This is a genomic window from Candidatus Tisiphia endosymbiont of Thecophora atra (assembly GCF_964026395.1).
Taxonomy (GTDB): Bacteria; Pseudomonadota; Alphaproteobacteria; order Rickettsiales; family Rickettsiaceae; genus Tisiphia.
Window position 1 is genome coordinate 634386 of the sequence record NZ_OZ032145.1, and the last position, 115343, is coordinate 749728.

General features: G+C 32.5%; 112 protein-coding genes, 2 tRNA genes and 1 other RNA gene (2 of these 115 cut by a window edge). 61 read left to right on the forward strand and 54 right to left on the reverse strand.

Features of this window, described 5'->3' with window-relative positions; all coding sequences use genetic code 11:
* A protein-coding gene (locus AAGD45_RS03135) for a hypothetical protein (protein WP_341761956.1) crosses the window boundary here: on the reverse strand, positions 1–480 show its start. Its footprint begins 1164 nt before the window's first position; the window shows 480 of its 1644 coding nt (coding positions 1–480); the start codon lies at positions 478–480; the stop codon falls past the left edge of the window.
* Between the two features lie 191 nt (positions 481–671).
* Between AAGD45_RS03135 and AAGD45_RS03140 the strand changes: the two genes are divergently transcribed.
* The 4 genes from AAGD45_RS03140 to AAGD45_RS03155 all read left to right on the forward strand — a co-directional run bounded on the left by AAGD45_RS03140 (position 672) and on the right by AAGD45_RS03155 (position 4516).
* On the forward strand, positions 672–1394 hold the full coding sequence (locus AAGD45_RS03140; protein ID WP_341761957.1) for an alpha/beta hydrolase: 723 nt from the start codon (positions 672–674) through the stop codon (positions 1392–1394).
* A 43-nt stretch (positions 1395–1437) separates the two neighbouring features.
* On the forward strand, positions 1438–3519 hold the full coding sequence (locus AAGD45_RS03145; RefSeq protein ID WP_341761958.1) for a hypothetical protein: 2082 nt from the start codon (positions 1438–1440) through the stop codon (positions 3517–3519).
* A 205-nt stretch (positions 3520–3724) separates the two neighbouring features.
* On the forward strand, positions 3725–3949 hold the full coding sequence (locus AAGD45_RS03150) for a portal protein (RefSeq protein ID WP_341761959.1): 225 nt from the start codon (positions 3725–3727) through the stop codon (positions 3947–3949).
* A 168-nt stretch (positions 3950–4117) separates the two neighbouring features.
* Positions 4118–4516: a hypothetical protein gene (locus tag AAGD45_RS03155; protein ID WP_341761960.1), complete on the forward strand. Its 399-nt coding sequence runs from the start codon at positions 4118–4120 to the stop codon at positions 4514–4516.
* A gap of 85 nt (positions 4517–4601) precedes the next feature.
* On the opposite strand, the gene AAGD45_RS03160 is transcribed toward AAGD45_RS03155, so the two are convergent.
* Complete coding sequence (locus tag AAGD45_RS03160) at positions 4602–5507, reverse strand: Rpn family recombination-promoting nuclease/putative transposase (protein WP_341761961.1); 906 nt, start codon at positions 5505–5507, stop codon at positions 4602–4604.
* Between the two features lie 241 nt (positions 5508–5748).
* Between AAGD45_RS03160 and AAGD45_RS03165 the strand changes: the two genes are divergently transcribed.
* Positions 5749–6312 (forward strand): hypothetical protein, encoded by a 564-nt coding sequence (locus AAGD45_RS03165; protein ID WP_341761962.1) that lies wholly within the window; start codon positions 5749–5751, stop codon positions 6310–6312.
* A 384-nt stretch (positions 6313–6696) separates the two neighbouring features.
* Here the strand turns inward: AAGD45_RS03165 and AAGD45_RS03170 are convergent, their stop codons facing one another.
* A complete protein-coding gene (locus tag AAGD45_RS03170) occupies positions 6697–7830 on the reverse strand; it encodes an RNA-guided endonuclease TnpB family protein (protein ID WP_341761963.1) in 1134 nt (377 codons plus the stop codon).
* 94 nt (positions 7831–7924) lie between these two features.
* Between AAGD45_RS03170 and tnpA the strand changes: the two genes are divergently transcribed.
* The 3 genes from tnpA (at position 7925) to AAGD45_RS03185 (ending at position 10136) form a co-directional block, all read left to right on the forward strand.
* A complete protein-coding gene (tnpA, locus tag AAGD45_RS03175) occupies positions 7925–8272 on the forward strand; it encodes an IS200/IS605 family transposase (RefSeq protein WP_341761964.1) in 348 nt (115 codons plus the stop codon).
* Between the two features lie 28 nt (positions 8273–8300).
* Positions 8301–8711, forward strand: a complete 411-nt coding sequence (locus tag AAGD45_RS03180) for a hypothetical protein (RefSeq protein WP_341761965.1) — start codon at positions 8301–8303, stop codon at positions 8709–8711.
* Positions 8712–8807: 96 nt separating this feature from the next.
* A complete protein-coding gene (locus AAGD45_RS03185; protein WP_341761966.1) occupies positions 8808–10136 on the forward strand; it encodes an MFS transporter in 1329 nt (442 codons plus the stop codon).
* Here AAGD45_RS03185 and AAGD45_RS03190 read toward each other — a convergent pair.
* From AAGD45_RS03190 to AAGD45_RS03205, 4 genes are read right to left on the reverse strand one after another with little or no spacing between them, the layout of a single operon-like run.
* Positions 10116–10781, reverse strand: a complete 666-nt coding sequence (locus AAGD45_RS03190; protein WP_341761967.1) for an HD domain-containing protein — start codon at positions 10779–10781, stop codon at positions 10116–10118. The genes AAGD45_RS03185 and AAGD45_RS03190 overlap by 21 nt on opposite strands.
* A 36-nt stretch (positions 10782–10817) precedes the next feature.
* Complete coding sequence (locus AAGD45_RS03195; RefSeq protein WP_341761968.1) at positions 10818–11039, reverse strand: hypothetical protein; 222 nt, start codon at positions 11037–11039, stop codon at positions 10818–10820.
* Entirely contained in the window at positions 11008–11184 is a 177-nt protein-coding gene (locus AAGD45_RS03200; RefSeq protein WP_341761969.1) for a hypothetical protein, read from the reverse strand. Before AAGD45_RS03200 ends, AAGD45_RS03195 begins: the two co-directional genes overlap by 32 nt.
* Positions 11185–11207: 23 nt before the next feature.
* A complete protein-coding gene (locus AAGD45_RS03205) occupies positions 11208–11477 on the reverse strand; it encodes a hypothetical protein (RefSeq protein ID WP_341761970.1) in 270 nt (89 codons plus the stop codon).
* A gap of 841 nt (positions 11478–12318) precedes the next feature.
* Here AAGD45_RS03205 and hflK point away from each other — a divergent pair.
* The 4 genes from hflK to AAGD45_RS03225 are packed head-to-tail and all read left to right on the forward strand — an operon-like array spanning position 12319 to position 16607.
* Positions 12319–13386 carry an FtsH protease activity modulator HflK gene (gene hflK / locus AAGD45_RS03210; RefSeq protein ID WP_341761971.1) on the forward strand — a complete coding sequence of 356 codons (1068 nt, stop codon included), beginning with the start codon at positions 12319–12321 and terminating at the stop codon, positions 13384–13386.
* Between the two features lie 6 nt (positions 13387–13392).
* The gene (gene hflC, locus AAGD45_RS03215) at positions 13393–14250 is read left to right on the forward strand and encodes a protease modulator HflC (RefSeq protein ID WP_341761972.1); all 858 of its coding nucleotides are present in this window, start codon (positions 13393–13395) and stop codon (positions 14248–14250) included.
* Between the two features lie 25 nt (positions 14251–14275).
* Positions 14276–15832, forward strand: coding sequence for a Do family serine endopeptidase (locus tag AAGD45_RS03220; protein ID WP_341761973.1), 1557 nt, complete (start codon positions 14276–14278; stop codon positions 15830–15832).
* A 16-nt stretch (positions 15833–15848) separates the two neighbouring features.
* Positions 15849–16607 carry a rhodanese-like domain-containing protein gene (locus AAGD45_RS03225; RefSeq protein ID WP_341761974.1) on the forward strand — a complete coding sequence of 253 codons (759 nt, stop codon included), beginning with the start codon at positions 15849–15851 and terminating at the stop codon, positions 16605–16607.
* Positions 16608–16920: 313 nt separating this feature from the next.
* Here the strand turns inward: AAGD45_RS03225 and rpsD are convergent, their stop codons facing one another.
* From rpsD to AAGD45_RS03245, 3 genes are all read right to left on the reverse strand, one after another.
* Positions 16921–17538, reverse strand: a complete 618-nt coding sequence (rpsD, locus tag AAGD45_RS03235) for a 30S ribosomal protein S4 (protein ID WP_341755185.1) — start codon at positions 17536–17538, stop codon at positions 16921–16923.
* Positions 17539–17688: 150 nt separating this feature from the next.
* The gene (locus tag AAGD45_RS03240) at positions 17689–18978 is read right to left on the reverse strand and encodes a DNA recombination protein RmuC (protein WP_341761975.1); all 1290 of its coding nucleotides are present in this window, start codon (positions 18976–18978) and stop codon (positions 17689–17691) included.
* 8 nt (positions 18979–18986) lie between these two features.
* A complete protein-coding gene (locus AAGD45_RS03245) occupies positions 18987–19760 on the reverse strand; it encodes a LicD family protein (protein WP_341761976.1) in 774 nt (257 codons plus the stop codon).
* Positions 19761–19840: 80 nt separating this feature from the next.
* On the opposite strand from AAGD45_RS03245, the gene AAGD45_RS03250 reads away from it, so the two are divergent.
* From AAGD45_RS03250 to AAGD45_RS03260, 3 genes are all read left to right on the forward strand, one after another.
* Complete coding sequence (locus tag AAGD45_RS03250) at positions 19841–20896, forward strand: mannose-1-phosphate guanylyltransferase (protein ID WP_341761977.1); 1056 nt, start codon at positions 19841–19843, stop codon at positions 20894–20896.
* Positions 20893–21429 (forward strand): NUDIX hydrolase, encoded by a 537-nt coding sequence (locus AAGD45_RS03255; protein WP_341761978.1) that lies wholly within the window; start codon positions 20893–20895, stop codon positions 21427–21429. Before AAGD45_RS03250 ends, AAGD45_RS03255 begins: the two co-directional genes overlap by 4 nt.
* 283 nt (positions 21430–21712) lie before the next feature.
* Positions 21713–22000, forward strand: coding sequence for a transposase (locus AAGD45_RS03260; RefSeq protein WP_341761979.1), 288 nt, complete (start codon positions 21713–21715; stop codon positions 21998–22000).
* An 11-nt stretch (positions 22001–22011) separates the two neighbouring features.
* On the opposite strand, the gene AAGD45_RS03265 is transcribed toward AAGD45_RS03260, so the two are convergent.
* The 3 genes from AAGD45_RS03265 to AAGD45_RS03275 form a co-directional block, all read right to left on the reverse strand.
* Positions 22012–22239: a hypothetical protein gene (locus AAGD45_RS03265; protein ID WP_341761980.1), complete on the reverse strand. Its 228-nt coding sequence runs from the start codon at positions 22237–22239 to the stop codon at positions 22012–22014.
* A 98-nt stretch (positions 22240–22337) separates the two neighbouring features.
* Positions 22338–22517: a hypothetical protein gene (locus AAGD45_RS03270; protein WP_341761981.1), complete on the reverse strand. Its 180-nt coding sequence runs from the start codon at positions 22515–22517 to the stop codon at positions 22338–22340.
* A 186-nt stretch (positions 22518–22703) separates the two neighbouring features.
* Complete coding sequence (locus AAGD45_RS03275) at positions 22704–23357, reverse strand: nucleoside 2-deoxyribosyltransferase (RefSeq protein ID WP_341761982.1); 654 nt, start codon at positions 23355–23357, stop codon at positions 22704–22706.
* A gap of 634 nt (positions 23358–23991) precedes the next feature.
* Here AAGD45_RS03275 and AAGD45_RS03280 point away from each other — a divergent pair.
* The 3 genes from AAGD45_RS03280 to fabG all read left to right on the forward strand — a co-directional run bounded on the left by AAGD45_RS03280 (position 23992) and on the right by fabG (position 28174).
* Entirely contained in the window at positions 23992–26235 is a 2244-nt protein-coding gene (locus AAGD45_RS03280; RefSeq protein WP_341761983.1) for a tetratricopeptide repeat protein, read from the forward strand.
* 170 nt (positions 26236–26405) lie between these two features.
* Complete coding sequence (gene recA / locus AAGD45_RS03285; protein WP_341761984.1) at positions 26406–27446, forward strand: recombinase RecA; 1041 nt, start codon at positions 26406–26408, stop codon at positions 27444–27446.
* Positions 27447–27448: 2 nt separating this feature from the next.
* On the forward strand, positions 27449–28174 hold the full coding sequence (fabG, locus tag AAGD45_RS03290; protein WP_341747245.1) for a 3-oxoacyl-ACP reductase FabG: 726 nt from the start codon (positions 27449–27451) through the stop codon (positions 28172–28174).
* Positions 28175–28349: 175 nt separating this feature from the next.
* Here fabG and AAGD45_RS03295 read toward each other — a convergent pair whose 3' ends face one another.
* Positions 28350–29168 carry a YihY/virulence factor BrkB family protein gene (locus tag AAGD45_RS03295; protein ID WP_341761985.1) on the reverse strand — a complete coding sequence of 273 codons (819 nt, stop codon included), beginning with the start codon at positions 29166–29168 and terminating at the stop codon, positions 28350–28352.
* 451 nt (positions 29169–29619) lie between these two features.
* Here AAGD45_RS03295 and AAGD45_RS03300 point away from each other — a divergent pair, with 451 nt between their 5' ends.
* The 14 genes from AAGD45_RS03300 (at position 29620) to rpoB (ending at position 44709) form a co-directional block, all read left to right on the forward strand.
* Positions 29620–29994, forward strand: coding sequence for a helix-turn-helix domain-containing protein (locus AAGD45_RS03300; RefSeq protein WP_341747243.1), 375 nt, complete (start codon positions 29620–29622; stop codon positions 29992–29994).
* A 139-nt stretch (positions 29995–30133) separates the two neighbouring features.
* Positions 30134–30823 carry an RNA methyltransferase gene (locus AAGD45_RS03305; RefSeq protein WP_341761986.1) on the forward strand — a complete coding sequence of 230 codons (690 nt, stop codon included), beginning with the start codon at positions 30134–30136 and terminating at the stop codon, positions 30821–30823.
* Positions 30824–31254: 431 nt separating this feature from the next.
* Positions 31255–31638, forward strand: a complete 384-nt coding sequence (rpsL, locus tag AAGD45_RS03310) for a 30S ribosomal protein S12 (RefSeq protein WP_341747241.1) — start codon at positions 31255–31257, stop codon at positions 31636–31638.
* A gap of 19 nt (positions 31639–31657) precedes the next feature.
* Positions 31658–32146, forward strand: coding sequence for a 30S ribosomal protein S7 (gene rpsG / locus AAGD45_RS03315; protein WP_341747240.1), 489 nt, complete (start codon positions 31658–31660; stop codon positions 32144–32146).
* Positions 32147–32155: 9 nt separating this feature from the next.
* The gene (fusA, locus tag AAGD45_RS03320; RefSeq protein WP_375330848.1) at positions 32156–34231 is read left to right on the forward strand and encodes an elongation factor G; all 2076 of its coding nucleotides are present in this window, start codon (positions 32156–32158) and stop codon (positions 34229–34231) included.
* An 85-nt stretch (positions 34232–34316) separates the two neighbouring features.
* Entirely contained in the window at positions 34317–34928 is a 612-nt protein-coding gene (locus tag AAGD45_RS03325) for a palindromic element RPE1 domain-containing protein (RefSeq protein ID WP_341761987.1), read from the forward strand.
* 209 nt (positions 34929–35137) lie between these two features.
* Positions 35138–35213 (forward strand) — tRNA-Trp (locus AAGD45_RS03330).
* Positions 35214–35234: 21 nt separating this feature from the next.
* Positions 35235–35435 (forward strand): preprotein translocase subunit SecE, encoded by a 201-nt coding sequence (gene secE, locus AAGD45_RS03335; protein WP_341748453.1) that lies wholly within the window; start codon positions 35235–35237, stop codon positions 35433–35435.
* A gap of 22 nt (positions 35436–35457) precedes the next feature.
* A complete protein-coding gene (gene nusG, locus AAGD45_RS03340) occupies positions 35458–35988 on the forward strand; it encodes a transcription termination/antitermination protein NusG (RefSeq protein WP_341761988.1) in 531 nt (176 codons plus the stop codon).
* 793 nt (positions 35989–36781) lie between these two features.
* Positions 36782–37216 (forward strand): 50S ribosomal protein L11, encoded by a 435-nt coding sequence (gene rplK / locus AAGD45_RS03345; RefSeq protein ID WP_341758590.1) that lies wholly within the window; start codon positions 36782–36784, stop codon positions 37214–37216.
* A 3-nt stretch (positions 37217–37219) separates the two neighbouring features.
* Complete coding sequence (rplA, locus tag AAGD45_RS03350; protein WP_341761989.1) at positions 37220–37927, forward strand: 50S ribosomal protein L1; 708 nt, start codon at positions 37220–37222, stop codon at positions 37925–37927.
* Between the two features lie 21 nt (positions 37928–37948).
* Entirely contained in the window at positions 37949–38458 is a 510-nt protein-coding gene (gene rplJ / locus AAGD45_RS03355; RefSeq protein WP_341761990.1) for a 50S ribosomal protein L10, read from the forward strand.
* 32 nt (positions 38459–38490) lie between these two features.
* A complete protein-coding gene (gene rplL, locus AAGD45_RS03360) occupies positions 38491–38859 on the forward strand; it encodes a 50S ribosomal protein L7/L12 (protein ID WP_341761991.1) in 369 nt (122 codons plus the stop codon).
* Positions 38860–40602: 1743 nt separating this feature from the next.
* Positions 40603–44709, forward strand: a complete 4107-nt coding sequence (gene rpoB, locus AAGD45_RS03365) for a DNA-directed RNA polymerase subunit beta (protein WP_341761992.1) — start codon at positions 40603–40605, stop codon at positions 44707–44709.
* A 73-nt stretch (positions 44710–44782) separates the two neighbouring features.
* On the opposite strand, the gene AAGD45_RS03370 is transcribed toward rpoB, so the two are convergent.
* Positions 44783–45085 (reverse strand): hypothetical protein, encoded by a 303-nt coding sequence (locus AAGD45_RS03370; protein WP_341761993.1) that lies wholly within the window; start codon positions 45083–45085, stop codon positions 44783–44785.
* Positions 45086–45298: 213 nt separating this feature from the next.
* On the opposite strand from AAGD45_RS03370, the gene rpoC reads away from it, so the two are divergent.
* Positions 45299–49438, forward strand: coding sequence for a DNA-directed RNA polymerase subunit beta' (rpoC, locus tag AAGD45_RS03375; protein WP_410521085.1), 4140 nt, complete (start codon positions 45299–45301; stop codon positions 49436–49438).
* Between the two features lie 488 nt (positions 49439–49926).
* Here the strand turns inward: rpoC and AAGD45_RS03380 are convergent, their stop codons facing one another.
* From AAGD45_RS03380 to AAGD45_RS03405, 6 genes are all read right to left on the reverse strand, one after another.
* Positions 49927–50988, reverse strand: a complete 1062-nt coding sequence (locus AAGD45_RS03380; protein WP_341761995.1) for an IS110 family transposase — start codon at positions 50986–50988, stop codon at positions 49927–49929.
* A gap of 145 nt (positions 50989–51133) precedes the next feature.
* Positions 51134–51295: a hypothetical protein gene (locus AAGD45_RS03385; RefSeq protein WP_341761148.1), complete on the reverse strand. Its 162-nt coding sequence runs from the start codon at positions 51293–51295 to the stop codon at positions 51134–51136.
* Positions 51288–51413 carry a hypothetical protein gene (locus tag AAGD45_RS03390; protein ID WP_341761996.1) on the reverse strand — a complete coding sequence of 42 codons (126 nt, stop codon included), beginning with the start codon at positions 51411–51413 and terminating at the stop codon, positions 51288–51290. Before AAGD45_RS03390 ends, AAGD45_RS03385 begins: the two co-directional genes overlap by 8 nt.
* Before the next feature lie 92 nt (positions 51414–51505).
* A complete protein-coding gene (gene dapB, locus AAGD45_RS03395) occupies positions 51506–52255 on the reverse strand; it encodes a 4-hydroxy-tetrahydrodipicolinate reductase (RefSeq protein ID WP_341761997.1) in 750 nt (249 codons plus the stop codon).
* On the reverse strand, positions 52252–52734 hold the full coding sequence (locus AAGD45_RS03400; protein WP_341761998.1) for a flavin reductase family protein: 483 nt from the start codon (positions 52732–52734) through the stop codon (positions 52252–52254). The genes dapB and AAGD45_RS03400 overlap by 4 nt, the downstream gene beginning before the upstream one ends.
* Entirely contained in the window at positions 52719–53456 is a 738-nt protein-coding gene (locus AAGD45_RS03405; protein ID WP_341761999.1) for a transporter substrate-binding domain-containing protein, read from the reverse strand. Before AAGD45_RS03405 ends, AAGD45_RS03400 begins: the two co-directional genes overlap by 16 nt.
* Positions 53457–53676: 220 nt before the next feature.
* Between AAGD45_RS03405 and ssrA the strand changes: the two genes are divergently transcribed.
* Positions 53677–54033: a transfer-messenger RNA gene (ssrA, locus tag AAGD45_RS03410) on the forward strand.
* Positions 54034–54279: 246 nt separating this feature from the next.
* Positions 54280–54762: a ClpXP protease specificity-enhancing factor SspB gene (locus tag AAGD45_RS03415; protein ID WP_341762000.1), complete on the forward strand. Its 483-nt coding sequence runs from the start codon at positions 54280–54282 to the stop codon at positions 54760–54762.
* A 97-nt stretch (positions 54763–54859) separates the two neighbouring features.
* Here the strand turns inward: AAGD45_RS03415 and htpG are convergent, their stop codons facing one another.
* The 3 genes from htpG to metK are packed head-to-tail and all read right to left on the reverse strand — an operon-like array spanning position 54860 to position 58240.
* On the reverse strand, positions 54860–56719 hold the full coding sequence (gene htpG / locus AAGD45_RS03420; RefSeq protein WP_341762001.1) for a molecular chaperone HtpG: 1860 nt from the start codon (positions 56717–56719) through the stop codon (positions 54860–54862).
* Positions 56720–56752: 33 nt separating this feature from the next.
* Positions 56753–57073: a DUF167 family protein gene (locus AAGD45_RS03425; RefSeq protein ID WP_341762002.1), complete on the reverse strand. Its 321-nt coding sequence runs from the start codon at positions 57071–57073 to the stop codon at positions 56753–56755.
* A gap of 21 nt (positions 57074–57094) precedes the next feature.
* The gene (metK, locus tag AAGD45_RS03430) at positions 57095–58240 is read right to left on the reverse strand and encodes a methionine adenosyltransferase (RefSeq protein WP_341762003.1); all 1146 of its coding nucleotides are present in this window, start codon (positions 58238–58240) and stop codon (positions 57095–57097) included.
* A gap of 220 nt (positions 58241–58460) precedes the next feature.
* Here metK and AAGD45_RS03435 point away from each other — a divergent pair, with 220 nt between their 5' ends.
* From AAGD45_RS03435 to AAGD45_RS03460, 6 genes are all read left to right on the forward strand, one after another.
* Positions 58461–59630 (forward strand): MFS transporter, encoded by a 1170-nt coding sequence (locus AAGD45_RS03435; protein WP_341762004.1) that lies wholly within the window; start codon positions 58461–58463, stop codon positions 59628–59630.
* Positions 59627–60874, forward strand: a complete 1248-nt coding sequence (locus tag AAGD45_RS03440; protein WP_341762005.1) for a lipoprotein-releasing ABC transporter permease subunit — start codon at positions 59627–59629, stop codon at positions 60872–60874. Before AAGD45_RS03435 ends, AAGD45_RS03440 begins: the two co-directional genes overlap by 4 nt.
* Positions 60867–61532 (forward strand): ABC transporter ATP-binding protein, encoded by a 666-nt coding sequence (locus tag AAGD45_RS03445; RefSeq protein WP_341762006.1) that lies wholly within the window; start codon positions 60867–60869, stop codon positions 61530–61532. The genes AAGD45_RS03440 and AAGD45_RS03445 overlap by 8 nt, the downstream gene beginning before the upstream one ends.
* Positions 61533–61547: 15 nt before the next feature.
* A complete protein-coding gene (gene truA, locus AAGD45_RS03450; RefSeq protein WP_341762007.1) occupies positions 61548–62303 on the forward strand; it encodes a tRNA pseudouridine(38-40) synthase TruA in 756 nt (251 codons plus the stop codon).
* Positions 62304–62326: 23 nt separating this feature from the next.
* On the forward strand, positions 62327–62491 hold the full coding sequence (locus tag AAGD45_RS03455; RefSeq protein ID WP_341762008.1) for a hypothetical protein: 165 nt from the start codon (positions 62327–62329) through the stop codon (positions 62489–62491).
* A gap of 109 nt (positions 62492–62600) precedes the next feature.
* The gene (locus AAGD45_RS03460) at positions 62601–63641 is read left to right on the forward strand and encodes an HlyD family secretion protein (protein WP_341762009.1); all 1041 of its coding nucleotides are present in this window, start codon (positions 62601–62603) and stop codon (positions 63639–63641) included.
* 296 nt (positions 63642–63937) lie between these two features.
* On the opposite strand, the gene AAGD45_RS03465 is transcribed toward AAGD45_RS03460, so the two are convergent.
* The 12 genes from AAGD45_RS03465 to AAGD45_RS03520 all read right to left on the reverse strand — a co-directional run bounded on the left by AAGD45_RS03465 (position 63938) and on the right by AAGD45_RS03520 (position 73933).
* On the reverse strand, positions 63938–64495 hold the full coding sequence (locus AAGD45_RS03465) for a phospholipase D family protein (protein WP_341762010.1): 558 nt from the start codon (positions 64493–64495) through the stop codon (positions 63938–63940).
* Between the two features lie 9 nt (positions 64496–64504).
* Positions 64505–65416, reverse strand: a complete 912-nt coding sequence (gene lipA / locus AAGD45_RS03470) for a lipoyl synthase (protein ID WP_341762011.1) — start codon at positions 65414–65416, stop codon at positions 64505–64507.
* A 66-nt stretch (positions 65417–65482) separates the two neighbouring features.
* Positions 65483–66478, reverse strand: coding sequence for an Mrp/NBP35 family ATP-binding protein (locus tag AAGD45_RS03475; RefSeq protein ID WP_341762012.1), 996 nt, complete (start codon positions 66476–66478; stop codon positions 65483–65485).
* Positions 66479–66567: 89 nt separating this feature from the next.
* Positions 66568–67299, reverse strand: coding sequence for a coenzyme F420-0:L-glutamate ligase (locus tag AAGD45_RS03480; RefSeq protein ID WP_341762013.1), 732 nt, complete (start codon positions 67297–67299; stop codon positions 66568–66570).
* Positions 67280–67939, reverse strand: coding sequence for a CADD family putative folate metabolism protein (locus AAGD45_RS03485; protein ID WP_341762014.1), 660 nt, complete (start codon positions 67937–67939; stop codon positions 67280–67282). Before AAGD45_RS03485 ends, AAGD45_RS03480 begins: the two co-directional genes overlap by 20 nt.
* Positions 67927–68448 (reverse strand): dihydrofolate reductase, encoded by a 522-nt coding sequence (locus AAGD45_RS03490; RefSeq protein ID WP_341762015.1) that lies wholly within the window; start codon positions 68446–68448, stop codon positions 67927–67929. The genes AAGD45_RS03485 and AAGD45_RS03490 overlap by 13 nt, the downstream gene beginning before the upstream one ends.
* A 4-nt stretch (positions 68449–68452) precedes the next feature.
* Entirely contained in the window at positions 68453–69721 is a 1269-nt protein-coding gene (folP, locus tag AAGD45_RS03495; RefSeq protein ID WP_341762016.1) for a dihydropteroate synthase, read from the reverse strand.
* Positions 69721–70272: a dihydroneopterin aldolase gene (locus AAGD45_RS03500; protein ID WP_341762202.1), complete on the reverse strand. Its 552-nt coding sequence runs from the start codon at positions 70270–70272 to the stop codon at positions 69721–69723. The genes folP and AAGD45_RS03500 overlap by 1 nt, the downstream gene beginning before the upstream one ends.
* Before the next feature lie 411 nt (positions 70273–70683).
* On the reverse strand, positions 70684–71589 hold the full coding sequence (locus AAGD45_RS03505; protein ID WP_341762017.1) for a hypothetical protein: 906 nt from the start codon (positions 71587–71589) through the stop codon (positions 70684–70686).
* Between the two features lie 433 nt (positions 71590–72022).
* A complete protein-coding gene (locus AAGD45_RS03510) occupies positions 72023–72781 on the reverse strand; it encodes a hypothetical protein (protein WP_341762018.1) in 759 nt (252 codons plus the stop codon).
* An 83-nt stretch (positions 72782–72864) separates the two neighbouring features.
* Complete coding sequence (locus tag AAGD45_RS03515) at positions 72865–73638, reverse strand: hypothetical protein (protein ID WP_341762019.1); 774 nt, start codon at positions 73636–73638, stop codon at positions 72865–72867.
* 61 nt (positions 73639–73699) lie between these two features.
* Entirely contained in the window at positions 73700–73933 is a 234-nt protein-coding gene (locus tag AAGD45_RS03520; RefSeq protein WP_341762020.1) for a hypothetical protein, read from the reverse strand.
* Positions 73934–74467: 534 nt separating this feature from the next.
* Between AAGD45_RS03520 and AAGD45_RS03525 the strand changes: the two genes are divergently transcribed.
* From AAGD45_RS03525 to AAGD45_RS03565, 8 genes are all read left to right on the forward strand, one after another.
* Entirely contained in the window at positions 74468–75970 is a 1503-nt protein-coding gene (locus tag AAGD45_RS03525; RefSeq protein ID WP_341762021.1) for an NTP/NDP exchange transporter, read from the forward strand.
* A 97-nt stretch (positions 75971–76067) separates the two neighbouring features.
* A tRNA-Phe gene (locus AAGD45_RS03530) sits at positions 76068–76143 on the forward strand.
* Between the two features lie 157 nt (positions 76144–76300).
* Entirely contained in the window at positions 76301–77329 is a 1029-nt protein-coding gene (gene lpxD, locus AAGD45_RS03535) for a UDP-3-O-(3-hydroxymyristoyl)glucosamine N-acyltransferase (protein WP_341762022.1), read from the forward strand.
* Positions 77330–77599: 270 nt separating this feature from the next.
* Positions 77600–78034, forward strand: a complete 435-nt coding sequence (fabZ, locus tag AAGD45_RS03545) for a 3-hydroxyacyl-ACP dehydratase FabZ (RefSeq protein ID WP_341762023.1) — start codon at positions 77600–77602, stop codon at positions 78032–78034.
* A 2-nt stretch (positions 78035–78036) separates the two neighbouring features.
* A complete protein-coding gene (lpxA, locus tag AAGD45_RS03550; RefSeq protein WP_341762024.1) occupies positions 78037–78852 on the forward strand; it encodes an acyl-ACP--UDP-N-acetylglucosamine O-acyltransferase in 816 nt (271 codons plus the stop codon).
* 1 nt (position 78853) lies between these two features.
* Positions 78854–79681 carry an LpxI family protein gene (locus tag AAGD45_RS03555; RefSeq protein WP_341762025.1) on the forward strand — a complete coding sequence of 276 codons (828 nt, stop codon included), beginning with the start codon at positions 78854–78856 and terminating at the stop codon, positions 79679–79681.
* A 526-nt stretch (positions 79682–80207) separates the two neighbouring features.
* Entirely contained in the window at positions 80208–81566 is a 1359-nt protein-coding gene (locus tag AAGD45_RS03560; RefSeq protein ID WP_341762026.1) for a PleD family two-component system response regulator, read from the forward strand.
* 104 nt (positions 81567–81670) lie between these two features.
* A complete protein-coding gene (locus AAGD45_RS03565) occupies positions 81671–82174 on the forward strand; it encodes an RNA pyrophosphohydrolase (protein ID WP_341762027.1) in 504 nt (167 codons plus the stop codon).
* A gap of 67 nt (positions 82175–82241) precedes the next feature.
* On the opposite strand, the gene AAGD45_RS03570 is transcribed toward AAGD45_RS03565, so the two are convergent.
* Positions 82242–82745: a Na+/H+ antiporter subunit E gene (locus tag AAGD45_RS03570; RefSeq protein WP_341762028.1), complete on the reverse strand. Its 504-nt coding sequence runs from the start codon at positions 82743–82745 to the stop codon at positions 82242–82244.
* Entirely contained in the window at positions 82732–84288 is a 1557-nt protein-coding gene (locus AAGD45_RS03575; protein ID WP_341762029.1) for a DHA2 family efflux MFS transporter permease subunit, read from the reverse strand. Before AAGD45_RS03575 ends, AAGD45_RS03570 begins: the two co-directional genes overlap by 14 nt.
* A 159-nt stretch (positions 84289–84447) precedes the next feature.
* On the opposite strand from AAGD45_RS03575, the gene AAGD45_RS03580 reads away from it, so the two are divergent.
* The gene (locus AAGD45_RS03580) at positions 84448–85389 is read left to right on the forward strand and encodes a hypothetical protein (protein WP_341762030.1); all 942 of its coding nucleotides are present in this window, start codon (positions 84448–84450) and stop codon (positions 85387–85389) included.
* A gap of 105 nt (positions 85390–85494) precedes the next feature.
* On the opposite strand, the gene AAGD45_RS03585 is transcribed toward AAGD45_RS03580, so the two are convergent.
* The 3 genes from AAGD45_RS03585 to AAGD45_RS03595 form a co-directional block, all read right to left on the reverse strand.
* Positions 85495–87117 carry a hypothetical protein gene (locus AAGD45_RS03585; RefSeq protein WP_341762031.1) on the reverse strand — a complete coding sequence of 541 codons (1623 nt, stop codon included), beginning with the start codon at positions 87115–87117 and terminating at the stop codon, positions 85495–85497.
* A 141-nt stretch (positions 87118–87258) separates the two neighbouring features.
* A complete protein-coding gene (locus AAGD45_RS03590) occupies positions 87259–88680 on the reverse strand; it encodes a DASS family sodium-coupled anion symporter (protein ID WP_341762032.1) in 1422 nt (473 codons plus the stop codon).
* A gap of 97 nt (positions 88681–88777) precedes the next feature.
* Entirely contained in the window at positions 88778–89044 is a 267-nt protein-coding gene (locus tag AAGD45_RS03595) for a BolA family protein (RefSeq protein ID WP_341762033.1), read from the reverse strand.
* 80 nt (positions 89045–89124) lie between these two features.
* Here AAGD45_RS03595 and AAGD45_RS03600 point away from each other — a divergent pair, with 80 nt between their 5' ends.
* Positions 89125–90339, forward strand: coding sequence for an EAL domain-containing protein (locus AAGD45_RS03600; RefSeq protein WP_341762034.1), 1215 nt, complete (start codon positions 89125–89127; stop codon positions 90337–90339).
* A gap of 274 nt (positions 90340–90613) precedes the next feature.
* Here AAGD45_RS03600 and AAGD45_RS03605 read toward each other — a convergent pair whose 3' ends face one another.
* A complete protein-coding gene (locus AAGD45_RS03605) occupies positions 90614–90916 on the reverse strand; it encodes a hypothetical protein (protein ID WP_341762035.1) in 303 nt (100 codons plus the stop codon).
* Positions 90917–91185: 269 nt separating this feature from the next.
* Positions 91186–91833, reverse strand: coding sequence for an HD domain-containing protein (locus tag AAGD45_RS03610; RefSeq protein WP_341762036.1), 648 nt, complete (start codon positions 91831–91833; stop codon positions 91186–91188).
* Between the two features lie 182 nt (positions 91834–92015).
* Between AAGD45_RS03610 and AAGD45_RS03615 the strand changes: the two genes are divergently transcribed.
* Genes AAGD45_RS03615 through AAGD45_RS03625 form a run of 3 tightly spaced genes read left to right on the forward strand, consistent with a single transcriptional unit; the run spans position 92016 to position 95453 of the window.
* Positions 92016–92759, forward strand: coding sequence for a class I SAM-dependent methyltransferase (locus AAGD45_RS03615; protein WP_341762037.1), 744 nt, complete (start codon positions 92016–92018; stop codon positions 92757–92759).
* A 60-nt stretch (positions 92760–92819) separates the two neighbouring features.
* Complete coding sequence (locus AAGD45_RS03620; protein WP_341762038.1) at positions 92820–94136, forward strand: hypothetical protein; 1317 nt, start codon at positions 92820–92822, stop codon at positions 94134–94136.
* Positions 94137–94151: 15 nt separating this feature from the next.
* Positions 94152–95453: an NAD(P)-dependent oxidoreductase gene (locus AAGD45_RS03625; protein WP_341762039.1), complete on the forward strand. Its 1302-nt coding sequence runs from the start codon at positions 94152–94154 to the stop codon at positions 95451–95453.
* Between the two features lie 113 nt (positions 95454–95566).
* Here the strand turns inward: AAGD45_RS03625 and AAGD45_RS03630 are convergent, their stop codons facing one another.
* The 7 genes from AAGD45_RS03630 to AAGD45_RS03660 form a co-directional block, all read right to left on the reverse strand.
* Positions 95567–95761 (reverse strand): hypothetical protein, encoded by a 195-nt coding sequence (locus tag AAGD45_RS03630; protein WP_341762040.1) that lies wholly within the window; start codon positions 95759–95761, stop codon positions 95567–95569.
* A 62-nt stretch (positions 95762–95823) separates the two neighbouring features.
* Complete coding sequence (locus AAGD45_RS03635; protein ID WP_341762041.1) at positions 95824–96048, reverse strand: transposase DNA-binding-containing protein; 225 nt, start codon at positions 96046–96048, stop codon at positions 95824–95826.
* Positions 96049–96318: 270 nt separating this feature from the next.
* Positions 96319–97263 (reverse strand): hypothetical protein, encoded by a 945-nt coding sequence (locus AAGD45_RS03640; protein ID WP_341762042.1) that lies wholly within the window; start codon positions 97261–97263, stop codon positions 96319–96321.
* Between the two features lie 122 nt (positions 97264–97385).
* Positions 97386–98138 carry a peroxide stress protein YaaA gene (locus AAGD45_RS03645; protein ID WP_341762043.1) on the reverse strand — a complete coding sequence of 251 codons (753 nt, stop codon included), beginning with the start codon at positions 98136–98138 and terminating at the stop codon, positions 97386–97388.
* A gap of 23 nt (positions 98139–98161) precedes the next feature.
* On the reverse strand, positions 98162–99109 hold the full coding sequence (mdh, locus tag AAGD45_RS03650; RefSeq protein WP_341762044.1) for a malate dehydrogenase: 948 nt from the start codon (positions 99107–99109) through the stop codon (positions 98162–98164).
* A gap of 20 nt (positions 99110–99129) precedes the next feature.
* Positions 99130–100482 carry a transcription termination factor Rho gene (rho, locus tag AAGD45_RS03655; RefSeq protein WP_341762045.1) on the reverse strand — a complete coding sequence of 451 codons (1353 nt, stop codon included), beginning with the start codon at positions 100480–100482 and terminating at the stop codon, positions 99130–99132.
* 748 nt (positions 100483–101230) lie between these two features.
* A complete protein-coding gene (locus AAGD45_RS03660; protein ID WP_341762046.1) occupies positions 101231–103261 on the reverse strand; it encodes a hypothetical protein in 2031 nt (676 codons plus the stop codon).
* Positions 103262–103817: 556 nt separating this feature from the next.
* On the opposite strand from AAGD45_RS03660, the gene nuoF reads away from it, so the two are divergent.
* From nuoF to AAGD45_RS03690, 6 genes are all read left to right on the forward strand, one after another.
* Positions 103818–105083, forward strand: a complete 1266-nt coding sequence (nuoF, locus tag AAGD45_RS03665; RefSeq protein ID WP_341762047.1) for an NADH-quinone oxidoreductase subunit NuoF — start codon at positions 103818–103820, stop codon at positions 105081–105083.
* 42 nt (positions 105084–105125) lie between these two features.
* The gene (locus tag AAGD45_RS03670; protein ID WP_341762048.1) at positions 105126–106112 is read left to right on the forward strand and encodes a hypothetical protein; all 987 of its coding nucleotides are present in this window, start codon (positions 105126–105128) and stop codon (positions 106110–106112) included.
* Positions 106113–106175: 63 nt separating this feature from the next.
* Positions 106176–106442, forward strand: coding sequence for a type II toxin-antitoxin system Phd/YefM family antitoxin (locus tag AAGD45_RS03675; RefSeq protein ID WP_341762049.1), 267 nt, complete (start codon positions 106176–106178; stop codon positions 106440–106442).
* Entirely contained in the window at positions 106429–106743 is a 315-nt protein-coding gene (locus AAGD45_RS03680) for a type II toxin-antitoxin system RelE/ParE family toxin (protein ID WP_341762050.1), read from the forward strand. Before AAGD45_RS03675 ends, AAGD45_RS03680 begins: the two co-directional genes overlap by 14 nt.
* Positions 106744–106823: 80 nt before the next feature.
* Positions 106824–108161 (forward strand): tRNA (N6-isopentenyl adenosine(37)-C2)-methylthiotransferase MiaB, encoded by a 1338-nt coding sequence (gene miaB / locus AAGD45_RS03685; protein WP_341762051.1) that lies wholly within the window; start codon positions 106824–106826, stop codon positions 108159–108161.
* 107 nt (positions 108162–108268) lie between these two features.
* Entirely contained in the window at positions 108269–110638 is a 2370-nt protein-coding gene (locus AAGD45_RS03690) for a penicillin-binding protein 1A (protein WP_341762052.1), read from the forward strand.
* Between the two features lie 2 nt (positions 110639–110640).
* Here AAGD45_RS03690 and AAGD45_RS03695 read toward each other — a convergent pair whose 3' ends face one another.
* From AAGD45_RS03695 to AAGD45_RS03710, 4 genes are read right to left on the reverse strand one after another with little or no spacing between them, the layout of a single operon-like run.
* Positions 110641–111708, reverse strand: coding sequence for a tetratricopeptide repeat protein (locus AAGD45_RS03695; protein WP_341762053.1), 1068 nt, complete (start codon positions 111706–111708; stop codon positions 110641–110643).
* A gap of 4 nt (positions 111709–111712) precedes the next feature.
* Entirely contained in the window at positions 111713–112327 is a 615-nt protein-coding gene (locus AAGD45_RS03700) for a hypothetical protein (RefSeq protein ID WP_341762054.1), read from the reverse strand.
* A complete protein-coding gene (locus tag AAGD45_RS03705) occupies positions 112308–112991 on the reverse strand; it encodes a uroporphyrinogen-III synthase (RefSeq protein ID WP_341762055.1) in 684 nt (227 codons plus the stop codon). The genes AAGD45_RS03700 and AAGD45_RS03705 overlap by 20 nt, the downstream gene beginning before the upstream one ends.
* Complete coding sequence (locus AAGD45_RS03710; RefSeq protein ID WP_341762056.1) at positions 112988–114250, reverse strand: pitrilysin family protein; 1263 nt, start codon at positions 114248–114250, stop codon at positions 112988–112990. Before AAGD45_RS03710 ends, AAGD45_RS03705 begins: the two co-directional genes overlap by 4 nt.
* Positions 114251–115254: 1004 nt before the next feature.
* On the opposite strand from AAGD45_RS03710, the gene AAGD45_RS03715 reads away from it, so the two are divergent.
* Positions 115255–115343 carry the start of an FAD/NAD(P)-binding protein gene (locus tag AAGD45_RS03715; protein ID WP_341762057.1) on the forward strand. Its footprint extends 505 nt past the window's final position, so only the first 89 of its 594 coding nucleotides appear in the window; the start codon lies at positions 115255–115257; its stop codon lies beyond the right edge, outside the window.

The window sequence follows — 115343 nt, forward strand, 5'->3', positions numbered from 1 at the left end:
CAACATAGCAGTAAATGCTCCTGAACTAAAGTAATTTCTACCAAGAGTTGTAATATCTACAGATGTAGTAGCATTAATAATTGTATTATACATAGTGTTTAACACATTATATGCATTTGTTAAACATAATGTTCTATTATCCAAAGTAAAATCAGCAGTCCGACAAATACTGATTCCACGACAATCTGATTGAGTACGGCATGTTGGGACAAAAAATTGTGCATCTATCACGTTATCTCCAACTGGCGTAAGCCCTTCTCCATATTCTTCTAAAGCAGCACCCCAAATATTTGGCGTTTGCAGCAACCAATGATTTGGTACTAAATAATTGGTTGAAGGTTTATTATAAGTGATATTATTGTATTTTGGAGATGTTACTAATAAATTTTGATATATGCTATCAATTGACAATGGCTGTGCCAAAGCGGTTTTAATCGTAAATAATAAAATTAATAGTTTAATAATTAATATATTCTTCATGGTTATTTAAACGTACAAATTTGAATAATAAGAACCTAGCAGAAATACTAATTGATATCTAGGAGAATTTAAAAGTCGGTCTTGTAACATTACTAATATATAGTTATCTTGAAATCTATAAAATGGCATGTTATAATTTTATTTTTTGGTCTTAGTGATCGATATAAATTGATATATTATATGTTATAATTATGGCTAACGTTTTTTTTAATGGTCCTGCCGGTCGGATCGAAGGGCTTTATACTAAATCTAGTAATCCTAAAGCTCCACTTGCTTTATTATTACATCCACATCCGCTTTACGGTGGTACTATGAATAGCAAAGTGGTTTACAATGTCTATAAATCATTAGTAGCTAATGGATTCACAGTACTCAGAATTAATTTTAGGGGCGTTGGACGTTCCCAAGGAGAGTTTGATAATGGTATTGGCGAAATGACTGATGCTGCAACAGCACTTGATTGGCTGCAACTTAACAATCCTACTAGCAGTCTAAATTTGATAGCAGGGTTTTCTTTTGGAGCATGGATAGCCATGCAACTTATCATGAGAAGACCAGAGATTAATAATTTTATTGCGATATCTCCGCCAGTGAATAAATATGATTTTTCGTTCTTGTCTCAATGTCCTATTTCTGGCTTTGTAATACAAGGTGACAATGATAGTATTGTATCCGAAGAATCAGTGCTTGAACTAGTAGATAAATTATCTAAGCAAAAACATATAACTGTTGACTATAAGATTATTCAAGGAGCTGATCATTTTTTTCGGAACAAACTTGGTGAATTTACCCAAGCAATTAATGATTATTTACAATTAAGATTATTGAATAATCAGGTTACGCATTTAAAGAAGGATTTTTTAACTGAAGAAAATTTAGCAAATAAACCGCTACAAAAGGTTTTTTTAGATTAACTGCAGTTAACAATTAATTATAAATTATAAAAATTGGATCTTTATGGCAAAAAATCAAGAAGAACTTAAACAGTCTTTACATACTCAATTATTTACAACTTTAATAACACTTGCAAAGTCAAAAGGCGAAGATTCAGATATAAATACTAGAATCTCTAAAAAATGTGAAAACCTTGCTAGTAGCGTGATAGCACTTGCTCAAAAGCCATCAGAATCCAATATTGATTTGTATAGAAAGAAAATGCGGAAACTTACACATTCTAAATACATTGTAGGTGAAGCATTAAAGGTAATAAAAGAAGCTTTTCCTGGAGATCAAAACCAATCACTAAGAGAACTAATAGATATTCCGCTTATGGATGCATTAGCTAAAGAAAATAAGCCAGCACGTCCAAAAAAGCTAGAAGAATCAAAAAAAGATCTGCTTGAAACTATGCTACGTGATAGAGTAACGGCTAAAAATACAGAATTTAAAAGAAAAGGCGATAAGCAAGCTGGTGTATCTGCTGGATATGTTGCTGAAGAACAAGAAACACAGAATACTTTCATGTTAAAACGTTTCTATAAACAGCATGATCATTGTTTCAGCCTACAAACAAACGAACAGCGAAACCAAGCTTTAGCAGATCGGAATGATGGTGTGCGGGAGTTAATCGGCTCTTCTATGTATCAGTTTTTATTATATGATCGCACCCCTAAAGAGGCATTAGTAGTATCTGATCAGGTCAAGTCACCATTCATTGCTATACGTTCTAAATTTTTTGATAACGTGGTACAGCTTGCAGAATTTGCTAAGGGTACTTATACTACTAGCATTGGAGCAAATGATCAAAAATTAAAAGAATTAGAAGGATTTGAAAAGGTTATTGCTGCTTGTCATATGTTAGGAGAATTGGATTATCATGCCGGTAATTTGATGGTGCAGGATGGGAAGACTGTAACTAAAATAGATCACGGCAGATCTTTTGCAATGTTTCACCAAGATTTTGGTGCTATGATTGAGGCAACACATAAAATGTTTTCACATAAGGGAGTTAACTATACTGAAGCTATTAAGGCAGGTAATTTATCATTTAACATTGAAAAATATAGTGAAGCATTAAAGCAAATGATAGGTCAGTTAGATGATCAGCAGATAGATGCTATAATTGATCAAAAAGTTGATGAATTGAAAAAACATGGGTTCTCTCCAAAAGGTCTCGTTGTAACAGCTAGATTTGAAGGTAATAAATTTGAAGAAAAGCAAATTAATGATTTTAATGAATTAAGCACATTTTATAAAGAACATATCAAGGAAAACCTCAATAATATGAAAGAGGTAGCAAGAGCAGCAGACATAGTGGCTAAATTTAGTGATGTATCGCCTGAATTTAAAAACGGTCAGTGGTTAGAAACTTTTGCTAAATCTCCTATTAAAGACCCGGTAGCCTATGCAGCTCACTATAATATTAAAATTGAAGGAAAAAGTGCTTTACAGTGGGCTAGCGAACATGATTATCAAATTAAAGTGCCTGCTCAACCTGTAACAACAACTGTTCAAGAACAACAATGGCAAAAGAGTCAAGATGGTAAATGGCAAGAGGTAGAAGTCTCGGTGTCGAAGGTTCAAAAAAGTGTAACAAGTTTGGATCCAACAGAATATGTTGCAGATATAGACAAACGTCTTGAATCTTTTGGAAAGAAAGTTGAGGATTTCATAAAAGAAACAGTAACAGCAAGTAAAAACATTACTCCAAAAAAACTAGAGCATTTTTACGACAAATTATTAACCCATCTAAACAAAGAAAAGTACCTTACTGATGAGGATGTTAAGAAAATAAAGGGAGATTCATATTATCGCCTACATGTTGCAAATACAGTTCAACTAATGGGAATGACGACCCCTAATTTAACTAATGTAGAGAAGATATGTTATAAGGCAGCAAATTTTTGTGAGAAAATAGGACTCCCTAGTTTATCGAAGCATTTGATGCATAAAATTACTCCTGAAAAATTGGCTAAGATAGATGGCACAGAAAAGGTTGTAGCTGAAAGCCTAAAAATTAAAGAAATATTGTTAGAACCTATAGTAAAACCTATAGCAGTAAAACCTATACCAACAGCTAGAATGGGTAAAGTAAGATAAACAAAAGACCTTGCAGGGTATACTCGATGAAAATCAAGAATTGCGTTGTCGTCTTCAGGGATCGTAGGTCAGAGCTGTCGAAAGTTCGAAGAGGCAGCGGTTTTAGAATTCATCATGACAAAAGTTGCAGAAAAATAACCAAGGTCATTGCGAGGAGGCGATTCCATCGCCTCCTCTGGGTAGTGTTAACTTTTACCATAATGGCATGGCGGATAAAATAATGCCCCTAACTGGTATGGAAAATCTTATACCTACTGAGATAGAACAAAATCAATGTCGCGATGCCATATATAAGGCATTCTATATCGATATATTTAGGATGCAGAAGGAAAATAAAGAAATGACTGCCACTGAGGTGCAAATTAGAACGGAGGAGCAATACCGGTTAATGTCACCAATGGTTGGTAGAATCGAGACGGAATTTCTTTGATTAGGAATTATGAATAAAATACAAGGGTTGTATCATGTATATATAACTCCATTTATTTGTTTGTTCAATATTATGCTTGCAAAACTCTTAAAAAAATAGTTTCCTATTACTTGTAATAATGTTGATATCATTTTTCTATTCCTTAAAGAAATTAAAAATATAAGTACTATGTTTGGTTTTTTAGAAGTAGGTAGAGGAATCCAAGTGCTCTATGAATACGCAAAAGCAGAGATATTAGAATCAGATTTTTTTGATCTCCAGCCTAAAGACTATCAAAAATTGGAAGAATCTGAGCGAGACCAAAAATGGTATATGCTTAATCCCGAAAAGCTTAACAAAAAGTATTTTGAGGAAAAGGCTGCTTTTGTTGTAAATGAAAGAGAAAAATATATTTTGCTAAAAGCCGTCCACTTTATTAATAAAACTACTGCAACAATGCCGGTGGAGTCCTCGTTTTTAGAAAGGTTGCTTTATACCAAGAACTTTATACCTTCATGTTTTTTCTCTAGTAAACCAAAAACAATAAATAACGATTCTCGCATTATACAGCTACATGACAAAGTCTAAATTGAATTTTATAGTTTCAATTTAACAAATATTGATTACCTACCAAGTAGCTTCTATCCTTCTAAGGCATTTTTTATTGTTTCTATTATTTCGGACTTTCCCCTTGAATATCCATTTTTAATAGCTCGTTAATTTTACTGATAGGTAAGCCAGTCATTGCAGCTATTTCATTAACAGACCTTCCTTTACTCATTAACATTCTTATTAATTTAGCTTCTCCTATTTGTTCCCAATGTTGTGCCAAACTACCCATAAGACTTGTACCTGTTTCCTGATTTAACTTACTTGTTAATAGCTTTTCTAATTCTAGTTTATCCTCTTTATTTATTCTTGTCAACGTATAGCATAGTAGCAGCTCTATATAGTTATAGCCAATACTTACCTTGACTAGTTCAGGTAACATATCGGCTATTTCTTGCCATTTTTTAAGTAGATCGCGTTCTCTTATATGTTTTGCAAAAAACTCAAATATCCCAGACCACACCCTTTGCTTTAACTGCTCATCAGGAATATCATTAACATTAACTATTTGATAATCATTTGTCCAAATCTCTTTAGCTAGTAGGTTATCTTCAAAAAGTTCCCACAAATTACGAGAGGCATTATAGTTCCCCGCACCATTAAAAAATATTAGTGGGTATATTAATGGCAAAGACTTTGCCTTAGGATTTGCAGTTAAATATCTATCACAGATATTTAACATATATCGTAACAAACGGAATGCCATAAAATGATCAGCCGAACTTTGATGCTCAATGAGGAGAAACAGATAACCGTCCTTACCATCAAACTTAGCAGAAAATAACACATCAGAGATAGAATCTCTTAGATTTTGCTCTATAAAACTGGTGTTTTCAAATTTTAAACTAGGAAAATCTATCAGAGCTTTAATATGTTTAGGCAAATGAGCGTTTAAGAATTCATGTGCTACTAGTGGATTTTCCATTACTTTGCGAAAAATTTGGTCATGCTTCAAATGTTTAGTAGTCATTTTACCTACCTAATTTTAGAGAGTTCCTTAATGTGTTTTGACATAAAAACTTTTAACAGGCAACAGTTTTTTCGTTTTGTTATATAGTTTTTGAGTAACAAATATTTGCTAAGTTAAGTTGAAAAACAACTTCACTTATATTAGTGAAAATATGATGTAAAAATATCACAAAACTTGATGCAAATTGTGATTTTTTATGATATAATAACTCCCCTACAATACAGATACTACAGGGGATTATATGGGAAAAATACGAAAAATTATTGTCGAATTTAACAGATCACAAGATATCGATAATCTTAGAAAAATCATGCAAAATGTTTACAGAAGTAATAGTGATCATTTACCGGATATTGCTAAATTTCACTTAGGCGATAAGATTTTTATACCAAATCAAGTAGAAAAAGCAGAGCTGCACATAGTAACTGCGAGCGGCACTGAGATTAGAACATTTCCTAAAGCATCACTAAGCTTTTATTTGGGTACTGGGCATCCTTTCACTAAAATATCCATGAATTCTAAGGATGAAGGTAATTATATCGTCCTGCCTTGGAATTTAGGCAACCGAGTTGGTAGAGATAATCTGAAGAACCTAAATGAACGTCTTCGAGCCAGCAATATTAAAGGGCTAAAATATATCATCTGTGTTAATAGTTCTGACAACCTAAATAGCCTTAGTCTTGAGAATAGTAAAGATTTAAGCCAAAGCCTAACCTCGCTACTCATCTTCGAGACGAAAAAGTGCTTTAAACGTCTAAAGAATCAGGTTCGCAGCGGTTTTGGAATGAAGTTTGTAGTCATGTAAACATCACTTTTCTACTTGACATACTAAAAATTAGTCAACATAATGCTTCTTATGTGTATTACCATTGTTTTGTTTCAAATAAAAACTCTTGTCATTAAAGTACACTTTTATCAGTATTTCTTTATTATAAAATTCCACAGGTGAAAAAATGTAGTCAGTAACGAGAATTTAATTCTACACTCCACTCGTCGCATAATACTCACGTTCTATAGCATAATTTCTGCTCATATTTATCTCGAAGATGAGTCGCTAGCTAGTTTACACCTATCAGATATTGCGGCAGAAGATGAAACCGAAAGTTTGCTTAGTGAATTACCAAACGGCTAAAGACCATTTGGCTTCTTGGTTCAATGCTCCTTGTTAGAACGGGCAGCTCCCCAAGCTTTAGACGGTAATCCCTACCGCCTGTAAATTGTTTAGACCTTGATTTAGTATATTTATTGATGCGTTTAAATCCCGGTCTAATTGAGTACCGCAACTTGGACAACTCCATGTTCTATCATTTAACATCAGTTGAGCATTAACAAAATTACAAAAACTGCACATTTTGCTAGAAGGAAAAAACCGATCTATTATATGATAGGCTCTACCATTCCACTTACTTTTATATTCAAGTTGTCTATGTATCTCATGCCAAGCTACATCGCTAATTGCTTTAGCTAACTTATGGTTTCGCATCATACCTTTAACATGTAGATCTTCTGCAATTATTACTTGGTTTTCGTTGATAATTGCTTTAGTCATTTTATGAATATAATCGCTTCTAGTATTTTTAATTTTCTCGTGAACAATAGCCACTTTATGCTTAGCTCTTTTTCTGTTATTGCTTCCTTTTACTTTTTTTGATAATTGTTTTTGCTTATATCTTAACTTGTCCTCTAAATTAGATAATGATCTGATATTGTGATACTTCTTACCGTCAGAACAAACTATTAGGTCTTTTATTCCTAAATCGATACCTATTGATTTTTCTATTAACAAAGAGGTTTGTATTTCTTTCTCAACAATGATAGAAATGTAATACTTATTTGTAGCGCTTTTAGATAATGTTGCTACTACAAATTTACCTTGTAATTTTCTATGTTCTTCAACTTTTATTCCCTCATTAAATTTAGGAAAGTGTATTTTATTATCCTCTAATTTAAAATGTTGTGGAATTGTAAAAGACTGCTTAGCATTTTTATCCTTAAAATTAGGAAAAGCATGAGTCTTCCTAAAGAACATTCTATAAGCACTATCAAGATGCTTTAAGGTTGCTTGTAGACTTTGAGAATTACAATCTCTTAACCACTCCTTTTCTCGTTTTAGCAAGGTTAGTTGTTTTGCATTATCGTAATAATTTAAATTACCTTTTATCCTTTTTGCTTCTATTTCTTCTTTATTTTTTAAATAGTGTCCCTTTCTTTCGTTTAAAAAATAATTCCATACAAAACGCACGCAACCAAAGTGTTTAGAGAGTAATTGCTTTTGCTCTTTAGTCGGATATATTCGATATTTGTAAGCGAAATTAGTTTGCATTATTATTAAATTATACTATCATAGCATATAGTATAATAATTGTTGTATGATGTCAAACTATATTTCAAAAAATAGATGTAAATATAGCATAAAAATGCACTTAATATTTGTTTGTAAATATAGAAAAAAGCTTTTATCTAAAGCGATTTCAGATAATATTAAACAAATTATTTTTGAGGTATCTAAAAACTCTTCTTTCTCAATCGACATCATCGAAACTGACCAAGATCATATTCATATATTATTAAATATCACTCCTCAATTTGCTATTAGTTCTATTGTTAATCGCTTAAAATCAATATCTACATACAGAATATGGAAGTTACACTATGAATATTTAAAACAACAATTTTGGAAAGAAAATACTTTTTGGTCGGATGGTTATTTTGTTTGCTCGATTGGCGAAGCTAATTCCGATACAATTAGACGATATGGTAAGTAACGCCTTACATCCCACATGCTAAAGACATATGGGTTTTACGGCGTTCTTTATAAAACAGACTTCCACTACCCCTGAGGTAATACCACAAACTGTATCCCAAACTGTTGAGCAGGCAAGAAAACACTACGCTATTTCTAGCAATAATGTTGATAGCCAAAATATTATCGAAGCAAATGACGCAATAGCTGAAAAAGTAAAAGAGCTGAATCAGTTGGAAGAGATACATCAACAGCTACTCTGCAAGGAAGATAGCTTAAAGTTAGAAGTGATGAATTATATGCAATTCCATATTTACCTAAAAAAAGGTGATAATATTCTTGTATCGTGGAAGCAAGCTACCCGCAAAACCTTTGACCTACCAAAGTTCAAAGGTGATTATCCTGAAATGTATAGTGAATATGTCAAAGAGGTATCTCCTAGACTATTTAGGCTTTATTAAATATTCGGTGATATTGTCAACTAAAAATTATCATTTCACTTTTAATATTATTTTTTCTTGCTATCATTAATAGTCAAGCTATTGATGGTAAGAAAAATGATAGGGTATCCTCAAGAACAAAGAAGTTTAAACAAAGAACAAAAAGAAGCTGTGAGGTTACTATCAATAGGCACATTCCTTGAATATTTTGATTTGATGATTTACGTTCATATGGCAGGGGTTCTTAATGAATTATTTTTTCCCAAAACTGATCCACACACTACTGCTTTGTATTCTGCAGGTGCTTTTTGTACAACTTACCTACTTAGACCATTAGGGGCTTTAATATTTGGATGGATAGGTGATAATATAGGGCGTAAATCAACAGTTATTATCACAACTTTCATGATGTCATCTGCTTGCGTTGTTATGGCTAATCTTCCTACTTACGAACAAGTAGGAATCGTAGCGGTTTGGATAGCGATTATCTGCCGGGCTGTTCAAGGTATGTCTTCTATGGGCGAAATAGTAGGGGCAGAACTTTATTTAACTGAAATGCTTGCGCCCCCAATACAATATGCAAGTGTTGGATTGATAGGGGCTTGTGCTGTCCTAGGAACAGTAGGAGCTTTGGCAATTTCTTCACTTGTTGTTTGTTATGGTATTAATTGGCGTATAGCATTTTGGATTGGTGCAATAATTGCATTTGTTGGTTCTGTTGCAAGAAAAAAACTTAGAGAAGCCCCAGAATTTGCCGATGCCAAACGTCGAATAAAAAAAGTTTTTAAAACAACTAATACAGATATAAATATTTTAAAAAACGATCCTATTTGGCAAGAAAAAGTTAATAAAAAAACTGTAATAGCTTTCTTTTTACTACAATGTGCCTTACCGGTATGTGTTTATTTTATTTATATATATTGTGGTAATATTTTAAAAACTAGCTTTGGTTACACAGTACCCGAAATTATTAAGCATAATTTTATTGTTTGTATAATGGAGTTGTTAATCACATTAATATTATGTTATTTAAGTTTAAAAGTATATCCATTATTAATCATAAAAATTACACTGCTAATATTTTCTATTTTTATGATATTTTGTCCGTATTTATTGAATAATGTTAATTCTCCTTATCAGTTATTTTTTATTCAATTTTTTATAGTCTTATGGAAACAATGCTTAAACCCCGCTACTCCTATTTGTTTAAAAAGCTTTCCTATATTTAAACGTTTTACCTATGCTAGCATGACATTTTCTGTATCTCGTGCTATGATATATGTTATTAGTGCTTTTGGTTTTGTCTACCTTGTTGAGTGTTTTGGCAATTGGGGAATATGGTTTATTATAATTCCTATAATCATTGGTTTTACTTACGGATTATTGCATTTTGAAAACCTGACGAAAATAGCTAAAATCATCCACTCAAAAAACTTTATAGTCTAGAGCCGGTATGGAGTTAATAGGCAAATTTTTGTAACATAGATTTACTAATTGTTGTTCGGCTGTTGGTATTTCTAAGCGAATACAAAGAGTTATAAAATATCCTATAGTTTCCTTAACTACCTTCAGTGCCTTTTCAGGTGATCTAGCTCCTAGAGTTTGTAAGTTGTGAATGCGATCAAAAATTTTAATCAATGCTACATCATATTTCTCTTGTTGAACTAATAAATCTAAAATCTCTTTGGAGCTAATCTTGCCGTAAGGCTTGATTCTTGTTAGAGCTTCCACTTGGCTAGCAATTAGACTCCCAAAAATTTGAGTAATCATCTCTTCGGTAAGTTTTGTATCTTCGATCGTGTCGTGTAGTAAACTGGTAACGATCATGTTAGTGTTAAATAATTGGTGAACTGCTTGAGCTGTATAGCTAGCAAACATATAAGCTACTTCAATCGGGTGTGAGTAACATGGTTCACCTGATTGCCGCATTTGACTACCATGATATTTCTTAGCATAATAGATAGCTTTGATAATTTCTCTGATATCTACTGGGTGAGTTACTTTTTCATTTAGTGAAATCAATTTACTAAGTAACTTAGCAGAATATTCGCAAGATTTAAACTTTATCTGCCAATTTTCAATATCTTCCATGAAATGCCTCTTTCGTTATTTTAATTCTACATTAAATTAAACAAAATATTTTCTACTTCTAGTTTTGTTATGGCTTTCTAGAATCTCAGTTAACAGCTCTTCTACTTGATAACTAATATTTTCATTGTCATAATCTGTGAACTCTATTATTATTTTGCTTGTAATTTTATTATTAAACTCTAGAAGTCTCACCAGTGTTATTACTCCTTTATCAGTAATATTATTGCTACCAATATCCACTTGCTTTACAATTTTCATTATTTGTTAGAACTCCTGCCAGTATATCCGCCCCTTCATCACCAATATCATTGCCTATAAGACTTATTTGCTTTATGGTTTTATCACTTGCTAGAAATTCAGCTAGTATGATTAGCCCCTGAACACCTAATATTATTAAATCCAATATCTATATTAATCACACTATGATTATTCTCTAACGGTTTGAAGCATAGTTAGTTCCTCAAGGTCAATATCGTTGTTGCAAAGACGTATTGCGGTTATAAGCTTATTATCTTCTAAAACTTTGCTAAGTATTTCAATTCCTTCTAAACCTATACGAACTGCGATAAATTCTATATAAGTTATATTATTGCTCTGCAAAACTCCTTTAAATATTTGTGCCGCAATATTAATGATATTATTTATTTTTTCATTTGTAAAATTATTTTGTGGTTGATTTTTAACATCGTTAGTCATAAAATTAACTCCTGTTTTTTGTTTTGCGAAAAATAGACACTGAGGTTAGATTGTAATTTGTTCGATTGTCTTCTAACCTCGGTGCTGACACTACACCACGTAGTATCATCTTGCATGAATACAATTATTTTTCCGCAGAGTAAAGGGAATTTTTTAAGTTTTTTAGAATAATGTTAATTTAGTAACAGTCGCTAAAATTGTTATTATAGTTTTTGATGGTTAATATTTTTGTTGTTCTGAACTTTCAGTGGAGTAGTTTTGGTTATTGTATTTTTAGGAAGATGAAATGAACTGGTGTCATATATCTAGGCTCTGAACAAAATTTAAATTACTCTATTTTAACTTTTTAGCTGCAAATTATAAGATTTTTTTGAAATAGGATTAACTATTATGGCAAAAATCTTACTAACTTTCGACAGTTATGCACTCCGGTGTTCGACACTCGTACTCCGAGTAGCAATTTAGTTTTGGGAAATGGTATAAGTTCATAGTTTAATCCCCACAATCCATACCTCATCAGGGTTTTACTATTGCAAGAGGTAGGTCAGATGTGATTACAATAGAGGATCAAACACTGCTTACAATTTACACTCTACTTACTTCAGGAGTAATTTTAGCATTAATCTAGTAGTAGGTTCATGTAGTTCTAGTACTTCTATATTTTCATAAGCCTCAGATGCTAGAAATGTTATAATACAGGTGTTGATTTTTTAGTAACGAGCCTTGACGCGGTTAGATATACAAGATATAATAATGTACTAAATTTTTTTATCAAATAGTATTAGTGCTAACTATATTTAGTGATATAGTATACAAATTAACAAAATAGCAATAGCAGAAAATGTTTAATCGAATATATACTCAAGTTCTAAAAAAATCCCCTTGGGGAGATTCTGAAGAGGAAGAAAAAAGTGAATATAATATATTTACTAGACCAAGGAAAAAAAATAAGTTTAACCTTAACGATTTCTATAATAAGTTTGGCTTCAACAATAACATAATGGTATTAGTTTTGTTGTCATTAGTTGCTGTTTGGTTTGCCTCCGGAGTCTATGAAGTTAAGGAAGGAGAGGAAGCTGCAGTAATGAGGTTTGGTAAGTTTGTTCGTAAAGGATTCCCTGGTTTGAATTATCACCTTCCTTTGCCGTTTGAACAGGTAGTAGTTGAGAAGGTAAATCAGTCTCGTAGAATTGAGATCGGCTATAGATCAACAAGTAGCCTTAGGTCTAATATGGATAACACCAAAGCTGTGGCTGCTGAAAGTACTATGCTTACTGGCGATGAGAATATTGTTGCACTAAATTGTGATATAATGTGGCATATTACTGATTTAGAAAAATATATTTTTAATATTGTTAATCCAGAAGATTCTGTAAAAACAGCTGCTGAAAGTGCTATAAGAGAAGTTATAGGCAATACTCCTATCTCTTCGATATTATCAGACCAAAAACAAGAAATCACTAATAAGATTGAAGGTTTAACACAGAAAATCCTTGATCATTATAATGCTGGTGTTGGTATTGAGAAAGTGCAGTTACTAAAAGCTGAACCGCCAGCTGAAGTAATTGATGCTTACAGGGATGTACAAACTTCTAAAGCCGATAAAGAACGTGAGATAAATCAAGCACAATCCTATAATAATGATATTTTACCTAAAGCTAGAGGGCAGGCGGCTAAAATTGTTCAAGAAGCAGAAGGTTACAGACAAGAGGTTATCTCAAGAGCTGAAGGAGACAGCAAAAGGTTTGCTGCTGTCTATACACAATATGTTGCTAATAAGTCAATAACTAAGGATCGCCTTTACTTAGAAGCTATAGAAAATATTCTAACGGATACCAGCAAAGTTATTATGGGTACTAATGGCGTTTTGCCGCATATGGCAATTCAGCAAAATAAAATTAAGGAGTAGTGCTGGATGAAGACAATTTATTATATAAGTTTCGTAGTTTTCGGATTATTATTATCAGTTAGCAGTGCTTTATTTACCGTTGATCAACGCCATTCCGCTGTGGTATTTCAATTTGGTGAGGCAATGAGAACCATTGAAAGTCCAGGATTAAATATAAAGATTCCATTTATTCAAAATGTTGAATTTTTTGATAAACGTATCTTAAATGTAGAGGCGGAAGCAAAAGAGCTAACTGCTTCTGATGGAAAAAGGGTAATTGTAGATGCTTTTGCCAAATTTCGTATTGTTGATCCTGTGATGTTTTACAAAACTGTACATAACTACCAAGGTGTTAAAATTAGACTTAATAAAAACCTAGAATCTTCAATGAGAAAAGTTATAGGTAGATTACCTTTGACTAGTCTTCTGACAAGTGCAAGGTCTGACATAATGTCAAATATCTTAAATCAGGTTAATGAGGAAGCAAAGAATTTTGGACTTGATGTAATTGACGTTAGAATTTTAAGAGCTGATTTACCGAAAGAGAATAGTGCAGCAATTTATCGCCGCATGCAAACTGCTCGTGAAAAAGAGGCTACCCAAATAAGAGCTGAAGGGCAAGAAGAAGGGGCTCGCATAAGATCAAAAGCTGACAAAGAAAGTAAAATATTACTTGCTGAAGCTTATATGCAATCTCAAATTATAAAAGGTGATGGTGACAGGGAGGCAGCTAAGATATATAATCTTGCTTATTCTGTTGATCCGGAATTCTATAAATTTTATAGATCCTTGGAAGTATATAAAAATACTTTAAAGAAAGATGATACTTCTTTTGTATTGTCTCCGGAAGCAGAGCTATTTAAATATCTAAATTTGGGTAAATAGGATGACTAGTAATTAGGTAGATGATATGGTTCAAAATATTTGTAAGTTTAGCAATTTACTAAGGTATTTAATTGCCACTTTTCTGATGACTATGTGGTTGGCATCTTCTGTTTTTGCTGAAAATATCCAGTCAAGCAAAATTACTCCTGAGGAATCTAGTAATTTGCAGTCAGTGCCAATAAAGATACTTGAATCCCATAATTATAGTTTTGCAGACATTGTTGAGCCACTTATTCCAGCTGTGGTAAATGTGTATACAGTACAATATAACCAAAAATCAGAAGATTCTCATAAGAAATCTTTCGAGCGTTTTCCATTTGATCATTTTAATGAACTTTTAGAGCGTTTTAATCTACCTTTTGATTTTGATGAGATGTATTCCAATCCTAAATCTGTTCCCCTTGGCTCTGGTTTTATTATAGACCCTACAGGTTTTATTGTTACCAACCATCATGTAGTTGCAAATGCAGATGAGATTCACATAAAATTAACGGATAATAGGGAGCTATCAGCTAAATTGGTAGGTAGTGATAAAAAAACTGATCTTGCTCTTTTAAAAATTGAGATCGAAACTCCTTTGCCTTTTGTAAAATTCGGTGATTCCAGTAAAGCTAGGGTAGGAGATCAGGTTATTGCTATTGGTAATCCTTTTGGTAGACTTGGAGGAACAGTAACTGCTGGTATTATATCTTCAAAGGGACGTGATATTGATAACACTAACGGTATAGTAGATGATTTTATACAGACTGATGCGGCTATTAATAATGGTAATTCCGGTGGACCAATGTTTAATATTAATGGTGAAGTTATAGGAGTCAATACAGCAATATTTTCACCTTCTGGGACTAGTATTGGTATTGGATTTGCTATTCCATCTAATACTGCTAAATCAATTATTGACCAGCTAAGGCAAAATGGAAAAATTAATCGCGGTAGGCTTGGGGTAGTAATTCAAGAAGTAACTAATGAAATAGCTGAAGGATTTGAGTTAAAAGAAGCTTCGGGAGCGTTAGTAGTGGAAGTACAAAAAGATGGTCCAGCTGATAAATTTGGTATAAAACTTGGGGATGTAATAATAGAATTTGCTGGACAACCGGTAAAAAATTCTAGGAGGCTGCAGATAATGGTTGCTGAAACTAGCGTTGATCAAGAGGTAAAAATTATCGTTGTACGCAATGGCAAAAATCAAGAATTAAGTGGCAAGATTAGTAGTGAAGAGGATATAGAGCCTAAAAAAGTAAACGACAAGGTAAGCGATAAAACTTCTGATAATAAATTTTCTGTTGTAAAAAATAATGTTACTTTTAGTAATTTAACAGATAATCTTAAACGAAAATTTGCCATTAAAAGTAAAGTCGAGGGCATTATTGTAACTGATATTGCAAAAGACGGAAAAAATTATGGTTTTAAAATTGGTGATTTAGTAATAGCGAGCAATCAACAACCTATAGCTTCTATAGATCAATTAAATGTGTTGTATGACAATGCCCAATCTATTAAAAAGCAAAATATAATCTTGTTGGTACAGAGACGGGGTGTTTCTATGTTTATAGCTTTGCCAGTTACCAAATCTGAAAATTAGTAATAATGAAGTCAATATGGATAATGATTCTAAAATAGCAGTATTAAGTTTTTATAGTTTTACTAACCTAGAAAACCTTGAGATTTTGCTGCCAAAGATTTTACTTATTGGTAAAAAAAGAAGAATTAGGGGTACTATTCTTTTAGCTCCAGAAGGATTTAATGGTTCAATTTCTGGAACAAAAGAAGAGGTGAATTTTTTAGTAGATGAAATTATAAAACTTACGTCTGCGGAAGAGGTAAATATTAAAATAAATTACTGTGATATCCATCCTTTTCAAAAATTAAAAGTAAAGCTGAAAAAAGAAATTATTGCTATGACAGTTGGGGATATTGATATTGCAAATCTTAAAGGAGAGTATATTGAGCCAAAGGACTGGGACAAGTTTATTAGCCAAAATAATGTGGTATTAGTAGACACTAGAAATGACTATGAAGTTTGTGTAGGTACTTTTAAAGGGGCTATAGATCCGAAAACAGAAACGTTTAAGCAATTTCCCAAATGGGTAGAGCAGAATAAAGAATTACTTGCTGGAAAAAAAGTAGCAATGTTTTGTACTGGTGGGATTAGATGCGAGAAATCAACAGCCTATTTGAAGAAACTGGGTTTTAATGATGTGTACCATCTTAAAGGTGGTATTTTACAATATTTAGAAGTGACACATAATCGTAATAGGTTATGGCAAGGAGAATGTTTTGTATTTGATGACAGAAGAGCTGTGGCAAGTGACTTGTCACCAGCTGAAGGGCATTGGTTGGAACGTGGTAATCAATAGATATCTTTGGCAAACTCTACTTCTGTTGGTAATTTATTCATGCTCCCGGTACTCTGCTCCTCACGCACATTTGAGTACGCTGCGGGTCGAGGTTTCGTGGCTTCTTTAAATCCTTGTGCATAAGCGAGTTTCGAAAGATATCTAATAAGCTATTATAGGCAGGATCAGATTTTAATATGAATTGTCATCCCAACAGGCTAATATCTAAAAAAATAGCCTAGAAGGATGTGTTAAGTATTATAGCCCCCTGCCTACATGGTGATAACATGGCGAGTAAGCTGCACCGAAGCAGGGATGATATTTAGTCTCTTAATTATCTTGAATAGAGTTCAACTACTAAATGTACTTCTGGTTCAAATGGGTACGGAACATCAGAAATTACTGGGATTCTGACAAACTGACCAGACAATGAATTGGAATCAAAAGTTAAATAGCTTGGTACAATGTTTCCTTGTTTGCTAGCTGTCTCGAGTATTACAGGGATTTGTTTTGCTGATTCCTTTAGCTCGATGACATCTCCTTCTTTTAGTCTTATACTTGGGATATTAACCTTTTTACCATTCACTTTAATGTGACCATGGGTAACAAATTGTCTTGCAGCAAAAATCGTTGGTGCAATATTCATTCTGTATATAACAGCATCAAGCCTTCTTTCCAACAGGGCTATAAAATTTTCACCCGTATTGCCTTTCATTTTTTGTGCGAGAGTAAAAGTATTTCTAAATTGCTTCTCGTTAATTCTACCATAATGGCATTTAAGTTTTTGTTTAGCCTTCAAATGTAGACCATAATCAGAAGTTTTAACCATACTATTCTGACCATGTTGACCAGGACGATAATTTCTTGTATTGAAGGCATCTTTACTATCGCCCCACAGGCTTACACCAAGTCTTCTGCTAGCCTTATATTTAGAATTAATAATTTTTGTCACGCTCTATGTCTCATAATTTTGATATCATACTGACGTCATTATAACGTTAACTTAAGTATATATATTTTAACAATTAAAGTCAATTCCTCATTTTTTGAAATTATGGGAGTGCCTGCGAATTCCACAACATAAGCAAATTATGCAAGAGGTCTATTCTAATTCCTTGATTTTATCGGATGATTCGAGCAACTGTGCATCAATAATTTCAGATTTTGATGAAACAAGCTGATAACGCTCTATAGGATGCTGGATTGTTTTGTTACCAATATCTATGCCTAATTTTTGAATATTCCTAGCCTTAGATAAAAAATGTCGATTAAAAGAAGCGGCAAATTTATCATAATTATTGACTATATGCTGAATATTATTGCCAAGTTTCTGCGAATGCTCCGCTAATGAAGCAATAGAGGTCAATAATTTTCTTACCTCTTCTATAATTAATTTGTGATTTTCTGACCGTCTATAATCTGAAATTTGGAATTTAGCAAATGATAGCATATTCATAAGTCCTGCTGGACCAACTGGGAAAATATTGCTTTTCCAAGCCTTGTATAAAAAATTATTATCTGCAATCAGAATTTTTTCAATTGCTTGTTCAGTAGGGACAAACATCAAAGTAACTATATTAGAAAAATGTTCTTTTTTATCTTGGAAACTAACTAAAATATTTTCCGCGTAATCTTTACTATTTAAGGATTTTAAATGATTATTCATGGTTTTACTAAGATTAGAACTATCTTGCCCTAAATCTACTAAAAACTTTGAAGCTTTTGCATCTATAACCATTAAGTTACCAGAAGGTAAGAAAACTAGGGCATCTGGTCTAAGTTTTAAATTATCGGTAGTTGTCACAGAATATTGTATGATAAAGTCTAAATTAGAACGTAGACCTGATGATTTTAGAATGTTCTCAAGAGTAATTTCAGCAAGTAATCCAGCTCCAGATGGAGAAAGAAGGGATTGTTTAATAATGTCTACTGTTCCTTTAGATTGTTCGATATCCCTACTTAATGATCCAACCATGTTTATTAAACGTTCAAACTCGTTATTAAATTTGCTTGTTGCTCCCGAAATATTTTTTTCTGATAATTCCCTTGCTTCTTGATTTTCCCGTCTATGAATTTCAATTAATTGTTTAGACAATTCATTACCAAGATCAAATAAAGCATTTTTTGCCGATGCATATGACTCCTGTCTTGCTTTATCTGCTTCAGTTATCAATTGATTCTGATAGTCTACTTTACTAGATAATTGCTCAATTTTTTGGATATAAGAAATTTTCTCTTGCTGCAAAATTTGATTCTGCTTATTTGCTTCTAAATAGTTATTTGATAGAAAGCCTAATTCTGCATTTAATTTGGTTGTCTTATGATAAAACCAAGCAAATAAACCAAATAAAACAACAAGTCCGGTAGTAAGCAATAATGGAATATAACTCATTGATAAGTTTACTCTTTAGTTAGTAATTTCGGAATTACCCGGTCTTCTAAAGGACCAGTTGGCATAGCTGGCTTTAATAATTTGGGAGTTAAAATGAATTTAGTCTTTTGTTCAATAGGTGAAAGAGTAACAAAATAACTATGCGGTTGCTGAATTATCCCGTATTTATCCCATTCTGGATATTGCCTATCTAGGTTAGCTTTAAATTCATGAGGACCATAAACTTCAATCTCACCAAATTGATATTTCCTCAGTGGAAATACTTCGTTAATATAAAAGAAATCATTAGGAAATCTATGTAACGTTCTGAAATTAGCATATATAAACATGTTGTCTTTTGGGCGAAAAATAAAAATATCTATACATACCTTGTTGCATATAGTGTAAAAATCTTGATGAGAAGTTTTATAACCCAACTCGACAAAATCTGTTAGTATATCTTGTAACCTTATTTCATCAGCGTGCATTACGCCAATATCTAAGTCATCATCAAAAGGTATGATGCCTTTATGCCTTGCTGCCCCAAGAAGTGTACCACTTGTAATCCAATATTGTATGTTATGTTTAGTCAATATCTCATGAGTATCTTTCATTAATTGGTACAATCTTAGGGCTTTGTTTTCACTAATTGTATATTTCTGTACTTGTTGGTCGGTAGGAGTTACATATTTCCATTTGTGATCATAAAACTCTACATAGCCTAGGTACAAACCATAAGTAATTATAAGTACTCCAGCTATTTTAAAGAAAAGCTTATTAGTTTTTTTATGATTTTTGTGCATATATATTTCCCATGTTTATTTTAGTAGACTTTTTTAAAGTTATAAACTATAAGTTGCTTTAATTATATAATTAATAATATATGAAAGTAAAACCAGTAATTATGGCTGGTGGTCTAGGAAGTAGATTATGGCCATTATCACGACAGATGCAACCAAAACAATTTATAAAAATATTTAATAATTTGAGTTTAATACAAAAAACTTTGATTACAAACAGAACTTTAGGCAAACCAACTTTAATAATTGCTAAGGAATATGAATTAATAGCAAAAGAGCAACTTAGAGAGCTAAATATAGAAGCAGACTTAATAATAGAACCTATGCCTAAAAATACAGCTTCATGTGCAATTATATCAGCTATTCAAGCAAAGAATAACGGTTATGATACGATCATACTACTGCCTTCTGATCATTATATACATGATATTGATAAGTACCTAATTACTATTAATGAATCTTTGAATTATGTCGCAAAATTTGGTATTTGTACTATAGGGGTTAAGCCTAGTTTTGCAAATACCGAATATGGTTATATTAAAATAAATAAGTTATTAGCAGATAGAACTTACAACACCCAACAATTTGTGGAAAAACCTACTTTTCAACAAGCACAAAATTATCTAGCAAATGGCAAATATTTTTGGAATTCAGGAATTTTTATTTTTAATATAGATTTTATTTTAGAGCAAGCTAAATTATGGCAAAAAGCACTCTTTAAACATGCGTATGATGCATATTATTTTGCAACCAAAGATTATAATAATATAACACTTGCTTTAGAACCATACCTACATATTACCCCAATTTCTTTAGACTATGCTATAATCGAAAATATTAGTCAAATGATTATGATAGAAGCCAATTTTAGTTGGAATGATATTGGCAATTGGCATTCTTTATGGCAAATACAAAAAGAAGATATAACGAATAATTACTGCGAAGGCGATGTTATAAACATTGATAGTACAAATTCATATATTAGTTCTAATAATAAGCTTACTGCTGTAATAGGAGTTGATAATATAATAATTATTAATACTGAGGATGCTTTACTGATCGTAAATAAATCAAGAGTTGAGAAAATAAAGCAGCTTGTAATGGAAATGACAGAGATGGGACGAAAAGAAGTATTATGAACTTACATGAAAATATAAAAAATTATGTCAGCAATTTTCAAGAAGAATATGAATATAAAGAAAGGATGTTGGACTTTCTAGATAATTGTAAAAATCCATTTAGTAGGGAGACAAAAGAAGGACATTTTACCGGTTCAGGATTCTTGCTTAATTCTAATAAAACAAAATTCTTACTGATGCATCATCGTAAGTTGGATAAATGGTTGCAACCAGGAGGACATTGTGATGGTAATAATGACATTTTGGCTGTAGCAATTAAAGAGGCACAGGAAGAATCTGGTATTTTAGAGATTGAACCGGTTTCTAGACAGATTTATGATATAGATGTTCATCTAATTCCTAGTAATTCTATAGACCAAGAACATTATCATTATGATGTGAGATTTTTATTAAAAACCGTTTGCAACGACTATTTTGTAAAAAATTCTGAATCAAACGAATTACGATGGATAGAATTTGCTTCTAATTATCAAGAACTTGTGCTAGATAATTCAGTAGAAAGGATGATAAAAAAGTACACTCTTATGCTTTGAAGAATTGGCTTCGTAAATATATACTGCTATGATTTTAAGAGTTGGTAGATGATAGTATAACTTCAAGAAGAGCTAGGAATGTCAAAGTTGAGCAGCGGAGCGTACATGAGTAACGGAGCAGCGGAGATATTTAGACACGACGACGCCAATTCTTGAAGTTCACCGAGTATACTCTAGATTTTGACCATTAAGAAAGATTGAGTCTATAATAGGATTTGTGTAAGTTGCAAAAAAAGCAGTAAGAGATTACTGTAAAAAGAAGTAAATAAAACAAAGGAAAATTATGGCTAAAGAAATAGATAAAGATAAAGAAAAATTAAACATAAATAATCAGCTAGTAGAAGAGTTGTTAGCAAAAGCAAATCCGTCAGAAGTATTTGGTCGGGATGGATTGTTCCAAAAATTCAAAAAACAAATAGTCGAAAAAATATTGGCAAGTGAGTTGTATCATGAATTGGGCTACTTAAAACATAGTAAAGTAGAAAAAGTAGATAATAATCGTCGTAATGGTAGCTATGAGAAGACAGTAATTGATGATGATTTAGGTCGACATTCCATTTATCTTTATTAAATACAAAAACTTTAAATATCTTGATTTTCTTTTCTGCCTTGATACACCATTGGCACGGCATATTCTATTGAAAGTTTATCTATCCAACTATCAAACATACACCATGAAGATAAGGCAGTAATAGAAATTTTTCTATTGTTTTTTACTAATGTTTCAACTAGCTGAAAGTAAATTTCTCTTTGACTATAAGTGGCATCAAAATCTAATTGTATCAGTTGTCTAGGTTGAGATGCAGACAAAATAATATTACTTAAATCAGTTAAACTTTTTGCATCTAATTTTCCTTTTGCTTTCGTTTCTAAACGAAAAACTGGAATAATAAAAGTATTAGCTGGGGTTATAAGAGTATTTGTTCTTGGTATAATTTTATTTTATCTAGGTCTATATAGATGGTAGCTATTAAGGATGCAATGGCTGTATTATTATCAATAAATAATAAGTCATCTGATCTATGCCAACTCCATAGTGTTAGATTAGGTACTTTATCATATTTAAAAAGAAAAACTTTATAATACAAAACTATAGTTAATGGGAATATTAAAATAATTACCAAATTCTTATATGATAAATTTGGTATATATCGAACTATAAGTTCTAAGGCTCTTAACAGCAATTATCTTTTAAAAAAAATTAAATATTTTTATCTGTATTTTATATCAATAAAAAATATTATTGTTATACTATTTTCAATAGTCCGTCTTGACTAGTACATATCTAAATCATTAAGTATATGAAAGTACTTATCTAGCATTTTCTTATCTAAGTTATCAGGCAGCACTAATGGCGGTGTAGCAAATGCTTCATCTAATGCCTTAATAATAGACTGAACCATAAAAAGAGATAATGCTTTGGATATACTGTGTGCATCACCTGAATGTTGCTTATATAAATCTTGGTATTTTGGCACTATATCCTCAATTATGACAACTTTAGTACGCGGATAATTTGACATCATCAGATTCCAAGGATCACCTTGGGTTCTTTTATGATCTCCCCCCAACCTAATATCACTTCTATATAATACTGCAGGTTTATTTAAAAATTTACTATGAATAAATTCCACTACTGTACCAGAATCTGGATCTGACCCATCAAAACTAAATATGCCTCCATCAGCTTCTTTTACAGATTTTAAATCATTATTTTTTATGTGTTGAGCATGGATATCCCTTTGTTCTAAATTTTGAGGTAATATACATTTATACTTACCACTAGATGCCTCCTCTAGGGCTAAAGCCAAATATAAATTACCTATAAGATCCTTATTAGTAAATAAGGGACCTGCGAAATACAAATCATAAGATTTTTTAGTTACATTCTCCTTAGAAGATGCTACTGAATTCACATGATTGATCATATATTAAAGTCCTATGTTAGTTATGAATAAAAAACAATTTATGATCTAGACTGATTTGTCAAGATAAAATTTCCAGTAATTTTTTCAGGGCAGTTTAAAAGTCCCGACTAAAGTTATGACTTTTAAACTGCCCTGTAATTTTTTCCTATTGCATTTGATAGTTTATAACTTACTATAACAATTTACAAGCTGTTAATTGTATCAATATATGTTGTAAATATATTCCATCAATTTCAATGTGATAAATTGTACAGCAAGTTTGCAAATCAGAATGCCCTCGTTAAATGAGGAGTTTGACGATGTCATTTACACTCCTGATAAATAATACTGCTCAAATCACTAGTTACGTTGGGATAAGGTTATAATTTAGAGGTCTATCGGCGTTATACATGTCAAAAATCACCATAAGGGATTATTTATACGAACTTTGAGATTGTAAAGATGCTCTACTGATACTAGGCTAGTGGAATTTAGGTTCAGAATTAGCAAACAAACTTTCCTACTTTTTAATGATTTTTATTATTAATATTTAAACTTAAGTTGAATTATTTTTGTTTATTCTTTATAGTTATTCGTATAATGTGTTTTATACGTAACCGCTAGGGCATAATTTATTTTTCACCGGTTTCATTATATGAAAGAATTCTTACTATTAATCATAGTATTAATCATTAATACTAGAACTTTGGCAAAAGAACAAATAACTAATTTAATCACCCCAGTTAGTTATTTTGTCAATCATGAGCAACAACTTAAAATTCTTGAGAAACATTTAGATAAATATAGACAAGCAAGTATAGTGGGTACTAGCGGTATAGGTAAAACTCAATTAATTAGGATGTATAGTTATGAGAATAAAAATAATTATGATCTAATTTGGTTTTTTGATTGTAACCTTGATTTTAATGAACAATTTGTTAAATTAGCCCAACAACTCAATATGGTTAAACAAACTAATATATCTGAAGCAGTAACTCTAGCTAAAAAAGAAGTAATGTCATATTTAACTTCTACTAGTAAATGGTTATTGGTATTTGATAATTTAAAAGTTAATGAAAATAAAAAAGTACAAGACTTTATTGATTGGGAACATAATGGTCAGGTCGTGTTTTGTTCGCAAGATAATGATAAGTTACCTAATATTATAGCAATGACCTTGTTTGATAAACCTACTATCGTAACTTTGGCTAATACTTTATTGGATAATAAAGATAAAAATAGTATCGAATTTTTAACGCAATCTTTTAGTGGTTATCCAATACTTATAGTGCAGGGGGCTCAATTACTTAATAAAATTAAAGGTCTAGATAAAGAAGAATATAAAAAGAAAATTTATCAATCGACTGATAAAATAGCAACAAATATTAGTATGGCTATTCAACAATTAAACCCTAATGCAGTAACATTACTTAATAAAATAGCTTTATTAAATAACCAAAGCTTCTCAAAACAGCTTCTTACTACTATTACTGATCATAAGGATACTTTAGATGATGATATATATCAACTATCTAAATTTATGCTAATCAGTAATACTAATGCTAGCGAGGATAATCCTATTTTTGAAATGCATGATATAATTAGCAATAAAATAATGGAACGAAATGGCAATAGTTCTAAAATATATTTAGAAAATATTATTAGCAAATTACCTAAATTTAAAGGGACTTATTCAGGATATTTGTGGAGGGGTGCCAAAACTATACCAGAGAATTTAGAAATTATTCTAAAAAACTCTGAAAAATATAATGTTAACCTATACGCAATACTTGCCTTAAGAGTTGAGTTATTTTCTTTGTATGTCAACCTTCATAATACCAGCAAAGCGCAACAAATGTTTGATTGGTTTAGTCAAAAAGAGAAAGAATTTAAATTGTGGAAGATGTCTGAATCTCAAAAATTTTGTTATGCTAGGTACTTAGTAGCAATAGGAATGTATTTGATAACATCAAGCAATTTTGACGTAATGATTTCTTATCTTACTAGAGCATTAAAGATTTTGGACAAGCTTGATGATGATGAAGCTAATTATTCCCTTAAACTTACTTTAATTTCTTATACATCTTGGGCTTATATATTTTTAGGCGAAATAAAACTAGCTGAAAAATTTCTTAAAAAGGCTGAAAAACTAGCAAAACAAGGAGTAATACAAGAAATTGATATATCTATAATATATTTTTTAAAAAGTACATTATGTGAGGCACGAGGCAAATATCAGGAAAGTTTAGAGTGGGAAGAGAAAGTTATTGAACTACGTATAAAAAATGGGGTACATATTAATGACCCAATCCTTAGTGGACCTTATATATTTAGAGCAAAGATATTGAATTCTCTTGGTAGATATCAAGAAGCTTATGCTCAAGCTCAACAGTTATATGATATACTTAAGCCCATAAAGCATAAAGATCATGAAATATTTGCAGATATTTATACAGAAATGGCAAGAAGTGAACTAGGTTTAGGTAAAATAGATAAAGCTTCTGAATACATTAATAAAGCTATACATATGTTGCTAGCAAATGAAAACAATGATTCTGAAAGTGCAAATTATTCTAAGAATCCTAATTTAGCAGATAGTTATATAGCACAAGGAGATATTTTGTTTGCCCAAGATAGGCTTAAGCAAGCCATAGAATCTTACAAAGAAGCGTTTGTTATACTTCATTATTTATATGGAGATAGAAGTAAAAATATTGCCCTAATAAGTTATTTGTATAATCATGGAGCAAAAGCAGCTTGTAAAAGTAAAGATTTATATAATTATAAATTCTTTGGTAAGCCACAAATTAAGGAGTTTGGCATACATTATCCTAATACCGTTGATATGCTTGAATATTGTAAACAATATAACATGGATTTGTGGGTCAAGAACAATTAAACATTAAGGTTGCTGTTGACAGATCAGCTTTAGGTTAAAGAATAGATTCTTTTAATTTTTAGTTGCAATTTTTAAATCACTATGATATTAATATTTGTAATTATTTTACTGGATTTTCCTCGTATGTTACTTTATTAATTTAATTTAATTTTATTAAGCTGATTCTAGAAATGAACGTTATAGACAAAGAAAGAGCATTGCTTGCTGCACTTAGCCAGATTGAAAAAAGTTACGGCAAAGGTTCTGTCATGAAACTTGGTCAACGCCCTGCTGTAGACGTTGAGGCAATACCAACAGGATCTCTAGGGCTTGATTTGGCACTCGGTATAGGTGGTTTACCTAAGGGAAGAATTATTGAAATTTTTGGGCCGGAAAGTTCAGGAAAGACCACTTTAACTCTACATGTAATTGCTGAAGCACAGAAGAAAGGTGGTACTTGTGCTTTTATTGATGCAGAACATGCTTTAGACCCAGCATATGCCAAAAAACTTGGCATAAATATTGACGAGCTTATTATTTCTCAACCAGATACTGGAGAGCAGGCACTTGAAATAACTGATACTCTAGTACGTTCTGGAGCTATTGATATGGTCGTTATAGATAGTGTTGCTGCTCTTGTGCCTAAAGCAGAGATTGAAGGGGAAATGGGTGACTCTCATATGGGGTTACAAGCTAGATTAATGAGCCAAGCACTTAGAAAACTCACTGCATCAATTTCAAGAACTAATTGTATAATTATTTTTATTAACCAAATTAGAATGAAAATAGGCGTTATGTTTGGTAGTCCAGAAACTACCACAGGTGGTAATGCTTTAAAATTTTATGCCTCAGTAAGGCTAGATATTAGAAGAATTTCAACAATCAAGGATAAAGAAGATATAGTAGGAAGCCAAACTAAGATTAAAGTTGTTAAAAATAAAGTCTCTCCACCGTTTAAAACGGCAGAATTTGATATAATGTATGGTAGTGGTATTTCTAGAGAAAGCGAGATAATTGATCTTGGTGTTAAATTTGAAATAATAGAAAAATCAGGTTCTTGGTTTTCATATAATGACACTCGTATAGGTCAAGGTAGAGAAAATGTCAAACATTACCTAAGAGAACACCCTGCTATCTGCTCTGAAATAGAACAACTAATTCGTCAAAAGTCTTCTCATAATACTAGTGTTACTTTTGATAGCGAAACGATAACTATAGAAGAGGAAGAATAGAAATGATAGATTTAACTGCTAAAAAATCTCTAATTACTGGAGCATCTGGGACAATTGGTGGTAGCATTGCTAAGCTATTCCACTCTCTTGGTAGTCATGTGATAATTAGTGGTAGTAACCAAGAGAAATTACAAGAACTTGCAAATAACTTAAAAGATAATTATACGATAGTACCATGTAATCTAGCAAATATTGATGAATGTACTAACTTGGTGTCTAGTCTTGAACAAATCGACATTTTAGTTTGTAATGCCGGAATCACTAAAGATATGCTGGCAATAAAAATGTCCAATGAAATGTTTGATCAAGTTATAGATATAAACTTAAAAGCTAGCTTTATTCTAAATCGTGAAGCGATAAAGAAAATGATGAAAACTCGTTATGGTAGAATAATTAACATATCATCTGTGGTTGCAGTTTCTGGTAATCCAGGACAGGCAAATTATTGTGCTTCCAAAGCTGGTTTGATCGGTATGACAAAGTCTCTAGCAATTGAGGTAGCAAGTAGGGGTATCACAATTAATGCAGTTTCTCCTGGTTTTATTAAATCAAACATGACTGATAAATTAAACGAAGCTCAAAAAGAGGCTATAATGCAAAAAATTCCTCTTAGAACTTTCGGAGAAGCCGAAGATGTTGCAAACGTAGTAGCTTTCCTAGCAAGCGACAAAGCTTCCTACATCACTGGTCAAACTATCCATGTTAATGGTGGAATGTTGATGATATAATTGAAGAAGTGAAATTATGAAATGGAGCGACGCCTATTGTATGTAATAGGCGAGCGAAGACGATGCTACCTACTTCTCATCAATTGACTATGGTAGTAAACTATTGTTCGTGCATGCACGCCTCAAAGTTTTGCGATAGCTTTTCTTGAGAGCGGAAGAGTATACTCTTCTGCTTTCAAGGATATTCTCTTAGTAGGTAATTAAATTCTGCACCATATATAAAAATCATGTTAATAATATAAAAAAATATTAAAGTCACTATTATACTACCAAGTGAACCATATATTATACTTAATTGGTTATAATATATTATATAGGTAGATAATAAATATCCACTTATCACCCATAAAATTACCGTTAATAAAGCTCCAGGAACTACGTCTGTAAAATTTAATTTTGCATTAGGGATTATATAATATAGTGATGAGGAGGTAATAAATAATGAGCAGAAAATGATAACATATCGAAAAAGGGTTAAAGTGTGCTTATGTTCTTCTATCATTTGTAAAATAATCGGTAGTTTTGTTAATATTATTGGTACTATAATGAGAATAAGCATGGCAAAGGTAATGAATATACTGATTACTAAAAACTGTGCTATGCTAAGTAATCTTCGCCTTATGTAGGTAGGAGGAGATTTTATCTCATATACCCTATTTAAAATTGTTCTTAAACATTCAACAAAAGATGAAGCCGTCCAAATACTTCCCATTATCGCTAAGGTCATTAGACTTTGAGGAGGAGTTTTTCCAAGTTCGTTTATCCTAGTTTTTATTGAGTCAGTAGCCAGTTCTGGCATACTCTCAAGAAGAATAGTAATAAAATTCTTTCCCAGTTCTGATGCTCCAACAAAACTTGTTAGTGCTAATAAAAAAACTAAAAAAGGAAAGATCGTTAGGAGTACCATAAATGACATATACCCTGAATGTTCAACACCATCATGTTCAATTGTTTTAAAGGCTGCCTGATATAGGCATTTTATAATTCTTTTCATCAAGTAACTTTCTTTTGTTTTATATAATCATTCAAGTATATATATAAAATTCAACATTATCACTTTTTATATTAAGTATATTTTTTAACATTCTGCAATAATTCTTTAAATATCCTAGTTAATTCTATGATTTTAATTTTTTAGTCTTATTCTATCTAGAATAGTAAAAAAAGGTTAAAAAAATACGATAAAAATGAAATTATAATTTACAAGGTTGCTAAGTATCTATAAGATCAGTATAATTATATAATAGTTAAAAAATATTAAGCACTACTTGTACATAAACAAAAAATATAATCAATACTTACTGATAGTAGACAGTTTACATGTGGGTATTCCTATGTGAATTGTTGGCTTTCTAGGTTATATAATATATGACAGTAATCTTTTTATTTGTTAATAATCTATTATATTCTTAAAATTTAATAGTTCATGCATAAGGGAGTTAATTATGGTACGAAGAAATGACTACATACAAAAAGTTGATCAGTTTATAGGTGGGAAAATCTATTCTCTAAGGCTTGCCAAGGGGTTGTCACGTCAACAACTTGCAGAGGTAATAGAGGTAACACATCAGCAGTTACAAAAATATGAAAAGGGTATTAATAGAATATCAATAGGTAGGTTGGTCCTTATTGCTAAAGCATTAGATAAAAATATCGATTATTTCTATCAAGGTTTAGAAGATGCTGACAATGTCGAGCCTGTACTTACTCAACATCAGCGTATGTGTATAGAAGTGTCAAGGAATTTTATGAAAATTCGTAACTCAGAACATCAGCAAGCAGTTAATGCATTGATACGTTCTTTGATTAAAGAAGATTAGATAAAATAAAAAAATCATTGGCTCATTATGAAACTAATAGTTGACAGAGATGAAAGAGTATAGTAATTATATACGAGTAGTTAGTAGGAATTAAGTAGCTATTTAGAAGAAAATAATTACATATTAATCAAAGATATTTATGCCAATTATTATTTTAGTAGCACCTCAAATGGGTGAGAATATTGGTGCTGCTGCTAGAGCAATGAAGAATTTTGATGTTTCAGAGTTGAGAATCGTTTCACCTAGAGATGGTTGGCCGAATGAACAGGCACGTAATATGGCGGTATCAGCGGTAAATATCATAGATAATGCTAAGATTTATGATAGTTTGGAAGCAAGTATAGAGGATATAGATTATTTATATGCAACAAGTTCAGCAACACGTAATATCAATAAAAACTATGTTCTATCAGAGCATTTAAGTCAGGATTATCCTACAGGTCTTAAAGTTGCCATCATGTTTGGTCGTGAAAATTGTGGTTTGCGAAATAGAGAAATTACTTATGCTCATAAAATTATTAACATTAATACAGGGGGTTTTAGTTCTCTTAACATTGCACAGTCAGTAATTATTATATGTTATGAGCTATTTCGTAATAAACAGCTGAGAATGAATGTTAGTAATGAACAGGACGTAGCATCAAAAGGAGAAGTAGGATATTTCTTTGAACATTTGTTTACTGAATTAAACAAAAAGAATTTCTTTAAAGTGCCTGAGAAAAAATTACACATGACTCAAAATATTATGAATATTTTTACTCGTATAGATAAATTATCTAGTACAGAACTACAAACTTTAAGGGGAATAATTACAACCCTAAGTTCATAAAAATAACTAATCTAGTCAATGTTGTTAAAAACTCGTTGCTTTTATAAAAAAAATAGCTATAGTTCCACTTGTTGCCGCTTAATAGTGAAAGTACCCCAATTCGGGATAAGAATTAGTTAATTCTTATTCTGAATTGACTTTAATAAAGGAAAAATGCATTCATTAAAGCGGTTTTACGAATGCATTTTAAACCTTTCTAAAGCTAAAAACATGATGTTAAAAGATTAAAATTATGTTTTTAGTAAAATATTAATTTAACAATCAGATGCAGAGTCGTCTCAAATCTGATTGTTTCGATAATTTCACCGAATTTGGGATAAGAATTGACTAATTCTTATCCCAAATTCGTGTAAAGTGGTATAGTATATAGTTTCCCCTATAGCTTTAAGGGTTGATAGATAAATATCAAAAGGAAAAATTTGGAGTATTGAATGCCAACAAACAATCAGTTAGTACGTTTTGGAAGACAGTCGAAGATTCGTAGGACAAAATCCCCAGCTTTGGAATCTAATCCATTTTTGAAAGGTGTTTGTGTAATAGTGAAAACTGTTACTCCTAAGAAACCTAATTCTGCTCTTCGTAAAATGGCACGTGTTCGCTTAAGTAATGGGCAGTACGTGAATGCTTACATACCTGGTGAAGGGCATAATTTACAAGAACACTCTACGGTGTTGGTAAGAGGCGGAAGGGTTCCTGATCTTCCAGGTGTTAAGTACCATATAGTACGCGGTGCTTATGATACTCAGGGTGTAAAAAATCGTAAGCAAGGACGCTCACGTTATGGTACATCAGCGAAGCAAGCTGTAAAAAAATAATTTGAAATAGAGAGATAAAATGTCACGTCGTCATGCCGCAGAGAAAAGGGTTATCTTGCCTGATATGAAATATAATAGCCCTCTGCTTGCTAGGTTTATTAATAATATCATGAAGGAAGGGAAAAAAGCTCTAGCCGAAAAGATAGTATATTCTGCTTTTAGTAAAATAGAAAAAAAACATAGGGTAGATCCTTATGAAACTTTCAATAATGCTATGAATAATGTAAAGCCATATCTTGAGGTTACCTCAGTGCGTGTGGGAGGTGCAAATTATCAGGTTCCTTCCCCTGTTGATGAAAGAAGAGGGTATGCACTTGCGTCACGTTGGATTATCAATGCAGCAAATAAACGTTCTGAAAAAATGATGATTGATAAGTTGGCGGAGGAATTATTTGAAGCATCAAATAATAGAGGAGTTGCTATTAAAAAAAGAGAGGACACTCATAAAATGGCTGAAGCTAACAAAGCTTTTGCTCATTTTAGTCCCAAAAAATCGCAACCAAGGTAATTAAATCATATGGCGATTACAGAATTTTCTCTTGCTAATACTCGTAATATAGGTATTTGTGCTCATATTGACGCTGGTAAAACTACTACAACCGAGCGTATTCTCTTTTATACAGGAAAATCACATAAAATTGGTGAAGTTCATGAAGGCGGTGCCACTATGGATTGGATGGCACAAGAACAAGAACGTGGTATCACTATTACTTCTGCTGCTACTACCTGTTACTGGAAAAATATAAGGATTAACATTATTGATACCCCAGGTCACGTGGATTTTACAATAGAAGTAGAAAGGTCTTTACGTGTTTTAGATGGAGCAGTGGCGGTATTTGATGGTGTGGCCGGTGTTGAACCTCAGTCAGAAATAGTTTGGAGACAAGCTGATAAATATAAAGTACCTAGAATGTGCTTTGTCAATAAAATGGACAGAATGGGTGCTAATTTCTACAAATGTGTAGAAATGATTAAAGATCGTCTTGGTGCAAAACCTCTAGTAATTCAGTTGCCAGTTGGTATTGAAGAGAATTTCAAAGGAGTTATTGATTTAATCAAGATGCAGGCAATAATTTGGAAGGATGAATCTCTTGGAGCTGAATATTCGTACCAAGAAATCCCTGCTGATATGTTAGAAAAGGCTGAGGAATACCGTGCTTTGCTAATTGAAATGGTTGCTGAGAATGATGATCATTTGATGGAGAAATATTTATCAGGTGAAGAATTTACTGAGGAAGAAATTCAAGTAGTAATAAGGAAAGGAACGATTGACCGAGTCTTTTTTCCTGTGTTATGTGGTAGTGCCTTTAAAAATAAAGGTGTGCAACCTTTGCTAGATGCAGTTGTTGACTACTTACCTTCACCAATCGATATTGGAATAGTCAAGGGAATAGATATTAATTTTGGAGAAGAAAAAGATTTTAAAATATCAGCATCTGAACCTTTCTCTGCTTTAGCTTTTAAGGTAATGACCGATCCATTTGTTGGATCTCTTACATTTATCAGGATTTACTCTGGTAAGATTAGTTCAGGTGCTACTGTCATTAATACGGTAAAAGACCAAAAAGAACGAGTAGGTAGGATGCTTCTGATGCATGCTAATGAAAGAGAAGATATTAAGGAAGCTTTTGCAGGAGATATTGTTGCTTTAGCTGGTCTTAAAAATACCACTACTGGTGATACTTTGTGTGATCCGGATAAGCAGGTTATTTTGGAGAGAATGGAATTTCCTGAACCGGTTATTGAATTAGCTGTAGAGCCAAAATCAACTGCTGATCAAGAAAAAATGGGAATGGCATTGTCTAGGTTAGCTGCTGAAGATCCATCTTTTAGAGTATCAACTGATCAGGAAAGCGGTCAAACTGTTATTAAAGGTATGGGTGAACTGCATCTAGAGATTATGGTTGATCGTATGAAACGTGAGTTTAAAGTTGAGGCTAACATTGGAGCACCACAAGTAGCTTATCGGGAGACAATTACCAAGCCTTGTGAAATTGATTATACTCATAAAAAGCAATCTGGTGGAGCTGGACAATTTGCACGGGTTAAAATAATATTTGAACCTCAAGAAGCTGGAACAGGATTTACTTTTGAAAGCAAAATTGTTGGAGGAGCTATACCTAAAGAATTTATTCCTGGTGTTGAAAAGGGTCTAAATAATATTAAAGATACAGGTGTAGTTGCCGGCTATCCAATGATTGATTTTAAAGCAACTTTGATAGATGGAGCATTCCACGATGTAGATTCAAGTGTACTTGCATTTGAGATTGCTGCAAAAGCTGCTTTTAGAGAAGGTATGCCAAAAGGTAATCCAAAATTACTTGAGCCAATTATGAAAGTTGAAGTAATTACTCCTAATGAGTATATGGGGGATATTATTGGTGATCTAAACAGTCGTAGAGGACAAATGCAAAGTATGGATCCAAGAGGTAATGCACAAGTTATAACTGCAAATGTGCCGTTGGCCGAGATGTTTGGGTATGTTAGTACTTTGAGATCTTTATCACAAGGTAGATCTCAATATAGTATGGTTTTCTCTCATTATGAGCAAGTACCATTACAGGTGGCCGAAACTATTAAAGCTAAGAAATAAAAAAATTATTAAGATAGCTATTAGTGTATCATATATAATATGCTATAATGTTATTTTTTGTGAATAAATAATATAAGGCGTGAAAATGGCTAAGATGTCGTATGTTGAGGAATTTGTAGGAGACACGGAACGCAAAGCCGCAGCGTACTCAGACGTACGTGAGAATTCAAGTACCGTATCGATGTCCGAATCATCGGTAAAAGTAGAATTTTGCAAAATGTCTAATGAATTATTGCAATTAGTTAAGGGTGATATTGACTTGTATGGCAACTGGGTTTATTCAAAATTAAATTTGATGATGGAAGATATTAACGGAGATATTAATAACCGTGATGAGTTGCAAGAGCTACAAAAAGAACTCTTATATAAGGCGGCATGCCTTAGTAAAAATACTAAAATAATGGATTATTTACTAAGTAGTGTTGCCATACAGAAAGATGAGTATGATACAGTGTTATTTTTGGCAGAAAGCTTTAGTAATAGTGAGATGGAAAAATGTTTACTAGACTACGCAAAGATTAGAGATAAGACATTAAAACAAGAACTAATTTCCGGTGATAGTAAAGATAGTTCTGATGAGACAATATCAGATACGTTATCTAACGTAACATTAACTGATTCAGAACAAGAACAGTTCGAGGAAGTAACTACTATAGGGGATGGGTCAGAAGAAATTACAAATATACTAAGTGTGTAAGTTTAAGTAAGTATAATAGTCCTAAAGGTTGATGTCATTCCCGCGTAGGCGGGAATCTAAAAAATACTATGGATAATGTTGTTAGATATTTTATATCCTGCACCAAAGCGGGGATGACACCGAGGTTACTTAAGTTAATAAAACTTGCACACTTGGTAAATATAGAACTTTATTAAAAAAATAGTTTGATTTTTTAGTAAAAATATGATAGGAGTGTAGCTCAATTGGTAGAGCGTCGGTCTCCAAAACCGAAGGTTGCGGGTTCGATTCCTGTCGCTCCTGCCAACTGTAATGAGTTCGTATAATATGTTAAAGGAAAATAGAGTCTACAAATTTTATGAGCAAGTAAAGCAAGAAGTTTATAAAATTGTTTGGCTTGGTAAGAAAGAGCTGATAACTTCAACTCTTATAGTAGTGGTGGCTGTATTTATTTTTAGTATAATTTGTTTGGTGTTAGACTACGGTATACATAGCATAATGCAGGTTTTACTTAATATTGGGAAGTAAAGAATAGGTTTAGGGAAAAGTTGTGGTACAGTGGTACGTTATTCATACATTATCAGGCTCAGAAAAGCGTGTAAAGCAAATGATTCTCGATCAAATTGCTAAGCAGGGTATGTCGGAGTTTTTTGAGGATATCGTTGTTCCGGTTATTGAAGTACCTGAAGTTAAACGTGGTAAAAACGTTAAGACAGAGAAGAAATTTATGCCTGGTTATATTCTGATTAAAATGAATATGACAGATGATTCTTGGCATTTGGTAAAAAGTGTAACTAAGGTTACAGGTTTTTTAGGTAGTAAAAGTACTCCACAAGCCCTTAGCGAAAAAGAAATACAAAATATTTTTAGTAAACTGGAATCTGAAACCAAAGATGCTAGGATTTCAAAATTATATGAAATTGGTGAGGCAGTAATTGTTACTGATGGTCCATTTGAGACTTTTACAGGGGTTATAGAAGAAATTGATTATGACAAAAATAGATTGCGTGTGTCTATATCTATTTTTGGTAAAGCAACTCCTATAGAACTAAATTTTACGCAGGTTAAGAAAAATAATTAGGGTTTGTTGAGAGTAGGGTGTGTACTCAAATGATCCTACGAATTGGATTTGAAAATGAATGGTGAGAAAGCGTAGCGTACATATAGTATAGTTACATATGCGAATCCATGATATTTTCAAAAAACAATTCGTAGGAGCAGAAGAGTATGCAGTTTATTGTCTCTACCATCCTAGCTAAAGGTGTATGATTGTCAACTTAATGTCATCCCAGCGTAATTTGGGGTCTAAAAAGAGCCTTCTAGGTTGTTTAGACTCTTCTAGACTCTGCTTACGTAGGGGGTGACATTACCGTTAATAGGGATAATACTAAGCCTAGTATTAATTTGTTACATCGATACTTGAGGTTAAGTTGAATTCGATATAATATTTGTCGTTGATGTCATCCCAACGTAAGTTGGGGTCTAATAGCCTTTGCAGGTTATTTTTTGGATTTTCGCTTTTAGCTAGGAATGACCTCGTTTTTGGTTCTGTAAGTACCATTACTTACGTTGGCTTTTTGATCCACGCGTGGGTAATGCCATAACTGTTGAAAGTTAAAAAACCGTTATTGCGAAGTGCCGTTAGGTGCTGTGCAATCTTCGTGGAGTAAGGTATCCTTCACAAGATTGCCACGTTGCCGCTTGCAGCGGCTTTTCGCAATGACGGTTTAAGCCTTACAACAGTGCTTTGCTAATAGACGATTTTTAACTTTCAACAGTTGTGGGCAATGCCTACATGGTAATGACATCGAGAGTGTATTGACAAGGCTCACGTGAATAATGCTATTAATTAAATAAGTAAGGATAAGATTATAATGGCAAAAAAAATAACCGCTTATATTAAGTTAACTGTGCCAGCAGGTAAGGCTAATCCATCCCCACCTATTGGTCCTGCACTTGGTCAGAAGAAACTTAATATTATGGAGTTTTGTAAGGCGTTTAACGCAGCAACTAGTGCTATTGAACCAGGTACTCCTATCCCAGTCGTGATTACTGCTTATGAAGATAATAGTTTTACTTTTGTAACTAAGACTTCTCCAGCATCGTATTACTTAAAACAATTTGCTAAAATTCCTAAAGGTTCTAGTGCTACTAAAAAAGAAGCATTTGTTGGTAAGGTTACCATGTCAGATTGCATTGAAATTGCAAAAATTAAAATGGTAGATCTTAATACTGATAATTTAATAGCTGCCGCTAAAATTATTCGTGGTACTGCTGAATCTATGGGTCTTGAAGTGGTAGGAGATTGATATATGTTAGTTGATAAAAAATTAGTTGGTGGCAAAAAGATTAGAGAAGCAAGAAAAAAAGTAGCTCTAGTTGGCAACCGCACTTTAGCAGAAGGAATAGAGTTACTTAAGTCTGTGTCTTATACTAAATTTGACTCTACTTTGGAAGTGGTGATGAAATTAGGGGTAGATCCTAAGCACTCAGATCAAATGGTGCGTGGTGTTGTCGCATTACCAGCTGGTACGGGTAAAGTTAGTAGAGTTGCAGTGATTTGTAAGGATGAAAAGATAGAAGAAGCTAAAGAAGCTGGAGCAGATATTGCTGGTTCTACAGAAATTATCGATGATATTAAAGCAGGAAAAATTAATTTTGACGTTTGTATTGCAACACCAAATATGATGTCAGCAATAGGTGCAGTGGCAAGAATTTTAGGTCCAAAGGGCTTAATGCCAAATCCAAAACTTGGGACTGTAACTACCGATATTGTAACGGCAATTAAAAATGCCAAAAGTGGTCAAGTAGAGTATAGGGTTGAAAAGGCAGGTATTATTCATGCTGGAGTTGGTAAATTATCATTTTCTAAACAAGATTTGCTAGATAATGCATCAACTTTGATATCTGCTGTAGTTAAAGCAAAGCCTTCTGGTGCTAAAGGAAATTATTTAAAAGCAATATATCTATCTTCTACTATGAGTCCATCAGTAAAAATAGATTTAGCAAGTATATCGTAAAATACGACAAGGAGAGTTAAGGTGTTAAGATCAGAGAAACATGAATTTGTCGTAGAACTTGAAGAGGTGTATAAACGGTCAAATTCCGTGATAATTACTCATTATCATGGGCTTACTGTTAGTCAAGTAACTCTACTGCGTAGGTCTCTTAAAGCAAAAAATGCGGGGTTCAAAGTAGTTAAAAATACTTTGTCAAAAATAGCAGCAAATAAGGCTGGTATTGGTGATATAGTACATTTGCTTGTTGGTCCGACAGCCTTTGCATATTCTGAAGACCCTGTTGAGGCTGCGAAAGTTGTCGTAGAATTTGCTAAAACTAATGAATGTTTGAAAGTAGTTGGTGGTTTAGTAAATAATCAAATATTAGATGCGAATTCTGTACAACAACTTGCAAAATTGCCTTCATTAAATGAGCTTAGAGGTAAAATTATTGGTGTGGTGCAAGCTCCTGCAACTAAAATTGCTGGTGTGGTGCAAGCTCCTGCAGCCAAGCTTGCTAGAGTTTTTCAAGCTTATGCAAATAAAGAATAATTTAATAAAAAAGTTTTAAGAGGAAGAAAATTATGACAGACCTAGTAAAAATCGTAGATCAATTGTCAACACTTACAGTAATTCAAGCAGCAGAGCTTGCAAAAATGCTAGAAGAAAAATGGGGTGTAACAGCCGCAGCTCCTGTAGCACAGGCGGTGGGTTCTGTAGCATCAGAAGCAGTAGCTGAAAAGACAGCATTTGAAGTTGTTTTAGTCAGTAGTGGTGATAAAAAAATAGAGGTAATTAAGGTAACTAGAGAACTTACTGGTCTTGGCTTAAAAGAGGCTAAAGAGTTAGTAGATGCTGCCCCAAAAACTATTAAATCTAGTGTAAATAAAGAAGATGCTGAAAGTTTTAAAGCAAAATTAGAAGCAGTTGGAGCAAAAATTGAATTAAAATAATTGAGTGTACCATCGGGTAGAAAAAGCCTAGAGTTTACTTTGGGGGTGTATTAAATAGCTTGTTTGTGTAAGTTCATATTAATTAGGCTCTGTGAAGGTTGTTAGGATAACTTTCTAAGTTAATTATAGAGTGTAGTGATCAAAGAATAGGGACAAAGGGGTAAAGGATTAAGCGTACATTTGTAAGTATGTGAATCCCCAGCAGTTTTTATGGGTATTAACTTAAGCACAGGGTTTTGTTATTGTTGAGCAGTATTTTAACAAAAAAGATGTCATTCCCGTGTAGGCAGGAATGACATTAACCGTCACAGGGATGATATACTCGAATGATTTGGAGAATTGGATTTAAAAATGAGGGGCGAGTGAATGGAGCGTACATAAGGTACGTGAGTACACGAGTCCCTGATATTTTCAAAAAATAATTTTTCAAAGCAGAAGATTATACTTAGGCTGCTTAAGTTATACCCATGTAGTAGTTTTGTGATAGCCTTTCTTTATAAAGCAAAACAATAATAAATATATGTATACTCGAATGTGATTCCGAATTATTTTTTGAGAATATCAGGGACTCGCGTACTCACGTGCCTTATGTACGCCTAGTCTGCTCGCCCCTCATTTTCAAATCCAATTCGGAGTCACATTCGAGTATACCGCAAGATTTAGAATATACATAGATTGGTAGAAACATTTTGGGACTAAATCTAGGTTTGTATTGTTAATAATGGAAATGAACTTGTTGTGTGATATTTTATTTGGGTTACGAGTTATGTTGCTAAATATGTTATCATACCCGTATAAACTATTACATTTTGTACAAAAACTTATAAAACTTTTAAGACAAAGTTCTTTTGCTTTAAGAGGTCTTTGTATTTATTTATCCAAAATTCTGAATCAGATGAAGATAAGAAACAGATTTGTACATTTTAGTATATTTTTCTACTTTAAAGAATTGGTGTGGCAAAATTTCGGGTATTTGTGTATTTACGTACTAGATGTACGCCTAGTTCGCTTAGCCCTTGTTTATTGTCCCCATTCTTCAAATCATTTAAGTACACCCCTATTATATTTGAATAATTTAACGAATTGGTTTCGCAAAATTACAGAGTATTCGCATGTTTTTATTCCTAATGTACATATGCTACGCTCCCCTCTTGTTTTATGCTCTAATTCTTTAAATCATTCAAGTATATTTTTAAATCGAGTTTTTTTAGATTTTTATTTTTATTTGGAGTTTATATAGAATACTAAAAAAGAAATTTAAGGTATACTCTTCTGCTTTGAAGAATTGCTTTCGCAAATAGTTGCGGGGATTTCGCGTACGAACAACGGTTTACTACGTTGCGTTTGTTCACCCTTTGTTTGTTGTCCCCATTCTTCAGATCATTAGAGTATAACAATTTAGTTTATGTTAAGGTAAAGAAATTGGTAATTAAAGTTTAATTTTGAATTAAATAACCTGAATTTGATGTAACAAGTTAGTAGCAAATTTAATGTTATCTTTGTTAGGGTTGATGTTATCCGAGCTATGATACAGGGATAAGCAAACTCTATATTATCCCAGCGTGGGTAGTGGAATCTAAAAAAGTAGCCTTCTAGGCTTTTTCTAGACCTTGCTACTTTCGTAGGGGGACATTGAAGGGAATGACATTGAGACTATTGTAATATGTGAGATTCCAAGTTTGAAGTAGATTTTTACTTGGTTTCAAAATAAAAAATTATTAAAAGCATTAATCGGGAGATTATATGACAACGCAATCCTTATCAATTGGCAAACGCGTAAGAAAAAATTTTGGTCACATAAATTTGGTAGCGTCTATACCAAATTTGATAGAGGTTCAGAAAAATTCTTATGAAAAAGGTTTTTTACAATCAGGAGTTAAAGATTCTGAGCGAGAAAACAGAGGATTACAATCAGTATTAAGTTCAATTTTTCCGATTCACGACCCCTCTAATGTTGCATATTTAGAATTTGCTAAATATGAATTTGATAATCCTAAATATGATGTCGAAGAATGTACTCAAAGAGGCCTTAGTTATGCTGCTCCTCTTAAAGTCACATTGCGATTAAGTATTTGGGATATTGATGAAGACACTGGAGCAAAAGAAATCAAAGGTATTAAAGAACAAGAAGTTTATATGGGGGATATTCCCCTAATGACAAAGAATGGTACTTTTATTATTAATGGTACAGAAAGAGTGGTGGTATCACAGATGCATAGGTCACCTGGCGTATTTTTCTATCATGATGATGGGAAAATTCATTCTTCAGGGAAGTTTCTATATTCTGCTAGAGTTATACCTTATAGAGGATCATGGCTAGATTTTGAATTTGATGCTAAAGATATTGTTTACTTTAGAATAGATAGGAAAAGAAAGCTTTATGCTACTACTCTTCTTAGAGCCATTGGAATGTCTACCAATGAAATTATAAAATTCTATTATGATACGGTAACATGTTTTACCAAAAATGCAAGCTGGGCAACAAAGTTTATACCTGAGTCTATAACTGCTCATAGGCTAGTTAATGACTTAGTGGATGCGGATACCGGCAATGTGATACTTGCATTTGGTCAGAAGATTACTCCTCGTTTGGCTAAAAAATTTGCTAAAGATGGAGTGAAAAATATTTTGGTAGAACGTGAATATTTAGTAGGCAAATATTTAGCACAAAATCTTGTTAATCCGGATAATGGTGAGGTACTAGCCGAAATTGGTGAAATGATCACAATGGATATGCTGGACTCTATTATGACTCTTGAAATTCCGTCTGTCGATGTACTTGCTATAAATCCACAATCAAGTCCTTACATAAGGAACACCTTATTTGCTGATAAAAATCAAAATTATGAATCAGCATTGATAGACATATTTAGGGTATTAAGACCAGGAGAACCAGCTAATATTGAAGCTGCTAAAACATTATTTAACAACTTGTTCTTTGACCATGAAAGATATGATCTTTCAGAAGTTGGTCGTATTAAAATGAATGCAAGATTGGAACTTAATATACCAGAATCTACAGCTATTTTAACTATTGAAGATATTAAAAATATTCTTAAAGTTTTAGTAGAGCTAAAAGATGGTAAAGGTTCGATAGATGATATTGATCACCTTGGTAACAGAAGAGTTAGGTCAGTTGGTGAACTAATTGAGAATCAGTTCAGAATTGGTCTTGTTCGTATAGAGAAATCAGTACTTGAAAGAATGTCGGTGGTTGATCTTGATGCCGTTATGCCTCATGATTTAGTAAATTCAAAAGTTTTGGTTTCTGTAGTAAAAGAATTTTTTAGTACTTCACAACTTTCTCAATTTATGGATCAAACTAATCCATTATCAGAAATAACTCATAAAAGAAGATTATCAGCTTTAGGACCTGGTGGACTTAGCAGGGAGAGAGCAGGGTTTGAAGTGAGGGACGTCCACCCTACTCATTATGGGAGGATATGTCCAATTGAAACACCAGAAGGACAGAACATAGGTTTGATTAATTCCATGGCTACTTATGCTAGAGTTAATAAGCATGGCTTCATTGAGACACCTTATCGAAAAGTCGTGGATGGTCATGTAACTGACGAAGTTGTTTACTTGTCAGCTATTGAAGAAGGAAAATATAAAGTTGCTCAAGCTAATGCAGTTGTCGATCAAAAAGGTTTGTTACAAGAAGAATTAATTAACTGTCGAACTGAAGGTGGTAATTTTGTTATGGTTACCCCTCTAGAAGTGGATTACATTGACGTTACCCCGATGCAGGTTGTTTCCGTTGCTGCATCACTTATTCCATTTTTAGAAAATGACGATGCTAATAGAGCCTTGATGGGGTCAAACATGCAACGTCAGGCTGTACCGCTTATTAGAAGTGATGCCCCTTTAGTTGGTACTGGTATTGAAGGAATTGTTGCACAAGATTCTGGGGTTTCAGTTGTAGCCTTGCATGATGGGATAGTAGAGCAAGTTGATTCAACTAGAATAGTTGTAAGGACTAAGGAGCAGAAAACAGATGGATCACCTAGTGTGGACATTTATAATTTATTAAAATTTCAAAGATCTAACCATAATACTTGTATTAATCAAAAGCCGTTGATTAACGTTGGTGATTATGTAAAAAAAGGTGAAGTAATTGCTGATGGACCAAGTACAGATAATGGTGAAATAGCTCTTGGTAGAAATGTGCTAGTAGCTTTTTTACCATGGAATGGTTATAATTTTGAAGATTCGATTTTAATATCAGAACGTATTGTAAAAGATGATATTTATACCTCAATTCATATTGAAGAATTTGAAATAATTGCTAGAGATACAAGACTTGGCCCCGAAGAAATTACTCGCGATATTCCAAATGTTAGTGATGAAAGTTTACGCCATCTTGACGAAGTCGGTATAGTATATGTTGGTGCAGAAATAAAACCAGGCGATATCTTGGTGGGTAAGGTTACCCCTAAAAGTGAGTCACCTATGACTCCAGAAGAGAAATTACTCAGAGCTATTTTTGGAGAAAAAGCTTCAGATGTTCGGGATTCATCTTTACGTGTTCCTACTGGGATTACTGGTACAGTGGTAGAAGTACGAGTGTTTTCTCGTAGGGGAATAGAAAAAGATGAGCGTGCTATAGCTATTGAAAAACAACAAATTGAAAAATTATCAAAAGATAGGGATGATGAACTTCGAATCATAGAGCATTTTGTTTTTATGCGTTTAGAGAAGATTTTAACAGGACAAATAATTGTTAGCGGTCCTAAATCCGTAAAATCCGGTCAATTGATTAGTGATCAAACTCTTAAGTCATTATCAAAAGGACAATTTTGGCAACTGATTGTTGAAGATGCTAATGTAATGAATGAAATTGAGCAAATTAAACGTCATTATGATGAAAAGCAAGAGAAGCTTAATAAGTGTTTTACTAGCAAAGTAGAGAAATTACAAAGTGGTGATGACTTACCACAAGGTGCCCTTAAAGTTGTAAAAGTATTCATTGCTACTAAACATAAGTTACAACCTGGAGATAAAATGGCCGGAAGACACGGGAATAAGGGTGTTATCTCTCGTATTATGCCAGAAGAAGATATGCCATTTTTAGAAGATGGCACAGTAGTTGATATAGTTCTTAACCCACTTGGCTTACCTTCACGTATGAATGTAGGGCAGATTTTAGAGACTCATCTTGGTTGGGCGGCAGTAAATCTTGGTAAAAAAATATCTTCTATGTTGGATCAAGTTCATAACAACAAAATTGATGTAGAAAAGCTTAAATCTTTTGTTTCCGAGGTATATGGACATAACTCAACGACAAAAAATATAAAGAAAATGTCCAATCAAGAGATTATTGAGTTTTGTAATAATATCGATAAGGGGGTATATTTTTCAACCCCAGTTTTTGATGGTGCAAAGGTTGAGAATGTAAAAGAAATGCTAGTCCTTGCAGATCAAGACCCATCAGGTCAAATTAGGTTGATTGATGGTAGAACAGGAGAGTATTTTGATCGTGCCGTTACAGTTGGCTATAAATATTTCCTAAAATTACATCATTTGGCTGATGATAAAATTCATGCTCGTTCTATCGGTCCTTATAGTTTGGTAACTCAGCAACCATTAGGTGGTAAGTCGCATTTTGGAGGTCAAAGATTTGGTGAGATGGAGTGTTGGGCACTGCAAGCTTATGGTGCTGCTTATACGTTACAAGAAATGTTAACTGTAAAATCAGACGATGTGGTTGGTAGAATTAAAATTTATGAATCTATTGTCCGAGGTGATAATAATTTTGAATCGGGTATTCCTGAGTCGTTTAACGTGATGATCAAAGAATTCAGGTCCTTGTGCTTAAATGTAAAGCTTGAGGATACTACCGCAGATTGAAATGCAATTGATAAAATAATTTTTAAAAAAATGCTAAATGCTATTAGTGTAAATGAGAATACTGTTATAATACTTATACAATGTTAATTGATGAGAAATTTATGGATAAACATGATCGTTCTTTACAAGTGATTAAGAATAACTGTTGCAGTATAGAACCCAGCAAGATACCAGTGGTTAATTTTGATGATATAAAATTGACTAAACCTAAATATATATACTGCTCGTAAATGAAGAGTTGATAGACGATAGAATCAAAATCATGATAGTAGTAGGAGTCAAAGGGTCGAGGTGCTAGGCGTACATTTAGTACGTGGCTATCTATGATCCCTGAAGACGACAACGCAATTTTTGATTTTCTATCTGAGTATACCATATAATTTATCCACATTGCTAATAGTGGACTATGTGGTACTAGTGTGGACAGATGCTGAATGGAATACATTAAGATATATATTTGACAATAATTCGACTATAGCTTCTGATAAATAGTCTGTATATCAAATATATAAGGTAATTAAAGGCAACGATAGGAAACAAAATATCTGAATTTCTGGTAAGAATTTTTTAAGGAATAATCTGTATGACAATAGGAATAACAAATTTTTACGGACAATTAAGCAGTACTCAGCAATTTGATCAAATAAGAATTAATATTGCTAGTCCTGATCAAGTGCGTTCATGGTCTTTTGGTGAGGTAATGAAACCTGAGACAATAAATTACCGTACTTTCAAGCCAGAGAAAGAAGGACTATTTTGTGCTAGAATTTTTGGACCCGTGAAGGACTATGAGTGTCTTTGTGGTAAATATAAACGTATGAAATATCGTGGCATCACTTGTGAGAAATGTGGTGTTGAAGTTACTACATCTAGAGTCCGAAGAGAAAGAATGGGGCATATTGAGCTAGCAGCACCAGTTGCCCATATATGGTTCTTGAAATCTTTACCATCAAGGATTAGTACATTGCTAGATATGACTATGAAGGATCTAGAAAAAGTTCTATATTTTGAAAGTTATGTTGTTGTTGATCCTGGGTTATCTGCTCTGCAAAAAGGTGACCTTTTATCGGAAGACGGTTTGCAAAAGGCACAAGATGAGTACGGAGAAGATAGTTTTACTGCTTCTATTGGGGCTGAAGTAATTCAGCAGATGCTTACAGAACTTGATTTACCTGAATTAAAGAAGAGTTTGCAAGAAGATTTATTAAATACATCTTCAGAAGTTAAAAAGAAGAAGATTGTTAAAAGACTTAAGTTAGTTGAAGATTTTCTTGAATCTGAGAATAAGCCAGAATGGATGATTATGACTGTTCTGCCAGTTATCCCACCTGAAATTAGACCATTAGTTATGCTTGATGGAGGAAGGTTTGCAACTTCTGATCTTAACGAACTTTATAGAAGGGTTATTAATAGAAATAATAGATTAAAAAGACTACTTGAACTAAAAGCACCGGATATTATCATCAGAAATGAAAAAAGGATGTTACAAGAATCGGTCGATGCATTATTTGATAATGGTCGTCGTGGTAAAGTAGTGAAAAATACTAATAAACGTCCATTTAAGTCACTTAGTGATATGCTAAAAGGTAAACAAGGTCGTTTTCGTCAGAATTTGCTTGGTAAACGAGTGGATTATTCTGGTCGTTCTGTTATCGTTGTGGGACCAGAGCTTAAGTTACACCAATGTGGTTTACCAAAGACGATGGCGTTGGAATTATTCAAGCCATTTATTTATTCAAAGCTTGAATTATATGGAATTGCTACCACTATAAAAGCCGCTAAGAAAATGGTTGAAGCTGAGAAATCAGAAGTATGGGATATTTTAGAAGAAGTTATACGTGAACATCCAGTATTGCTGAATAGAGCACCAACTTTGCATCGTTTAGGTATCCAAGCTTTTGAACCTTTACTGATAGAAGGGAAAGCTATCCAGCTACATCCTTTAGTCTGTGCTGCGTTCAATGCTGATTTTGATGGTGATCAGATGGCAGTGCATATCCCTCTTTCAATTGAAGCTCAGCTTGAGGCAAGAGTACTTATGATGTCAACAAACAACATATTGAGTCCGGCAAATGGTCGTCCGATTATCGTCCCTGATAAGGACATAGTACTAGGTCTTTATTATTTAACAATGGTTTTTGACAATGAACCTGGTGAAGGGATGAGTTTTGCTAGCATGTCGGAGATTGAACATGCTTTGTATAATAAGGTAATAACTATTCACTCAAAGATAAAATTTCGTCGCGATGTGCTTAATGTTGAAGGGGAGGTTGTATCAACTATAGTGGATACTAGCTTTGGTAGGTTAATTATAGGAGAATTATTACCACGTAATCATAATGTTGGATTTAAGTTCGTAAATAAATCCATGACTAAAAAGGATATATCTGCGGTTATTGATTTGGTGTATCGCCACTGTGGACAAAAGGCTACAGTGATCTTTGCTGATCAACTAATGAAACTTGGATTTAAATATGCTTGTTCCTCAGGCATTTCTTTTGGTATGGACGACATGGTTGTACCAAAATCAAAAGATAGTCATATTAATTCAACATTGACTGAGGTAAAAGAATTTGAACAACAATATTCTGATGGTCTAATTACTTACGGTGAAAAATACAATAAAGTGATTGATGCTTGGTCTAAATGTACGGATAAAGTAGCAAATGACATGATGAAAGAAATTGCTATGACACCTGTTAATAATAAGCCTAATCATCAGAAAGTAAATTCGATATATATGATGGCTACTTCGGGAGCAAGGGGATCAGCAGCACAGATTAAGCAATTAGCTGGTATGCGTGGTTTGATGGCTAAACCATCAAGTGAGATTATTGAAACCCCGATTATTTCTAATTTCCGAGAAGGTCTTACTGTTCTTGAATATTTTAATTCTACACATGGTGCACGTAAAGGTCTTGCAGATACAGCCTTGAAAACAGCTAATTCTGGGTATTTAACCCGTAGATTAGTTGATGTTGCTCAAGATTGTATAATTACTGATGAAGATTGTAAAACTACAAAAGGCATAGAAGTTAGAAGTATTATCGATGGTGGTGAAGTTATTGTATCGCTCGCAGAGCAAATTTTAGGTAGAACAGTTGCGATTAACGTATATCACCCAGTTACTAATGCATTATTACTATCAGCCGGTGAATTAATTAATGAAGCAAAATTAGAAGAAATCGAATCTTCTGGTTTGGATGTGGTAATGGTAAGATCTGTTCTAACATGTGAGGTTGTTGATGGAATATGTGTAAGATGTTATGGTAGAGATCTAGCCACTGGTTCTTTAGTATCAGTCGGAGAAGCAGTAGGAGTGATTGCTGCCCAGTCAATTGGTGAGCCAGGTACCCAGCTGACCATGAGAACTTTCCATATTGGAGGAGCTGCAACGAAAGGTGTTGAAATATCTTCAATAGAAGCCTCTCATGATGCAAAAGTGAAGATTTTAGGTCGTAATGTGGTTGTTGATTCTGAGGGACGTAAGATCGTAATGGGTCGTTCATGTGAGTTATTATTATTGGATGCTAATAATAATGAGAAGGCAAGACATAAAGTACCGTATGGTGCAAGATTAATAGCCGATGATTCAGATAAGGTAAAAAAAGGACAAAAATTAGTAGAGAGGGATCCGTACACTATTCCGATTATTACCGAGAAATCTGGAAAGGTTGTATTTAAGGATATGGTAGAAGGAGTGTCAATTCGTGATATCACTGATGAAACAACTGGTATTTCTAGCAAAGTTATAATTGAATCAAAACAATATTCACGCGGAGCAGAGTTACGTCCTCGTATTCAATTAGTTGATGAGAATGGAGAAACTATTATGCTATCCAATGGTTTGGAGGCTAGATATTACATGCCAGTGAATGCTATTTTAAATGTTGAAGATGGTGCTAAGGTGTCAGTAGGTGATATTTTATCACGTATTCCAAGGGAATCAACTAAAACAAAAGATATTACTGGGGGGCTTCCACGAGTAGCTGAACTTGTTGAGGCTAGACGTCCAAAAGATCATGCTGTTATTGCAGAAGTAGATGGTAGAGTTGAATTTGGCAAAGACTATAAGTCAAAAAGGCGTATTGTTATTCAGCCAAGTGATAACACTACACCAATTGAATATATGGTACCAAAAGGCAAACATGTTGTTGTTAATGAAGGTGATTTTGTTAAAAAAGGCGATATGTTAATTGATGGCAATCCAGTTCTACAGGATATTTTAAAGGTAATGGGAGTGGAAGCTCTTACAAGCTACATGGTGGGAGAAATCCAAGCAGTTTACCGTTTACAGGGCGTAAAAATTGACGATAAGCACATTGAGGTAATAATTCGCCAAATGTTACAAAAAGTAGAGGTAACCCATTCTGGGGATACGACATTAATGGTTGATGAGAAGATAGATCATCGTGAATTTGCTGAAATTAATAAAAAAGCTATAGATAACGGTTTAAGACCGGCTGAAGCCCAACCAATCCTACAAGGTATTACTAAGGCATCGTTGCAAACTAGATCATTTATTTCTGCTGCTTCTTTCCAAGAAACAACAAGAGTTCTAACGGAGTCTGCTATAGCTGGAAAAATTGATAAATTGCGTGGGTTGAAAGAAAATGTCATAGTTGGTAGATTAGTACCAGCAGGAACAGGCTTTTACATGAATAGGATGCGTAAACTTGCAGCTAAACTGGACCAGGAAGAGGTCAATTATCAGAAAACTTTAGGATAGATTCTCTTTAATAGGGAGTGTACTCTTCTGCTCCTACGAATTGTTTTTTGAGAATATCAAGGATTCGCGTCTTATCTTCGAGATAAATATGAGCAGAAATTATGCTATAGAACGTGAGTATTATGCGACGAGTGGAGTGTAGAATTAAATTCTCGTTACTGACTACATGTATGAACCTCCTGTAAAATGCAAGAAAAAAATAACATCTAATAGCAAAAATGCAAATGCATACATGTATCCGGCTTATAGTTAATAAATTATGTGTAATTTATCCTACAGCCCTGATGGAATTCGCTGGCTTACAAATTTACTATATACTTATCATTTTATCGGCTTCAAAGAGCCATTGTAGTCATCAGTTTTTTTGTAAGCTAAGGTTTGTCTTATTTACCATCAATATTATTATCTCACGCATATTCCGGGTTGGAATCTCTTACATATTCTTTGTTTACCTATTAATTAATAAACCACTATTTATTTTATGTTAATTATAATAGCTCTGTGCTACAAACTTTACTCTCTACATAATCATCCCCTGACCTTAGTACTGCAAACACCACTCTTGCCAGTTTATTAGCTACAGCAACTACTGTTTTATTATGTCCATTTCGCTCAGATAAATTAAACATCCACTGCGTAAATTTGCTAAAATCTTTTTTAGATTTTTGTTCTTCCGATGTAAATCTTATCTTGGCATTTAGTACAGCTCTAGCTCTTTGGATCAATAAAGTACGCAAGTAAACATCACCTCGCTTGCTAATTCCAAGCAATTTATCTTTCCCTCCACTGGAATGCTGCCTTGGCACTAATCCAAGCCATGCCGATAATTGCCTACCATTCTCAAAACTTGTAGCATTACCTATTGATGCTATTAAAGCAGTAGCAGTAATTAAACCAAGACCAGGTATAGCTGTTAATCGTTGATATTGAGTTAAGTTGCTAGCTATTATTTTTAATCTTTTTTCTATCTCTTTTATTTTTTTGTCATTATCCAAAAATTCCTCTTTCAGTTCACTAAATGTTTGATAACCCAGCTGGCTTAAATTTCCTTCATCTAAAATCTCGGTTAATTTTGTCATAACCTTATTGATCCCTTGAGGAATAATAAAACCAAATTCATGTAGTAGACCCCTAATTTCATTAGCAAGGGCAGTACGATTTTTTACCAATCTCTCTCTTACTCGATGAATTGATAAAATATCTTGTTGTTCTACAGTTCTAATTGGTACAAACCTCATATTTGGTCTTGTTACCGCTTCACATATAGCTTCTGCATCAGCTTGATCATTTTTATTAGTTTTAACATACGGTTTGACAAATTGTGCTGCCATTAGTTTTACTGTATGCCCCAATTTAGTTATTTCTCTTGCCCAGTAACTAGCTCCGCCGCAAGCTTCCATCCCTAGCAAACATTTTGGTAAATTAGCCATAAATGTTAAAACTTGATCTCTCATTAATTTTTTCTTTAATACCGTCTTACCATTTTTATCTACACCATGAATTTGGAAAATTCTTTTTGCAATATCTATACCAATTATGGTAACTTCCATCTTAGCCTCCTGATTGTTATTTTAATATTTAATATTAACTTTAGAAGATTAGCAACTGCTTTTCATTCTGTATATCAGGAGGTCCATACCATTATTTTTTCACCTGTGGAATTTTATAATAAAGAAATACTGATAAAAGTGTACTTTAATGACAAGAGTTTTTATTTGAAACAAAACAATGGTAATACACATAAGAAGCATTATGTTGACTAATTTTTAGTATGTCAAGTAGAAAAGTGATGTTTACATGACTACAAACTTCATGCCAAAACCACTGCAAACCTGATTCTTTAGACGTTTTAAGCACTTTTTTGTCTCGAAGATGAGTCGCGATAAGAGGTACGAAGCAATATTGCAGGACGAGAATTTCTATTTGGAACAGTTGTAATATACATGAAAGAGATTATATCTCTAAATTCTAGCATTGTCAAATAAAAAATATCATTTACATGACTACAAATCTTATGGCAAAATCCTTATAAACCTTATTCTTTAGGTGTTTTAAGCACTTTTTCGTCTAGAAGATGAGTAGCGAGAACATATCACGCATTGAATAAAGACCGGCTGGTTTATCAAATAACCAAACGGCAGCCTGAATTGCACCATCAGCAAAGGATTCTTTACTTAATGCTTGATGTTTTATACTAAGAACTTGGTTATTACCTAAAAATAACACTTCATGTTCCCCATGTACCTGTCCTCCCCTAATAGAACTAATACCAATTTCATCAGGCTGTCTTTGACCTTTTTGACTACGATCAAATATTGCATATTCATCAAAATCTAAATTTCTAGCCTTAGCTACAGCCTTACCCAACATTATAGCTGTACCAGAAGGGGCATCTTTCTTCATACGATGGTGACAATCTAGAATCTCTATATCGTAAGTATTATCTAGAATTTTTGCTGCCTTTTCTGCCAGTACTGTAAGTAAGTTCGCACCTAAACTCATATTAGCTGAATATAATATAGCCAAGCTTTTGGAAGCTGCGTTTAAGTGATCAAGCTGATATTGACTCAAACCAGTAGTGCCAATAACTAATTTATTGTTGTAGCTAATAGCATAATCAAGTAATTTTTCTAATATTTCACTGCTAGAAAAGTCGATAATTACATCAGAATTCTGACAAAACTCAGCAAGATCATCTATGCTGTTTTTTCTAGTAAATGTTGTAGAAAGTGTACAAGCATTAAATCCATTCATTCTTTGAATTGTCATCTGCCCCATTTTACCAGTTGCACCACAAACACCTATACAAACAGTCATTTTAATCCTCTATATTGTCTTAAACAATGTACTAGTGGGTTTAAGTTACTGTTCACTATAGTATTTATCACCTCACCAATCAACATAACATGATCTCCCACTTCATATTGACTAAACTTGTTGCATTCAATATGGCAAACTGCCCCTTCAATCAAAGGACAATTAGTAGCGTACCCTAAATTATACGAAATACCCGCAAATTTATCAGTGTTAAACTTAGAAAAATGCCTAGAAATATCTTCTTGATTTTCAGCTAGAATACTAACAGCAAAATACTCACTACTAGTAAAAGCACTCATGCTAAAGGCTTGTTTATCAAGACAAAACGATACCAAAGGTGGTAACAAAGAAACTGAGGTAAAGGAATCTGCAGTAAAACCAAATAGCTTATTATTGTATAAAGTAGTGATAATAGTAACACCTGTAGGCAAAGTGCTAAGAGCTTGTTTAAATTGTTCGGAATTCACTGTTGAAGCCATTTTTTAGTAATACGGCTAATTGTTCCATCTTCTGTCAATTCAACAATAGCTTTATTAACACTCTCAATAAGTTTAGAATTTTTTGGCATAGCGATAGCTAGTTCAGATGAAAACTCTGTTAAACTGAAGCTAGCAAGATCAGGATTATTCTCAATAAATTTTTTAGATTGGGATGCCTCTAGTACCACCGCATCTATAACTTTTGACTTTAACTCTTCGACTAGCATTAAATTATTTGATAAATAATTTATTCTAATATTAAACTGCTTAGCTAAATCCTGAACTATTACCGCCCATGTTGTACCAAGTTGTACACCCACAGCTTTATTATCCAAATCTCCAGTATTCTTTAAATTATCTGCTGATCTATACAATATTGACACATTCGTTGATACATAAGGAACTGAGAAGCTAATATGTTTTTTACGCTCTTCGGTTACTGATAACCCAGCTATCACTATATCAACATTCTCAGTAGTCAAGGATGCAAGTAAACCATTAAAATCAAAATTTTTAATTATAACTTTTTTCCCTATTTGTTCTCCTATAGCATTAATAATATCAATATCAAATCCTACTATTTGACCATTTTGGATAAATTCGTAAGGGGGGTTATCTGCAGAAGTTGCAACTATTAAATTTTGTTCCTTAGATTGATTATCACAACCAGTTATCAAAAAGGAACAACATATAACAAGGAAGAATAGCTTTATTAGTTTCATAAAAATCAAATAACTGTTTTAATTAATCTGAGTTACCCGAATTTGGGATAAGAATTGACTAATTCTTATCCCAAATTCGCGTGAGTTCGATGTAATAATTATCCTTCTATACTGGGTATAATGCCTACGCGGGAATGACATCGAGGGAATTAGAATCGAACTCATGTTAATTGATTATCGCACTTCTTATAAGTATATACAATAGACTTTTTTAAAATTTGCCCTTTACATCCTATTATAATTGTTGTAGCATAAAATTGCTGTTTTGTAGCTATAGTAATAAACGTGATTTAGAATAGAGGTTGCGGACTCGGGGGCGGTACCCGACGCTTCCACCAAATTAAGTTGTGATAGAAGGATACTACAGGTTTTATCCATAAGCTTTCATGGGGGCGAAATAGGATCGACGTGCTTAATAAAAAAATTATCTTTACTCGGTATAATTCCGCCGGACCTTGTGTCGTTGGGTTAAAAAAAAGAAACGCAAATGATAATGAACGTTTCGTAGGAACTACAGCACTAGCTGCTTAGTCCTACGCGGTTGGGGGCTTAACCGGGCAACAGAAAAAGCCCCGCTAGAATTTTATCTTGCATAACTAGAGATATACTAAACCTCATGTGAATAAGGCTTGAACTAAGACTATTTAAATTTTGTTCAGCCTATAGCTAACCTGAAAAGGTTTTAGTTATAATGTGACCTAGCTAGAAGCTATGTCATTCCCGTTTTTAGCTAGGAATGACATCAAGGTTGTTACTATGGATCAAACATTTTCGGGTTAGCTATATCTAGTTTTGTGTTATTTTCTTTGTTTAGTTTATAACTATGAAGACCCCATATCAACAATTTCTTAACGAATGTATGTTGGAATTTGTAAAAAAGATTCTTTCAAAAATTCGTACCGATAAGTTGCAGCTGAATCAACTCTTGTATATTTCTTACAAAACTGATAATCCTGCCGTAGTTTTATCTTCTAGGATAAAAGAGCGTTATCCCAAAGAAATAACTATAGTAATACAATATCAATTTGAAGATTTAACTGTAGGACTCAATGGCTTTTCTGTAACAATTAGTTTTGATGGTATCAAAGAAACTATCTATGTACCATTTGATTCGCTTATCAGCTTTGTTGATCCTAATAATGGTTACAGCCTAAAGTTTAAGCTAGAAACAATCAAATCTAATGAATTGCCTAACGAGAAGAAAAGAGAAACAATTAAGGTGTCTAGCGATTCTAAAAGTAAATCTAATTCAGCAGATAATATAATAGTTTTGGACAAATTTCGGAAACCCAGTAAACCCGTATAACGCGAATTTGAGATAAGAATTTGTCAATTCTTATCCCAAATCGGTGAAATTATAGAAACAATCAGATTTGAGACGGCTCTGCATCTGATTGTTAAGTTTATAAGATAGCTTTTTGCATAATATCATTAAGTCTTTTTGCAAATCCGCCAGTATTATTGACTGGCTCACCTTCTACAATACAGGCTTGGTCATACATTAATCTAACCAATTCTTCATTAGCATAGTCCTTATTATTTGAGATTACATCAGCGTTAATTTTCTCAATAATTTTATGCTTAGGGTTTAGCTCAAGTATTTTAGCAGATGCTGCTATTAATTGTTTTTGTTCAATTAAGAATCTTTCCATACGAATATCCATAGCTCCGTCTCCAACGGCGAGACAAGCTGGGCTTGAAGTAAGTTTTTTAGAAATCCTTACATCTTTTACTAAATCACCTAATATTTCTTTAAAATATTCCGTTAATTTTATATATTCATCATTTTCGTCTTTTACATCTTCTATTTTCTGCTCAGATTTCTCTAAATCAATATCACTTCTAGTAACTGATTTAATGGCATAACCCTTGTAGCTACTATTGACATTAACCCAAAAATCATCAACTGTATCAGTAAAAAGAAGTACATCTATGTTTTTACTTAAAAATCCTTCTATTTGAGGACTAGAAAGTAATTTTGCTGGATCATCACCACTAAGATAATATATAGTGTCTTGTCCTTCTTTAAAGTTGCTAATATAGTCATCAAGACTAATCATCTTATTTAAAAGGCTACTGCTAAATATACATGTCTCAAGTAATTTGTCATGATCACTAGTTGCTTCACACAGTCCTTCTTTTAAAGCAGCTCCAAAATTGGACCAAAATTTGCTGTATTCCTCTATAGACTCGTCTTTTTTCTTTTTAAGTTCACTCAAGACTCTTTTAGTTATAGCTGCTTTAATCTTTTCTAAAGTACTATTATGCTGCAAAGATTCACGACTAATATTTAGAGGTAAATCTTCTGAATCTACTACTCCTCTTAAAAATCTTAGGTAAGAAGGTATTAAATCTATATTTTCATCAGAAATAAAAACTCTTTTGATGTATAATTTTACTCTTCTCTTACGGTCAGGGTGGAATAAATCAAAAGTCTTGGTTGACGGAATAAATAATAAATTAGTAAATTCAACTGTACCCTCATTTTTATTATGAATAGTTAACCAAGGGTCATCAAGCGAATAAGACAGAGTTTTATAAAATTCTTTATATTGCTCAAAAGTCAAATCAGACTTAGGTCTTGTCCACAATGCTGAAGCTGAATTAAGCTGTATTTCATTAGCAGTTGACTCATCAATAAAATATATAGGTATGGCTATATGATCAGAATAACTTTTAACTATATGCTTCAATCTAAAATGATCAATATAACTATCTTCATCTTGCTTGACATGAATAACCACCTCAGTTCCCCTTGTAAAATCATGGTCTAGATCATCTACAGTATATTCTCCAAGACCATCTGACTGCCAAACATAAGCTTTTGTTTCTCCTGCTTTTCTTGAGGTAACGGTGATGCTATCGGCAATCATAAAAGCTGAATAAAACCCAACCCCGAACTGTCCTATTAACATACTGTCTTTTTTAGCATCTCCAGACAGATTGTTTAAGAAATTTCCTGTACCAGACCTTGCGATAGTTCCTAGATTATCAATCAAATCTTCTCGGTTCATACCAATACCGTTATCTCTAACAATAATCTGCCTTTTATCTTTATCAATTCTGACGGTAATTTTAAAGTGAGGATCATCTGCAATAAGCTTTGCGTCACTTTGTGATAAATATCTTAATCTATCACAAGCATCAGAAGAATTAGATATTAATTCACGCATAAAAATCTCTTTATTACTATAAAGAGAGTGAATCATTAAGTTTAAAATCTTACCAACTTCAGCGTCAAACTTCTTTTTTTCTTGGGTCATATAAGTCCTATAAAATACTATACTTCAATGTTATTAGTTATGTATATAATGCTTTAAATGTAAATTTAAATAGTCTAATTCAATATTTTTTATTGCTAAGAGTTTTATACTATTAGTGTGACCTAATATTATCTCAAAATTATTTTTACAAATTTTCCATTCTTTGGATAGAAAATTGACAATAGCATCGTTAGCCTTACCATCCTTTGGAACTGCTTTTATAGATAATTTTAGATGATATTGATTATTAATTATGACAAACTCACTTATCTTATTTGTCTTTGCGTTAGCTTTAACCTTAAGAGCAATAATGGCTAATTTCTTATTGGGGTTATAGTTAAAAATCTTACTCATATACTGCATTATCAACTTATTTTATAGTCCCATTATATTATCTATTCTTTCCCAAGGAAAATCTTGATCTTCCCGTCCAAAATGCCCATATGATGCTGTCTTAAGATAGATTGGATTATATAAAGATAGTTTTTTTATAATACCGCCTGGGCTTAAATCATAATTATTCTTTATTAATTCAATTATTGCTGATTCACTCATTTTGCTAGTTCCAAACGTTTCAATACTTATAGACACTGGCTGGGCAACTCCAATAGCATAAGAAATTTGAATTTCACAACGCTGTGCAACACCTGCTGCTACAATATTTTTTGCTATATATCTTGCTGCATAAGATGCAGATCTATCGATTTTTGTTGGATCCTTACCAGAAAAGCATCCGCCACCGTGGCGTGCTATTCCGCCGTAAGTGTCAACTATTATTTTTCTTCCTGTAAGTCCACAGTCTCCTAAAGGTCCTCCAATTACGAACCTTCCTGTTGGATTCACAAGATATTTAGTATTTTTATCAATCCATTCATCTGGTAACACAGGCTTAATGATTTCTTCAATTACTGCTTCTACTAAATCAGCATGAGAAATATCAGGGTGATGCTGCGTAGAAAGCACAACGGTGTCTATACCAACTGGTTTATTCTCAACATATTTAAAAGTGACTTGGCTTTTAGCATCTGGTCTTAACCAAGGCAAGATGCCCTTTTTTCTGAGTTCAGCTTGTCTCATAACTAATTTATGAGCATAGATAATTGGTGCAGGCATAAATGTCGGAGTCTCATTCGTTGCGTACCCAAACACCAAACCTTGATCACCAGCACCTATTTCATGATCTTCACGATTATCTACACCTAATGCAATATCCGGAGATTGATTACTTATTGAAGTAATCACACTACACGAGTCTGCGTCAAAACCTATATCAGAGCTAGTATAGCCTATCTCTCTTATAATATTGCGTACTATTTGATCAATGTTAACCCAAGCATCTGTTGTGATTTCTCCAGCTATAAATACTAGTCCAGTTTTTATAAGTGTTTCGCATGCTACCCGACTCTTTTTTGAATCCTCCTTAAGAATTGCATCCAGTATAGAATCTGAAATTTGGTCAGCCATCTTATCTGGATGGCCCTCAGAGACAGACTCAGAAGTAAATAAATGATAATTCGTCATAATATTATTCCTAAAGTTAGTATTGAGCATTAAGGAGTTATAGAGTATGTATTACAAATTGTGAAGTTTAAGTATATAATGGACTGGAAAATTTAGACAAAAAAGTAGGTAGTTAGCAGGTAGTTTTGCTTTGCTTATGTTTATATTAATTGTTGATTATGACGTTTAAATTGCCTTGTTGTTTATCAACTCTTCACTTGTAAGGAGTATATATTTTTTTATGAATTTGTTTATTACTATTTTAATTATGGAAGTTTTAGCTGGGGCTGAAGTGGATTTATTTGTCCCTAGTTTTCCAGATTTACAAGATACCTTTAATCTTTCTACTTTTAAGGTAGAATTTTTATTAGGAATAAATCTCATAGCCCACTGTGTTACTTCTCTGATTGTAGGAAATTTAGGGGACAGGTTTGGCAGGAAGTTAATTATCATTATAGGTCTTATAATATTTATTGTTGGTAGTAGCTTTTGTACTTTTGCCCTCAATTATTACGTGTTACTATTTGGTAGATTTCTGCAAGGGGTAGGTATATCTGGGGTAGCAGTATTAGGCTATGTAGTACTGGCTGATTTATATTCGGTTAAACAACAACAAAAAATGGCGGGAACTTTAAATGGTGCAGTTACTTTAGCCATGGCTTTTGCACCAGTAGTAGGAAGTTATATAAATTTTTTGCTTAGTTGGCGAGGTAATTTTGCTATACTGTTAATATTCGGGCTATTTTGTTTAATAATCGGTGTATTATTTATTCCAAAAGGACAGGTAAATTATAATGTTAAAATATCCCTAAGAGAATATAGTATAGTCTTTAAATCTAAAAAAGCTGTCTATCATATAGTAACCATGCTTTTTATTATTCAGGGTTATTGGGTTTTTATTGGTATCGCTCCTATCTTGTACATGCGAGATCTAGGAGTGTCTATTCAAGAATTTGGTTTTTATCAAGGGGCTATAGCTGCAGTACTCTCGGCTGTAAGTTTTAGCAGTGGTTATTTATTGAAGAATTTTGGACAAAAAAAATGTTTTTTCTTTAGTATTTTAGCACTTGTAGCTTTTATAATTGCCGCTATAGTTTTGGTGATATGCAAGACTAATGATCCATTAACCATAACCATAGTAACACAATTAGTGGCTATTGGCACGATATTCCCTTGTAATATTTTATGGCCTTTGGCGTTAGAGAGTATACCAAATGCTAAAGGCAGGATTACTGCTGTATTGGGATCAGGAAGATTGATTGTTACCGTATTATGTTTGCAGTTGGTTAGTTATTTTTATCAGGGTACTTTTAAGCCATTAGCAATTGTTATGTGCATCACTATAGTTATAGCATTGATTGGTTGTTATAAATTATTGCAAGTAGATAGAATATTTGATGAACCTAAATGATAAAAAATAATTTTATTCTAAAAGTAGCAGTCCGATATTTTAGAGCTAAGAAGAATGAGCGATTTGTTTCTATTATTGCTGGTTTTTCTTTGATGGGTGTTACTATTGGTGTTGCTGCATTGATAGTCGTTATGTCCGTTATGAACGGTTTTCATTACGAGCTGACTAAAAACATTATTGGTCTTAATGGTGACATTAGCATAACACCAGTATCACGTTCTATCGCAAATTATGATGAAATTAACAAAAAATTAATTAGTCAGAATTATATAAAACATATTTCTCCAAGCATTGTCGGTCAAGCTCTTGCACTAGGTAAAAGAATGAATAGTGGTGTTATAATTAAAGGTATAGATTTAACTGAACTCAAATATAAAAATCAGATTTTACAAAATGTTAATACTGGAGATTTTACCGATTTTTTTGGTACAGATGTGGTAGCAGTTGGTAATGAACTTGCTCGTAACCTAGGAGTTCAAGTAGGTGCAAAAATAAAATTAATTTCTCCCAATTCAATTTCTACTGCTTTTGGTAGTATGCCTAGATCTAAAGAATTCAGGGTTGTGGCTACTTTCACTAGCGGTATGTATGATTATGATTCAGCAACTATTTTAATGCCACTTATTGCTGCCCAAAATTTTCTTTCTTTCAAGGAAGTTATTAATCTAATTGAGGTAACAACCATAGAACCGAATAAAGCAGAAATTTTTGCTTGGGAGATACAAAATCTTTTAGGATTAAGGTTAAAAGTAACAAGTTGGCAGAAATCACATTTACAGTTTCTAAATGCTTTAGCTGTTGAAAGGATAGCAATGTTTACTATTCTCTCTTTGATTATTATGGTAGCAGCCTTTAACATCGTGTCTAGCTTATTTATGTTAGTTAAAGACAAGACTTCGGATATTGCAGTGCTTCGTACTATTGGTGCAAGTACTAGGCAGATTATGCTTATTTTTATTTGTAATGGCATGTTTATAGGTTTGCTCGGTACGATTTTAGGTATCATATTGGGTACAAGCTTTGCTTATAATATCCAGTCTATTAGAAATATCTTGGAGAAAGTAACTGGTACTAAAATTTTTGAAGCAGCGATTTATTTTTTATACACTCTACCATCAGAGGTAAGATTAGAAGATGTTATTTTAGTATCAACTATCTCTATAGCTCTATGTTTTTGTGCAACAATTTATCCTTCATATAAAGCTGCTAAGTTGAATCCTGTGGATGCCTTGCGTTATGAATAAAGCCGTATTAATGTTAAAAAATATTTCTAAAAAATATAAGCAGGGAAAATCTATTATTGAAGTATTAAGTAATGTTAACTTAACTGTAATGCAAGGAGAGCTAGTTGCCATAATCGGCTCTTCTGGTAGTGGTAAATCAACTTTACTGCATATAGCTGGTCTACTTGATACCCCAAATAATGGAGAGGTGCAGATAAAGTCAACAAACTATTGCCAAAATCACGCTCATATAATAAGACTGCGTAATATAGGTTTTGTCTATCAACAACATCATTTACTCAAAGATTTTACTGCCTTAGAGAATGTAGCAATGCCAAAATTAATTGCTGGTGATAGTTATAAATTAGCTCTTAAGAAGGCAGAAGAGCTATTAGCAGAGTTAGGGTTAGCTAATAAAATACATAATATGCCGGGTGAGCTATCTGGTGGTGAGCAACAAAGAGTTGCTATCGCTCGTAGCCTAATTAATAATCCTCAAATTATTTTAGCTGATGAACCTACTGGTAATCTAGATCCTAATACTGCTAATGAGGTTTTTAACTTATTACTTAAAACTGCCAAACAACAAAATACCTCTATTATTGTGGTAACTCATAATCATGAAATGGCACATAAGATGCATAGAGTGTATGAATTGCAGTATGGAGAGCTGAAATAGGCGGTAAATAAATTGATGAATCAAATACTTGATTTTTATAGATATAAGATTACCATTGAATATTTAGGAACTGCTTTTGTTGGTTGGCAGAGACAGTGTAATGCTATATCTATTCAACAAATACTGGAAGATGGGATATACAAATTTACCGGTGAAAAAGCCGTAATTTACGGAGCTGGCAGAACTGATGCAGGGGTTCATGCTTTAGGGCAAGTAGCACATTTCGATTTAGTGAAATATATGCAACCCTATAAAGTTATGCAGGCTATCAACTATTTTGTAAGATCTCATAATATAGGGGTAGTTGATTGTGTTCTAGTCGACAGAGATTTTCATGCAAGATTTTCTGCTGTAGAACGTCATTATGTATATAGAATTATTAATAGGTCTAGTCAAGTTATAATAGATTTAAATCGTGCTTGGTGGATAAAACAACCTCTTGATGTTGAAGCAATGAAATATGGGGCTTTCTATCTCATAGGAAATCATGATTTTAGCTCATTTAGAGGTAAATATTGCCAAGCAAAGTCGCCTATCAAAACCTTATCTAAGTTAGTTATTACACAAGAAAACAACGATATAAAAATATATGTTTCTGCTCGATCTTTTTTACATCATATGGTTCGAAATATTGTTGGTAGTTTAGTATTAGTTGGACGCAATATATGGCAGGAAGGTGATATACAAAAAGCTTTGGATGCTAAAAAAAGAGAGGCGGCAGGTACAAAAGCTCCAGCATGTGGGTTGTATTTTCTTAGAGTTGACTATTAACTTATGTATGGAGCTTCTGTAAAATGCAAGAAAAAAATAACGTCAATAGCAAAAAAGCAAATGCAGTCATGTATCCAGCTTATAGCAAAGTGAATTTTATTAATATTTTCAATAATACAGATAAAATTTACTCTACAGCCCTGATGGAATTCGCTGGCTTACAATTGCTTCGCTTACGCTCGCAATGACGCTGTGGTATAGGTATTTGTAAACTTTCAATAGTTGTGGACATCGCCCCTAATGGCGATGATTACTTGAGCTTACTATTAATTTATTACGTAAAACTGAGGTTAATTTATGTTAAAAATCTTTGAACAATATAAGTCTCATCCATTTGCTAAATATTTTCTGATTTTGTTTGGTGTAATAGTCGTTTACCTAGCTTATCATATTTATATTTGGAGTCATACAGAATCGACTGATAATGCGTATATTGAGGCTGACATATCCAGCGTTAGCTCTGAGATTAGTGGAGTGATTAAAAATGTATTTATTTCAGATAATCTGAGGGTAAAAAAAGGTGACCTTATTGCTGAGATCGATGATCAGGATTATAAGTCACGTCTTGCTTCACTGGAAGCTTCTATTAAGGCATCTATTAAAAATATAGAAATCATAGAACAAAAGACTTTAATAGCTCAAATTAGTTTAGAGCTTTGTCAAGAGGTTGTTGATTCTGCTAGTACTAATTTGGAGATTAACTCAGTTGATTATATAAGAACTCAAGAACTTAACAAAGAGAAATTTGCTAGTAAAAAGACATTAGATGAATCTAAAATGTCTTTTACTAAAGCAAAGACTGATTATAATCAGGCAAAGTTAAACTTGCAAATTGCACAGCAGAACTTACTACTTTTAGCTTTACAGAAAACTGCTGAGGAAGAAAAAATGAAAGGGTTACTGGAAGATAAAAATATAGTAGCTAGAAGTTTAGTAAATACCCAAATTATAGCCCCAGTTAACGGAATAATAGCAAATAGTAGCTTGCAGGTAGGTAATTTTATTAATCCAGGGAGAGTATTATTTTTTGTTGTGCAGGATGAACAAATGTATGTGAAAGCTAATTTTAAAGAGACGCAAATTGCAAAATTGCAACCAAAGCAAAAAGTTAAATTACAGTTTGATTCTTTACCAAAAAAGATCATATACGGCAGAATACGTAATATATCACCAGCTACCGGCTCAAAATTTAGTCTAATTCCGACTGATAATGCAACTGGTAATTTTACTAAGATTGTTCAACGGATTCCTGTGCTAATAGATTTTGAGACTCCTAAAGATATTACTAGTAATTTGATACCAGGAATGTCTGCTATAGTTTCGGTCAGGACTAATTAACCCCAATTCGTATGATTATTCGAGTATACCTCAATTAACCTGAATTCTATGTAACAAGTTACATCGAATTCAGTATTATATATAGAAACAATCAGGTTTGAAGCGGTTCTACACCTGATTGTTAAAATATAATACTCCATTCAATATGTGATTTTAATAATTAAAATCACATATTGAATGATGAAAAAAGTTAAAATGCACCCGCGTCAGCCGCTTCAAGAGTGCATTTTTCCTTATAACAAAGCCAGTTCGATATAAGAATTAATAATTCTTATATCGAACTGAGGTTCAATTAATTAATTTTTTGCTCTACGACTAAACCAGCTTTGCAAATAAGTTTCTGCAATATCGCTATTCTCTATTAATAAGACGTTTTCGGCATTTCTATTATCAGCTGCATTGGTAAAATTAAAGCTACCAGTAATCACCTTACTTTTATCAATGATCATAACTTTGTTGTGAGCAATACCTGGTACTTTATCTATTGAGACATCAATACCAGCCCGTTTTAATTCATGCATTTTAGAATATCTATCGTGTAAGTTACTACGATCCAATAATACCCTTATTTGAACACCGTTTTGCTTAGCTTTAATTAGTTGATCCACTATATTTTGCGAAGTTAAACCAAATGCTTGAACATAAATGCTATCCTTAGCCTTGGATATTTCTTTTGCTATTAATGATCCGCAGCCGGATGGTGGGGTAAAACAAACATTTAAATTATCAGTTTCGGTATGAAAACTATGCCAAGAAGCTGTTTCTCGTACTTCATTATATCCTATCCCGGTAGTAATGCCGAGTAAGAACGATATTATTACGGGTAGATTAAGCTTTTTAGGTAGTTTTTTCATTTTCTTATACTATGCCGAAACCGAGGCCTTAGCACCCTTTAATTTTTGGAAATCGTCACCAGCATGATAAGAAGAACGGGTTAATGGACTGGCGGAAACCATCAAAAACCCTTTAACCCTTGCTACTCTTTCAAAATATTTAAATTCTTCTGGGGGAACATATCTAGCAACTACTGCATGGTTTTTGGTTGGCTGTAAATATTGTCCTATAGTTAGAAAATCAACTTTAGCTTCCCTTAAATCGTCCATTACTTGCATAATTTCATCGTTTGTTTCTCCAAGACCAACCATCATACCTGATTTAGTAAAAATCTCAGAGTCTAATTTTTTCACATTATGCAAAAGACTTAATGAATTATAGTATCTCGCTCCTGGTCTAATAGTTTTGTATAGAGAAGGCACTGTCTCTACATTATGATTATAAACGTCAGGTTTTGCTAATACCACTATTTCAGCTGCCCCATCTTTCTTAAGAAAATCTGGGGTTAGAACTTCAATTGTGGTATTAGGAGCAACTAATCTTATTTCCTTTATACAATTGGCAAAATGCTCAGCCCCACCATCATCTAAGTCATCTCGATCAACTGAAGTAATTACCACATGTTCAAGCCCTAATTTCATTACGGCTTGTGCTAGTCTCTGTGGCTCGTGAGGATCGAGTAAATCGGGACGACCAGTTTTAACATTACAAAATCTACAAGCACGAGTACAGACAGATCCCAAAATCATAACTGTAGCATGTTTTTTTGCCCAACATTCCCCTATATTAGGGCAAGCAGCTTCTTGACAGACTGTATTTAATTTTAAACTCTCAATTAGTTTTCTTGTATCATGATATTGATATGAATTTGGTGCTTTAACCTTTATCCAATCAGGTCTTTTAAGGGTTTGAGCTTCTTCTATCTTGATTATGTTTGACATATAATCCTGCTTTATTTATGGTCTACTTTTTTATGAATTTTATATTCAAGTCATTTGAGTATATCATTAAATAAATTTTTTTATTGGTAGTTTAACTATATCTGTAAGGCTAGTGCTGTTATCACAGTTGTAAGATAATTTGGGTTCAATAGGAATCTTACAGATTAAGGGTATATTATATTCTTTGGCAAAATTTTCTCCACTATTACCGTTAAATATCTGAATTGTCTTTCCCGAACTTGGTTCAACTAGATAGCTCATATTTTCTATAATACCTAAAATTGGTAGGTTAAATTTTCTATATAAATCAATCGATCTAACGACGTCTATTGCAGCCATTTTTTGTGGAGTAGTTACTATTATTACTCCGTCTAGTTGGTAATTTTCTAAAATACTTAAGTGAATATCGCCAGTACCAGGGGGCATGTCAATAATTAAATAATCTAACTCCTGCCAATGGGTGAGAGATAATAGTTGATAAATGGTCTTGCTAGCCATTGGACCACGCCAAACAATGGCTGAATTATCCTTAATAAGAAATCCGATAGAAATAATTTCAATGCCTCGCGATTTTAAAGGGGTCATTTTATTATACACTATTTCAGGTACACCACTAATACCAAATATTTGCGGAATTGACGGACCATAAATATCAGCATCCACTATTCCCACCTTGTATCCTTCAAGATTTAATTGCTCTGCTATCAATGCTGTTATAGTAGATTTACCAACTCCTCCTTTACCGGATGCCACCAATATTATCTTCTTTACTCCGTCAATGAAATGTTTAACTTTTGGATTAGTTGATTTTTTAGCTACACCTTTGCTACTAGTTAAAACTATAGTTATTTTCCCAATATTAGGTATTTCATTTAATTTATTAATAGCTTTAATTTTTATTTCATCGATTTCCTTGGAATCTTTACCAAGAATATCAATGGCAAACCCAATATTTTTATCCTTAATTATAATATTAGATATAATACTGACTAATTTTGTATTGTCACTAAAAGTGATATCTGAAATTTTATTTAGTATTTGTTGCTGGTTTATATCAATCATTGTTTTTAAGTAAAATGAAGCTCTTACCGTTAATAATCTTATTTTTCAACGCACATTAACCCATTTACTAGGTCATTATTGCACGCTTTTTAACTCACCCATTTCGCCGATTTTAATAATGGACCATATAAATCTTCTTCCATACTAATGACAATGCTAAGTTTTTCCTCTTCCGATGGAGGTCTGTCAAGAAAGGTTAGACGGGGAGCATCCTTAATAATAGTTATAGGGGTTTGTTCATTGCCTTCCCCCATAACAAAAACAGCTGCTCCTGCTAATGAATCTAATATATTAATTTGTGTGACATTTAAAGATTGATTATAAATATCATGCTTACCAATATAGGAATATAAGGGGCTAAAACCACACCAACCAAGAGCAATTCCAGTTACACCTCGTCTCATAATAGTTGTATGACTATCGGTTATAACAATTCCTAGATCGCAGATATTATGTGTACTGCACAAATATTGCCAAATCCAATAGGCTGTTTTCTGAACATCTTGAGGATATAATACATAAACACCATCGGCATTAGATTCATCAATACCCGCAGATGGAATTAGTAAGCCATTTTTTAGAGTTAAATAAATATCATATCTATTTTCTTCTGTCTCTAATATTTGATCTGCCTCTTGTAGAATTAATGTATATTTATCAATATCACCTTTTTTAACAAACCTTCCCTCTAATACACTAATTACTTTTGAAGTTATAGCTACAACATCACCTTCTTTTAAATCCGCAATATATTGAGTCAATATAGTTTGTAATGACTCACCATATTGGATTTTATGAGTCTTAATAGCATGAATTTGCATATAACTCCATCCCATCAAGAAATTGCCAAAGTAATTTAGCCCCCTTCACAGCTCCATAATGTACTTGTTTTTGTTCTATGCTATTAAGTTTGTTAATCAGCTTAATAAGTTCATTGGTATGCCATATATCAGTTTTTGCATGGACAGCGAAAAATTCTAAGGTTCTTTGATTGTGAATATTATAATGTTTTTTCAGACCATCAATCTTGACTTTTGATACTGTTGGAGTTTGTCTTTCATAAGCATATAAGGCTCCAAGTCCAGTAGGATAATCTGTTTGAGTTAACTCAAAAAAACCATTAACCAATCTTTTTGTTGACTCAAATTTGGGATTCTTATCATTATCTCGAGAAACACCTAATCCTTCGATAAAACGTAACCATAGCTCCGGATGATTATTGTCACCTTGTTCTTCATCAACCAAATTCTCTAATAAGACTTGTCTGGTCTGGATATCAACACATAAAGCGTGAATCTGACTGATATATCTGGGAAAAGCAGCAACATGATTATAATATTCTTGAGCATAAACGTTCAGTGTATTCTTGTCCAAGATACCATTATTCCAAGCTTGATAAAATGGATGTTTAAGTAAAGACCATTTTTCCAATGTATCGTCCAAATTATTTATAAATTCCATGAAACCTCCTCAGGGTTTTTTAATAGATAAATTGTATAATTACTTGATTTCTTTAGAGTATATCTTGTCCATCTTCTGAAATACCGAAGATCCAAATATACATCACCAGAATATAATTTATGTATTTCTGTAAGAATAAAGGAAGAAATTAAATTATGTTCTAGAAATAAATGAGCTATTTTTCCACCTCCGATCATAAAAATCTTATCATTAGTTTTCGATTTTTTAAGATGTTCTAAACATTTTTGTAGAGAGGTAAAAACCTTAGTGCCATTCAATTGCAAGCTGTTATCATTAGATAAAACAAAGGTCTGCCTGTCTATAAATAGTGTTTTCGGCATAGATTGATAAGTATTACGCCCCATAATAACTATACTGTTGTGGGTAATAGCTCTAAAATGCTTGATTTCATCTGGATAATACCATGGTAAGGCATTATTACGTCCTATGACCCCATCTTTTGTTGCTGCCATGATTCCTATAATAGATATAGATTGTTTGCTTATCATGTCATTACTCGTTATTAGATGAGTGATAGGCAACTAAAGCCTTCATATGATCTTTCACATTATGTACTCGTAAAAAATCTACTTTATCTTTAATAGCCAAGGAAGCTCCAATTGTTTCTATGTCTCTAGCATAAGCATGGGGTTCTTCAGAAAAAGCATGAATATATGATTTTCTAGAATGGCCTATCATTATCAAAGAACCTAAGCTTTTAAGCTGATCTATACTTCTTAATATTTCAATATTTTGATAAGCTGTCTTGCCAAACCCTATACCAGGATCTAGAACGATATTCTCTAGAGTAAATCCAAGCTTAGTAAGCCTTTGTATAGCACCCTTACCCCATTGAATCAGATAATCAATTGGTTTGACGTTTAAGGGTATAATCTGATTTTTGCTTGGTGGAATAGTAATAGAATGCATAAGACAAAATTTACAACCAGCTTTTGCTATAGCCCTTAATGTGTTATCATCAAACCCTCCACCAACATCATTAATCCATCTTATATGATATTTTTCTATAAGATTTACAGCAATAAAAGGATGTAATGTATCAATACTTATATCGATCTTTTTATCAGTAATAATAGGGGCTAGTTCCTCTAACACTTCATCTAACTTAGCGTATTCAGATTCAATAGGTTGAATAGTTGCATTAGGTCTTGTTGATTGAGCACCAATTTCAATAACGCTAGCTCCATCTTCTACAAGCTTTATCACTTGTTCTATAGCTTTATTTGTTTCATAAAAATTTCCGCCATCTGAAAAAGAATCCTTAGTTATATTAACGATTCCTACCAACCGAGGATTTAAGACAGAGCTTTTTATAAAAGAGTTCTCTATATTTGGTTGGAATTTCCATGGCTCTTTACCCATTAATGCTAATAGATGTTTGAGAAAATCACGATTTTCCAGTTTAGGGTGGGGAATAACAAGACCATCTGTATTTATAATTAGATCGTTATAAAACAAAATATCTAAATCAATAATACGTGGAGCCCATAATTCATGCTTTCTAGGACGTCCTATGGTTATTTCTATATTTTGCAATGATTGCAATAATTCTGTTGGTGATAAGTTTGTCTCTCCAGCAACTATCATATTTAAAAATGGCTTATCCCAGTCAGTAGAAGCACTGCATGGTAAAATTGCCTTAGTTTCAAGGATGATAGAACATCTAATATTTGATAAACAATATTGCCTAATTAAGTTAACAGATTCCCATAAATTATCGAGGCGATTACCTAAATTTGATCCCAAGCTTATATAAATCATCACGCATCCTCATTAGACCTCTTGCGTAATTCTACTTCTGCTGGTAATTTGTGCGTGATACCGGTACTCTGCTCCTCACGTACATTTGAGTACGCTGCGGGTCGAGATTCCGTGTCTCCTACAAATTCCCTAGCATAAGCAAATTTCGCAAGAGGTCTATTAATAAAATTAATGTAATGCGTCCAACTAATACCCCCATGAATGTTGGGTACAGGAGGAGAAACTTTACGAGTCTCAATTTTAATTGATTGGATTAGATGTTGGAATGAATTTAAGTAATCAAAAATTGCCTTATAAATAGATTCTGTCAAATGCTCAACAACATTAAAGCACTTTCCTTGACAAAAAACGGTAATTAACTCAACTATCTTAAGATAACAAACAACATCCTTTAGCTTATCTGTATAAGCACCTTGAGGACACACCTTAAAACACAAGTCAATATTGAAACTAATCATTTGGGGATGAACCTTCTCTTCCTCAGTACATCCAAGATGAAGCCAAATACGAAAATCTATAATAGAAAGCTTAAAAACATTTTTATTGAATATAACCTCATTTTACTGATTAAATGTATTATGAAAAAATTGATCTGTCAACAGTTTTCCGGACAGTTAATACGAGACAATATTAACAGAAAGATTAACAGAAAGGAAGTACAAAAATGACTAATTTATTCGGTCGAATTTAAAGAATCAGCAGTCAAATTGGCAATTAGAGACCATTCAAAAGTAGGGGCAAAGTTAAATTTGAATTAGAAATCTACGCCAAATCATTAGACTTATATCTTTAAAATGTACTTTAAATTGGTAAATCTTAGTATTGTCAGACATATAAAAGCAATTTATCAGTTACTATAAAAAGCTAGGCATATTTTTAGCAAAATTTAGCTTTCCCCCTACTTTTGAAGGGTCTCCACTCCGTATCAACTAATACATGTAACTGGAGTAGGTTACTCGACTTTATTTTGGCTTTACATAATAATTATAAGGAGTTAATAGAGTATATTTATTATTTTTATAATATTTATGCAACATGATAAAAGCTTCATAAGATGATTTTGGGGCATTATGACATTTTTTACTCATCTTTACACATAAATGCAGCATCTCAGGAATAAAATCTTTATCTTTAAATTTATTGTAACTATCAATACTTGAATGACAAAAATAATCCACTTTATTAGAAAGATTTTTCTTGAAAAAAGACCATTCTTTTTTAGCTAGTTCTTTATCTTCTTTTGTTAAAAATTCTCCATAATTATTTAGATCAAAATTTTCTAGCTCTTGGTCATTCCACCAATTGTCACTATACATACTCAATTCTGTTAATTTTAGATCCTTTTGATCATCAAAACTGTTACGCCATAAATATGATTTGATAAATATATTTAAACCAGGAGAACGCATTATAATCAGGTGAGCTAATTTCTGTTTAACTTCTAAATTTTTCTCAGATAAAAATCCATTAATAACATCATTTAATTCCGGATTTAATTTCACCAAAAGAGAAGATATATTTTCAGCTTCTGATATTTCTCCCAATAATATATAGCGTGTCCAAGCACTAGCAATTAGGCGTTTCTTTAACCATTCTGGTATATTACAATCTAGGGCTTCAGTAAGCATTTTAGTAGGGACATTTTCAATGAGATTGTTGCTCTGTCCTATTATATCCATAATTTTTCCTGAGATATCATTCGCATATTCTATTGAGGAATCAGTATACATATATAACACAGGTTGTACTATGTAAGTTAAATACTCATGGTAATTTTTTGCAGCATATGAACGTAAGTAATTAAATAAATTTACTTCATAAGGTGCTAAATTAGGAATTTTTAAAACTTTTGTTGTAATATCATCCAATAGTTTGTAATTTTTTTCAGATAAGGCAAGTTTGGCTAAATAATATTGAGTTAATATGTATCCTTGCGTATTTTCAGTAATTTCTTGTGCTTTTTGGATAACTTTTTGAGCTTCCTGCGATTTAATATCGGATAATTTGATCTTTTTTAAAGATAGTATCAGCCAAGGTAATGAATTATAGTTTTGCCATTTTTTATATGTATCTAAAAAATTATCTTGAATATAAAAATAATTTGCCCATTCTAAAAATGGGTGGTTAGTAATCAGCCCATTTTTTATAGTATGATCATTATAATCTGATACTAAATATCTAAAATCATTATAATCTTCTGACCTTATCTCTTTGGAGATTAATTGTTCAGAGAGTTGTATTACTTCTTTATTTATATCTTGTTTAATTATAAAATATTTTAATAATTTATCTATTTCAGCTTTAATAAGGTGATGTATTAATTAAAGGTTGTAATTTTTTATATAATACAAAAAAATCATTATTATCTTTATTTTGATATTTTATTTGCCTAAAAAGAGAACGAAATATTAAATAAAGAGCTAAATCTTTGTATTGAGAATCACTCTCTGATATTTTGGTAAATAATTCACTACTAGTATCATAATGCATAGCATAGAAATAAGCTGAAGCAAGTTGGTAGTTATAATCATCTAATTCTTCTTTTGTTGCATTTTCTGACAAAATAATAGGTAGTGTTAATACGTTCTGATCACAGTTATTAAATACTTTATTTTGGTTAGATAACCATTGTTTTATTTGAGAAGCATTATATTTCTTGCTTTTATCATTAAATAATTCTACAGCAAAGGTAGAAGCATTGTTCAAGCAATTCTCAAAATAGAAACTAGTTTGCACCTGATTTTCTTTGTTGCTAACTGATTTATATGACGAAAGATAGTTTTCTTCATTAACTATTTTATTGCTATTTTCTCGCCATATATTTTGTGAGTTAATTTCTTCATTTATTGGTTTAGATAAGTTATCTAGGTTTTCTGTAGTAGGTGGATTATTTGATAAATAACGATATGCTAGAATTAGCCCTAGCAGATTAGTTTTATCAGGCAATATTGCTATGGAACCTCTAGCAAAGGTCTTTAATATTCCTTCTTGTCTTAAAGGTATGGTTATATCGAAGATATCTTCTTCATACGGGAAAGACCTTGTTTCGATTGTAGTCATACAAGCTAAGCTAATATGCATGAAAAAGGTGATTAATATTAGAGTACCTGCATAAATCAGTTTAGTTGGTGTGTTCTTAGATTTCATAATTGAACATTTTTTATAATTTTATAATATGTTTCTTTATTCCATTTATCTTTATTAAATACAAAGACTTTAAAGCTTGTTGGCACAGTAAGCACATCACCTGCCATAAGGCCAATATAATTTTGACATTTTTTGCTACGCCAATTTTTATTATCAGTAAAAAATTTTTTTACTCGTCTTATATCTTGATTTTCTTTTCTGCCTTGATACACCATTGGCACGGCATATTCTATTGAAAGTTTATCTATCCAATTATCAAACATACACCATGAAGATAAGGCAGTAATAGAAATTTTCCTATTGTTTTTTACTAATGTTTCAATTAGTTGAGAGTAAATTTTTCTTTGATTATAAGTGGCATCAAAATCTAATTGTATCAGTTGTCTAGGTTTAGATGCAGATAAAATAATATTACTTAGATCAGTTAAACTTTTTGCGTCTAATTTTCCTTTTGCTTTCATTTCTAAACGAAAAACTGGAATAATAAAACTATTAGCTGAGGTTGTAAGAGTATTTGTTCTTGGTATAATTTTTATCTTATCTAGGTCTATATAGATGGTAGCTATTAAGGATGCAACGGCTGTATTATTATCAATAAATAATAAGTCATCTGATCTATGCCAACTCCATAGTGTTAGATTAGGTACTTTATTAGAAAGAAAAATTTTATAATACAAAGCTATAGTTAATGGGAATATTAAAATAATTACCAAATTCTTATATGATAAATTTGGTATATATCGAACTATAAGTTCTAAGGCTCTTAGCATAGCAATTATCTTTTAAAAAAAATTAAATATTTTTATCTGTATTTTATATCAATAAAAAATATTATTGATTAACAACAAATAAGCGTTTTTGTTGAATAAGCTTATGACAAACTTCAAGTAATTTACACATACAAGCTACAATTAGCTTAACTTTTTGCTCTTTTATTAAGTTTATAAATTCTTCATGACCTGATTGCTCATTTAAAAAACAGTGATATATTGGTTTATTATTTAGCATATATACACATATATCAAGCCATTTTTTACTTACACCTAGACCTATTATTTTATTCATAGTATAATTTCCTTCATCTTATTGTACAAGGCTACTGCATTGCAGCATCTTCTACAATTTGTTCAAAGCAAACTTAACGATAAGAGGGTACTTATTCTATGCACGACTATTTCAGTCTAGCTCTTATCAAGTTACCCTCTTATAACTACTTATAATAACCTGAATTCGATGTAACAAGTTACATCGAATTCAGTATTATATATAGAAACAATCAGGTTTGAAGCGGCTGCCCACCTGATTGTTAAAATATAACACTCCATTCAATATGTGATTTTAACAATTAAAATCACATATTGAATGATAAAAAAAGTTAAAATGCACCCGCGTCAGCCGCTTCAAGAGTGCATTTTTCCTTATAACAAAGCAAGTATCGATATAAGAATTATTAATTCTTATATCGAACTGAGGTTATAATATGTTTTTAAGATATAAGAACCTATAATTAGACCTATCTAGCAAAAGGTAATCATTTCGTTTGACTTTTCTTGTATATATCTGTATAAGTCCACTGACTTATAATAATAATAAAATAGTATGAATAAGGTAGAAAATAATAGTTATTTCTCAGAAATGAGAAGAGTAGTTTGGCCAATTGAATGGCATGAAAATAAGAAATTCTTACCTATGGCTGGCATGATGTTTTGTATTTTGCTCAACTATTCCACTCTTAGATCGATAAAAGATGGATTTGTGGTAACAGCTATTGGTCCTGAAGCAATAAGTTTTGTAAAAACCTATGTTGTTTTACCAATGGCAGTACTACTTATGGTTGCTTACGTAAAGCTTTGTGATATTTTAAAACAAGAAAATGTTTTTTATGCTGTAACTAGTTTTTTTCTTGCATATTTTGTCCTATTCACTTTTGTCTTATATCCTTACCCAGAGTTGGTGCATCCCAATCCTGAAACAATTGATACATTAAGTATTGCATATCCAAATTTTAAGTGGTTCATTAGGGTAGTTGGTAAGTGGAGCTTTGCAATCTTTTATGCTATATCAGAACTTTGGGGAAGTATGATGCTTAGCTTATTATTTTGGCAATTTGCTAACCAAATTACTAAGACTGAAGAGGCAAAGCGTTTTTATTCTATGTTTGGTATGTTAGCAAATTTATCTTTACCAGTTACTGCATTAATACTTGGCTATTTTTTAAGCAAAGAAACTCAAATAGTTTCAGAAGAACTGAAATTTACGCCACTATTTGTTATTATGATGAGTAGTGCTGTAGTTATCATGTTGTTATATAGATGGATGAATCAGCATGTTTTAACCGATCCTACTTTATATGACTCAACAAGTAAAGCAAACAAGAAAGGCAAGGTTAAGTTATCTCTCATAGAAAGCTTCAAAATGATTTTTAGCTCAAAATATTTAGGACTTATTGCCTTACTAATTATATGTTATGGTGTGTCAGTAAATCTTGTAGAAGGTGTATGGAAATCAAAAATTCAGCAGCTATATCCAACTAAAGAAGAATATACCATGTATATGGGGCAATTTCAGGCTTGGCAAGGTGTGACAGCTATATTATTCATGATTGTTGGTTCTAACATTTTAAGAAGGGTTTCTTGGTTTACCGCCGCTATGATTACTCCTGTGATGATGTTAATTACTGGTATTGCTTTTTTTGTTTTCATTTTCTTTGATAGTACTATTGCGATGTATGTTACTGGTCTATTCACTTCTGGACCTTTGGCAGTAGCAGTGATGATTGGGATGATTCAGAATATTTTAAGTAAGGCAACAAAATATTCACTATTTGATGCTACCAAGAATATGGCATATATTCCTCTTGATAAGGATCTTAGAACAAAAGGTCAAGCGGCAGTAGAAGTTATAGGTGGTAGGTTCGGTAAATCTGGTGGTGGTATTATCCAGTCAACATTCTTTATCTTGCTCCCTGCTTTTACCTTCACTGAAGCTACACCTTATTTTGCTGGTGTGTTTTTTGTTATTGTAATATTGTGGCTATACGCGATCAAAGCACTTAATAAGGAATATCAAGTTCAGATATCTGATGTCAAATCCGAAAGTTAGTTGTAACGAAGTTAGATTGATGGGGCTACAACGCGAATTCGGGATAAGAATTTGTCAATTCTTATCCCGAATTGGGGTACAATAGGTCTGTTCATGCGGCTAGATAGCTCAGTTGGTAGAGCAAAGGACTGAAAATCCTTGTGTCGCCGGTTCGATCCCGGCTCTAGCCACCATCTCTATGATAAATCTCTTATACTATACTTCTAGATTGTATAATAACTATTATACAATAATGAACAATATTCTGAAATATAAATTATTGTAAGAAAACTTGAGTATTTTCTAACTGGCGTTTATACTGTTGCCATTATTTTGTAAAATTAAATAACCATGATAAACTCACGTTTTTATAAAAAATCTGCTCCTTATAAATTATCAGAAATTGTAAAATTAATAGATGCTAAGATAGTATACTCAAATGATTTGTTAATCTATAATGTTAAGTCATTAGAAGAGGCTGATGTTGGTGATATAAGTTTTTTAATTCATAACAAATATATTATTCAATTCCAAAACACTAAAGCTTCATGCTGCATAGTCCCAGAGGATTTTTCGCACGAATCTAATAATGGAACAATTTTATTAAAAACAAAAAATCCGTATTTTGCTTATGCAAAATTAGTAGATTTATTTTATAGTAAAGCAAAAACTTATCCTAACAAAATTATGCCTTCTAGCTATATTGCAGATTCTGCTATTATAGGAAAGAATTGTTATATAGGACATAATGTTGTTATTGAAGATCATGTTATAATAGGAGATAATTGCATTATAGAATCTGGGACGAGTATAGATTTTGGAGTAGTAATAGGTAATAGAGCGTTAATACACTCAAATGTTTCAGTAAGTTACAGTATAATAGGTGATGATGTGGTAATATTAGCGGGAGCGAGAATTGGACAAGATGGATTCGGTTTTGCAACAGATAAAGGAATTCATAAGAAAATTTTGCATACTGGTATGGTAAAAATAGGGAATAATGTTGAAATAGGTAGTAATACTACTATTGATAGAGGATCGATAAATGATACAATAATAGAAGATTTTTGTAGAATAGATAACTTAGTGCAGATAGGACATAATGCTATAATAGGACGGGGGTCAGTTGTTGTTGCCCAAGTAGGTATAGCAGGTAGTACTAAGGTAGGAGCATATTGTGCTTTAGGTGGGCAGTCAGGCATATCCGGACATATAGTACTAGGCGATAAAGTCCAAGTAGCAGCCAAATCTGGCGTGATAAAAGATGTTGCACTAGGAGCTACAGTTGGTGGATATCCTGCAGTACCAATTAGAGATTGGCATAAACAATCAGTAATTATGAAGCAACTTGTAAACAAAAAAATGAGTTTAGATAACTAAAAAATCTATGTTTTAAGAATTTAAGATAATAGCATGTCGTCCTTTAAATGATTACAAGCTCGATTTAAGATTTGCTGACCTAAAAATAGACTTCTTTCGAAACTCGCTTATGCTGAGGGATTTGAAGGAGACGCGGAACCTCGACCCGCAGTGTACTCTAATGTACGTGAGGATTCGAGTACCGCATCGACGTACAAATCACCAGCAGAAGTAGAGTTTCGAAAGAAGTCTAATGAAATAGCTTACAGATAAGAAAGAGGAATGTATATAATGACAATTAATATTATAGAAATAATGGAAATGCTACCTCATCGTTATCCATTTTTATTAATAGATAAGGTGCTAGAATTTAAGCTTCATGAGTCTATTGTTGGTATCAAGAATGTTACTTTTAATGAGCCGCAATTTACTGGTCATTTTCCTACAAAACCAGTAATGCCTGGTGTACTAATTATTGAGGCTATGGCTCAACTATCTGCTATTTTAGTAGCCAAATCAATGGACTTCAAAGATAAAGATGTTTTCTTTATGACTATTGAAGAGGCAAAATTTCGTAAAGTTGTTGAGCCAGGTGATACATTACATATTTATGCTAAAATAGAACAAAATAGAGGCTCTGTTTGGAAATTTTCAAGTAACAGCAAAGTTAATGATCATATAGTTGCAGAGAGCAAATTTACTGCAATGGTTAAAAATAGGAATTAACAATGACCTTATCAGCTATACATGCAACTGCCATAATAGATACAAAGGCTTCGATTGGTAACAATGTCAGAGTCGGTCCTTTTTGTACTGTTGGGCCGAATGTGGTTTTGGCGGATAATATTGAGTTAAAATCGCACGTAGTTATAGAGGGAAAAACAAAAATTGGTGCTAATACAGTTATATATCCATTTGCTTCTATTGGTCAGCCCCCTCAAATACTTAAGTATGAGGGAGAAGAGTCAGAGGTTATCATAGGTAATAATAATACTATTAGAGAATATGTAACTATTCAAGCCGGTAGTAAAGGTGGTGGTATGGTTACCTCTGTAGGTAATAACTGTTTATTGATGGTTGGAGTGCATATAGCACATGATTGTATTGTGGGTAATAATGTAATTCTTGCTAACTATGTTAGCCTAGCTGGTCATGTTAAAGTTGATGATTATGCCATTATAGGAGGTCTTTCTGCTGTTCTGCAATTCGTACGTATAGGACAACATTCGATGGTGGGTGGTATGTCTGCAGTGAGCAAAGATGTGATTCCATTTGGGCTAGCTACAAATGAAAGGGCATTTCTTGAAGGAATAAACTTAGTTGGGATGAAAAGACGTGGCTTTGATAATCAGGAAACGCTTGATACTATAAAAGCCGTAGATGAGATTTTTATTGGCGAAGGTATTTTTACTGATAGAATTGAGATAGTTTTAAAGCAATATAAAGGTAATCCTATTGTAGAACAAATTATCACTTTTATAAAACAGGATCTTAGTAGAGCATTTTGCCAGCCAAGACAAGTTGAACATGATAAGGTAAGTTAAAATGTTGCAAATATACCCTTTAAAGCAAAAGAGTATAGTTGGAATTATAGCAGGAAATGGCTTATTGCCAATTTCACTCGCCAATAGTTTCATTAAGCAAGGCGGGCAATGTTATATCGCAGCTTTGGAGGGAGAAGCAAATCCGGTATTGTATAAGGATTTTACCCACCAATTTTTTAAAATCGGTATGGTTAAGCCAATAATTGAATATTTTCGTAAGTATGATGTAAAAAATATAATTCTTGCTGGTAGTGTAAATCGTCCTAATTTGCGATCAATTAAAGTAGATTTAATGGGATCAAGGTTACTTGCACGCATATTGAAACAAAAATTTTTAGGAGATGATAAACTTCTTAGTATAGTGACAGATTTCCTAGAAGAAAAAGGGTTTAAAGTAATTTCTAGTTATGAAATATTAAGAACAAATAATGATGTTATGACCATAGCTGTTCCATCTAAAATAGATAACACAGATATTGAACTGGGGATAAAGCTATTAGATAGTATAGGATATCTTGATGTAGGACAGTCAGTAATTGTTGATAATGGGTATATTATAGGTATTGAAGCGGCTGAGGGTACAGATAATTTAATAGAAAGATGTTCATATTTACGTAAAAATTCTATAGGTGGTGTACTTATTAAAATGATGAAGAAAGATCAAGATACTAGAATTGATATACCTACAATAGGAGCAGAGACAATAAGTAACTTAGCTAATTATGGTTATAAAGGATTAGCCATACAGAAAGATAAAGTGATTATTCTAGAGATAGAAAGAACTATTGGACTCGCTAATGAATGCGGACTTTTTATTAAACTTATTTAGTGTATCTATACTCAAATGATCAGGGCAGTTTAAAAGTCCCAACTAATGATAGAAAAGTTTGTTTTTTAAAATGCATAAATGTCTATTAGCGAGGAGCCGCAAAGCGGCGACGTGGCAATTCAAAAGTTGCAGTGGCAAAAAATAAAACAGCGAGCTGTTTATTTGGATCGCCACGCCACTTTGTGGCTCGCGATGACAACTATTTATTTCTATAATTTAGTATTTTATATCATTAGTTGGGACTTTTAAATTACCCTAAAAATTGCAGTAACTGATTTTCTTGACAAAACAGTACAAAAAATTCAGAATAAAATTCTTTCGCGTATAAATGATAATTTCTAGGCTAGAATACCAAATTTTATTGATATTTGAAACATTTTCTTCAAATTATTTGAGTAATATTACTTAGTGCTATGAAAAATTCATGCTACAATAAAAAAAAATTTTTTCCAAGAAACATGAGACCTATTACAAAATTCACTTATGTGTAAGGATTTGAAGAGTCTGTAGAAAAATATATTACTTTATGACAGCCAATGTACTAGTAGTTGATGATATAGAATCAAATGTTAAATTACTGGAAGCTAAACTTTTAGGAGAATATTATACAGTCTTTACTGCCAATAACGGCAAAGATGCATTGAATGTTCTTGCCCTTAATAGAATTGATATAGTATTACTTGACGCCATGATGCCTAATATAGATGGATTTGAAACCTGTAAACGAATTAAGTCTAATCCTTACACTATTCATATACCAGTGATTATGGTTACGGCTCTTTCTGATACTGAGGATCGCATAAAAGGTCTTGAAGCTGGAGCTGATGAATTCTTAACAAAACCTATTGATGACACTGCTCTTTTTGCAAGGGTACGATCTCTTGCTAGAATGAAGGCGGTTATTGATGAACTCAAACTTAGAAACACTACTAATGCTGAATTAGGTGGTGACGTCATAGAGGTAAAAGATAATTTTTCAGATAGTAAAATACTTTTAGTTAACGATGATATAGTGCAGGCAAGAAACATAAATAAAACGCTTCTCAGCCTTACCCCCAATATCAAAATAATATCTGATATCAATGAATTGAAGAAAGATAGCGAATATATCCCGGATTTAGTAATTATCAGCTGCCAATTAGAGCAAGGAGATCCTTTAAGAATAAGCGTAATGCTACGGTCTGATGCTAAATTCCATGATACGGTACTCATATTACAAGCTGAAGAAGAAAATACATCGATAGTTATCAAAGGTTTAGAGCTGGGTATTAATGATTATTTTACATACCCAGTAGATAAAAACGAGCTATTAGCTAGAATCAGAACTCAATTGAAAAGAAAACATTACCAAGATACTTTACGCAATGATTTAGAGTTAAGCGTAAATTTGTCGATCAAAGATGGTTTGACAGGCATATTTAATCGTCATTATTTTGATACACACATAAAGCAAATGGTAAAAAAATCTACTGATAGTAAAAGACCTTTATGCTTACTTATGTGTGATATTGATCATTTTAAGCAAGTTAATGACACTTATGGTCATCAAGCAGGAGACATAGTGCTAAAAACCATTGCTAATGTTCTGAAGAACATTTTTAGGGTTACAGACTTGGTTGCTAGATATGGCGGAGAGGAATTTGCTATCCTTTTAAATGACATAACGATTGACGAAGCTATGTATATAGCGCAGCGGGCAAGAACAAGAGTGGAGTCTATCGATTTTAAAGTTAAAACGCAGAAAGATCCTATTAAGAAAACTATCTCCATAGGAGTAACTGAATACAAAATTGGGGAATCTATTAGTGATTTTATAGAACGTACCGATAAAGCTCTGTATCAAGCAAAGGAGGACGGAAGAAATAAAGTGATAAGAATAATTTAGATACACAAATGAAGATTCATCAGCTATACTAGACTTATTGTAAAACTAGCTTATGAGAGGGTAATTCTTAAAGAAGTCTACCTTTCATATAAAAACCTAAAATCATGAAAAATGAAACTATTTGTAAATGTTATCGTGAATTGCCATATAGGCCAAGTGTAGGCATGATGATAATAGATAGTGCTAATAGAGTATTTGTTGGTAAAAGAATAGATACCAAAATACCAGCTTGGCAAATGCCTCAAGGTGGTATAGATCTAGGAGAAACACCTAGTGTTGCTGCCCTTAGAGAAATGTTCGAAGAGATAGGTTGTAATAAAGGTTATATTATTGCAGAAAGCAAATATTGGTATAGTTATGATGTACCTAAAATTTTAATACCTAAATTATGGGGTGGTAATTTCCGAGGTCAAAAACAAAAATGGTTTCTAATTAGGTTTACCGGTACTAACGAAGATATTAATATTAATACTCGTAACCCAGAGTTTGAGGAATGGCGTTGGGCTAAGTTTGATGAGTTATTATCAATTATAATTCCCTTTAAACGCAAGCTTTATAAAGCTGTAGTTAAGGAATTTGCCCCTATCGTTCATGATATAGTCAATTGATGAGAATTTGGTGATGTCGTCTTCGATCGCTCGCCTATTATCTATAGGCTTCGCTCCATCGTTCCTGCTATCCAATTCTCCTGAATTGACTATAGTCGTTCTTTGAAATGTGCTGAATTCTTTTACTCATAGTAAAATTACCAAATTTTAGATTGTCGATTGATGATTGTTCTAGAGCATGAACTAATAACATACCATTTGATATGTTAAGTGTTACAGTTCCTGGTGTAAGAGTAATAGAATTACTATATATTACAAGACTTGTATCGTTTTTTTGTTCTGAATTAATCCACTCAAAGACTGGCTGTAGATTAAGATTTCTACACCATATAATCTTCATTACTCCTAAGCTAGATACAACTATTTCTTTAATTAACCAAATAAAATATAATATAGAATGATAATTTAAATAAATCCTATCAGGGATCAAATTGAGTTTTATTGCCACAAGATAAGCTATACTGGGGATAATTAAGGAAAACAACAATGCAAAAATATCAGTAGGTACTCCTGTTAAGCCAAACAACACTAATAACAAAATAATTAAAGTAAAGATTTTAGTGTGCATCATACTTTCCTCTACCTTTAACAGTTGATGTAAACGGTAGAAAGATCATTACCACAAAAAATAATGCACTTATAATACCAAAAATGCTATTTATCGCAATTACAAATGCTTCCTTATTTATATTACTGGCTAACCAAAAATACGAAGCCTTTTCTGGATCAACCACTTTACCATCCAATGATTGTCCTAGAAATTGTAATTTCATTAGAATAGAGGGTGAAGTGGAAGAAATATTCTCATTTAAATATTGGCTAAAAATCTTAGTTTTATCTGTAAGAAGTAGGCTAATAACTGCAAGACCAACAGCTCCTCCAAGATTACGGGTAAGATTATATAACCCACTAGCATTCCCTACTTTATCTTTACTCACGCTATCTAAAGCAATATTATTAGTAGGTAAAAAGCAAAACATCATCGCCAGTCCCCTAATAAATTGTGGTAAAAAAAACTCGGCAAATTTAGCATCTGCTGTTAAAAAACTATTTAGGTAGCAACCTAAACTAAACGTAGCTAGACCGATAGCCAGCATAATTCTCAAATCTAGTCCAGAGCCAAGCATTTTTCCTGCAAGTGGAGCTGACAGAAATTGTGCCATACCAGTAACCATCATGGTAAAACCAATTTGCACAGTATTAAAACCAGCTATTGTAAATAAAAATAAAGGTAATAAATAGACTGCACCATATAGCCCTATACCTATGACAAAAGAGTAGATACAACCAAAAGTAAAATTTTTGTTAGCAAAAGTTGTTATATCTAAGATTGGATTAATAAATGTCAGTTCTCTAATAACTAACATAATAAATCCAACAACAATTAGTATGATAAGGAATAATATCAAATTATCTTCTATCCAGCCTTTCTTATTTCCTTCTTCTAAAACATATTGCAAAGAAGCAAGAGTAACAGTCAGTAAAATAATGCCAACAAAATCAAAATTCTTGAGCAAATTGTAATTAGGTTGATCAAAATCAGCGTATAAATATACGACCACACAAACAAAAATACCAGGTATTACATTGAGTAAAAACATAAAATGCCAAGATAAGTTTTCAGTAATGTAACCACCAAGTGTTGGTCCAAGTGTTGGGGCTATTGTTACGACTAATCCTACTATCACAGTAACTACTGGGCGTTTTGAGGCAGGAAAAATTATAAATACTGTACTAAAGACAGTTGGTATCATTGCACCACCAAAAAATCCTTGTAAAGCTCTAAAAATAATCATTGTTTCTATATTGCTGGCTAGCGAACATAGAATACTCATAACGGTAAAACCAAGAGCAGCAATAAAATAAGAAATTCTAGTGGAGAGAAGCTTGGCTGTAAAACCGGTTATTGGTATTATAATCACTTCTGCTATAAGATATGATGTTTGAACCCAAGATAATTCATCACTAGAAGCAGAAAGGCCGGCTGCAATGACTGATAAAGAACTGGCAACAATTTGAATATCCAACACTGCCATAAACATTCCTACTATCATTGCAAAGAATGCAAGTAACTGCTTATTTGATAGAGGGGGAGGGTCAAGATCTTGTTGCATAGAAAATGAAACCTAATTATAGCATATCACTTATATCACAAAAGTAACAATCTTACAAGCAAATATCCTCAAAAAATATATATTTGATAAAATTATTTAGTAGTATCTAATAGAATAAACTATAATAACTTATGTATTTAAATAGCGGGTTAGTTACATATGTCTAAGAGAAAATCTAATGATTTGAGTAAGAAAATACAAAATATTGATGAAAAATTTGAGAAAACACTTGGCGAGTTAGATAAGAAATTGTTTGAATCCGAGGTGGTGACAGGTATGATTAATGACTCATTAGATAGAATGGGTGGTTCTGTTTCTTCTTCGGAAGTAGATAAGTTGATGGAAGAAATACAATCTGAAGTTAATTTAGATAATAAATATGCTGAATTAGGTAAACGAAAAGATCGAGAAATAGAAGATAGACTTAAGGCTCTAAGAGATTCAAGACCTAAGGAAGAAACATTAAAGAATTCTGCAACTCCAACTGTGGAAGGTCCAATTCCAACTGTAGACGATTTGCGAGAAACACTGAAAAAATTAAAAGAAGATGAGAAAAAAATACTTCAGTCAACAAAACCAATAGGTAAAGTAGCCCCACGTCCAAGGAATAATAATTTAGCAGCTAATTCTCGTAGGGTACAGGAGCAGAAACCATCTAAGCCACCAAAAATTAACAATAATAATAGACGACACGATATTCCAAAGGAAAACGCTATTTTGGATGATATAAAGCTGGAAAAAAGCTGGTTTGCAAAGATTATAGATAAGGTTGTTGATATTGTTAAAGAACTCTTGAACAATTCACAAAATCAAGATACTCCATCTCCTAAACAACAAGATCTACAACAAAATCTACAGGAGTTCAGGCAGAAAAGACAAGAAATATTAGCACCAGTAATACAGGCACAAAAGAAAGCAAAATTATTAAAAGAAGAACAAAAAGTGAGCAGAGAAGTATCCAAGGCAAAAAAACTAAGGAATAGTTTCGCAAAGCATGATAATAATAAACCTTTGCGTTCTAGTACTTCATCTATTATTTCACCACCTAGTACTCCTCCAGTAAAACCACCAGTAAATAAGAACGATAGGGGTGGTAGGTAACTTACATCTTTTAAAAGCCATACACTTTGAAGATATCGATGTCATCCTAAACTTGTTTCAGGATGACGTCCCACGAGTCCAAAGATGTGGGTAATGATAGGTGAGTTACATTGAATGTTGATTGTTATCTATAGAATTACTTCTCTGCAGTTTTTTCCGATGAAGAAAGCGTTCTTCTTCTTGTAATAAATTTGGTACAGATTTACTTTTTCGTAACTGTGCTATAACCTCAGGTGTTACGATCTCTTTAGCAGATTTTTTAGCAGCCTCCATAGCTTTCGTTAATGGGCTATAATCCCTTATTACCTTAGGTTGTTTATAAAAAGGATTATGTGTCCTACCTAGATCTTTTAAAAGGCTTAGTGTACCTTTTGCAGCTGCTGTCAGTATATTATTACTTTTGTTCTTTTCTTTAGTTTCAGGTTCAGTTGCTTTTTCATTAGGTTTTTCTTCAAATTTATTGACTGCTGTATGAAGTGTAGCTCGTTTTTGCTCATCGGTTAACTTGTTATAATTTTTGTCAAACATCAGTTCAGTTAAAGCTTGTTGATATATATCAAATTTATTTTGTTTTTGCTCATCGGTTAACTTAAAATAATCTTTATCTTGTATTAATTCAGCCAAAGCTGCAGTTTGGATATGTTGTTTTTGGGTGATCTCACGTAGCTCTCGTAAATTCCTATAATAGGCAACATCATCCTTACGGAGTTCATCATTAATATTGATTTTAAATGCTGTAGTAAGGTTAGCTGAGTCCTTTTCAGTTACACCTGAGCCAATTATAGAAATAGCTGAAAGTGTACCACTTTTTAGTGCTGTAAGAATCTTAACAGGATTCCCACTAGTAGCAGCAGTTATGTTAGACGCTAAATTAGCGGCATTTTGAAGATTATCAACTATGAATTTGCTTGCACTAAATGCCATTTCTACTTTGGGATCTACATAGTGGTAATGTTTATCTTTGCCATTTGGAACATGATTATTTGGGACATGTAATTTCTTTTCCAATGCCTTGGCTAATTTGGGATCGAGTAGTAGTAAGTATTGTTGCTTGTCTATGTCCCCTCGATTTTGCATCAATAGGTCATTTTCTTGTGCAAGTTTACGGAGTCTTCTTGTTTTGATAACATCAGCTACTATTTCGCTAGTTACTCCAGCTAATGCTATTGCAGCCGCGGTCAAAGCTGCTGGAGGGGAGACCCCGGCTAGTGTTACTATTGCAAGCGCAATTGTAACAGTACGACCTATAGCACTACCAAATAGCACCTTCGCCAATTTTGTATCTAACAGCCACTCTATACCCTTGAAAAGTCTTGTACTCTTTGTCCAATTCCCAACAGCTTTAATTTTATTTAAAAATCTCTTAAATTTTGATTCTGTCTTTGGTTCTGTACTTTCCTGTTCTAAAGATTTTGCAAATTCATCTGAAATTTTAACTTCATTTGTTTTAACCGATTTTAATCTTTCACTTTTCTCTTGCTCAATTATATGTAAATCATCTTTACTTTTTACAGATTTTTGAGAGGGAGTACGTTTTAACTTATTTTCACGTTCAAGCTCCATATCATCAAAGCTTTTGGAAAGCTCTGCTTTTCTTTGCTTGGGTTGCACTGTTTGATTGTCTAACGTATTAGCTATTTCTATCTCTTTAGGTACAATTGTAGTACTATCTATCTCAGAACTTTCAAGGTTTTCAAACGGCGTAGATTCTTTTTTGTCATCTGTCATAATATACTACCTATTGGTATTAGACTCCTATCATATTTAATCTTAAAAGAGAGTCTAACAGCAAATTATACAAGATTAAAGACTAATTCTATAATAAATAAAATTATTCAGCAATGATTGCTATATATTCTAGTAGCAATTCTACCACAAACCTAGTGTTTTCCACCACATACCACCTATAAAAATCCATATAATGCCATATACTAGACTCAAAACTAAACCAAGATACCACCATGTTCTGATCTTCATATATCCTGTCTCAAAATATATTGGAGCACTACTGAGTCCATAATGAGTAAGACCCGAAGATAATATTGATAAAAAACTAAGTAGCAATGCAGATAGTAAACTAGGCATTTTAGCATGTATAAATAACGCTAGAAAAGTAGGAAAAAGTATAGCAATATGGGTTGTAGTACTGGCAAAAAAGTAATGTATATAAAAATATATTACAGAAAGTATAATTATACCAATCATTGGAGAGAAAAAACTTAATAAATTGTCTCTAAGTTTATCACTAACCCATGCTATTAAACCAAAATCAGACAAAAAACTTGAAATCATAACTAAAGTGCCATACCAAATAAAGGTATGCCATGCACCTTTATCTGCAAGAGTATCTTCAAACTTAATTACTTTGCATAATAATAAAATACATACGCCTAACAGTGCGACTGTAGTAGCTGATAATCCCCATTTACTGCCAAGCATCCATAAAAAAATTAGAATTACAAAAGTTATTAGCATAATAATCTCTTGCAATGATATATTACCTATTTCTTGCAATTTTGCCCTAGCTATTTGTATAGCAGATGGATCGTATTTAATTGAGGGTGGATGTAAATAATAAAGAATAAGAGGCATGACAGCAAGAGAAATCACGCCTGGCACTATAGCTGCTATTGCCCAGTCACTCCATGAAATTATAATCCCAGCATCAGCTGCGAACTTAACAGCTAAAGGATTAGCGGCCATAGAGGTAATAAACATAGCACTAGTTATCACATTTGATTGAAAGACTACTTTCATGAGAAATCCACCGTTTGAAACGGATGTTTCGTAATTTGTTTTATTAGAGTAAGCAGTGCAGAGTGACTGAGCGATAGGAAAAATTATCCCTCCTCCCCTAGCACATACACTAGGAATGAAAGGTGCGAGTATAAAATCAACAATTACTAGAGCATATGAAAGACCAAGGGTACTTTGCCCGACAAGTAGAATGATGTGATAAGCTATCCGCTCCCCAAAGCCTGTTTTTATAAAACCCTGAGCAATAAAAAAAGCAAGCAGCACCAGCCATATAATGCTATGACTAAACCCGGATAGACTTTGTTCTAAGGAAAGGGTTTGGGTCAGAATACAACAAAGTATGCTAAATAAGGCTATAGCACCCATAGGTAAAGGATTAAGAATTATAGCCGTAATAGTGGTAATAAATATAATAGAAAGATGCCATACTTTAACATCAAGTCCTTCAGGGGTTGGTATATACCATATTACACAAGCTAAAATAACAAGAATTAGAATAGGTAAATTTTTGTTCCAATTACACATATTAGGCATAATAAATTTATTTCAAGATCGAGTAAAATCTTATTTGAATGAACCTTGTCCATTCTTACGTAATATAATTGATTGTCAAGAAAAAAAGAAGAGTTTATTAATCAGTAGGTGAGTGGGGTTTTTTCGTATCAATTGATAATGCGTGTAGTCCGTTAGCTAGTTCATCTGCTAAAAGATTGTTAATTATTTTATGCTGTTCTAGCAAACTTTTTCCTATAAAAGCTGCTGCAAAAATTTTGATCTTAAGATGACTTTCAGTAATGCCACCATTATGGCTAGCATGCTTGTAACTTTCGTCAACTATTTCGCAATAATGTGGTTTTAACACATCTAGTTTTCTTTTTATTCTATTTATTTTGGTCATAGTTATATATATATAAAATTTTTACTTGTATCAAGTCTACTGGGATTTTAATATTTAGTAAATATTATATTTAGTTGGTTATGGCAAAATTAGATACAAAAATTAGAAATTTGCAATCTGAACTTGATAAAGCCGGGCATGGGTATTGTATCTCTTTTAAGTTATTAAATTACGACGAATTGAATGCCATGATGGGAGGAGATATTTATATAATTGACAAACTTAATAAAATTATTTCTGAAGTTTGTAATGAATTAATTACTACTCCTTCTATATCAGTTTATAAACAAATTGAGCATGATAGAATATTGTTGGTTTTACCCACACTAGACCAAAATCTAGCTAAGGAAGTTGCCCTAAAAATACATTTATTATCTCAACTTTATGTCGATGATCTATTACCTGCAGTTTATATGAATTGCAGTAGTGCTAGCATAGAATTTCCCAAATTTACCAATCAAGCTAAAGAAGTATATAATCTATTAAATTGGCTAGTTTCTTATCAAGGTGACCAAAGTTATTATCGTGAGTATGACCATAAATATTATAATATAGAGTGTGTTAAAGAGTCCAATAAGCAGCTGAATCTCTTAAGAAAAGCTTTATTAAACAAAACAATGGTTTTTGCTTATCAGCCAGTTATTGACCGTAAAACAATGAAAATTCATTACTATGAATGTTTACTAAGGATTCCTGACACAAATAACAATCTATTTTCTGTAGGAGCAATAATTCCAGAAGCTGAAAAGAAAGGTTTAATTTTTATAATAGATCAAATAGTGCTAGAAATGGCAATCAAAGAACTAGATGCTAACCCTAGCTTAGTGCTTGCAGTTAACATTTCAAATATTGGTATATTAGATGTTTCTCTCCTAGAGATAGCAGAAAAACTATTACAAACATATGATGTTTCAGGAAGATTAATTATTGAGATTACTGAGACTACCCTTAATCAGCATTACCAACAAATAAAATTCTTTATGCAGAGATTAAGAAAATTTAGTTGTAAATTTGCTTTGGATGATTTTGGAGCTGGTTTTACTTCATTTAAACAATTACAAAATCTACCAATAGATATTATTAAAATTGATGGTAGTTACGTACGTAACATCACTAGCGATATACAAAGTCAAGATTTCATTAAACGATTAATTAAAATTTCTGAAAATTTAGGTGTTCAAACTGTAGCAGAATTTGTTGAAAATGGGGAGATAGCCAATTTTTTAATTAACTTAAAAATCGATAATATGCAAGGCGATTTCTTCTCACCAGCATCGGTTAACAGAATAAAATAATCATCAGCACGATGTCCCCACAACTGTTGAAGGTTAGAAAAGGGAGCGGTTTTAAAGCTCATCATGGCAGTTTAAAAGTTGCAGAAAAATAACCAAGGTCATTACGAGGAGGCTGTAAGGTCGACGAAGCAGTCCAGTAACATCATTTATCTATAGATTGTTTCCTAGATTACTTCGCTTACGCTCGCTAATAGACGCTGTAGTATAGGTATTTGTAAACTTTCAACAGTTGTACACCGGAGCGTACAACTAGTCACACTACTGAACGAAAAGGTTATATTGGTTGTGCAAAGTGTAACTTAAGCAATTTTATGACTAAGGAATCAAAAAATTGCTTAGAACGACTATAAGCTTGTTTAATTGATCTTATACCTAACTGTAGTACAGAATAACTCCTGCATCCTAACGTTTTCTTCATTTTTATCGGTTGCTCTTGCTCTCCAATTGCTCCTATTTTTATTGCTATTGCATATGCTACAAATAAACATTTTATAAAATTCTCTAATCGTACTTTACTCTTTATATGCGTATTCCATTCTAAAACCATTACTTTTGCACTCTTTAAAGGCAGCTTCAATATCCCATCTCTTGAACGTATTTAGTCTTGAATCTTTCATCTAAAAATGCTTAGGTAGTAATTCGGCTAGTAACATAGAGTTCCACAGATTTTTTTGTATTCAATCTAAAATACTCTATTTTCTAGCTCTTGCAACCACTCCATTTCTTTTGTCCAGTAGTGTGACAACTAGTACGTGAGGAGCAGAGAGCATGAAGTACGACGACGTGATGATTAGTTTTCGGAAATAGTATTAGGTGGTTAATTTTTATTAGAGGGTCAAACACTGCTTACAATTTACAGTTACGACCTAATAGGTATTTTAAAGATATATTAATTAATTCGTTTGCTATATCATTCATATTAAGATGCATAGCAAGTGGTACAAAATAACATAAAGTTTCATTAACTGTTTTATCAATTTTTTCAGAGGATTTTGCGTAAAGAGTTCTCATATTATGCAAACGATCAAAAATTTTAATAATCAATATATCTGACTTTCCTTGAATAAATAAAGAATTAATCATTTCCACGACACTAATCTTTTTTTCTGGTTTTATTCTAGTTAAGTCTTGAACTTGATTAGCAACTTTACTACCAAAGATAATATTAATCGTTTCTTCAGTTATATTTGTATCTTCAAGGCAGTCATGAAGTAATGAGGTAACTATCATGTCTGTTCTAAAAAATCGTGGACGTGTTTGAGCCGTGTAAGTAGCAACCATGTAAGCTACCTCTATTGGATGTGAGTAATATGGCTCTCCTGATTGTCTTTTTTGGTCAGCATGATATTTCCTAGCATAATATATTGCTTTCTTAATTTCAATAATATCCACCTTGTCTTTAATATGTTCATTTAATATTAAAAGCTGGTTTAACAATCTTTTTGAGTATTGACACATTTTGAATTTTATTTGCCAATAATCCTGATCTCTCATAAAGTCTCGTATTTTTATAATAAGTATAAAGAAACCATATATAAACACACTTGGTAAGACTGAAAATAGGGGGCAAGAATAGCATGCTAAAATTATGCTATTGTAATTTAGTGCTTTTTAATTTTAATTCTTATTGTTAAAATAATAAAAAGCAGTTCCTCTAATTGTTCAATGGTAAAATTATGAATAACTGGAAATTAAAAACTATTATTGATTCTTATAGAGAAACTAAGGAATTTAGATTTAATAATTATATTATTAACCCACACGTAAAAAATATTATAGGAAATGTAAGAGACAAGGCTCTATTAGAGATAGGTTGTGGATTTGGTAGATATTTAGAAATTTTCTATGCTGAGAATCCACTGAAATTAGTAGGGTGCGACATTTCTCCTTATCAAGTAGAGCTATGTAAAGAAAATATCAAAAATAGTAATATTGAGTTACATGTATTAGATTTTTCTGATGTTGAAAGTTCTGCAATTTTGGGACAACATGAATACGATATTGTATATAATATCTTTGTGATTTTATATATAGATGTTTTAAGTAAATTAGAAATATTTATCAAAAATTGTTATGAATGCTTAAAACAAGGAGGAAAAGTTATAATATGCACTTTAGATATTATAAGTGCATATTCTTATCCAGAGGTTTTTGATATATTAAAATTTCCCACGAAGTTTTTGAAAGATGAGTACACGGATGGTTGCCCCATAGAAATTAGTATTACAAATGATTGTGTTGTAACGTGCTATCATATGGATTTTGATACTATAAAGAGATTAATGGAAAAATTGGGCTTCAAGAATGTAAGGAAACATAACTTGTTTTTAAAAGAAAATGCTTTACAGAGCTTTACAGAACAAGAATTTAACCTTATAAAAGAATCTAATATACTCTTATTAATAGAGGCAGAGAAATAAATATAATAGACTCACCAATTTTAATCACTTTAAGTTCATTTAATTATACGAGAATTTGGTATGGAAGAAGATTTGAATTTTAGTGTTGAAGAAGTCAAATGGTCTGAAGTTAAGGATGAAGTTTATAAGGTTAATCCTGAACTGGCAGAAAAATGTGATAATGTTAATCAATGCGGAAAATATTCTTTATTCAAAATAAAATATCCTTATGGAGCATATATTGTTAATAGGGGGGAGTTTCATCTACCAACTAAAGACGGCAAACTAATTTCTATAAATGACTCAAGAATTCCAGAATTTCTAAAAAAGAAGTTGAGATATAGTCATATTCCCTTATCCTTAATTCTTAATAGTTTGAGTGAAGTATTTGTTCAGATACAAAATAGAATTGTTTCTCTTAATGTTCTTTTGACTGGTGAACTTTTTGGTCTATTTGAATTAATGCATATGTTAAACCAAACATCTTCACTAGACATGCCTATTTGGAATGTGTCAGCCAGAGCTCGCTCTACTGTTATGATTCCAAGTATTTCTGATACAGTGGGTCATAATAGAATTAAAAAAAAATTAGGGGTTGATATCTATGCTCCCTATAGTTTGTCAGATCATTGGCAGACATTTGTAGATATTAATAAGTATTTTCATAATTCAAATTGGAATAATAGCATTTTAGTATTTTCTAATGAGTGGTTTCTTCAACCAAATGATCTTGGATATAGTGGTTTTTATAATTATCTAGTTAATCAATGTTGGAAACAATTTCAATTGTTAGAAGATTTTACAGATTTTAGTTTATTATGGTCATTTTTTATTCATGCAATTAATCTACGTAATTTAAAACCACGATCATATTTAATAGACACTGTTAGACATTTAATTTTGATTTCTAAAGGTTCTGCTATAGCATTTAAGCCATCCACGGATGATACAGGTTTGCCAATGAATTTAATACAGCAAATATATGTAAATGATTATAATCTAAAAGATTATATACCAAATATTATGCAACCAGCAAAATTTACTAAAAATAGTAAAGTCTATTATTCTCTTAGCTTTCCTACTCTATTTAATAGCTCTCCTTATTGTAGAAATCCTCCAAGTATAATTGAAGATCAAAGAGAGGTTAAAAGATTATTAGATATTTTAATAAATACTATTCACCAAATTGAGAATCATAGTGTCAACTCACTTAAAAACATAAAATTTGAGTTATTTCATTCTGGAAACGATCCATTTGGTCAGATATTATCTAGTAAAATTATATCTGAAGATGATGCTAGATTTTTAGAGTATAATAGTAATGGTAAGGAAGCAAGAGTATTTTGCTCCTCATCTAGTTTTTTTAATGGTTGTATTGCTATATGCAATGACGAGTAATTTTTTGAGTTTATTATGAGTAATTTAAATACACCCATATTAGCAACTCTACAAAGTATAATAGATAAATTAAAAGGATGTAAGTATCTTAATTTAAAAAATGTTACCTTTGTTTGTGTACAACATTTGTTATTTACAACAATAGATTTAATAAAATCTCTTATCAAATTAGGTGCTAAGCCGAATAATATTCATATAATGGGTAAAATATACTCAAATTGTCCTATAGTAATTGCCCAACTTATAGAAATGGGAGTAAATTACCACCCTAGTTCTCAACCGCAACAATTTGGCTATTTTAACTATTATTTTAATATAGATATAGCTAATATGTGGGCTAATGTTGCTACTACCATAATGAATGTAAAATCTGACACTATTATCATACTAGATGATGGTAGTAAATGTACAACAAATATTCCAAAGTTACTAAGTGATAATTACAAAGTCTTTGCTGTAGAGCAAACATCATCCGGTGTTGTTAATATTACTAAAAAGAATAATACCACGTTACCTTTTATTGACGTTGCTTATTCTGCTACAAAGCAGATATTAGAACCTCCAATGATTGCTCAGGCCGTCATACAAAAACTTGATAAAATTTTGCCTTTACAATCTCATAGCCTTATTTGTGGAGTAGTAGGTCTTGGAGCTATAGGAAGGGCTGTCGCCCGGAAACTATTATCTTTAAATCATAAAGTAATAATATATGATAAATCTGACAGTAAGTATAATCTTATGAAGAAGATTAAAACTGCAAATAATATTCTATCTTTATTTCAGAAATCTGAGTATATTTTTGGTTGTACAGGAGAAGATATTACTTTATCTCTTGACGTCAATAAAATACGAGGAACAAAGAATCTAATTAGTTGCTCATCACAAGATATAGAATTTCAGTCATTATTGCATATTATTCAAGATAATTCTTCTATTAATACCTCTAACGTATTGGATAATATCGAATATTCTACAGATAGTGCAACGTTCAATATTTTTAGAGGGGGATACCCTGTAAATTTGGATAATTCTGGAGAATCTGTGCCAGCCAATGATATACAACTTACTCGAGGATTATTACTTGGTGGAATCGTGCAAGCAGTATTTCATTTAGTTCAAGAGGTTAATCAAAAGCCACAACAATATATGTTACATCCTAAAATACAAAAATTAATAGTGAAAGAATTAGTATATAATCAAAAGTACAAATTTTCTAATGATTTAGTAGTTATGAATTTTTTAGATGAAGAGTGGATTAAAAATAATTCTAGCGGAGAATATGTAAGTAATGATATTATCTCACGATATTTTCTATAAACCTAAATTTCCGATTAAGAGCAGCAAACAAAATGCTACGTATTATGTAAAAACATAAACAAACTATTAGAACAGTTTGTTAGAAGTAAATAAAAAGTTGATGGAAATGAGGTTTAGTTTTCCCACACGCCGCATGATAATCCACTTCTATAGCATAATTTTTGCTCATATTTATCTCGAAGATGAGGAGCGAAGCCTATAGATAATAGGCGAGCGACGACGTCACCAAATTCTCCTGAATTGACTATACCAATGTCAATCTTGGCTTTGTGGTTAGTAAAGTTAAGATAAGTACTGTCTTGTATCACTAGCAATAAATTATCATTATTGTTATTAATTCTATCAGTAGTTTGCCTAAAATGCGACTCTATTAAATGATCATTGTTAACTTTGTTATTAACAAAAAAATCATACGCTTGTCTTTGACTTGTGGATTATCAAAAAGATTTTTAATACAGCTTGTAAATTTTGCCATTAGGGCTGTAAAAATCTTTAAAGCTCTTGATTTAAGGCGTTGATCTTTTAAGACTAAACTTTCAAATTCTGATTCAAAAAATAACTTATTACTTCCTTCTCCTAGTCCTACACTACTCAATTGCTTGTCTCAAATCTTAAAAAATGAAACTTAATGTTATCTTATTTCTTTTTTATCCTTGCAAGTAAAACTTAAGGCTAACTGTTAGATTTAGTTTCGGCTCGGCGGATGTTTCGCTGTCTACGCTTTACTACTGTGTCGTTACCTTCAGCTGCACAAGACTCGCTATATGGTGGAGCTAGCTACTCCTTCCATAACAGGACTTTCACCCGTAAGATTAATGCACCTTATCTTGACATACACACAATCAGTTGGACAGAGCCTAGAGCCTTAATAATTCACATTTTTCCAGTCGGAGCGTTTAGTTTCTCCGGTTTTATAAAAAGAAGTTACTTCTTTTATAAAATGTTCAAAATCCGAATTTTCTTTAACTAGCCTATTAGCCATATTCCAATCAATCTCTAATCTTTCTTTAGCAGGAATTAGTATTCGACCTTTTTCGGATTCGTTTATGTTTAATAAAATAAATCCTATACCGTGCCTAGCAGAAAGAATTTCCAGTTCACGAGAAGTGTTACTATCCTTGCTTTCTACTAGAGAGAAAGCTACTAAATATCCATAGTGAGCCCATGAAGAATTTGATAGTGCTTGAAAAAAAGATTCTCGTACATTGGAGTGATTAATTTTTACTTTCACCTCAAAAGACCAAAGTTTGGCTTTTATATTCGCATATTGTTTGACGCAATCTTTGATCGCCTCTGCCCAACCTTCCGTCATAGCCTCCATTCCCACTAGGTCGGGATATAACCATTTATTAGCATTAGTACCACTACGATTTGAAGAACGTTTATCATTAATAGTCATGTTATAAATACTAAGCTCATCCCAAAGAAATTCTGAAAGCTTTAGATACACCTCTTTTTCTTTTATGTTTGACCATTTTTCAGCTTCTTCTATCTCCGCTTGATCAGTTTTTTTAGTAAAATAGTATTTACGTGGACACTCTTGTGTTATTTTAATACCAGGCTCTTGTTTTTGTATGGCTTCATTACGTTCTTTAGTCATTTCTCCACTAAAGAGTACTATAATAATTTGAGCTATTTTTGCTGGATCAGTTACATTGAGTATTGATTTGCATTTACTGTTCTCCGCTTTTCTCTTGACTTCCTCAGGATAAGTTTTTACTAGCCATGCAGCTATTTCTCTAGAAGTAAATTTCTGACCTTCATTGGCTTTAAGGAAACTAATAATTGCTCTGTTACGGTTAAATTGCATAGATACTACTATTTTATAAACTACTAATAAATAATAATCAGAATAGTAAAGAATTTAAAGAACACTAATATATAATTCCAAGTTATTATCTTTAAATTTAAATGTAGTTGTAATATTACAACTTATTCATTTTTAACAAATACCCAATCTTTGTTGGAAGACTCAGTTTCACTATAGTAATAGTTTTGTTTAGAGAACTGTTTTAATTTTTCAGGTACGTCTATAAGATTTTCTGCAATAAAGTTAAGCATGCTGCCCCTAGCTTTCTTGGCGTTTATAGCTATTATTTGTAATTTATTATTTCTTTTTTCTTTAAAATATATATTAATTATTGGATATTTAAGATCATTTTGATTTATGGCAGAGGAATATTCATTAGAGGCTAGGTTGATTAGATATTTATTTTGATGAGTTGCTAATATTTGATTTAGATAATTGGTAATATCAATTTGCCAAAAATTGGATAATTTTTCTAAATTTGGCAATTTTGTTGACATTTCTAGCCTATAGGGTTTTATTTTATCTAAAACTCTTAGTGGTCCATATAAACCTGATATAATTAACGTGTGTCCTTGCAAGAAATCCCATTGATCTTTAGAGAAACTTCGTCTATCAATATTATCATAAACATCCCCATCATAGGCAAATATCGCTTGCTTTTGAGGCTGGTTATCGAAATCTTGAAATCTATGATAATTAAGCTCAGCCAGTTTGCTGCTTACATTCATTACCTGCTTGATCTGATTTTGCGATAGGCTTTTACATATCTGTAATAGATACTGCATTTTAGTAAGGAAATGCGGTTCTGTACATGGTAAATCCGGTATTTCCGAGATGAAATCCTGAGTCTTAGCTGGTGAAATTATACTGAGCATACTACTAACTTACATAATAATTTTTACAATTTTACTGACTCAATCAACTTTCTAACTCCATCTACTGATTTATTAAATAGATATTGTTCTTCATCATTTAATTTTATTTCCACTATTTTTTCTACACCATTTTTACCAATAATAACTGGCACTCCGACATACATATCTTTTACTCCATATTCCCCTTGAAGATAAGCAGCACAACTTAATATTTTACGTTTATCTTTTAGATAACTCTCTAACATTTCAATAGCAGAAGTTGCCGGAGCGTAATAGGCAGAACCATTTTTAAGTAGTGAAACAATTTCTCCACCACCATTTTTTGTGCGATCTATTATCGCATTAATACGTTCTTTCGTTGACCACCCCATTTCTACTAAATCTAAAACTGGTATGCCGTTAATTGTCGAATATCTAACCAAAGGAACCATTGAGTCACCATGACCTCCAAGTACAAAACTACTAACATTTTCTACGGAAACATTAAATTCATTGGCTAAGAAAAAGTTAAATCTTGATGAGTCAAGTACCCCAGCCATACCAACCACCATATTGCTAGCTAGTCCACTTTCCTTTAACATTACGTAAACCATAGCGTCAAGTGGATTGGTTATAACAATGACAAAAGCGTTCGGTGCATATTGCTTAATGTTGCTAGCCACAGTTTTTATAACAGTAGTATTAACATTAATTAAATCATCCCGACTCATTCCGGGTGAGCGTGGTACTCCAGCTGTGACAATTATAGCATCTGAACCTTCTATGTCTTTATAATCGTTAGTACCTTTGGCAATTATATCTGATCCGGTAATTGTTCCAGCTTGTGATATATCTAAAGTCTTACCCTGCGAAGGGCCTTCAGATAAATCAAACATAACTATATCAGCAAGTTCTTTAAAGGCTATCAAATGTGCAAGTGTTCCGCCAATCTTTCCTCCACCAATTAAAGCAATTTTTGTTCTTTTAGCCATACTTCCTCCTGAAAAACATTTTATGAATTCATTGAATCAAAAAATTCTGTGTTAGTTTTAGTGTTTTTAAGTTTATCAATTAAAAATTCTGCTGCATCGATAGTTCCCATTGGGTTAATGATTCTACGAAGAATCCACATTTTGGTTAAAATGGCTTTATCAACCAATAGCTCCTCTTTACGTGTACCAGATTTAGTAATATCAATCGCAGGGTAAACGCGCTTATCAGCTATTTTGCGATCGAGGACTATTTCAGAATTACCAGTACCTTTAAATTCTTCAAAGATTACCTCGTCCATACGAGAACCGGTTTCAATTAAAGCAGTTCCTATTATAGTCAATGAACCACCACTCTCAATATTTCTTGCCGCTCCAAAGAATCTTTTTGGACGTTGTAGGGCATTTGCATCAACTCCCCCAGTAAGAACCTTACCAGACGAGGGTACAACAGTGTTATAAGCTCTTGCAAGTCTTGTTATTGCGTCAACCAATATTACTACATCTCTTTTATGCTCGACCAACCTTTTAGCTTTCTCAATAACCATTTCAGCAAGCTGAACGTGTCTAATAGCGGGTTCATCAAAAGTTGAGCTAACTACTTCACCACGCACTGAACGTTGCATATCAGTAACTTCTTCTGGGCGTTCATCAATTAACAAAACAATTAAAAATACTTCGGGGTTATTGGTGGTAATAGCATGAGCTATATTTTGCAATAGAACAGTTTTTCCCGTTCTTGGTGGAGCAACAATCAACGCACGTTGTCCTTTACCCATAGGAGCAACCAATTCAATTATTCTTGTACTAAAATCCTTACTATTATCTTCTAGCTCTAGGGATAATTTTTCTTCAGGATAAAGTGGCGTTAAATTATCGAAATGTACTCTATGATAGGCCTTAGAAGGGTCTTCAAAATTAACTTTGTTTACTTTTAACAAGGCAAAATAACGTTCTCCTGGTTTTGGAGCTCTAATTTGCCCTTCTACCGTGTCCCCTGTACGTAGTCCAAAACGACGAATCTGACTTGGGGAAATATAAATATCATCAGGACCGGCTAAGTAATTTACTTCTGGAGATCTAAGGAAGCCAAACCCATCAGGTAAAATTTCAAGTACGCCTTCTCCTGAAATCAAATCACCCTGCTCAACAGATTTCTTGAGTATAGCAAAGACTAGCTCTTGTTTTAGCAAAGCACTAGAATTTTCAATATTAAGATTTTCTGCCTGTATTTGCAATTCTTCAGGTGACTTACGTTTTAATTGTTTAAGATTGATGATAACAATACCATCTTTATTAGGATTATCATACTTGGTACTATTATTATAATAAATATCAGGTGATTCCTTATTGTTAGTAACTGTATTTTGGGTCATACCTATTTTTTTTAGATTAGTTAAGATCAGACTTTTCTAGAAACTTTATTCTTTCTAGGTCATTTTGTTGTTAGAATCAATCGAAGGAATTCTCATGTACACTAGTACTACTTACGATTTTTTGATTAATTTTTTAGTAAAAATTCCTTTCATAGCTAGTTTTGAAATAGGTCTATTGCTTTAAAAACTGGGAGAATCACGAAACCTACGAAAGTCAAGTTACTTAAAGATTAAGGTTAGACTACTACTCAAATGATTAGACTTCTTGCATAATTCTACTTTTGTTGGTAATTTATTCGTCGTGCCTAGGCTCAAATCCGTAACGGAATTTGAGTGTGCTGCAAGTCGAGATTTCGTGGCTTCCTTAAATCCTTGCACATAAGCGAACTCTGCAAGAAATTTATTGAAATTAGCATCACAAAATTTTGACAGCTCAGCTAGACTATGTGAACCTAGAGAGCATTCGTATTTCCGAGTAACTAACTTAATTTGGGAATTGGTATTAATACTAACTTAATTATTTATATTTATCAAATTATTTTGCGGTTGTCAAACAAATTACACATGGTAGGGTAATTTATAACTAACCCGAAAAGGTTTTAGGTATAGTAATGGTGAAGCCTTGATGTCTCGCGTAGGTAGTGAAATCTAAATACGATTTTACGATGTCATCCCAGCGAAAGCTGGTATCGAAAAAAATAGACAGGAAGGGTGCTATACTAGCTTCTATACGACAAAATTGACCAATTTACCATAACCTTCCTTTATTTACTGCTTTAAGAGCAGGTTTAGTAGGTTTAGTAGATGTTGTTAGTTCTCTTTTAATTGTTTCTACATGCCTTAACGTTTTTTTTACTTGTTGAATTTCTATTTTAACATTAGTACTAATAATACTAGACATGCTTGGATTATTTTGTGGCTTCATTGATGATAATTTATCTGTTTGAGTTTCCTGAACTATGGAGGCTTTTGTAGGCATTTCTTCTACCTTTGGGTTGGGCAGACCAGCAGTATCTTCAGCTAGCTCTTGAGATATAGATTTGTCCATCTGAGCTATCGAATTGCTCTGTAACTTATCCACCAAGACTCTGTTATCTAGTTGGTCCGTAGTTAACTCATTTAATCTGTGTACTTCTATATTTTCTAACTTAGCTTCTGTTGGTGTTGATACCACAAAATTAGAACTACTAGGTTCGGATATTTGTTTTGTTTCTATGCTAGAATGTTGAGTAAGAGGAGGTGGTGGTGTGGACACTGAAGTTGACATGGTTGGTGCAGTTTGATTGCTATATTTGTCTATAAGGTGTGTAGCAATATCCTGTAAATTATTTGTAGAAATAGGTAATTTTTGAATCACAGAAGAATACCAAGATTTATCTGCTGCAATTTTATTTGTTATGTCAGATATTATCTCGTCTTTATGATTTCTTAGTTGCTCAGAACCAAGTTCTATTAAAGTTGGAGATAATTGTTCCGAGATTTTGTTATTTTGTTGCTCTGTAATCTTTATATCTGTTTTATTTTGAATTCTGTTAATAGATTCTTTAAGGATTGGTTTTGAGACTAATTCTGCATCTTTATCTTTAATAATTGGATTAATAGAATCGGCAAATCGTTTGATATTTTCTTCTGTAATTTTTGTCTCATCTAAGGTTAGAAACGAAGAATTTTTTTGAGCATTATCTACACTAAAAAATTTCTGAGCTTCCTTGCCAATTAAGCTATGTAATTCTGTTGGTTTCCACTCTTCAAATAACTCAGTTGCTAATTCACTCGGCATATGGACATAAGGTAGCAGCTGTTTACAAAAAGCCTCTTGTCTACTCTTTTGTTCTTCCATAGGACCAGTATCCTGTATCTTTATACTAAGAGTCAATAAAAGCCTTTTGGCTTCATTTGCTCTATAATTAACAAACTCTGGACTTAACCCATTATTCCTACTATCTGCTAATTCTTTTATAAAAGAATTAGCAGATTCATTAACTGCATTAGAAAGAGCTGTACGTTCTGTCTTATTAAGTTTTGTGAATTCTTTAGCAAATTTAACAGTTTTATTTCCTTGGCTAATAGTTTTATTAAAAATATTAAGTTGCTCGGTACTAAAATGTCTTGGATCTGCTTGTAAACTTTCCATAGTTTTGTTAATTACTGTACTGGCATAATCTGATTTAGGAATTGCTTGACCTTTTAACTCTAATATTACTTTTTTAACAGTTTCAAGAGCGATCTTATCCTCATCATTGTTACTTTTAATATCATTTAATACAAATCCCTTTAAACTAGCTTCTAAGTTTGCAAATTGCCTATCTGCTTTTGCCTTGTCATTGTCGTTCATAAGCCTTTTAGAACGTTCTATATTTAAACTAAAATTATCAAGAAGTTCTTCTGTCTTTTTATCAGATAAATTACAGTAAAAACTTTCTGTTGCTAATCCAGTCATTGCACTCATAAATGATTCGTTAGTACCAATGAGTACTCCATTAGCTATAAATTCTTTTGATAATTGTGGAGTTGGTTGTTTTAGAAATTTAAGTTTATATGTGTATGCCCTTCCTATTAATTTATTTATATTTTCAATCTCGTTTTTAGTATTAACTCTAATAATATCATCTTTTTTGTCTGCTAAACTGATATCACTTTCGTACCCAGAATCAACAGATCTTACCGATATATTATCATCTTGATTCGTACTATATTCAGAATGAATAGACTCCTTATCACTCTCAAAATTAGATATATTTAAATTACTGGATTCTATAGTTGCTCTATCGTCTGACATAAAAACCTTTCATTATATACTCGATGAAAATCAACAATTGCGTTGTCATTGTCCAAGACCTGCGGTGCTCACGTACTAATGTACGCTGTGCTCCTCGGCTTGGACACTCCTAGCACTTGTTGATTTTGATTCTATCGTCTATCAACTCTTCATTTACGAGCAGTATATTAACCACAAAATTGGAAGACATATAATCCCTATTGCAAAAGAGTCTCTATTGAATTGATGATTCTTGCAAGCATTTTGATATAGAATAAATATACTTAACGCATTTCAGAGTTGGCGTTGTTGTATTTTTGTAAAAAACCCTCAGGGCAATTTAAAAGTCCCAACTAATGATATAAAATACTAAATTATAGAAATAAATAGTTGTCATCGCGAGCCACAAAGTAGCGTGGCGATCCAAATAAACAGCAATTATCTTTTTAAAAAAACAAACTTTTCTATCATTAGTTGGGACTTTTAAACTGCCCTAGCAAAACCCTGCTAATATTTATTCTTCACAATTGTTTGCCTTCAGCTATAATATCATGTGTAGATATTCTAAGAGTTAATTATGTTACAAATTAGCGATAAAATTTTTTCTAATCTTAGTGGGCAGGAAAAATATGATATAATAAGTAGTAAGCAACGTGGAGATTGGGATAATACAAAAGATTTTATTATTAAAGGTAGAGAATGGATAATTGATGAAGTAAAAAAATCAGGTCTGCGAGGACGGGGTGGTGCTGGATTTTCGACTGGCACCAAATGGTCGTTCATGCCTAAAGATCATCCAAAGCCTAGTTACCTAGTGGTTAATGCTGATGAATCAGAACCTGGTACGTGCAAGGATCGTGATATTTTGAGGTATGAGCCACATAAATTAATTGAAGGTTGTTTGCTCGCCAGCTTTGCTATTAACGCACATACTTGTTACATATATATTCGTGGTGAATTTTATAACGAATCCTCCAATGTACAGCGTGCTATAGATGAGGCTTATGATGCCGGTTTTATAGGCAGTAATGCTTGTGGTACAGGGTATCATCTTGACATTCATTTGCATAGAGGGGCTGGGGCGTATATTTGCGGTGAGGAAACAGCTCTGCTCGAGAGCTTAGAGGGCAACAAGGGCTTCCCTAGATTAAAGCCACCATTCCCGGCTAATTTCGGCTTATATGGTTGTCCAACAACTATTAATAATGTTGAATCAATTGCCGTTGTGCCTACTATACTTCGGCGTGGAGCTGATTGGTTTGCTGGAATCGGTAAGCCTAATAATACCGGAACAAAGATTTTCTGTATTTCTGGCCATGTAAATAAGCCATGTAATGTTGAAGAAGCCATGGGCGTACCTTTAAAGGAGTTGATTGAGAGATATGCCGGGGGTGTACGGGGTGGATGGAGTAATCTGAAAGCTATTATCCCAGGTGGTTCATCAGTACCGTTGCTACCAAAGTCATTATGTCAGGATGTTGCAATGGATTTTGATAGTTTAAGAGCAGTTGGTTCGGCACTCGGGACTGGTGGAATTATTGTTATGGATAATTCTACGGATATTATTTACGCTATTGCTAGGCTTAGTAAATTCTACATGCATGAGTCTTGCGGTCAGTGTAGCCCCTGTCGAGAAGGTACAGGCTGGATGTGGCGAGTTATGATGCGACTGGTACGCGGTCAGGCAAAAATAGATGAAATAGATCAATTATTGGACGTTACAAAAATGATCGAAGGTCGTACTATTTGTGCCCTTGGAGACGCTGCTGCTTGGCCTATTCAAGGGTTAATTCGTCATTTCCGTCATGAGATTGAAGAAAGACTAGCTAGGCAAGGGGTTTAGTTTAGATTGCTCTGTTACTGTTAGCAAATTAGTATCATATAAATGAAGAAAATAATAAGTCTAAACATAAGTAGAAAATCTCAATTTATTATTGCATTTGCTATAATGGGGTTATTATTGCTTATATCATACCGTAGTCGTTCATCTTGTATTATTTACATGTTACCATCGGAATATTTAAATAATGGAAATTTAGCATATTTCCAATTTAATAATCATAATAAACTACAAGAATTACTTCCTAAAAATATTAGATATATCGAACAATATAATATAATTGCCAGTGGACAATTTAGTGTCAACCAATTTAAAAATGCTATTGGATCTAAAACAGATATTATTGATGTTGATTTAAGGAATGAGTATCATGGATTTAATGACCTAAACCCAGTGTCCTTTATCAGTTTACCATATGATGACGTCAACGCTAATAAATCTCAAGAGGAAATTATAGTACGGGAGCAATATCTTTTTGGTTCAATATTACCAACTTACAAGCAACTTAGTATATATGTAAATAATTTGAAGACTACGCCAACAAAGAAGGATCCGGTAATCTGTATACCTATTTCTACTAAGACTGAAGCTGATATAATGGCAGGTTTGAATATTGATTATTATAGAATTACCACATTAGATCATCGAGAGCCCAATCGTGATAATTTAGATAGAATGGTAGCACTTTTTGATCAAAAATTAAAATTAAATCCAAGTCGATGGGTTTATTTACATTGCTTAGGTGGAGATGGTCGTACCACGGCAGCTACAGCTGAGCTTATGATGTTAAAACAACAAGAAGCTGGCGAGTTACAACCATTCGATGATTTGGTAACATATGTAGAATCAGTTAGTAATGGTTATAAGTTAGTACCAAGTTGTAAGCCTAGTGATCAAAATTATCGCTGTCAATGGAAGCTGGATCGTTATAATACCTTAAAAATATTCTATAATTTTGTGCGAACAAGAACTGAGAATCAAACTTTTAGTGATTGGCATAATGTAATGTTCCAAAAGAAAAAGACATTGTAATTAACTTGATTATATTAATAATTTATGTTTTAATTAATCATATTAATTAAAATAATTATTATCATGGAAGAATTAAATGCAACTGAAGCAAAACGTGAGTTTGGTGAATTACTTATCAAAGTGCAAACAGAACCTATCAGCATTAGTAGAAATGGCAAGCCTATAGCTGTAATAGTTTCTGATAAAGAGTTTCATGAATTAGAATCTTTTAAAGAACAAGTATTAAAACTTGCAATTTCTGAAGGATTAGATGACTTAGCAAAAAATAAAATACACTCTCATAAGGTTGTTTTTGATAACTTAAAAATAAAGCTTAATGGTTCAGTGTAATTTTACAAATAGTGCGAAACGTGATCTTGAAGATATTACAGATTACACACTAAAACATTGGGGAAGGCAGCAAACTATAAAATATTTAGATGAGATACATAACAAAGCTATTGCTTTAAGTCTTAATCCTAATATAGGTACTTTACGAAATGATATATATCCTACCTTATTGAGCTTCCCTACAAAAAAACATATATTGTATTATCTAAAACAAGAGGCTGGTATTATCATAGTTAGAGTATTACACAAACATATGTGCTATAAGCTTCATAACTTTCCAAACCTCAATAACCTCAAATAAAATCATTCCAAAAAAATATGTCATCTTTTTTATAGTATTATATATAATGCAACCTAATTTATTTTTGTTAAGTAAAAAACGTGAAAAAAAAGCTTTTTATTAAAACTTATGGATGTCAAATGAATGTGTATGACTCCATCAAGATGCAGGATTTGCTAGAGCCATTCGGTTATCAGCCAACTGATTCTATGCACCAAGCTGATATGATTATTTTAAATACTTGTCATATTAGGGAGAAAGCTGCAGAAAGAATGTATTCCGAGCTTGGTCGCATCAAACAAATTAAAGATGATAGAAAGTCAAAGGGAGAAGGTAATGTAATCGTTACTGTTGCTGGATGTGTTGCACAAGCTGAAGGTGATGAAATTTTTAGAAGAGCAAGTTACGTAGATATAGTAGTAGGACCACAATCTTACTACGATTTACCAGAGTTGATAGCAAAGATTGCTAGACATGAAAAACATGTAATTAAATTAGATTTTGTTGAAGAAGCTAAATTTGATAAGTTACCTGAACAGTCCAATATACAAGGAGTAAGTAGTCCTATTTCAGTTCAGGAAGGTTGCGACAAATTTTGTACTTTCTGTGTTGTGCCTTATACTCGGGGTGCAGAATTCTCAAGAAATCTAGAACAAATATACAGGGAAATTATAAAATCCGTTTCAAACGGAGCAAAAGAAGTAATCTTGCTAGGTCAGAATGTTAATGCTTATCATGGAAAAACTATTGAAGGCAAAGAGTGTAGTTTAGCAGATCTAATCAGCTACGTAGCAAAAATACCAAATCTTGAGCGTATTAGATACGTTACTTCTCATCCTGTTGATATGACAGAAGATTTAATTCTGTTACATGGGTCTGAACCAAAATTAATGCCATTTTTACACTTGCCAGTACAGTCAGGTTCTAACAAAATTTTAAAATCAATGAATCGTAAACATAACAGAGATTATTATTTCGATATTATTAATCGTTTAAGAAATGCGAGAAGAGATATAGTATTTTCATCTGACTTTATTGTAGGATTCCCCGGAGAAACGGATGAAGACTTTGCTGACACTTTAGATCTAGTAAAGAAGGTTGGTTATGGTCAGTGTTATTCTTTTAAATATAGTCCAAGACCTGGTACACCTGCTGCGGTTAAAGAGCAAGTGCCTGAGCATATCAAATCCAGACGTTTAGCAATTTTGCAGCAAGAAATATCTCGCCAACAATTATTGTTTAATGAAAGTTGTATTGGTAAAATAATGCCAGTATTGTTTGATCGTGACGGTAAATTGGACAATCAACTGATAGGAAAAACATGTTATATGCAGTCGGTGCATGTAATAAACCCTGCAAGAGATTTGTTTGGTCAGATTATTGATGTAAGAATTATCAAGGCTGGGGCAAGTAGTTTGAGCGGAGAAATGGTGCTGTGACCCAATAATCAAGTTTTTATTGAGTTATATAATTCAGGACAGTTTAAAAGTCATGAAAAGAAGCCGAGAAGATGTCATGAATAAATGTGAGAAATACTTTGTCAAAAATGCTCAAATTTTTTTATATATTTTTTAAATTATTTATAATATCAGGCATAATAGCTCTTAGTGCTTGTATATATTTGTTGTATCATTACTCTAAAGATCTACCTGATTATTCTCAACTTGCCGATTATCATCCACCATCGGTAACAAGAGTTTATGCCCAAAATGGAAAATTAATGGAGGAATATGCTTTGGAACGTAGAGTTTTTGTACCTATTAGTAGTGTACCACGCTCTCTTATAGAAGCGTTTATTTCAGCAGAAGATAAGAATTTTTTTGAACATCCAGGAGTTGATTTTATAAGTATAATCAGAGCAGCCATATTCAATATCTCTAATATTTTGCATCATCGTAGAGTAGAAGGAGGGTCAACTATTACTCAACAAGTAGTTAAGAATTTTTTATTAACCTCTGAAGTATCAATAGAACGTAAGATCAAAGAAGCAATTTTATCCTATAGGGTCTCAAAAACCTTTACTAAAGATCAAATTTTGGAGTTATATCTTAATCAAACATTTTTTGGTAGGGGAGCTTATGGAGTTGCTATGGCTGCTCAGAATTATTTTAATAAGTCTATTGAAGATTTAACTGTTGCCGAATCAGCTTTTATCGCTGGCCTACCAAAAGCACCATCAAATTTTAATCCGGAGAGAAATTATGCTAGGGTGAAAGATCGTAGAGATTATGTTATTATGAGAATGTTGGAAGATGGTTATATAACGCAAGAGACAGCAAAAGAAGCAGTAGATACTCCTATTACTTTGCAAAAGCGGGATCGTAATGAAACCGTTACAGCCGGTTATTATGCTGAGCAAGTACGGGAAGAAGTCATTAGTAAAATTGGCAGTAAAGAATATTTCTATACTGGAGGGTTAACGGTTATTACTTCACTTGATGCTGGTTATCAGCAAGCTGCAGAAAATGCTCTTAGGCAAGGCATAAGAGCATATGATAGGAAGCATGGTTTTAGAGGAGTCATAACTAATATTGATCTAAATAACTGGCAAGATAATTTAAATAAAGTAGCAAAACCTCCAGCTATTTTAGAATATCAATTAGCTGTTGTGTTAAATGTTTCGGATAATCAAGCAGAAATTGGTCTTTGCGACTCTAGTAAGTCAAAAATAGTTTTATCAGAAATGAAATGGACAAAAAATGATCTTAAATCAGTAAAAACTCTTTTACAGAAAGGTGACGTTATAGTAGTCGAAAAAGTAAATGCTAATTACGGATTAAGGCAAATTCCTGTTGTTAATGGGGCTATTATGGTGATGAATCCTATAACAGGTCAGGTACTTGCCAGCGTTGGTGGATATGATTTCACAGTTAGTAAATTTGATCGTGCTACTCAGGCGCTGCGACAACCAGGGTCACTCAGTAAAACTTTTGTTTATCTTGCTGCTTTAGAAAACGCAATCCAGCCAAATAGAATTTTTGAAGATAATACAGTAGAGATTCCGCAAGGTCCTGGCATGCCAGTTTGGCGACCAAAAAATTATAAAGGGAATTTTCTAGGTCCAATTACTATGCGTATAGGGCTTGAGAAATCACGAAACCTTGTTACTGTTAGGGTAGCACAAGCTATAGGACTAAGCAAAGTTGCTGAGATAATCAAGCGATTTGGTATTAATAATGAGCCGAAGAGATTTTATTCTATGGTACTTGGTTCGCTCGAAACCACACTAGAAAGAATGACCAATGCTTATGCAATAATTGCCAATTCAGGGAAAAAAGTTACGCCGCATTTCGTAGAGCTAATTAAAGATCGTAATGGTAAAATAATTTATCGTAGAGATAATAGGGAATGTAAAAATTGTAATGTATCTGACTCCCAGCTTACTGATAACGTATCACTCCCTATCCTACCTCAATCCGACTATCGGATGATTACCGATGAAGCAAGTGATTATCAGATTATCTCATTTCTCACTGGAGCAGTTGAAAGAGGTACGGCAACCACTGCAAAAAAACTTGGTAAGGTTATAGCTGGCAAAAGTGGTACTACCAACGATAGTATGGATACTTGGTTTATTGGTTTTACTCCAAAAATAGTTGTCGGAACATATGTTGGTTATGATACGCCAAAAACACTCGGAAAAACTGCAACAGGGTCAAGTGTTGCCTTGCCTATATTTATTGATTTTATGGAGAAGGCTTATTCTGATATTCCATCACTGGCATTTAAAGTACCAGAATCAATTAAATTGTTACCAATAGATCCAACAACTGGTAAAGTTACTTCTGCTAGTAGTATTATGGAAGCATTCAAAATTCATGATATACCAGTATTAGATTATCAGAACCAAGGTCAAGATAATGATGCTTTCCATAATATTCCTCCCGAAAAAGATCCTTCTCAGGAGATATATTAAGCTCAAATATCATGAAAAGCTAATAGTTCAGGTTCATTTTTAAGATTTTTAATCTTTTCCGGTAAGCCTAAATAAGCGGCTATAGCTAAAAATAGCCCTAAATATTGTTTAGGGTTTACTAACATTACTAGATCTTCATAAATTCTTAAAGGGGGTACAGAAGAAAATTGCTTATATAATTCTACAATTTCAAAAGAAGGGTTATTTGCGAAGGCAGCTTTTAATATTTCAATGTTTTTATTATTCCAGCTAGAAGAATTTAGAGGTAGATAGAGATTTAGTGCGGAGATATGTGAAGGTATAAGTTTAATAGCTGATTCTAAATAATGGATAGCATCTTTTGTCTCATTAGCTTCTAGCATATTTTTGGCAGCGTCAACATAATAATCAGCTATTTTGTTCTTTATAGACTCTAGTTTTTGTGCGTCAACTCTGTTAAGTTTGGATACCACAAAGATAAATTTTGTCCACAGAGAAAGTTTAGCATAACAATCAAGTAAAATTTCTAAAGTTTCACTATCAAATTCATTTAGGTTAAATGATCTAACAGCATAATTCTCAGCTGTTTCATACATATTATTTTGATAAAATATTTGTGCAAGTCTTTTGGTAACAAAGGCACTATAATGTTTAGATTGCTCTAATTCCTGAAAATATTTTATTCTTATTGAAGTATCTAATTCTGCTTCTGCTAAAAGTAAAGTATGAAATACCTTGTTTTCTTTAGTTAAACGATGAGCTATTTTTTGACTAGTTGCTACTGACTTTGATTTTTCACCAGCAATATATTCTGCCATAGCCTTCATCAGTAGGTAATTATCAGTAGTAGCTCTTTTGGAAAAGAAAATATCTTTTAAATTAGCAGGTAGGTCAATAATTAGAAATATTATTTTTAAAAAAATAGCACTAAAAAGTGTAAATAATATATATAAAATAATGAAAGTAAAAAAGGAGGTTTCTATATAATAATCATATAAATTTAAGGTTAAGGTTGAGTCAAGCTGATTTAAGACAGAAAAGCCTAAATATAATAACAAAAATGTAATACAAATTATTAATAATCTTATCATTATTTTACTCTACAAATTCTTGTTGTAATTCTTCTGAATAAAAGAAATTAATAAAAAAATCTAGATTGCCTATTATTCTCAACTTTAGTTTTTCTTTATCTTTGGTAAAACTAGATTTTCTTTCAATCTTAATAAATTTCTCGATCCAACAATTTGCTTTTGGAAATATCTTGATTAAACCTAAACTATTATTAAGTAAATAATTTTCATTATAATTATGTAGGTCTAGCAAAATATTTTTTATTTTTGTAGGTAACTTTACAGTTTCAATTTGACGAATTTGCTGTGTATAATCTTTATCTTGTAAAAAATTCATCACTAAAAGATTAACGCTAAGTAAATAAATGGTATAATTAGGGGGGGGCTTAGATGATTCGGGTTGGTGGTTTAATGAGACTTCTTCTTGTTTTGGACTATTATCTTCTTGAATTACATCATGTTCTGACATATTTTCTGTTTTAAAAATAGTTGTATTATTGGGTAATTCAGAATCGACCTTTTTATTATTGAAAAAAGTCATGTAACCTATTGATATGGCAAATAACACAATTAGAATAATTGTGAGAATAATAGAATTATTACTACGAACTTTTATTATATTAGTTTCTGATTTTTGCATTATAAATTAATAACTCTAACATTTGTTGCGGCTGTCCATTATCACAATAAACCACATTTTTGGCAAAATATCTAATAATATTTGCCACTTTTTCACTTATAGTAATTACTAAACTATTATCTAGTAGTTTTAGCAAATTATTTTTTATTAATAATTCAATAAAAGTCTTAGTGCTGTTCTGTGAATATAGTAAAATAAAATTGATGCCCTTTTCAATCTCTGCTATTTGGTATAGCTGGGTCGCGTATTTTACCTGATAAATAATGTGTCTTTTTATTTTTTGGGGCAAATCTTGAGTAATTTCATTTGACGATAAATATATGGTTTGCTCATATATTTCTTGAGGGATGTTTTCTAGTAGGTCTTGAATATTTGTAGCAACATATCGTACTACAAAATTTTTTTGTTCTAGAATTAACTTTGATGAATTGCCGACTATCCATACATTCTTTTGTTCTATCTCTTGATGTCCAGCAAGGATTCTAGCAGCAACTTTACTGGTGACAATTATATTAACATAATTATGCAAAATAGTGCTATTTAATGGCAAAGCTTGATATTCCACTAAAGGAGAACAGATATATTTAAAACTACAATTTTTCTCCAATTCTCTAATGATTTCATCATTATCCTCTAAACTTCTAGTTAATAGCACCGATTTCATAGAGCTAGCTTATGGCATAATTCTTGATAATCTATGGCAAGTGGTTTAGGACCAATAATAGATAAAGTAGGTTTTGTAACAAATATTTTGTTAGCAATATTTATTATATCTTGTTTTGTTATATTCATAATATATTCAATAGTTTGTTCAGTAGGTATATATTTGCCAAAAACAGCAAAATTCTTACCAATTTCTTCTGATTTATAAGAAGATTCTTCTTGAGCTATATAGATACTAGTTTTTAGTTGTACTTTAGCCCTATCAATTTCTGAGTCTTTGATGTCTGTAGAAATTTTTTTTATTTCATTAATTAATTGTTCTGCAAGGAATGGTAGTTTATCGTGATTAGTGGAGGCATATATGCCAAAAATCCCACTATCATAGTAGGAGTTATTATAGCTACCAATTGAATAAACCAGTCCAAGTTTTTCCCTGATTTGTTGAAATAATCTTGATGACATACCACTGCCAAATATTAGTGAAAGAACTTGCGTATGATATAATTGTTGTATGTTAAAATACGGCACACTTTCGAAACCTAGAACTAGGGTAGTTTGCTCAAGGTCTTTGGTGATAAAGCTATGTCCCCCTGTATATCTAACTTTCTCAAAATGACTATTTTGTTTATTTTTTAATGAACAAAATAATTTTTTGGCAAATTCTACAACTTGCTCATGGGAAATATTTCCTGCTACTGATAAGTAAATATTTTCGGCATTATAATGTTTGTCAACGTAATTACTAAAATGTTCTCTGTCAAATTTAGCTAAACTGTCGTGAGTTCCTAGAATTGACCTGCCAAGTGCTTGATTCTCATAAGCACTACTATAAAATTTTTCGTGGATAAGTTCATCAGGGTTATCTTGAACATGAGCAATTTCTTGTAGAATCACCTGATATTCTTTGGCTATTTCTTCCTTTGAAAAAACTGAATTTTGTATGATATCCGCCAGTATTTCTAAAGCTTTATAGCAGTTTTCATTCAATATTTTTGAATAATAAACAGTTTGTTCATGTGAGGTATATGCATTAAAATGTCCTCCTATAGAGTCAAATTCTTCAGCAATTTGTTTAGCAGACCTAGTTGTTGTGCCTTTAAATGCCATATGTTCAAGAAAATGGGATATGCCTATTTCTGAAGATTGTTCATAGCGGCTACCTACATTGACAATGACATTAATAGCTACAGAATTTACATTAGACATATTATAGGTAAGAATAGTTAGACCATTTTTAAGTTTGCTTGAGTTAAAAGTCATTTTATACTGCTCGTAAATGAAGAGTTGATAGACGATAGAATCAAAATCATGATAGTAGCAGGAGTCAAAGGGTCGAGGAGCGGAGCGTACATTTAGTACGTGAGCACCGAAGAACCCTGAAGACGACAACGCAATTCTTGATTTTCATCGAGTATATCACTTATTTAGATTCCAATGACCTTAAAATAACTCTTTACAACTAGTTATGCAAGGAGTCATTTCCTATCAAAACAAAGTATATGACCTTAATTCTTAAATTAAGGTCATTGTTGGTAATAAGTTATAAACCTCCTTTTTTAACCATGTTACTTACTAATTGCACATAACAAATTTTTCTTTTTATATATTAAATTTAGTTGATCCTATTATTAGGATATATTATTATAATATAACATATTAATAAAGTATTGATGAAATGACTGATCTGAATATTTTAAGAATAACAGTAATTTTCTATCATGTAGGTCTTATACTAGAGGGAATACAGGAAAAATAGACTGTAGAAGTATTAGAGTTGGAAAAAAGTAGAGAGAATCAAATTAAATTGTTTAAATCATATTATTAAAGCAATTATGTAATAAAAATTACAATTTTTAACAAACTGCTTCTCATTTTGTATGGTTAGGACGAATTGAAGCTGAATTAAATATTATTAATGAAAAATAAAGTTATAACTATAAGAAATACAATTTGTAGACCTCATTTATTTATACCTAATATACCTTTAGTTAAAGTATAGCAGTCATCTGATGTTATTTTATAATGTATTCACTAAATCAATCCAAAGTAGAATACAATGGATTGTTATTACCGTATTAATTACTATATTATCTAGCTGTGGATCAATAAATAATAGAAAGTACAATATCGCACTTATTACATCCAACATTAGATTAATCTACGAAAAATACCCGTCTTTACGCACAAACTCAAATCCAAATGTAATTAAGCAAATTGCAGCAAGTATACTTAGTCATAACCAAACACATGATTTAATAAATTTTATGTTATATAATAATAGCTTATTTCAAAAAATACGTTTACTTTTGGTTAAGGAATTGGCACAAAATAAGGTTATTGGGCATGCTGTAGT

Coding starts and splice junctions, on each gene's coding strand:
- AAGD45_RS03445 (WP_341762006.1), top strand. CDS start 60,867: ATGAATAAAGCCGTATTAATGTTAAAAAATATTTCTAAAAAATATAAG.
- AAGD45_RS03680 (WP_341762050.1), top strand. CDS start 106,429: ATGGTTCAGTGTAATTTTACAAATAGTGCGAAACGTGATCTTGAAGAT.
- AAGD45_RS03465 (WP_341762010.1), bottom strand. CDS start 64,495: ATGAAAAAACTACCTAAAAAGCTTAATCTACCCGTAATAATATCGTTC.
- AAGD45_RS03405 (WP_341761999.1), bottom strand. CDS start 53,456: ATGAAACTAATAAAGCTATTCTTCCTTGTTATATGTTGTTCCTTTTTG.
- AAGD45_RS03480 (WP_341762013.1), bottom strand. CDS start 67,299: ATGCAAATTCATGCTATTAAGACTCATAAAATCCAATATGGTGAGTCA.
- AAGD45_RS03150 (WP_341761959.1), top strand. CDS start 3,725: ATGGCGGATAAAATAATGCCCCTAACTGGTATGGAAAATCTTATACCT.
- recA (WP_341761984.1), top strand. CDS start 26,406: ATGAACGTTATAGACAAAGAAAGAGCATTGCTTGCTGCACTTAGCCAG.
- secE (WP_341748453.1), top strand. CDS start 35,235: ATGTTAAAGGAAAATAGAGTCTACAAATTTTATGAGCAAGTAAAGCAA.
- AAGD45_RS03170 (WP_341761963.1), bottom strand. CDS start 7,830: ATGCAAACTAATTTCGCTTACAAATATCGAATATATCCGACTAAAGAG.
- AAGD45_RS03180 (WP_341761965.1), top strand. CDS start 8,301: ATGGGTTTTACGGCGTTCTTTATAAAACAGACTTCCACTACCCCTGAG.
- AAGD45_RS03585 (WP_341762031.1), bottom strand. CDS start 87,117: ATGACAGATGACAAAAAAGAATCTACGCCGTTTGAAAACCTTGAAAGT.
- AAGD45_RS03390 (WP_341761996.1), bottom strand. CDS start 51,413: ATGCTAGAATTTAGAGATATAATCTCTTTCATGTATATTACAACTGTT.
- AAGD45_RS03295 (WP_341761985.1), bottom strand. CDS start 29,168: ATGAAAAGAATTATAAAATGCCTATATCAGGCAGCCTTTAAAACAATT.
- fabZ (WP_341762023.1), top strand. CDS start 77,600: ATGACAATTAATATTATAGAAATAATGGAAATGCTACCTCATCGTTAT.
- AAGD45_RS03560 (WP_341762026.1), top strand. CDS start 80,208: ATGACAGCCAATGTACTAGTAGTTGATGATATAGAATCAAATGTTAAA.
- truA (WP_341762007.1), top strand. CDS start 61,548: ATGAATCAAATACTTGATTTTTATAGATATAAGATTACCATTGAATAT.
- AAGD45_RS03660 (WP_341762046.1), bottom strand. CDS start 103,261: ATGTCAGACGATAGAGCAACTATAGAATCCAGTAATTTAAATATATCT.
- AAGD45_RS03565 (WP_341762027.1), top strand. CDS start 81,671: ATGAAAAATGAAACTATTTGTAAATGTTATCGTGAATTGCCATATAGG.
- AAGD45_RS03575 (WP_341762029.1), bottom strand. CDS start 84,288: ATGCAACAAGATCTTGACCCTCCCCCTCTATCAAATAAGCAGTTACTT.
- rplA (WP_341761989.1), top strand. CDS start 37,220: ATGTTAGTTGATAAAAAATTAGTTGGTGGCAAAAAGATTAGAGAAGCA.
- dapB (WP_341761997.1), bottom strand. CDS start 52,255: ATGACTGTTTGTATAGGTGTTTGTGGTGCAACTGGTAAAATGGGGCAG.
- AAGD45_RS03640 (WP_341762042.1), bottom strand. CDS start 97,263: ATGCAATTTAACCGTAACAGAGCAATTATTAGTTTCCTTAAAGCCAAT.
- AAGD45_RS03625 (WP_341762039.1), top strand. CDS start 94,152: ATGAGTAATTTAAATACACCCATATTAGCAACTCTACAAAGTATAATA.
- AAGD45_RS03615 (WP_341762037.1), top strand. CDS start 92,016: ATGAATAACTGGAAATTAAAAACTATTATTGATTCTTATAGAGAAACT.
- lpxA (WP_341762024.1), top strand. CDS start 78,037: ATGACCTTATCAGCTATACATGCAACTGCCATAATAGATACAAAGGCT.
- AAGD45_RS03245 (WP_341761976.1), bottom strand. CDS start 19,760: ATGCACAAAAATCATAAAAAAACTAATAAGCTTTTCTTTAAAATAGCT.
- AAGD45_RS03705 (WP_341762055.1), bottom strand. CDS start 112,991: ATGAAATCGGTGCTATTAACTAGAAGTTTAGAGGATAATGATGAAATC.
- htpG (WP_341762001.1), bottom strand. CDS start 56,719: ATGACCCAAGAAAAAAAGAAGTTTGACGCTGAAGTTGGTAAGATTTTA.
- folP (WP_341762016.1), bottom strand. CDS start 69,721: ATGATTTATATAAGCTTGGGATCAAATTTAGGTAATCGCCTCGATAAT.
- rpoB (WP_341761992.1), top strand. CDS start 40,603: ATGACAACGCAATCCTTATCAATTGGCAAACGCGTAAGAAAAAATTTT.
- AAGD45_RS03520 (WP_341762020.1), bottom strand. CDS start 73,933: ATGAATAAAATAATAGGTCTAGGTGTAAGTAAAAAATGGCTTGATATA.
- AAGD45_RS03555 (WP_341762025.1), top strand. CDS start 78,854: ATGTTGCAAATATACCCTTTAAAGCAAAAGAGTATAGTTGGAATTATA.
- rho (WP_341762045.1), bottom strand. CDS start 100,482: ATGACCCAAAATACAGTTACTAACAATAAGGAATCACCTGATATTTAT.
- AAGD45_RS03525 (WP_341762021.1), top strand. CDS start 74,468: ATGAATAAGGTAGAAAATAATAGTTATTTCTCAGAAATGAGAAGAGTA.
- nuoF (WP_341762047.1), top strand. CDS start 103,818: ATGTTACAAATTAGCGATAAAATTTTTTCTAATCTTAGTGGGCAGGAA.
- AAGD45_RS03645 (WP_341762043.1), bottom strand. CDS start 98,138: ATGCTCAGTATAATTTCACCAGCTAAGACTCAGGATTTCATCTCGGAA.
- lpxD (WP_341762022.1), top strand. CDS start 76,301: ATGATAAACTCACGTTTTTATAAAAAATCTGCTCCTTATAAATTATCA.
- AAGD45_RS03455 (WP_341762008.1), top strand. CDS start 62,327: ATGCAAGAAAAAAATAACGTCAATAGCAAAAAAGCAAATGCAGTCATG.
- AAGD45_RS03190 (WP_341761967.1), bottom strand. CDS start 10,781: ATGGAAGATATTGAAAATTGGCAGATAAAGTTTAAATCTTGCGAATAT.
- AAGD45_RS03305 (WP_341761986.1), top strand. CDS start 30,134: ATGCCAATTATTATTTTAGTAGCACCTCAAATGGGTGAGAATATTGGT.
- metK (WP_341762003.1), bottom strand. CDS start 58,240: ATGACGAATTATCATTTATTTACTTCTGAGTCTGTCTCTGAGGGCCAT.
- AAGD45_RS03570 (WP_341762028.1), bottom strand. CDS start 82,745: ATGATGCACACTAAAATCTTTACTTTAATTATTTTGTTATTAGTGTTG.
- AAGD45_RS03155 (WP_341761960.1), top strand. CDS start 4,118: ATGTTTGGTTTTTTAGAAGTAGGTAGAGGAATCCAAGTGCTCTATGAA.
- AAGD45_RS03590 (WP_341762032.1), bottom strand. CDS start 88,680: ATGCCTAATATGTGTAATTGGAACAAAAATTTACCTATTCTAATTCTT.
- hflC (WP_341761972.1), top strand. CDS start 13,393: ATGAAGACAATTTATTATATAAGTTTCGTAGTTTTCGGATTATTATTA.
- AAGD45_RS03240 (WP_341761975.1), bottom strand. CDS start 18,978: ATGAGTTATATTCCATTATTGCTTACTACCGGACTTGTTGTTTTATTT.
- AAGD45_RS03460 (WP_341762009.1), top strand. CDS start 62,601: ATGTTAAAAATCTTTGAACAATATAAGTCTCATCCATTTGCTAAATAT.
- AAGD45_RS03370 (WP_341761993.1), bottom strand. CDS start 45,085: ATGGTATACTCAGATAGAAAATCAAAAATTGCGTTGTCGTCTTCAGGG.
- AAGD45_RS03225 (WP_341761974.1), top strand. CDS start 15,849: ATGGATAATGATTCTAAAATAGCAGTATTAAGTTTTTATAGTTTTACT.
- AAGD45_RS03670 (WP_341762048.1), top strand. CDS start 105,126: ATGAAGAAAATAATAAGTCTAAACATAAGTAGAAAATCTCAATTTATT.
- rpsG (WP_341747240.1), top strand. CDS start 31,658: ATGTCACGTCGTCATGCCGCAGAGAAAAGGGTTATCTTGCCTGATATG.
- AAGD45_RS03515 (WP_341762019.1), bottom strand. CDS start 73,638: ATGCTAAGAGCCTTAGAACTTATAGTTCGATATATACCAAATTTATCA.
- AAGD45_RS03440 (WP_341762005.1), top strand. CDS start 59,627: ATGATAAAAAATAATTTTATTCTAAAAGTAGCAGTCCGATATTTTAGA.
- AAGD45_RS03690 (WP_341762052.1), top strand. CDS start 108,269: ATGCTCAAATTTTTTTATATATTTTTTAAATTATTTATAATATCAGGC.
- AAGD45_RS03145 (WP_341761958.1), top strand. CDS start 1,438: ATGGCAAAAAATCAAGAAGAACTTAAACAGTCTTTACATACTCAATTA.
- rplK (WP_341758590.1), top strand. CDS start 36,782: ATGGCAAAAAAAATAACCGCTTATATTAAGTTAACTGTGCCAGCAGGT.
- AAGD45_RS03580 (WP_341762030.1), top strand. CDS start 84,448: ATGTCTAAGAGAAAATCTAATGATTTGAGTAAGAAAATACAAAATATT.
- AAGD45_RS03490 (WP_341762015.1), bottom strand. CDS start 68,448: ATGATAAGCAAACAATCTATATCTATTATAGGAATCATGGCAGCAACA.
- rpsL (WP_341747241.1), top strand. CDS start 31,255: ATGCCAACAAACAATCAGTTAGTACGTTTTGGAAGACAGTCGAAGATT.
- AAGD45_RS03620 (WP_341762038.1), top strand. CDS start 92,820: ATGGAAGAAGATTTGAATTTTAGTGTTGAAGAAGTCAAATGGTCTGAA.
- AAGD45_RS03435 (WP_341762004.1), top strand. CDS start 58,461: ATGAATTTGTTTATTACTATTTTAATTATGGAAGTTTTAGCTGGGGCT.
- AAGD45_RS03205 (WP_341761970.1), bottom strand. CDS start 11,477: ATGACTAACGATGTTAAAAATCAACCACAAAATAATTTTACAAATGAA.
- AAGD45_RS03165 (WP_341761962.1), top strand. CDS start 5,749: ATGGGAAAAATACGAAAAATTATTGTCGAATTTAACAGATCACAAGAT.
- AAGD45_RS03415 (WP_341762000.1), top strand. CDS start 54,280: ATGAAGACCCCATATCAACAATTTCTTAACGAATGTATGTTGGAATTT.
- AAGD45_RS03280 (WP_341761983.1), top strand. CDS start 23,992: ATGAAAGAATTCTTACTATTAATCATAGTATTAATCATTAATACTAGA.
- lipA (WP_341762011.1), bottom strand. CDS start 65,416: ATGTCAAACATAATCAAGATAGAAGAAGCTCAAACCCTTAAAAGACCT.
- AAGD45_RS03160 (WP_341761961.1), bottom strand. CDS start 5,507: ATGACTACTAAACATTTGAAGCATGACCAAATTTTTCGCAAAGTAATG.
- AAGD45_RS03610 (WP_341762036.1), bottom strand. CDS start 91,833: ATGAGAGATCAGGATTATTGGCAAATAAAATTCAAAATGTGTCAATAC.
- tnpA (WP_341761964.1), top strand. CDS start 7,925: ATGCACTTAATATTTGTTTGTAAATATAGAAAAAAGCTTTTATCTAAA.
- AAGD45_RS03400 (WP_341761998.1), bottom strand. CDS start 52,734: ATGGCTTCAACAGTGAATTCCGAACAATTTAAACAAGCTCTTAGCACT.
- mdh (WP_341762044.1), bottom strand. CDS start 99,109: ATGGCTAAAAGAACAAAAATTGCTTTAATTGGTGGAGGAAAGATTGGC.
- AAGD45_RS03185 (WP_341761966.1), top strand. CDS start 8,808: ATGATAGGGTATCCTCAAGAACAAAGAAGTTTAAACAAAGAACAAAAA.
- AAGD45_RS03510 (WP_341762018.1), bottom strand. CDS start 72,781: ATGACTACAATCGAAACAAGGTCTTTCCCGTATGAAGAAGATATCTTC.
- AAGD45_RS03595 (WP_341762033.1), bottom strand. CDS start 89,044: ATGACCAAAATAAATAGAATAAAAAGAAAACTAGATGTGTTAAAACCA.
- AAGD45_RS03260 (WP_341761979.1), top strand. CDS start 21,713: ATGGCTAAAGAAATAGATAAAGATAAAGAAAAATTAAACATAAATAAT.
- AAGD45_RS03220 (WP_341761973.1), top strand. CDS start 14,276: ATGGTTCAAAATATTTGTAAGTTTAGCAATTTACTAAGGTATTTAATT.
- AAGD45_RS03380 (WP_341761995.1), bottom strand. CDS start 50,988: ATGGAAGTTACCATAATTGGTATAGATATTGCAAAAAGAATTTTCCAA.
- AAGD45_RS03425 (WP_341762002.1), bottom strand. CDS start 57,073: ATGAGTAAGATTTTTAACTATAACCCCAATAAGAAATTAGCCATTATT.
- hflK (WP_341761971.1), top strand. CDS start 12,319: ATGTTTAATCGAATATATACTCAAGTTCTAAAAAAATCCCCTTGGGGA.
- AAGD45_RS03600 (WP_341762034.1), top strand. CDS start 89,125: ATGGCAAAATTAGATACAAAAATTAGAAATTTGCAATCTGAACTTGAT.
- AAGD45_RS03140 (WP_341761957.1), top strand. CDS start 672: ATGGCTAACGTTTTTTTTAATGGTCCTGCCGGTCGGATCGAAGGGCTT.
- AAGD45_RS03275 (WP_341761982.1), bottom strand. CDS start 23,357: ATGATCAATCATGTGAATTCAGTAGCATCTTCTAAGGAGAATGTAACT.
- AAGD45_RS03485 (WP_341762014.1), bottom strand. CDS start 67,939: ATGGAATTTATAAATAATTTGGACGATACATTGGAAAAATGGTCTTTA.
- AAGD45_RS03710 (WP_341762056.1), bottom strand. CDS start 114,250: ATGACTTTTAACTCAAGCAAACTTAAAAATGGTCTAACTATTCTTACC.
- AAGD45_RS03695 (WP_341762053.1), bottom strand. CDS start 111,708: ATGATAAGATTATTAATAATTTGTATTACATTTTTGTTATTATATTTA.
- rplL (WP_341761991.1), top strand. CDS start 38,491: ATGACAGACCTAGTAAAAATCGTAGATCAATTGTCAACACTTACAGTA.
- AAGD45_RS03675 (WP_341762049.1), top strand. CDS start 106,176: ATGGAAGAATTAAATGCAACTGAAGCAAAACGTGAGTTTGGTGAATTA.
- AAGD45_RS03250 (WP_341761977.1), top strand. CDS start 19,841: ATGAAAGTAAAACCAGTAATTATGGCTGGTGGTCTAGGAAGTAGATTA.
- fusA (WP_375330848.1), top strand. CDS start 32,156: ATGGCGATTACAGAATTTTCTCTTGCTAATACTCGTAATATAGGTATT.
- AAGD45_RS03195 (WP_341761968.1), bottom strand. CDS start 11,039: ATGAAAATTGTAAAGCAAGTGGATATTGGTAGCAATAATATTACTGAT.
- AAGD45_RS03325 (WP_341761987.1), top strand. CDS start 34,317: ATGGCTAAGATGTCGTATGTTGAGGAATTTGTAGGAGACACGGAACGC.
- AAGD45_RS03255 (WP_341761978.1), top strand. CDS start 20,893: ATGAACTTACATGAAAATATAAAAAATTATGTCAGCAATTTTCAAGAA.
- fabG (WP_341747245.1), top strand. CDS start 27,449: ATGATAGATTTAACTGCTAAAAAATCTCTAATTACTGGAGCATCTGGG.
- AAGD45_RS03300 (WP_341747243.1), top strand. CDS start 29,620: ATGGTACGAAGAAATGACTACATACAAAAAGTTGATCAGTTTATAGGT.
- AAGD45_RS03700 (WP_341762054.1), bottom strand. CDS start 112,327: ATGCAAAAATCAGAAACTAATATAATAAAAGTTCGTAGTAATAATTCT.
- AAGD45_RS03475 (WP_341762012.1), bottom strand. CDS start 66,478: ATGATTGATATAAACCAGCAACAAATACTAAATAAAATTTCAGATATC.